The sequence below is a fragment of the Paraclostridium sp. AKS73 genome (assembly GCF_025671395.1).
GTDB classification, from domain to species: domain Bacteria; phylum Bacillota; class Clostridia; order Peptostreptococcales; family Peptostreptococcaceae; genus Paraclostridium; species Paraclostridium benzoelyticum.
In genome coordinates, this window is record NZ_JAIXHU010000002.1 from 57,200 (window position 1) to 172,542 (window position 115,343).

Genomic DNA, 115,343 nt, shown 5'->3' on the forward strand with positions numbered 1-115,343 from the left:
GAACTTTGTTTTGCATGTTTAGATATGAACTTATACCTAGACAATCATAATGAAGACGAAAGAGCATTAGCAACTTACAACAAACTATGTTCAGAACTTGCTAAAGCTAGAATTAACTATGAAAAAAAATATGGACCATTAAATAACTTTGGATACTCTCCAAGTAAAAGTCCCTTTCAATGGGTAGAAGGTCCATGGCCTTGGGAAAATAAATTTTATGAAATGTAAATAGGGGGATAATTTTATGTGGATATATCAAAAAACTTTACAACATCCAGTGAATCTTAAATCTAAGGATTTAAAAATGGCTAAATATTTAATTACTCAATTTGGAGGTCCTAATGGAGAATTAGGAGCTGCTTTAAGATATTTATCTCAACGATTTACTATGCCAACAAGTAAATCTAAGGGTCTTTTAACTGATATTGGTACTGAGGAACTAGCTCATGTTGAAATGATTGCCAGTATGGTTTATCAACTTACTCAAGATGCAACTCCAGAAGAACTAAAAAAAGCAGGCCTTGGTGAAGGCTATGCACAAAATGGGTTTGGAATATTCCCTTCAGATGCTCATGGAGTTCCTTTTCAGCATCTACAATTGCTGTTATGGGAAATCCAGTAACAGATTTACATGAAGATATGGCTGCAGAACAAAAAGCTTTAGCAACTTATTATCAACTTACTAATTTAACAGATGATGTAGATCTTAGAAATGTCCTTCGTTTCCTAGGTGAAAGAGAAATCGTTCATTATCAAAGATTCGGAGAAGCTTTAATGGATGTATATGATTATCAAGAAAGTAAAAAAACATTTTAATAAAAATAAAGCAGGTTCTATTTAATAGAACCTGCTTTATTTTTATTAAACATTAGATAAAACTCTTATTTTCGTCTCTTCATCTAATATATTAAATACATTTAAACTTTCATATTCTCCAACCATATATGTCTGTAAATACTTATATAACACATCTAAAACCGCATATTGCCCTTGGTTTCTAAAATATAACTGCAAATTAGATATATAAATCATATAACACTTATTCATTCTGATTTCTACATACTGTGAGTTACTTGATAACCTTGCATTTTCAAATAGCTCTTTTAACCTCATATATGCACATTCTGAATCTCTATTAGTTACACAGTTACTTAATCTTTCATCTAGAGCGTTCTCTATGTTTAAAACAGCATCTCTATCCATATAAAATTCTATATAGCAATTATTCTTACTGTATTTAAATTGGTAAAAATCAGTTATTAAGCACATGACTACACTCCTTCACTTAATACTATAATTATGATGACTTTATTAGTATTTTCAATTTACAATCATATTTATACACATAAAGTAAAAAAAAATAAAAAGCTTAGCTTTTTATTTTTATAAAACTCTTCTTGCATTTGTAAATTTAGAATTATAGTAACTATTGAACTGTGATATTACAACTTTTCCAGCTCCTGACGAAGCATGTATAAATTCATTATTTCCAATATATATACCAACATGATTTACTACACCGTCTCCATCTGTATCAAAGAAAACTAAATCTCCTTTTTGAAGATTACTTTTGCTTACAGATGTCCCATATTTGCTTTGCTCTTTAGAAACTCTAGGTAGGCTTTTTCCTGCTCCATTTTTAAATGAATAAAGCGTGAATCCTGAACAGTCAAAAGTATTTGGACCTTCAGCTCCCCACACATATTTCTTTCCTAATTGTTGTTTAGCAATATTTATAACTTTATCTGCACTAGATGATTGCCCTGGATTTTCTCCCCCACCTGAGTCTACAGTTCCTAAATATTGAGATGATACATATCCTATTGTTCCATTATAATTTATTTTTGACCATCCATTATTCTCTGATATTACTCCTACTTGTGTTCCTCTACTCAATGATCTTATTACTGAGTAATTAGTTCCTGGTCCTTTTCTAAGATTTAAACTACTGGCAGTAACTTGCTTATTTTCTTTTACAGTATTATCTTCTTGTCCACCACCTGAATTTATATCTCCTAAATATTGAGATGATATATATCCTATTGTTCCATTGTAGCTTATTTTTGACCATCCATTGCTTTCTGATATTACACCTACTTGTGTTCCTTTGCTTAAAGCTGTTATTACTGAGTAATTAGTTCCCGGTCCTTTTCTAAAGTTAACACTACTTCCTGTAACTTGCTTATTTTCTTTTACAGTATTATCTTCTTGTCCGCCACCTGAAGTTATATCTCCTAAGTACTGAGATGATATATATCCTACTGTCCCATTGTAGCTTATTTTTGACCATCCATTACTTTCTGATATTACACCTACTTGTGTTCCTTTGCTTAAAGTTTTTATAACTGAGTAACTTGTTCCCGGTCCTTTTCTAAAGTTTACGCTATTTCCTGTAACTTGCTTGTTCCCTTTTACAGTATTATCTTCTTCATTTCCTGTAGATCCTGATACATAATCACCATGTACAAATCCTTCTGTTCCATTATACTTAATTTTTGTCCAAGAACCTACAGTTTCTATATATTCAACTTTATCTCCTGTGTTTAACTTTCCAATAGATGAGTAATTAGTCCCTGGCCCTTGTCTAAAGTTTACAGAATTCCCTTTTATAGTTCTATAATCAACACTTTTAGTTTGTTCATTCGTATTAGCAAACGATACCCCAGTAGAAGCTGGAATTATTATCGCCGCTGAAATTAATCCAGCTATCATGCTTTTTTCTTTAAATTCATATATTTGCTTTGCTCCTCTCCCTATAAATATTCGATAATTTCAATAATATATTTTTATACTATAGTTATTATTACAAAATTGTAACATTTTGTCTATCATTGTAACGACTTCCCAATTATACCTAGTTATATGTCAATTCATTATATACGGATTTTACTTTTTCTTTATACATATAATTTTTATAGTTTTCTTGAAGTTACTTCTTTTTATGTGCTAATATATTTAATAGGTTTTATTAAGGAGGTTTTAAATATGAAACTGATATTAGCAGAAAAACCCTCTGTTGCTAAAACAATAGCCTCATTTTTAGGTGCTAAAACTAAACGTGATGGATATTTTGAAGGAAATGGCTATATAGTTACTTATGCTGTAGGTCATTTAGTATCTTTATATGATGTTAAAGATTACGATAAGTCTTATGCAGGATCTTGGAAAAGTGAAAACTTTCCTTTTATCCCTGATAAATTTAGATTCAAAGTTGACGGGTCTAAATCTAAGCAATTTAATATAGTAAAATCGTTAATTCATAGAGACGATGTTGAAGAAATTATAAATGCTACAGATAATGACCGTGAAGGTGAACTGATAGCTTTTTTGATTTTTCTAACAGCTAAAAATAAAAAGCCTGTAAAAAGAATACTAGTAAATGAATGGACTCCTGAAGATATTAAAAGAGGCCTTTCAACTTTAAAAACAGATGAACAGATGAGAAATCTACAAGCTGCAGGATATACAAGACTAGTAACTGATTGGCTAATTGGAATTAATTTTACATCAATGACTACTTTGAAATACGGAAATGGAAAACTATTAAATATCGGTAGAGTTATACTTCCAACTGTAAAGTTAGTTTATGATAGAGATATGGAAATAGCTAATTTTGTTCCTAAAACATATTATGAAATAGAAGGAAACTTTAGTTGTTCTAATGGTAAATATAAAGGTAAGTATATAAAAGGAAAAGAATCAAAATTTGATAGTATAGATGATGCTAACAAAGTAATAGATAGTATAACTTCACCTACTGGTATTGTTAAAGATAAGAAAGTTACAACCTCTAAAGAGTATGCTCCTAAATTATTTAGTTTAACATCTCTTCAAGGTTACATAACTTCAAAATACTCTAGCTTTACTTCTGATAAAGTCTTAAAAGTGTGCCAGTCTTTATATGAAGGTAAGGGAAAAGGTGGATATATAACATATCCAAGAACTGATTCTATATACTTGGAGGAAAGCTTAGCTGGTAAGGCATCTCAAACTTTAGAAAAGATTAAAGTTGGACTTCCTTATGCAGATAAGATTAAATTCACTAAAAGTAAGAGAGTTTTTGATTCTTCAAAAGTTGATAGCCATAGTGCCATTATGCCAACTTACATAATTCCTACTAAGCTGACTCCTGATGAAGAAATTGTATATAATGCTATAAAGGATAGATTTGTAGCTAACTTCATGCCTCCTGCTGAATATGAAAACACTGAAATTCATACTTTCGTGGATGACCATAAATTTTTAACAAAGGGTAAAGTTCTTAAAGTTAAAGGATACTTAGAAGTTTATAATAAGGAAGAAAAAGATGACTTATTGCCATTTGTTAATAAAGATGAGGTTGTAGATGTTGTTAAAATGGATATATTAACAAAACAAACTACACCACCTAAGTCTTACACCGAAGATACATTACTTAAAGCTATGAAAAACTGCGGTAAAAATGTATCTGATGATGATACAGCAGTTTTATCAGGTTACTCAATAGGTACTTCTGCTACTCGTGCTGAAGTTTTAAAGAAAATTTCAGAAGTAGGCTATGTAAATAAAAAAGGTAAATCTTATTATATTACTGATTTAGGTAAAAACTTAGTTGAAATATTCCCTTTAAAGGATTTACTAGATGTTGATTACACTGGTAAACTTGAAAAAAGCTTAAGTGACATTCAAAGAGGAGAATTCACTAGAAGTGAGTACCTTACAAATATAATGAACTTCATAGTAAATGGAGTTGAAGCTATAAAAAATGATAGTAATAAAAATATTAGTACTGAAGTTTATAGCTATAATCCTAAAACGAAAAGATATTCTAAAGGAACTTTCTCTAATGATGGAACAAAACAAGAAAGCTTCGGAAAATGTCCAGTCTGTCAAAATGATGTGGTTGAATGTTCTAAAGGTTATATTTGCACTAATTATAAAGAATGTAAATTTGGAATTTGGAATAGTGACAAATTCTTATTAGCTTTAAAGAAAAAACCTAACAAAACTATGGTAAAAAGCATTTTAAAAAGTGGTTCTGCTAAAGTTAAAGGTTTGACTAGTAAAAGTGGAAATAAATTTGATGCTATTTTAAAATATACTAAAAAAGATAATGGGTATTTCTCTTGGGACATGGAATTTGAGAAAGAGAAAGAAAAAGAAAAAGAGAAGTAAATTAACTCTGTTTATTGGCTTCGTATACAACATATGTATTTCCTTTACACGACGTACTTTGTACGGAAGTGTTTCGTCAATACATATGTTGTATACTTCGCTTATTCAGAAATAATTTACTTCTCTTTTTCTTTTACATGGATGAATTGTTAAGATTGTTGATTAATTTGATTAAGTTATCTTTAAAGTTTATATCATCTTCTTTTTGTCTTTTTTAGGTCCTTTCATTCTAGAACCTGCATTTCTAGCTTTTTTAGATATGTGTCTTGTAAATAATAATTGATCAATATTTTCACTTGTATAAAGTTTACCATTTTGATTTATTGGGTTACCTGATTTTGCTAAAACCATAGCAGCAAGTCCATAATCTTGAGTTACTACTATATCATCTTTCTTAACCTTGTTTACTAATGCAAAATCTACCGAATCTGCCCCTTTAGATAAAATGATTGTTTCTATGCCTTGCTTATTAAATATATGCGAAGTATCACACATTAGTATTACTTCTATCCCAAGTTTTCTTGCAACTTCTATAGTTATATCAACAACAGGACATCCATCCGCATCTATTAAAATTTTCATATCTTTCTCCTAATTATTTGACTTTACTTAATTATAAACTAAAATAAAAAAAAAGACTGCTTCCGAGACAGTCTTTTAAATGGGTGGGTATTAGGTTTAAAATACTATTTTATGGGGGGATAGTATTTTATCTAAAGGTTATAGGGGTGTCATTGGGAGAATGAACACCCTCTTTAATATTTATGTCAATTCCTATTGTTTTCTAGTTGTTTTTTGTCTAATCTTGTTGTCTATGTATACATAGTACTACACATTTTTGCCAAATTCCATATTAAAAAATATTTTTTATAAAAATTTTATTTTATGACAAATTAAAATGAAACGTTAAATTTAAATTAATAATTTTTTAATGTTGTTTAATTTTATTTACCTTTTTTACTCCATGTAATGCTATAAATATAAACCCTAACTTATATATAGTAGGAATTATTGTTCTAAAATATATATATAGTTTATGATCTATTATATCTAAAACTCTAGGCCCTATTCCCCATAATGCAGGATATCCTATCCAAATTATCGTAGTAAACAACGCTAGCATTTTATATAGTTTATATTCGTAACATCCCTGAATGCTAGCTATATTTTCTAAAGGCCCCCATATTAGCCAAAAATTTATAATAAAAAGCACACAGCTAATCAAAAGAGTAATCCCATTTATAAATCCAGTTGAATTATTTGAAGTTATAAAACTTATTGTCATTATTAAATATACAAAAACTATACTTAATACAAGTTTCTTATTTTTATGATCATAATACATTCCAATTGTTCCTAATATATTAATTAGTATCGGAGTTATAATCAACCAATCTAAGTATATAATTATCATGTAAAAACTTCTACTTGGATGTATGTTCATAAAAATAGCTTTACTTATATATAATGATGTTGAGATTAGTAGTGCATAAAAACTTAAATTATAAAATTTTTTAGGAACATAATCTATCTTTTTTCTCATAAATATTATCATAAGCATTCCTACTAACATAATGAATATACATGCCCAATTTATCAATATAATTTCGTGCTTCATTTTAATATCCTTTCATTTTTACTTATAATCCTATCTTTTCCAAATTAACAAAAAATAGACTGATTAAGTTTACTAAATATTTATAACCAGTCTGTTTTATCTATTTTATTATTATCCCCATTAGTTTAGCTAACTCTAAAGTTTGTGAAACCGAAAATGTAGCTCCTCTTAGATCATTTAGTTTAACTTCACAACCGTCTATACTAGAAGTTGTAAAATCAACCCCATTCAATGGAGTTCCACTAAATATAGAACTATTTAAATCTGAAGAATTCAATATTAGTTTATTATTTTGTACTTCTTGGAAAACTGCATTTTGAAAATCTGAATCTGTAATTAAAACTCCCTTAAATTTTGAAAATGAAAAATTAGAATATCTACCTAAACAATCTTTAAATTCAACATCTTTTAAAATCGAATCTTCAAACAACGTTCCGGTTAACTTGCAATTTACAAATTTAGTTCGATAAATCCCACTATCATCAAAATTAATATTCGATAAATTACAATTTTCAAATATCACATCAGTTATATCAATTTTTCTAAAATCACAACTTTCAAATTCTACATTTTTAAATATACAAGAATTCAAACTAAGCCTAACTTCATAAATACCTGATATTGTAGTATTTTCAATTATTTTATTTTCTAAGTATTCCTCTTCAAAAATTTCATCAATTACATTCGTTGGTATCCCCAAATTATTGCTTATTTTCGGCTCTTGTATTTTATTTTTCATATCTAAAACTCCTTTATATCTTTATATGACTTTTCCTTATCTTCTTTATGAGTTTCAGTTTCTTTTCCATATCCATAAACATTTCTATATCTATATATAAAAGTCACAGAAATTATCATAGATAAAACTTCTGCTATTGGTACTGCAAGCCATACTCCATTTACACCTAAAAATCTAGGTAAAATTAATATTCCTGATATTATAAACACAAATGTTCTTAAGAATGATACAGCTGCTGATATTTTTCCATTTGAAAAAGCTGTAAACATAGCTGATGAGAAAATATTTATTCCCGTAAATAAAAAGCTTAGTGAGAAAAGAGAAAAGCCTTTATATCCTATATCAAACACATCAGTTCCTTTAGGCGAAAATATCCCTACTATATTTGGAGCAAATAATGTTGCAATTATAAATAAGGTAACTGAACTCATTAATGTAAATCTTATACTGTACTTAATTATTTTTTTAGTTCTGATTTATTATCATTACCATAATTATAACTTATAATTGGCGCAACTCCAGAAGAAAATCCTATATATGCAGAATTTATTAAAAATTCGCCATATAAAACTATAGTTATAGCGGCTACTCCATCTGCTCCTAATAATTTCATCATTGCTAAATTAAATAACATAGTAGTTACTCCAGTTGAAAGATTTGTAACCATCTCTGAAGAACCATTAGAACACGCTTTTAATATTACTTTTAAATCAAATCTTGGTTTTACAAAATGAATAATAGATTTCTTTTTCATAAAATATATAGTTCCAAGTACTGCTGGTATTAAATTCCCCATACCAGTTGCAATAGCTGCCCCAGATATTCCCATATTCATTGGAACTATAAATATATAATCTAAAATCATATTAGTAAGACCCCCAATTACAGTCAAAGTAAGACCCACCTTTGGCTTTCCTGCTGTCATTGTTAAATATTGAAACAATAAGTTAACTATAAATGCGGGAGCAAATATAAGAAGCGCGGAAAAATAGTCTATACAATACTTATACAAATCAGGTGTAGATCCTAATAAATTCAAAATTTTATTAGAAAATATAAATCCTATTAAAGATATTAAAATTCCTAAAATAAATCCTATTAATACAATTAAAGTAAAGTTTTCTTTAGCTTCTCTACTTTTATTTTCTCCTAATTTTTTAGCTATAACTGCACTTCCACCTGTAGCTAACATTACCGCAATAGCTATTACTATATTTAAAAACGGATATACTATGTTAACTGCTGACAATGCATCTGTATTTACAAATCTAGATACAAATACTCCATCAACAATTGTATATAAAGATATAAACACCAACATAACAATAGATGGTATAGTGAACTTTATAAGTGATGAAAATTTAAAACTTTTTGCTAATGAATTTTCCATATTAACCTCCTGAAAACTTTCTCTCATAATAATATAAAGTATGTAGTTACTCCACAGTCAAGTCGTATTTTAAAATTTTATTTAAATTTTTTTGTTTACTATCAAATTTTATGGGTATTGAATTTAAAGAGGTGACATTAATATGAATAATCTAGATAAAATATTTATTAAAGAATTTCTTTCAAAGCTTGATACTAATCCATTTGAGGTTAAGCTTTGGGATGGAGAAGAATTTTTAATCGGAGAAGGAAATCCTTCTTTTAAAGTTTGTTTCAATAATCCACTAAGTAAAAAAGATTTACTTACTAGCACATCATTAACTCTAGGTGAAGCTTACATGCGTGGTGACATTACCATTGATGGAGACCTATTACTTACTCTCGATACTTTATTTGGTTGTCAAAAAGATCATTTCCACACTAACTTTGCTAAGCTTGGTAAAATATTTTCAAAAGCTGGTAATGAAAAGAAACAAAAATCTGAAGTTTGCTATCATTACAATCTAGGTAATAATTTTTACAGTCTTTGGTTAGACAAAACACTTAGCTACTCTTGCGCTTATTTCAAAAACGAAACTGATACACTTTACGAAGCTCAAATGAATAAAATACATCACATATTAAAGAAACTACAATTATCTGAAGGCGAAACTCTACTTGATATAGGATGTGGATGGGGTTATCTTCTTATAGAAGCCGCAAAAAATATAAAATAAAAGGTACTGGAATTACTTTAAGTGAAGAACAACACAAAAAATTCCAAGAAAGAATAAAAGAAGAAGGTCTTGAGGATTATTTAGAAGTTAAATTAATGGACTATAGAGATCTTGAACATTCTGGAATGTCTTTTGATAAAATAGTTAGTGTTGGAATGCTTGAACATGTAGGGCGTGAACATTATGATTTATACTTAAAAAATGTTAATAGTGTTTTAAAACCAAAAGGTCTTTTCTTATTACATTACATAAGCGGTCTTACAGAATCTCCTGGTGATGCTTGGATAAAAAAATATATATTCCCTGGTGGAGTTATTCCTTCTTTACGCGAAATTATAGACATGTTCCCTAAATACGATTTCTATACTTTAGATGTAGAAAGTTTAAGAAGACATTATACAAGAACTCTAATTGAGTGGTATAAAAACTTTGATAAAGAAAGAGATACTATAAAAGGAATGTTTGGAGAAGAGTTTTTGAGAATGTGGGATTTATACCTTACTTCTTGTGCTGCTTGCTTCAATAATGGAGTAATAGACTTACATCAAATTTTAATAAGCAAAGGTGTTAACAACAACATTAAAATGACTAGAGCTTATATGTACGAAGATTAATTAAACTTAAAAATGAGTAAATTTCTTGTTATAATTTAAACCAATTGTGGTGGGAAATGTGTACATTTTTAAATATTACATAAGAACATAAATATTTATAATTAATTACATACTATAAAAGCTGTCTCAAATATATAGCTTATGATAAATTTATAATTTCATTGCTATTAATTTTGAGACAGCTTTTTATTTACATTTTTATAGTTCCATCTACTATATTAATTGTTCTATCTGCTTTCTTAGCTATATTTATATCATGAGTTATAACTATTAATGTTTGCTTAAACTTTCTTATAGATTTTTTTAATAACTCCATTACTTCATCTGTTGTTTTACTATCTAAATTTCCCGTAGGCTCATCTGCAAGAATTATACTTGGCTTTGTTGATAATGCCCTTCCTATTGCAACCCTTTGTTGTTGTCCTCCTGATAATTGACTAGGAAGATGATTTTTTCTATCTTTAAGACCTAAAACATCTATTAGTTCACTTATGTATATTTCATCTATATCATCGTTTCCTAACATTAATGGAAGTTCTATATTTTCTTCTACATTTAATACAGGAATTAAATTGTATTGTTGAAATACAAACCCCACTTCTTTTCTTCTATATTCTGCTAGTTCTACATCTTTTAACTTACTAATATCTTTTCCATTTACTTTTATGCTTCCACTACTTATCTTCTCAAGCCCTCCTAGCAAGTGAAGAAGTGTACTTTTACCACTTCCACTAGGCCCTATTATTGCAACAAATTCTCCCTTTTCTATATTTATATTAACATTATTTAATGCGTTTACTTTACTCTCTTTATTTCCATAAGTTTTTGATAAATTTATAGTTTCTAAAATTGACATATTAAATCCTCCCAATATCCTTATTCATTTATATTTATCATTTCAACTACACTTACTTTTTCTAATTTTTTAGCAGGTAAGTAAGTTGCAAGTACTCCAATTAATGCATTTATTACTATTATCGATATATAATCTATATATCTTATACTAAATTCAATCCCAAACTTAGATACTCCAAACGAGTCATATGTTGTTTTATTTAGAATTAAAGATACAAATATAATTATTAAACTAGATATTGCTGTATATATAATCCCTTCAAATATTATCATTTTTCTAAAGTCTTTATTATTAAGTCCCACTGCTCTTAACATTCCAAATTCATTAGTTCTATCTACTATGCTTTGGCTTATATTATTTACTACATTTACAACTGCAATTACAAATAGTACTACTACTATAGCAGCATTAAAAACTCTAGATTTTTCATACATTGCATCAGAATTTCTCTTTTCTTCAATTATATTTCTAGCCATAGCACCTTTAACTTTTATAGTAGTTTTTAGTATTTCATCGTAAACTTTTTTGTCATTTGCACCTTCTTTTAAGTTTATATTTATAGCTTGATAAGCTTTACTATTTGTTGCTTTAGAAAATGTATCTTCGCTCACTATTACATCTACACAATGATCGCTTGTGTATGTATCTTCTGCCATAAATGGATAGCTAACTACTGCACCCACTTTAAATTCTTTTTCTATGTATTTCCCATCAGTATCTTCTAATCTACATGCCTCTACAGACTTTTCTCCATCTTCTCTAAATTTAACTTTAACAGTATCACCTATCTTTATATTTGCAACAGGCTTACCGTTATCAACCTTATTATAATTTACCCCTCCATCAAATTTTTCTTCAGTAACCATAGGAACATAAACTACTGCTAAGTCTTCTTTTTTCATTTTTTCAATATCTATGTTTCCTTGTACTAAATAATTATTTAATTCTTTTAAAGCTTTTCATCATATCCTCTAAGATTTTGTTTTAATATCAACTCATCATTTATTTTATCTTTTACAAGATATCCTTTAAAAAGGTTACTTCCCCTGATAGATTTATTTATAGAATCAAAATAACCATCATTAGCTATATCATCTTTATTTATAACCATTCTTCCATTCATTATTTGAGATTTTACTACTTCTTTTACCCCATCTATATTTTCAATTTGTTTTATATCTTTTTTACTTAATCCATTTCTTTGATTTTCATTTTCATAAACATCAATTTTCATATCAGAATTATTATAAAGTTCTCTATTTGATGTAAAATCATCTTCTTGAGACAAATGTAAACGATAGTTAGAGTTTATAAATAAAATTCCACAGATGCTCATAGATAAAACTATCATTATAAATCGTTTTTTATTTCTTAATATATTTTTAAAAGATATAGCTTTATATGTTTTCATATATTTACTTAAATCTTTAACACTTACTCTATTTCTTTTTATGCTATTTTCTTTTCTGTTGCCTTTTATAGAGTCTATAATAGATAACTTATTTATCTTTCTATATGTAAAAAATGATATTAAAAGTAATATTAAAACCATAAATAATATAGCTAGTGTTATTTCAAATAATGGATACACCATATGTGAACTTATAATTTTTCCATCTAAAGCTATACTTGTTTTTAATTCACTCGATTTTTTATAAGCTATTAAAGATACTCCTAATCCTCCTACAATCCCTATAGGCATACCTATAACACCTAAAGTCATTAACTCATTTAATATCAATTTAAATACCTTTGAATTTCTAGCTCCTATTGCCCTTAATACTCCATATTCTCTAAATCTTTTATACATAGATATATTAAAAATACTGTATATAACTATTCCGCATATTAAACTTATAACTAATACACTTAATATATTGTCTAAACTAATATTGTTTGCATCATTTGAAATTGATATCAAGTCTTCTTGAGTCCCTATATTGTCTTTATTTATATTAGCTTTTTTTGCAAGTTCTAAAGAATAATCCTGTATATCTATTTTCTCATTAAAAGCTACTCCAACTTCTAAATGTTCACTTCCCTTTTGAAGAGGTAAGTACATTTGCATTTTAGCTACTTGCTTTTCAGTAGGTCTATCTTTTATAATCCCTACTAACTTAAAGTCTTCATCTTTTACATTCTTGTTTATATCTTCAACATTAAGCTTTATATTTTGGTTTAATGCAGGCTGTATTCCTAAGTTTTTTAAAACCCATTCTTCAGCTACTATTTCATTTTTTCTTTTGGAAGTCTTCCTTTTCAAGCTTTGAATTTGATATTATATAATCATCATTACAATTTAACATTATTACAGATTGTTTTTCTTTATCTGTTGTAATTCCATGAAAATTAAAAGCACCTACATTTTCTACATCACTAGACTTTTCAATTTTTTCTAGCTGATTATAATCTAAGTCTTTGAATGTTGTATGATATATTCCCGTATTGTATTTCATTGTTTGTAATTCATTCATTTTTTCTGTTTTTGTTAAAGTTAATACTCCAACTATCATACCTACTGATAAAATGATACTTAGTATAATTGCAAATGACCTAGCCTTATAGGCTTTCATATATCGAACTCCTAAGTTTAAATTTTTTTTCATAATTCTTCCCCTTTCTATTAAACTACTTTATATCTACAAGTGAATTCTACATTAAATTTTTTATCAAAAAGGTAATTTAGGTTCATTGTATAAACTTCTTTATTCAATTGTAATAATTACAACTTTTCGTAATAAATTCTTAATAATTTAATCTTGTGTTTATAGATTTAATGCGTAAAACTCTATGTTATAATAACTTCTGAAGGAGTGATTTTATGGGTGAAAATATATTAATAGTTGATGATGATAGAGAAATAGTTGATGCTATTGAATTTTATCTAAAACCAGAGGGGTTTAATATTTTAAAAGCATATGATGGATTGGAAGCTATTGAAAATTTAATAGATAGTAATATAGATTTAGTTATTATGGATGTTATGATGCCAAATATGGACGGACTTAAGGCTACTCTTAAAATTAGAGAAAAGAACAATATTCCTATAATACTTTTATCTGCAAAAGATCAAGATATGGATAAAATCTTAGGATTAAACATGGGTGCTGATGATTATATAACTAAACCATTTAATCCATTAGAACTTATAGCTCGTGTTAAGTCTCAACTCAGAAGATTTATAAACTTAAATACAATGAGTGAAAATACCCATATTTCTAGTTGTAATAATTCAATATTAAGTAGTGGTGGACTTTGCCTTAATAAAGATACAAAAGTAGTTACTTTAGATGGGGAGAATATTAAGGTTACTCCTATTGAGTTTAAAATTTTAGAGTTTTTGCTTGAGAATAAAGGAATTGTTTTTTCTTCTAAGGATATTTATGAACATGTGTGGGAGGAAATAGCTTATAATTGTGAAAAAACTGTAGCTGTTCATATTAGAAGGATTAGAGAAAAAATAGAAATTAACTCAAAAGATCCTAAATATTTAAAGGTGGTGTGGGGAATTGGTTACAAAATCGAAAAAATTACTTATTAATAATCCACTTTTAAAGTTTTCATCGTTGTTTATACTTTCTATATCTTTATCAACATTATTTGAATCATACTTATATACTCATCGTATGAGGGAATTTGCATTAAGTCAAAAAAGTTTAGTTGCTTTTATGTTGGGAGCGACCTTAATTTCTTTGATATTTTATTTAACTAATAGAAAAGCTAATATTAAATTTCTATATTCATTAGTTAGGCTTATAAAAATGTGGGCTCCAGTTGAAGCATTAATAATTATTATATGGTTTTTTTATACAACTAGAAGTTACATTATACTTTATTCATTTAGTGCTTTTCCTTTTGATGCAGTTATAAACGACGTGATCATTTTATGGAGTGTTTATATTGCATTTCTTAGTATTTATTATAGCAAAGATAATATAAAATCTAGATTTATAACTATTAAAATTTTAGTCAGCTTTATTTCTAAAAATAATAAAAATACTTTAAATAAAAAAAATCTCATTTATATTTATTGCTACTATGTTATTTCAATTTACATTCAATTATATATCAATGTTTTTATTTGGTGCTCGCTCATTAGATGCATTGATTAAAGCAACTCATCTAACTTTACCTTGTTTGATATGCTATGCTTATATTTATAAAAAGATTGAAGAAAAAGTCGATTATATAGAATATATAGAGCGAAATATTAAAGATATAGAAAAAGGTGATTTAGAGCATGAACTTGATATTATAGGTAATGATGAGTTAGCCTCTATTGCACAAAGTGTAAATAATATAAGCGATGGATTAAACAATTCTCTTGAAAGTCAATTAAAAGGAGAAAGAACAAAAACAGAACTTATAACAAATGTTAGTCATGACTTAAAACTCCATTAACTTCAATTATTAGCTATATAGATATTTTAAAAAATAATGAACTAGATGAGCAAACAACTAAAACTTATATAAATATACTAGATAAAAAAGCTGCTAAACTTAAAACCCTTGTCGAAGATATATTCGAAGCGTCTAAAATAAGTAGTGGTGATATAGAACTTCATTTTGAAAAAACAGATATAAAAGAACTTTTAATACAAAGTATTGTTGAGCTTGACGATAAGATTGAAGCTTCTAATCTTGATTTTATAATTGATACCCCTGACTTCCCTGTATTTAGTAATATAGATGGAAAAAGAATGTTCAGGGTATTTGATAACTTGATTACTAATATAACAAAATACTCTTTGCAAAATACAAGAGTATATATTGATGTTTATACGAATTACGGATATGTTTTTATATCTATGAAAAATATATCTAATCATAAATTAAACATATCACCTAATGAGCTACTTGAAAGATTTGTTCGTGGAGATGTTTCAAGAAATACAAATGGAAGTGGACTTGGGCTTTCAATTGCTAGAAATTTAGTTGAAATGCAATACGGATCTCTTGACCTAGATATTGATGGTGATTTGTTTAAAGTTACTTTAAAGTTTGAATTGCTTAATGATGGTGTTCAACTTGAAGAATGTAGCAATATATAGTTGAGGGTAGCATAATGCTACCCTTACTTATTATAATTTATTCTAAAGTTTTTATTTGTTCTATAAAATCTTCATCTTGAACATTTTTTAATGTTTTCAATGTAGTTATTATAATTATTGCACTTATAACTAGTAATATTAAAATTACAGCTATTATAAACTTTAAGTTGATTAATTGAATAGTTTCAAAGGATTTTATTATTATATACCTTACTATCAAGGTAGGTATTATAGAAATAATAAAACCTAATACAATGTATATACAACTTTCTAGTACAACAATCTTTTTCACTTCATCTTTAGATATTCCTATACCTCTAAATAATGCAAATTCTCTACTTCTACTATTTATGCTCGTAACTATAGTATTACAACAGTTAAATAATGATAGTAAAACTATAACTCCAACAACTAAAGTCATAATCATAGCTTTTTGATTATCACTTTTTTCAAGTGCAGCTGATTCACTTTTGTATGGTATCAAAATGCCCTTTCCTGATTTTTCTATTATTTTATTTAATTCACTCTCAACGTGTTTCTCATTTGCAAGCTTACTAGTCCACACATCAAATCTTTCATATGATTCAACCCCTGTAAATTTATTCATTTGATTTATTGACATGACAGCTCCAAAGCTTGTGCCTCCACCTTGAGAAAATATTGGTAAATATTTTATAATACCTCCTATAATAAACTCTTTAGAAATTGTTTCTTTATAATTTCCTGTTTTAGAATCTACAATATCAAAATTTACATTAACTTTATCTCCCATTTTTATATTAATTGACTGACATGTTGTATTATCTATATATATATATGATTCTTTATTTAATTTACTTAAATTCTCTTTTCCTTCTATTAATACATCATTTAATAATTCTGTATCTTCAATGCCTAAAACCTCAAAATTATTTTTATATACTTTTGCACCACTTTTTATTTCAGCATTTTTTTCAAGCCTAGGTTTCTCCATTTTCCAGTATTCTGATTTTTTATTTATATTATTATCATCTGTTTTTATATTAAAATGTTTGTCTCTCAATGCATTTACTTTTTTAACTCCATCTATATTTTCTATCTCTTTTAATACTTTTAAATCATAACTTTTTTCATTTTGTATGGTAGATGATGGATCAATATTTTGTATCGAATACTCTCCTGGTATCCATAGTCTCATTCCACCAGAATCTAAAAAATTGCTAGTTGATTTAGTATATACTGTAAACATTAAAAAGAATATTATTACCATTGATGTTATAGCTACATTCGTACGCTTTTTGTTTCTTTGTATATTTTTAGATGCTATATTTCCATAATCTTTGTAAAATTTGTTCATAAATTTACTTATTATTGATTTTGATTTATTTTAATTTTTCATCATTTCTTCTTATACAAATCATAGGGTCTATTTTAGAACATAGTCTAAGTGGTTTATATACAGATATTATTACAGTGAATATGCTAAGTAATGCTGATATTATATATGTACTCATATAATTTGGACTTTTTATTGAATTTGCATAATCAATGTTATATATTACTCCTATTACATAATCTCTAAATAAATTTGATATAACTTCTCCTAATAACAATCCTATTGGGATACTTATAATAGAATATATAAATATTTCTATTATCATAATTTTTGATACATCTATTGGTATAAACCCTAATGCCCTTAATATACCAAAATCCTTTGTTCTATTTGATACCAATATATAAAATATGTTGTATATAAGCAATATTGTAGTAAATGCTAGAACCATATTAATTATTATATATGGTATTTTTAAGCTCATACTATCTGACATTGCTATTATTAACTTATTATTTAAGTTCATATAATCTTTATTTAAGTTTTCTTCTTTTACAAGTTTTTCCACTTGCTTAGGTATATTTTTTCTTTTTTAAAAGTTAACATAACTTGGTCGTATTTATCTTTAACTGGTATATTTTTAATAGCACACTCTTCACTTATAGCTCCTATAGACATCCCTTGTTCTTTTAAAAGAGAGTCTGATTTTAAAATACCTACTATCTTGAAATCTTTTTTACCTGTATATAAAGTACTTCCATTTGCTTTAGGTTTCATATAATTTAATTTTATTGTTTGTCCTATTGGGTTTTTCATTTTCTTTTGATCTATATACCATGAATCTACTGCAATTTCATTTTCCTTAGTTGGAAATTTTCCTTCTTTTAATTCATAACATTTATTTATTTCTTGTGCTACATTATCATCCCATAATATTTGTAATGTCTGAGCATGCCCAATTTCATGAAGCCCTAAAAGCATAGATTTACCTATTTTATCTACTCTAGAGTTATTTTCTATATCTTTTACCTGCTTGTTAGTTGGATTCCAATATGAAACATTTTTTAACCCTAGTTCTTGTTTTGCTTGATTTATCATTATATTTCTTGCATCTTCACTTATTATATTCATTACTAAAAAAAGCGCAGTTGAAATTATAATACTTACAATTATTAATAATGAATTTTCTTATTTTCATAATATAACTTTTAACTACATCTATAAGTTTCATAATCTCACCTACTCCCTAATAAATCCATCTTCTATTTTAATAATTTTATCTGCATATTTAGCAATATCCATATTATGAGTTATCATTATTATCGTCTGATTATATTTTTTCTGAGATTCTTTTAAAAGATTTAATACTTCACTTTCTGTTTTTGTATCTAAATTTCCCGTAGGTTCATCTGCAAATATAATAGCAGGCTTATTTACAAGTGCTCTTCCTATTGCAACCCTTTGTTGTTGCCCCCCTGACAATTGATTTGGCAAATGATTTTTCTTTCTTTTATATTAAGTAACTCCATCAATTCATTTACGTATCCATCATCTTGATTACTTGTATTTATAGTTGGTAATTTTATATTTTCTTCTACTGTTAAAACTGGTATCAAGTTGTATGATTGAAATATTAATCCTATTTTTTCTTTACGAAGCAATGATCTTTCTTTTTCATTTAAAGAAGAAAGATTTGTATTTTCTATAATTACATCTCCATATGTAGGGGCTTCAAGTCCTGCCATTATATGAAGAAGCGTACTTTTCCCACTCCCACTTTTACCTACTATTACAACAAACTCGCCTTTGTTTATTTCTAAGTTTATATGACTTAATGCCTTTACCTCAGTTTCATTTTCTCCATACACCTTACTCAAATTTTTTATTTTTAAAATTGACATATTTACCTCCTAAAATCCCCATAAGTATTTTCATAAAAAATATATATTTTATTTAATCTTTTAACAATATAAAAGACACAACTGGGTATTTTTTAGATATAACTGGGCAAAAAAGAACATCTAATTGTTTAGATGTTCTTTTTTCCTTACTTTTATCACTATGCATTTTTTATGTATAAATTATTTTCATTAGGTTTTAATGGGATACAAATGTTTATTAAAAATCTAGTATTTAAATCATTAACTTCTAAATTTCCATTGTATTTTTCTATAGAATTTTTCATACTACTTATACCTATACCATGTAAAAACTTATCTTTTTTATTGGTTAAAATCTTACCACTTTTTAATTTAAAAATATTATTTTTTGGGTTTTCACATTTTATAATATATAGGCTTTTAACTATAGTTCCTTTTATGTTAATTTTCTTTGAAATACCGTTATCTTCTATATTCTCACAAGCTTCTATAGCATTATCTATCATATTTGAAAATATACTACATACATCTGCTGAGTCTATAAAATTACATTCTTTAAAGTTTATATCAGCTATCAAATCTATTCCTTTGCTTTCACAAATACGTTTTTTATCATTTAATATAATATCTAAAATCATATTATTTGTATTAAATATAGAATTACACTCTTTAAGTTGGTTATTTATACTTTCTACATATTCATTTTTACCATATAGATTTTCTATACATATCATATGATTTTCATATCATGATATAATTTTTTTACTTTCATTTGAGATTCTTGCATATTCAAATAATACTGATGCTGTAATTGTATATTTTCTTTTATGCATTTATTTTCTGCCCTTAAGTTACTATCTTTTGAAACTCTTATTATTAACCACATAAAGAATATGTTTAAAATAAGTATGCTACTTGAAATTAATGCAATAACAAAATCTAAAGCAAAGTTTGTTATTGATTGTGTTGTTTTGTATATAGTTGCAAATATTAATATAGCACTAAGTAGATTTAATATTATTGAGAAAAATATATATTTATATTGTTTATTATTTAAGTTAACTTTTAACTTTATAGTTTTAATTATTGTTACAATATATATAAGCAATAATTTGGTTAATATATTTACTTCTAAGAAAATTAATTTTTGATATAATAATGTGTAATACCATCCATATTCCATATCTATTAATCTATTACATAGTAAAGATAAAAGGCATATATGATTTCATTTAGTAAACCTAAAAATAATATATAACTTATACTTATAAGAACTATTTTTTTAATCTCTATTTTGTAGTTAATTTTTATAAATATACTTATTAAAGTTGTAGATAATATTGATTTAGCAAATTTAACTACTAACATCCATAAACTTGCTTCTTCAATTGTCCAATTAGATTTCAATATTATACTCATTGCAATAACTTCACATATAGAAGTTAGTATAATAAAAATAATTAAGCTGTTTATTATATTCTTTTTATTACTTTTTAACTCTACAAATTCATTTAATAGTACACTTAAAGTTGTTAATTCTATTGCAGAAGATATAAATATAATTAATGCATAAATAAAATTATTCTCTAACATATTATTGACCCCAACATATTTGTTAATTTAGTTTTTAAATTGCTCATTCTATGTTTGCTAACAGGTATCTCTTCATTTTTTATCATAACATTATCTTTTCCTATAAAATCAACATGCTCCATATTTATTAAATAACTCTTATGACATCTAAAAAAATTATGTACTAACAACTCTTTTTCTAAATTTTTAATCCTATTCTTAATATTGTAATCTCTATCTAAGGTGTGAATTGTTATATCTTTTTTTATAATTTCTATATATGTAATATTTTTAATAGATACTTTATGCTTGCTTCCATTTTCCTCTACAATCATAAAGTTATCTCTTTTGTTTATAATATCTGATATGCAGCTTAAAATATTTTCTTTTAAATCTTCATGTTCTATTGGCTTTAATAAGTATCTGTATGCTCTTACCTTATACCCATCTTGTACATACTCAATTAGTGAAGTTATAAAAATTATTTCTGAAACACTATTTTTTTCTCTAATTTTTTTTGCAACATCCATACCTGTTATTTCATCCATTTGTATATCTAGAAAAAATATATCTATATCTTCAATTTCAGAGCTTAAAAGTTCTTCTCCTGATTTAAATTCAAATATCTCAACCTTATTCGAAATTTCATCGAATATATTAAATATCGAATTATATAAATTACTTCTTTGTGACTCATCATCTTCACAAATAACTATTCTATACAATAAAATCTCCCCTATCTTATATATCTTTTCAATTAACTCATATATATATTACCATATTTTTACATAACTTATATTCAATATAATTTAAAGCACAAAAAACAAATGAGGTAATATAAAATTACGTCATTTGTTTCTTATTATTTAAAGTTTAATTAGATAAACATGTATTTTCACTTATTTTCCCTGATACCATGTTTTTTAAGTCTTTATTTGTCTTGTGAGCATAAAATGCAGTTAATATTACCGTAAACAAATCTGCTACTGCCTGAGTAAGTAATACCCCATCAACACCAATTAATTTTGGTAATATTACAATTGCTGGTAAGAAAAATATACCTTGTCTAGCTGTACCTACAATTAAAGCTTCTTTTGGCATCCCTAATGATTGATATAACACTGCATATAATTGTGTAAATCCTAATAGTGGATATAGTAAAAGTGTATATCTTAATGTTTTAGCACCTACCTCGATAACCGCTGGGTCATTACTAAATAAATTAATAGCAGTTGGCGCAAATATCATTAAGACTATAGTTGCTAATGTTGAAAATATAGTTGTCCTCTTAATAGATATGTTTATTGCTTTTCTTAATTTTTCATAATTTCCTGCACCATAATTATAACTTGCAATTGGTTGAAATCCTTGATTGTATCCTATAACGACAAACATAACTAATGAAGATAGTTTTAAAGCTATACCAAACGATGCTATTAACTCATTTCCATATGGTTTTGATGCTATGTTTAAAAGTCCCATAGATATACTTATTAAAGCTTGAATTAAAAAAGTTGCAGTTCCAACAGAGATAATTTCTCCATATATACTCTTTGATAATTTAAAGTTTTTTATACTTAATTTTAGATAACTTTTATTTGTTATATAATATGATAATAACAAAGCTACTGATGCAAGTTGCCCTATTACTGTAGCTAAAGACGCTCCTACTACTCCCATATTAAATGTAAACATTAGTATTGGGTCTAAAATTATATTTATTATAGCACCTAATGCCACAGCTACTGCACTAAGTTTTGTATTCCCCTCAGATCTAACAATATTTGCCAATGTTGGCATGATTATTGGTAAACTAGCACCTATTGCAATAGGTTTTGCGTATGCTATTGCATATGGCATTACACTTTCTGTTGCTCCTAATAACCTTAAAATTGGCTCTAGGAATATTAATATCAAAATAGTAAATATAATTCCTACTATTACTGATGATATTATTGCAGTTGATGCTACATCATCTGCACCGTCTTTATTCTTAGCCCCTAGAAGTCTTGCTATATAAGATGAAGCTCCTACTCCTATTAATTGACCCACTGCATTGATTAGTATAAATAAAGGAAATATAACTGATACCGCAGCCATTGCTAATGTGTCATTTAACATACCTATAAAAGCTGTATCTACTATATTATATATTGCACTTATTAAGCTGGCTATAATTCCTGGTATCGCAAATTTCCATATAAGTCTACCTATATTATCATCTTCCATTATCCTCGATTTATCTATAACTGTATCCATTTTATAAATCTCCTCCTTTGATAAAGCTATATTAATATATTATCAAATCTAGAGATTTATCGTTAATATATATATACTATTACTAGTTATAACTAAAACTTATAACAGTTACATACTTCTCATATTTTCTAAAAGTATTTCTAAAAATAATTTTGCTTCATCTGAAAGTTCTTCTTTTCTTCTCTTAATCCATCCCACTGTAAAATGAACACTATCATCTTCAAGTGGTATAGCCCTTATTCCACTAACGTTCTCTATTTTGTTAAATCCAGATGCTATTACATAAGCATTAGTTTCTAAAACAAACTGTGTTATAGTTTCTTTATCATTTAGATATATTGCTCTATCCTTATGAGAAAAACCTAATAAATCTAGCTCTACACTATATGTAAGTGCATTTATAGGCTCTTCTACTAAATGTACACATATAAATTCATTTAACTCCTCTGGCTTTATAACATCATTATTATATAGAGGATTGTTCTTACCTATGTAAATATATATTTTGTCTTTACATATTGGGTTAAACTCCAAATCTCTATTTTCTAAAACGCCTTTAAATACTCTCTCCTGCATATTAGAAAGTGCTATTATCCCTATCTCAGACTTCATTGTTGACACATCTTCTATTATCTTCTCTTTATGAGTTTCTTTCAGTGAAATTTTAACTTTTTTATTGTTAACTTTTTTATAAACCTCGCTCAATACAATTCCTAAAGTATACAACTTCATACTCGAAACTTCTAACTTAAATCCATTTTCTTGAGACAAGTCAGAGTATATTTTTTCTAAATTATCAATTTGATTTATTATATAAGTTGCATAAGTCAAAAAATCTTTACCTTCTTTTGTTAGTTTTACACCTCTGTTAGTTCTATCAAATATTTTTATTTTAAACTCTTCCTCTAAATTTACTATTGCTTTACTTAAATTAGGTTGGGATATGAATAAATTACTTGCAGCTTGATTCATAGATCCCGTTCTAGCTACTTCTATAAAATATCTTAGTTGGTTTATTTGCAATATACTGCCTCCATAAATATTATTTACTATATACTATTTTAAACAAAAAAAGAGCTTTTAAAAAGCTCTTATTCCTCATCGGGAAAATTATTACTAAATCTCATTTTTGCTATTTTTAATATTTCATTTAAATTGTACCCTTTTAATTTACATCCACACTTTGGACAATATTCTAATTTTTTAGAAACTAAAGCTCTGCAACTAGCCTCAGGGCATCTTACTTTTTCAGTTACTTTACCTACATCAAGACCACATCTTGGGCAAACTGTACCTGGTCTATTTGATACTTCCTTACCACATCTTGGACACTTGATCATTATTATCCCTCCTATAAAAATAAAAAGTTAATAATATATAGTATGGTAATAAGCTTGTTTATGTTATAGATTCAAATAAAAAACTCTTTCTAAATTTTTTAGAAAGAGTTTTTTTATATTATTTAAGTGTTATTAAACCTTCTTCTTCTACTACTTTTTGTCCATCTTCACTAGTTATATATTCCATAAACTTCTTACCATTTTCACTTAATTTATCTTCTTTGTATACTAGTAAAAATGGTCTTGATAGTTTATATTTTCCATCTTTAGCGTTTTCTGCTGTAGCATCTACTCCATCTACTTGAAGTGTATGTATACTATCATCTAAATAACTAAATGAAGTATATCCTATAGCATTTTCATTCCCAGCTACTGTTGACTTTACATTTCCGTTCCCATCACTTATTTGAGCTTCTTTTGTTAGCTCAGTTGACTCATATCCAACTATTTCTTGGAATGCATCTCTAGTTCCTGATCCATCTTCTCTTGAAACGACAACTATAGGAGCATCTTTTCCTCCAACTTCTTTCCAGTTAGTTATTTTTCCAGTATATATTCCTTTTAATTGATCCATTGTAAGAGACTTAACTTCATTATTTTTATGAGTTATTATACCTATTCCATCTACTGCTATTTTGTCTTCTTTAAGTCCTGCTTGCTTTTCTTCATCTTTTAAATCTCTAGATGACATACCTATTTCTGCTACCCCATTTATTGCATCTTTTATCCCTGCTGATGATCCTAATTGATTTATTTCTATAGATACTTTAGAGTCTACTGATTTGTAAGCTTCTGCTTCTTTTTCCATAAGTGGTCCTACTGAAGTTGATCCTGATACTGATACTTTACTTCCACCACCAGAATCCTTCGATCCACATCCTACAGCTAACGTTCCTACCATTATAGTACTCATTAGTAAAACTCCAATTTTCTTTTTAAACATAGGTAACCTCCACAAAGTTATAATTTTTTATAATCACTTTATTATTTTTCCGACTTTATTGTCGTTTATTCCTTTATTTGAATTTTCTTTACATTTTTATAATAAAGCAATTATGTTAAATCCAAATTAGAGATATGTTAACTATTGGTAAACAACATTAAGAGAATGTAAAAATAAAAAAAGGAATTGGGGTCTCCCAATTCCTTTAATTTACTACTTATTATTTTTTATAGCTGCTTGAGCTGCTGCAAGTCTAGCAATAGGTACTCTATATGGTGAACAAGATACATAGTTTAATCCTGTCTTGTAGCAGAACTCTATAGAAGATGGTTCTCCTCCATGCTCTCCACATATACCTAATTTAAGGTTTGGCTTAACCCCTCTACCTAATTTAGCTGCCATTTGAACTAGTTTGCCAACTCCATTTTGGTCTAATACTTGGAATGGATCTTTTTCAAGTATTTCACTATTTATATAGTCACCTAAGAACTTATTTGCATCATCTCTTGAGTATCCAAATGTCATTTGAGTTAAGTCATTTGTTCCAAAGCTAAAGAAATCAGCTTCAGTTGCTATTTCATCTGCAGTTAAACATGCTCTTGGAACCTCTATCATAGTTCCAACTGTATAGTCTACTTTAACTCCTGACTTATCAAGTTCTTCATTTATTACAGAAACTACATTTTCTTTTATAGTTTTTAATTCCTTAACTTCTCCTACTAAAGGTATCATTATTTCTGGATTAACTTCTACTCCACTATTCTTAGCTTCTATAGCTCCTTGTATTATAGCTTTTGCTTGCATCATAGCTATTTCAGGATAAGTTATTGCTAATCTACAACCTCTATGTCCAAGCATTGGATTTAGTTCTTGTAAATCAACTATTCTCTTTCTTATTTCTTTAACTTCAAGACCCATAGTTTTGGCTAAAGCTTCTATAGCTTCATCATCATGAGGTAAGAACTCATGTAGTGGTGGATCTAGTAATCTTATATTAACATGTCTTCCATCCATAACTTTGAATATTTCAGTAAAGTCTTCTCTTTGCATAGGTAATAATTTTTCAAGAGCAACTAATCTTTGCTCTAATGTTCTTGATAAAATCATTTCTCTAACAGCTGGTATTCTATCTTCATCAAAGAACATATGCTCAGTTCTACATAATCCTATTCCTTCTGCTCCAAAGTTTATAGCAACACTTGCATCTCTTGGCGTATCTGCATTAGTTCTTACTTGTAATGTTTTATACTTATCAACCCAGTTCATAAGTATCTCAAAGTTTCCTGTAAGAGCAACATCTGTTTTTTCTATTTCTCCTAAGTAAACACATCCTGTTGATCCATCTAGAGAGATATAATCGCCTTCTTTTATAACTAATCCATCTACAGTTATTTCTTTGTAGTATTCATCTACTTTTATTTCTCCACATCCTGCAACACAACATTTCCCCATACCTCTAGCTACAACTGCAGCATGAGATGTCATACCACCTCTAGCTGTAAGTATTCCTTGTGCTACAACCATTCCTTCTATATCTTCTGGTGATGTTTCTAATCTCACAAGTATAACTTCTTCTCCTTTTTCAGCTGCCTTTACAACATCATTTGCATTAAAGTATACTTTACCGCAACTAGCTCCCGGAGAAGCTGGTAATCCTTTAGCTATAAGCTTAGCATTTTTTAAAGATTTCTCTTCAAAGTTTGGATGTAGTAATTGATCTAGTTGATTAGGTTCAATTCTCATTATAGCTTCTTTTTCATCTATTATTTTTTCTTCAACTAATTCAACTGCAATATTTATAGCTGCTTTTGCAGTTCTTTTTCCATTTCTAGTTTGAAGTATATATAGTTTTTCATTTTCTATGGTAAACTCTATATCTTGCATATCTTTATAATGATTTTCAAGTATATTAGTTATTTTTACAAATTCATCATATATTGCTGGCATCGCTTCTTTTAAAGTATCTATGTCTTTTGGAGTTCTAATTCCTGCAACAACATCTTCACCTTGTGCATTTATTAAGTATTCTCCAAATAATTTATTTTCTCCAGTAGATGGGTTTCTTGTAAATGCAACTCCTGTTCCACTAGTCTCTCCCATGTTTCCAAATACCATTGATTGTATATTAACTGCAGTTCCTAAGTTATGAGGAATATCATTTAACTTACGATAAATATTTGCTCTTGGATTATTCCATGATTTAAATACTGCTTTTATAGCTAACATTAATTGCTCTTTTGGATCTTCTGGGAATATTTGTCTTAATTCTTTTTTGTATATTTTCTTGTATTCTTCAACTAACACTTTTAAATCTTCACTTGTAAGATCTGTATCAAATTTGTATCCTTTTTCTTCTTTTATTTTATCTAAAGCATTTTCAAATTTATACTTTGGAACTCCCATTGCAACATCTGAGAACATTTGTATAAATCTTCTATAACTGTCATATGCAAATCTTTCATTGTTAGTATTTTTAGCTATTGCCTTAACTGAAGTATCATTAAGACCTAAGTTTAATATAGTATCCATCATACCTGGCATTGAGAAAACTGCACCAGAACGAACAGATAATAATAATGGATTTTCATTGCATCCTAATTTTTTATTTAAAGATTTTTCTAGCTCTACTAATTTTTCTTCTATCTGTAAAACTACATCTTCTCTTATACTTTCATCATTTACATAATAGTCATTACAAGCCTCTGTTGATATTGTAAAACCTGGAGGCACTGGTAAGCCTATCTTAGTCATCTCGGCTAAGTTAGCACCCTTACCACCTAAAAGACTCTTCATTTCCTTTGATCCCTCAGCAAAACTATAAACAAACTTACTCATTTAAAACTCCTCCTAGTATGTTTTTTATACAGATATACTGTATATTGTATTCAAGCATGATTAATTTGTTATACACTATAATTTATTATTAAAGTAATAACCAAGTTTATTAGTTATTATTTTCAAAGTACTCGGTTAAACGTTTTTTTTGTCACCTAACCCATTCCTTAAAAATCTTAATAAATAAGATTTATACTACACACCGAAATGTATTTCGATGTGCACTAAAATCCTACTTATCGTTATCTCTAAATACTTTCAACCCATTTTCTTTCATTATATCCATTATGATTCCAGCCGTTTCTTCTATAGCTTTACTAGATACATCTATAACTGGGCACCCAACTTTTTTCATTATTTTGTCAGAGTAATCTAACTCTTGAAGTATTCTATCAAATTTAGCATAATTAGCATTACTTGATAATCCTAAAGCTTTTAATCTCTCTTGTCTTATTTGATTTAACTTTTCAGGAGTATTAGTAAGACCTATTATTTTCTTTTGATTTATTTCAAATACTTCCTTAGGTATTGGTATTTCTGGAACTAAAGGAACATTAGCAACCTTTATATTCTTATTTGCTAAGTACATACTTAATGGCGTCTTAGATGTTCTTGATATTCCAAGTAATATTATATCAGCTTGTAATATGCCTCTAGGATCTTTTCCATCATCATATTTAACCGCAAATTCTATAGCTTCTACTCTTTTAAAGTAGCTTTCATCTAATTTTCTTATAATTCCAGGTTCTCTTCTTGGCTTAACTCCTATTTTACTAGCAATTTGCTTTAATATTGGAGTCATTAAGTCTACACAACTTAAATTTTCCTTGCTACAGTAATTTTCAGTAAATGTTAAAAGTTCATTTTCAACTAATGTATATATAACTATTGCATTTTCTTCTTTAGCACTTTTTAATATTTCTTCTAAAAAATTAACTTCTACAACATATGGAAATCTTCTTATTTCATAGTCATCCTTTAATTGAAATTGAGATATTGCAGCTTTAGTAACTTGCTGAGCTGTTTCCCCTACTGAGTCTGATATTACATATATGACTAAATTATCCATATACTCCTCCTTTAATTATCCGCTATCTCTAAAAATAGTTTTGTTATGTTAGTTTTAGAAATTCTACCAACAACCTTATTTATTATTGTATTATCCCTTTTTATTTCTTCTACAACAGGTATTGAATCTACTTCGTGTTCTATTATTCTCTTTGCTGCTAGTACAACAGTATCTTCACTTGTAACAGTTACAACATTAGGTGTTCTTGTCATTATCATACCTACAGGTATCTTGTTTATATCTCCCCCACCTATAGTTGCTTTTAATAAATCTTTTCTTGATACTATTCCACATAGTTCTTTTTCATCATCTATTATGAATACACTTCCAACATCTGATAAAAATATGTTTACTATAGTATCATAAACACTTGTGTCTTGTGTTACCATTATAGGCATACTCATTATGTCCGCTACAGTTTTGTTTTTTATTTTATCTCCTAGTAAGTTAACTTTATCTATTCCTGAATAAAAATACCCAACCTTAGGTCTAGCATCTAATACTCCAGTCATAGTAAGTATAGCTAAATCAGACCTTAATGTAGCTCTAGTCACATTAAGTTTGGCTGCTATGCATTCACTTGTTATAGGTTCACTTTCTTTAACGATATCGATTATCTTTAGTTGTCTATTATTAAGTTGAATAATAATCACACTCCTCTTTATTGTGATACACTGTTTATCCGTTTTTATCTTATATAGTATATTATATATATTTTATATTGTGTTGTAAATACAGAAATTAAATTTATATATTTAATTTCTTATTTATTTAATTACAGTTTTAGCCATAGGGTCCTTTTTTATCCCACTTTAGGTAAAATTTAACCTATAATCTACTTTTCTTAAAGATTTAAATAACCGAGGAAAAATTCCCTCGGTTATTTTAACAGACTATTTGTACACTATCTTTGATAGGTCACAAATATTTAACATTATGTCATATATTTGTTTTAATATGGCTAATCTGTTATTCTTTATAGCCTCGTCCTTGTCCATTATCATTACTGAGTCAAACATATTATCTATTGCTGGTCTTAACGATGCGAATGCATCAAGAGCTTTTGTATATTCTTTATTAGCTAATAAGTGCTCAACATTTGAACTTATTTCTTGGAATTGTTGATATAAATTAAATTCTGCTTCTTCTCTCATTAAGTTTATATTAACTTCATTAGTTTCAGCTTTTTCTGCTAAAGTAGCAACCCTGTTGAACGCTGTTAACATTTCAACTAACTCACCTTTATCTATCCAAGAGTTTAAAGCCTTAGCTCTAGCATACATATCAGCTATATCATCTATATTAGAACTTAATATAGCATCTATAACATCATATCTTATGCCTAAATCTCTAAATAAATTCTTTATTCTATCTTTGAAGAATTCCATTATTTGATTTAAAACTTCATCTTTATCAAACTCTATAAATGAATAATTATCAAGAGTTAATGATACAAGTTCTCTTAAGCTTATATCTAAGTTGTTATCCATTAATATATTTATTATACCTAATGCTTGTCTTCTTAAAGCATATGGATCTTGTGATCCTGTTGGTTGTATTCCTATAGCAAAGAATCCTGCTATAGAATCTAATTTATCTGCTATAGATAAAACTATTCCAGATTTAGTAGCCGGAAGTATATCTCCTGCAAATCTAGGTAAATAATGTTCAAATATAGCTTCTGCTACATTTTCATTTTCACCACTTACTTTTGCATATTCTCTTCCCATTACACCTTGAAGTTCAGTAAATTCAAATACCATACCTGTAACTAAGTCTGCCTTGCATAATTTAGCTGCACGAAGTGTATCTTCTTTTATATCTGTTTCATTTAATTTTTCTAATATATCATTAGCTAATTTTTCTATTCTTAAAGATTTATCATAAACTGTACCAAGTTTAGCTTGGAACACAACAGTTTTTAATTTTTCTATGTAGCTTTCTAAAGACTTCTTAGTATCTTCTTTATAGAAGAATAATGCATCTGCAAGTCTAGCTTCTAATACTTTTTCATTACCTTTTTTAACGTTATCAATTCTATGGCTATCTCCATTTCTAACAGCTATAAAGTTTGGAAGCAATTTTCCATCCTTTAAAACAGGGAAATATCTTTGATGTTGTTTCATTGGTGTTATTACAACTTCTTTTGGAAGTTTAGCATAATCTTCATCAAATTCTCCATAGAATGCAGTTGGATACTCTACTAAATGAGTTACTTCTTCAAGTAATTCTTCATCAAACTCTATTTCTCCACCTAAAGATTTAGCAACATCGTCACATTGTTTCTTTATTAATTCTTTTCTTTCGTCTTGATTTAATATTACAAAGTTCTCTTCTAACTTAGTTAAGTATTCAGTTAAAGTATTTACTTCAAATTCACTTTCTCCTAAGAATCTATGTCCTTTAGTAGTATTAGATGATACTATTCCTTCTAACTCTATATCAAGTACAGAATCATTTAATATACAAACCATCCATCTTATTGGTCTTATAAATCTCATGTTCTTTCCACCCCAACGCATAGCCTTAGGGAACGTCATAGATTTTATAGCTTCAGGAAGTATGCTTTTTAAAACTTCACTAGTTAATTGTCCATCTTGCTTTATTTTACCGAAAGCATATTCTTCTTTTCCAACTTGTTTAAAGTATAAGTCTTCTTCTTTTATACCTTTGCTCTTCATAAATCCTAAAAGAGGTTTAGTATAGTTGCCTTCAGCATCAACCGCTATTCTCTTAGCTGGTCCTTTTACTTCTTCTTCTAAATCTGATTGTTTTTCACATATATTATTAACTATAACAGTTAATCTTCTTGGTGTAGAATATATATTAACTTCATCAAAAGTTATTCTATTTTCATTAAAAGATTTAACTATGTTAGTTTTTAATTGGTCCATTGCTGAATTTACATATCTTGCAGGTAATTCCTCAACACCTATTTCAAATAAAAGGTAATTTTTCATTATTTGTCACCTTCCTTTAAAAGTGGATATCCCATTTCTTTTCTTAACTCTACATAAGCCTTAGCTACTGTTCTAGCCATATTTCTAACTCTACTTATAAATGAAGCTCTTTGACTTACACCTATAGCTCCTCTTGCGTCTAGAGTATTAAATGTGTGCGAACATTTTAACACATAATCATATGCTGGAGTTATTAATCCTTTTTCCATAAGTCTTAATGCTTCTTTTTCATATACATCAAATAAGTTAAATAGCATATCTGCATCACACTCTTCAAATGCATATACAGAGTTTTCATATTCAGCTCTATTGAATACTTCGCCATATGTTATTTCATCATTCCATTTTAAATCGTATACACTTTCAACTTCTTGAAGGTACATAGCTAGTCTTTCTAAACCATATGTAATTTCTCCTGTTTCAAGCTCACACTCGATTCCACCAACTTGTTGGAAGTAAGTAAACTGTGTTATTTCCATACCGTCTAACCAAACTTCCCAACCAAGGCCCCATGCCCCAACAGCAGTTGCTTCCCAGTTATCTTCAACAAATCTTATATCATGTGCTTTTGTATCTATTCCTATAGCCTCTAAACTTCCTAAGTATAACTCTTGTATATTATCTGGAGATGGTTTTAAGATAACTTGGAATTGGTGATGTTGATATAATCTATTTGGGTTCTCACCGTATCTTCCATCTGCCGGTCTTCTAGATGGTTCTACATAACATACTTTCCAAGGTTCTGGTCCTAAAGATCTTAAGAATGTATTTGGGTTCATTGTTCCTGCACCTTTTTCTACGTCATAAGGTTGCATCATTATACATCCTTGCTTAGCCCAATAATCTTGTAATGTTAGTATCATATTTTGAAAATTCATACGAATACCTCCTGTATTAAAAACAAAGCCTTTCGTCTACACGAAAGGCCATTAAATGGTTATTTTCTAACTTTTAGAATATCAAAGTATAGAGTATTTGTCAATATGCTTAAATATTAGTTTTGTCAACACTTTTTTAGTATTTAGTTATATCGTCATCCTCTTTTATTAATTCTTCAGTTATATCTTTGTCATCTTTTTTATTATGTTTAACTACATCAGTAACTTCTTTTGCAGTGTTTGTTAACATATTTTTTAGCATATTTAATGTATCTTCATTTAGTTCTCCTAAATCAACAACTGTTTTGTCTTCTTCATTTTGAACTTTTATATTAAATTTGCCTATTACAGCTGCTGAAAGTCCCACTAATGTAACTAAAGGTCCTAGTGCTAACCCAACAACTCCAACTGTTAAAGGAATATTCATTATAATCTTATTGTCTTTTTCAACTATTACTCTTATAACGTTACTTCTTTTTAGCATTTCTTTTAATTGATTCTTTATTTCTTCTGCATCTTTTCCTAAAGCAGTTTCCATTTTTTTCTTTTGCTTTATTTTTTACTTTTGCAGTTTTTTGTTTTGCTCTAAATATATTATTGCATCTAGTACATTTCCATCGCTAATCACTAATGCTTCTTTAGCTTCTGCATAACTTGCACTTGGAACTCTCTCTAATACTTGATCTATCTTTTCTAATGTTATATCAGTCATCAATATCAGCTCCTTTATTATTTTCTATTCCTTGTAATAAGTGTAATGATTTTGTGTTTGCGTTGTCAACGTAAACCTGAATGTAAACTTTTAAAATTTTTGTTAGTTCATTTACTAAGTATTTTGATACCTTAGCCTTACTACAAGTTAATATATCATTCCTAAAAATGTAATCCATTAATTTTATAGTAGTACTATCAATTTTAAAATTATACACATGGTTTTCTTTACACTTTTCACATAGTATTCCACCTTCGTCAACATTAAATACACTACTTTTAAGATTTGTAGTATTGCAGTTGACACATCTATTTACTATTGGTTTAAAGCCTATATAGTCTAAAAACTTTAGTTCAAATGCTCTAGTTATGTATTCTTTATCAACTTTATTTTGAGTATATAGGTAAAGAGTTTGCGCTAGTAACACAAAAAGCCTGTTATTAGTCTGATTTTCATATATAGATCCATCTACTAAACTCGTTATATATGTAGCGTAGGAAAATGCTTCTATATCATATGCAATATCATAAAAATTTTTAATGGTCTCACTTTGACTTACTCTATACATATTGCCTTGTTTTTTTAAAGTAAAATTAGAGTATGAGAAAACCTGAGAAGAAGATAATAACGAGCTTTTATTTCTTTTTGCGCCTTTTGCTATAGCTGATATCTTCCCAAGTTTTCGTGTAAATATTGTTAAAATCAAATCATTTTCTTTATATCTTGCTGATCTTAGCACTATCCCCTGGGTGTTCACAATTATCATGGTCGTTTTCTATCTCCCTGTTCATATTGACTTCGCCATTATTTATATTTATGCTATTTTTAAGTATAGATAGGCTTCTATACTTCCTGTTTTTTTAAAAAGTTCCCAACACAAATTGTTCATTTTTAAAAACCCCCTTCTTACGCTTATACTATATTTTTAGTAAGAAAGGGGAAAAAATGCATTAAGTTGTTAGACAATTTTTGACAATGTAATTGTTGTTATTAAAAAATAGATAACCATCCCAATTATATCAAGGGATGTAGCTATTAATGGAGCAGAAACAATTGACGGATCTACATCCATTTTTTTAAACATCATAGGTATAAATGACCCAATCATCGCTCCTATTATCATATTTATAAGCAATGATACAGATACTATTAAAACTATATTTGTGTCCTTTACAAAAACATAAGTAGCTATTCCTATAATTAAACTACATATAATTCCTGTAAATACACCTACCATACCTTCTAATAATACATTTTTAAAATCTAACTTTCTATTAGACAGTGCCATTACAGTAAGTGCTGATGCTTGAGTCCCTATATTCCCAGCCATACCTGTAACAACTGGAACAAAGTATATCAGAGGAAAATACTTTGAATCTATTACATAATCAAAACTCGATAATATCAATGTAGCTATAAAACTACCAACTAAAGTTACTATAAGCCAAGGTATTCTAGCTTTAAAAGATGACAATACCTTGTCTTTTGGATCTACATTAGTTTGTTCTATAGTATCTCTTTCTTGTTCTGATGTACCAGCGAATTTATACATATCTTCACTGGCTTCTTCTTCAATTACATCTATTACATCATCTACTGTTATAATTCCTTTTAAAATGCGATTTCTATCTATTACTGGTATAGCTATTAAGTCGTACTTAGAAACAAGCTTAACAGCCTCTTCTCGGTCTTCATCTACATATACAGAAATTATATTCTCACTCATTAAATCTTCTATTATGCTATCATCTCTGGATATTATAAGTTCTCTTAAAGATAATACTCCAACTAGTTTATCAAAATTATCAACCACATACATATAGTAGATTGTTTCTGCATCTACAGCATTCTCTCGCATGTATTCTATGGCCTCTTTTGCTGTCATATCTTTATTTATAGATATGTACCCAGTTGTCATTATACCTCCAGCAGATTCTTCTTCATATATAAGAAGTTCTTTTACGTCTTGGGCATCTTCTTGATTTAGAAGGTTTATAATTTCTTCTCTTTCACTTTCTTCTAACTCTCCTAAGATATCTGCCATGTCATCTAAAGACATCATTTCTAAAATATTAGCTTTATGCTCTATGTTTAACTTAGAAAGTATATGCCTAAAAAATTCTGAATCAGTTTCATCAAGTATGGAAGCTGCCATATCTATAGGTAATATTTCAAAAAGCTTTATTTGTTTGTCTTCATCTAAGTTTTCTAATATGTCAAAAATATCCCTGTTATGATATTCTTCCATTAATTCTCTTAATTCTAAAATTTTATTGTTGTCTATTAAATCTTCAACTTGATTTAACAGCAGCTTGGAATGTTCATCTTTCCTATCCATAAAACCCACCTTTATTATTTTTCAGTATACCCAAAGTTATTTATAAAACTTTGTAGGTTTCTCCAATTTTCTTTAACTTTAACCCAAACTTGAAGGTTAATCTGAGATCCTAGTAATAATTCAATCTCTTCTCTTGCTGATTTTCCTATTCCTTTTAACTTTCTACCATTCTTACCTATTATTATACCTTTATGTGAATCTCTTTCACAGTATATAACAGCAGATATATCTATTATATCTTTATCTGGTCTTTTTTTCATTCTTTCTATCTCTACAGCAACTCCATGAGGTATCTCATCATGTACATAATGTAGAACTTTTTCTCTTATAAGTTCAGATACTAAAACTCTTTCAGGTTGATCTGTTATCATATACTCTGGGAAATATTGAGGCCCTTCCTCTAAGTATCTTTCTATTACTTTTAGTAGTCTATCAGTGTTCTTCCCTTTTAATGCTGAAATTGGAACAATCTCATCAAACATGTTTTCAGCATCATACATTTTCATTAAGTCGAATAATTCTTCTTCACTTAACATATCAATTTTGTTTAAAACTAAAATTTTAGGAGTTTTTATTCCTCTTAAATTTTCAATTATCATTCTGTCTCCTGGTCCAATTTTCTTAGACTCATCAACTACATATAATACTACATCGACATTTTTAAACGCATCTGTAGCCGATTTTACCATAAATTCTCCTAATTTATTTTTAGGCTTATGAATACCTGGTGTATCTAAAAATACCATTTGACATTCTTTGTCTGTATAAACTGCTTGTATAGTGTTTCTTGTTGTTTGTGGTTTATCACTCATTATAGCTATTTTTTCTCCAACTACGCTATTCATAAGAGTAGATTTCCCAACATTTGGTCTTCCTACTATACTAACAAATCCTGATTTAAACATATTAATTCCTCTTTTCAATTTATCTTTTGTTGTTTTAATTTATTTGAAGTCACTACCTGAGAAATAATGTGGAACTAATTCTGCGATAGTTTGTTCCTGTATATCTCCTTGTGAGTATCCAGTTATTATTCTTATGTGTGGCCCAAACTCAATTATTACCTGTCTACATATAGCACACGGATATGTAGGCTCATTTTTTTCTGAATTAGTACTAGCAACAGCTATTGCCTCTATATCTTTATACCCTTCAGAGATAGCTTTAAATAGCGCAGTTCTTTCAGCGCAATTTGTCCCTCCAAAAGATGCACATTCTACATTGCAGCCTGTAAAAACTTTACCACTCTTAGTTAAAAGTGCTGCACCAACTTTAAAATTTGAATATGGTGAATAAGAGTGTTCTCTTGCTTTTTCTGCTATTTCTAATAATTCTCTATTATCCATTATATTAACCTCCATCAAAGACCACCTATACATTATATTTTAAGTAGTACATTACATTATACCAAAATAGAAAAAAAGAAAAAAGTATATTTATATTTCCTTTCAAAAAAAAGCGGGAATAACTTTCCCACCTTTTAATATTGAGCTATTTGTAAAACTAACATAGCTACCAAAACTCCAAGTAATGCCCCCGCTACAGTTTCCCAAAAAGTATGTATTTTACCTTCTATTCTACTTTGTGCAACTAAAACTGCCATTAAGTAAGCAAGTGTAGATGCTACCACTCTTTCTGTCATAAATGTTACAAGTGTAGCAAGTGCAAAAGCAAGCGCCGAATGACCACTTGGCATTCCTCCTTGTAGAGGAGTTCCTGTAGATGTTAATGATTTCACTACTACTACTGCTATTAAAACTAAAACTATACATATAAGAGTAACATGAATTGGCGATTTTCTTATTGTAAAAAATACAGATGCACCTACAGTTTCTAGTTTATCATAAAATAGTAAGTATCCAATTATACAAGCATTTAAACTCGCTATCAATACTCCTCCAGCAGCAACATCTTTTGCTATTTTAGCTAATGGGTGATATGTATCCGTTATCATGTCTACAGTTTTTTCTATAGCTGTATTAAACATTTCTGATATTACAACTAAGCTTATTGTAAATAATAATAGCATCATTTCAAATTTATTAAATTCACAAAACAAACTAATTGTAAGAACTAAAGCTGCAACAAAGTAGTGTATTTTCATATTTCTTTCATGCTTGAAAGTGTATAAAATTCCAGCAATAGCTGCATTAAAGGCATTTATTATCCCTTGTTTACCTTTCTTTTTACCCATAAGTTTACTCCCTTGTTATATTAAGCTTGTTTAGTACATCCTCTTCTCTTTTTCTCATATCCTTTGTATTTTCTTCAGTATCATGATCATAACCTAATAAATGGAACATACTATGACATACTAAAAAGCATACTTCTCTTTCAAAGCTATGATTATATTCTTCACTTTGTTCTAAAGCTCTTTCTAGAGATATAACAATATCTCCTAAAGATTCTTCTTCTATTTCAACATCAAATTCATCTGTTAAAAGTGGAAAAGATAAAACATCTGTAGCTCTATCTACACCTCTATATTCTCTATTTAATTCATGAATTTCTTCATTATCAACAAAAGATAAACTTACTTCATAATTGTCATCATAACCTTCGTAGTATAATGTTTCAACGATTATATCATTGATTTTTCCTAAAAGGTCTTCACTTACTTTTATTTTATCTTGTCTATTGTCTAATATAATTTCCATAATTTATCTCCTATTTCTTTTGTTTCTATCATCATTAAATTTATTTAACTCTTGTTCTTCATCAAACTTTTCATAAGCTTTAATTATTCTTTGTACTAATTCATGCCTAACGACATCTTTTTCTGTAAACTTGTTTATACCAACTCCATCTACATCTTTTAAAACGTCCATAGCTTGAATTAATCCACTTTTATATTTATTTGGTAAATCTATTTGTGTTAGATCTCCAGTAACTACAGCTTTTGATTCAAAACCTAATCTAGTTAAAAACATCTTCATTTGCTCTGGAGTTGTATTTTGAGCTTCATCTAAAATTATGAATGCATTATCTAGAGTTCTTCCTCTCATAAAAGCTAATGGAGCAACTTCTATTATTCCTCTTTCAATATACTTAGCACATTTTTCATCGCCTAACATATCAAATAATGCATCGTAAAGAGGTCTTAGATAAGGGTCTACTTTATCTTTCATATCTCCTGGTAAAAAACCTAAGCTTTCACCTGCCTCAACAGCCGGTCTAGTTAATATAATTCTACTTATTTCATCTTTTTTAAAAGCTCTAACCGCCATAGCTACCGCAAGATATGTTTTACCTGTTCCAGCCGGCCCAACTCCAAGTGTTATATCGTTATTTCTAATAAGGTTTATATAATGTTTTTGACCTATTGTTTTAGGTTTAACTTCTCTACCTTTTTTTGTTACAGCTATAGTATCTTCTAATTCTTCTATTTGATCTTTATTTCCTTCATTTAATAGCTCTATAGCATAAGTAATACTCTGTTTATCTAAAGTTTTACCTATTTTAAAATTTTTATATAATTCATTTATAAATTCTATTGCTTTTTCTACATTTTTACTTTGACCTATCAAAACTATATTTCCTTCTCTTAACAGTACATCTACATTTAAACTCTTCTCTATTATTTTTATATTTTCGTCAAAGTTTCCAAATAGTTCTCTTTCAAATTTATCATCTGTTATTTCAAAACTCTTTTGTACTATCAACGTTTATCCTCCTTAGTTATCCCTTGTTTGAACTTCTTCTTTATCTTTTGCATCTTTATCTTTATTTATATCCTTAAATTCATTTCTTATATCATTAATAGGTCTTTTATCTGGATTTGAAGGTACTTCTTCTTCACCTTCTTTAGGCTTACTTTCTTGTCTAATTAATTCTTCAGCTTCCGATTTGCTTAAAGAGTGTACCTTAGCTATATTTTCTAAAGTTGTAACAGTTACTATGTACTCTAATTTATCTTTTTTAACTTTGTATTGATGTTTAACATCTTTATATCTTGAATCCACAGGGATAGTGTACTCAAGTTCTTTAAGAGCCTTTTGTTTTAAATCTTCTTTTACTTCTTCTTTATTTTTCTCAACTTCTTTTACATTTACTTCATGGAAAATACTAGACTTTATTTTTAAAGGAAAAGTATAGTCTCCAATATTTAAAACATGTTCTTTGTTTTCGATTTCGTAATTTTTAAAGTCTATATTTCTTCTTAATGTATATTTTTTATCATAGAAGCTAAATGTATATACTGTTTTTTATTACCAGTTCTTGTTTTAACCTTGTCTATGTAATTTGTACTTTGTTTTGACTCGTAAAATGTAGTTGCCCATACTTCTGGTAGAGATTTAGTGTTCGATCCCGATACTAAGACGTCTCCTTTTCTTACTATATCACCTACATTAGCAACTTGTTTACCACTTCTTGGTATTACCTTCTCTATTATACCATTTTTCTTAGCAATTATATTACAATAATTAGTTTCTTTTTTCTCTTCTAATGATTCATCTTTCTTCGTCACTGTAACAAATATATTAGTTCCTTTTACATTTATAGATACATAGGCAATATCCCCGAACTCTCCCATTATTTGATCTCTTACTTCTTTTCTATCTATGCCCTTTTTATACACACCAGGCTTTACACCTGCTTTTTCAAGTTCCTTCCTTACAAGCACTTTGTCAATTCCCTCTGGAGCTTTTATGTATACATCTGTTACAAATAACGATGTACTCATTAATAAAATCAAGGAAAGTATAGCACAAATCCACATTCCTTTGTATCTATATATACGCCTAGCAAAAAAAGGCAACCCTGTTTTTTGCTTTATTTTAACCTCAAACTTACTGCCTCTATAAATACTTTTAAATGTTCGCATACTTTTCCTATCAACCTTAAGTTCAATTTTTGTGTTTGAAATTCGTTTTACATCATAAACATTAACTTTATTTCTTATTAGTATGTTTAAAAATTTTTCTGTATTTATACCCTCTATCGTTACTACATAGTAACCTCTAATATAACTTATCAAGCGTAATTCCCCCCTATGTAGTGTATTCTACACTATATATAATTCCTTTTATTCCTATCTCCGTCTCTGTAATATGCTTTAAATATAGCTTTTCCCCACATATTTTTATGGTATTTAACTTTGTTTTTATTTTAATTAAATTTACATCGTATTCTAATATGGACTTGTAGTTTTCTATGCTCATAAATGTATTCCCCAAAACAGTAACTGTAGGTTGATTTACCTGTAAATCAGTAGGAACTTCTATCATACTCATAACCCCCTTAATATATTCTATGTCCTTTTTTTATTTTAATTACTTGTATTAGTTTCTAAGCCTTAATATAATAGTATGTTCCTTTAATACATTTTGAGACTTTTATTTAGCAAAATTTCGCTTTGCTTGAGCGACTACGTCTGCGAACTACTTCATGTCGCCAACGACTTCGTCCGTTGCTCAAAAACTTTTTACGCTAAAAACTAAACTAGTTAATAAGTCAAATTCCATAACTTATCATAATTTTTGTTGGTGTAATTTTATTGCGCGTAAAAAAATAAAGCCAAGCCGGCTTTTATTTTTATCTATTTATTGACCATATAACGTAATTTAAAAAGAATGCATAAAATAACCAAGCTAAATATGGTAAATTTATATAAGCTGCTCTTTTGTCAATTTTAGCAAATTTAGTTATCATAATTAATACAATCACTATCATAAGTCCTATAACTATCAAAGCTGTGAATCTAAGCCCTAATCCAAAGAATAAAATAGGCCATATAAAGTTCAATCCTAATTGTAAGTAATAATAAAACATTGCATCTCTTACTTTAAGAGTGTTCAATCCTTTTTTAGAAATTAAATAAGCCGAGATACCCATAAGTACATACAAAATAGTCCACACTATAGGAAATACATACCCCGGAGGGAAAAAACCTGGTTTTATTAAATTTGAATAATATGTACTTGTATTTGTCTGACTTAAAAATTCAGATATAAAGCTACTAGAAAAACCAACTATAATAGGTATAAAAACACTTATTATAAACTTTTTTATTTCTTTTGTAGATATGATCAATGAATTCACCCTCTCTTTATCCTCTATTTAGTTTATAAATATGTTATCTAAAATAATATTATTACAATTTTTTGGACAAAGATTATAAAATTAAAAGCAAAAAACCTAGAGCATTAGCTCTAGGTTTTTCTATCTATTGTAAGTTAGATTTAACTAACTCATTTATCATTTTCCGTCAGCTCTACCTTTTGTTTTCGGTTTTATAGCTGCCATGATTTTTCCCATATCTTTCATAGAAGTAGCTCCTACTTCAGATATAGTATCTTTGACTATCTCATTTAATTCTTCTTTGCTCAGCTGTTGAGGTAGGTATTCCATTAATACTTCAATCTCAGCTTCGGCCTCTTGAACTAAATCGTCTCTTGATGCTTTTGCAAATTCAGTTTTCGCATCTCTACGTTGCTTTAACTGTTTTGTTATTACGTCTATAATTTCGTCATCACCAAGTTCTGTTCTAGTGTCAACTTCACGCTGCTTGATTTCAGCTCTTATTAATGTAACAACAGATTTTTTTACTGTATCTTTGTTTTTCATAGCAAGTTTTAAGTCTTCTTGTAACTTTGCTTTAAGGGACATATCCCTTCACCTCTTATCTACAAAAATTATTTCTTAGCGTTTTTTCTTCTTGCAGCTTCAGCTTTTTTCTTACGTCTTACGCTTGGCTTATCATAGTGTTCTCTTTTTCTTACTTCAGACATTATGCCAGACATAGCACATGAACGCTTAAATCTTCTTAAAGCGCTGTCTAATGTTTCGTTTTCTCTTACTCTTACTTCTGACATTCTTTTTCCCTCCCTCCGATAGCGCAAATTATGCTGGGACTGTAACTCGATTATATCTGCATAATATGCATTACAACCTCACACTTTGTTTATTATAAACTAATCTTATTTTTTTTTCAAGTATTTTTATGAATAATACCTCTAAAAGTTTAATTTATCTATTACTTCTCAGCATCATACCAATCTAATTTTTTTCCTGCTAACACATGATAATGAATATGCTTAACTTCTTGGCATCCATCATCTCCACAGTTATTTATTATTCTAAATCCAGTTTTGTCATATCCTTTTTCTTTAACTATTTTATTAATCACCTTATGAATATGTGCAATTATTTCCATATTTTCTTCACCTATGTCTATTATTGACTCATAGTGCTTTTTAGGTATAACTAAAACATGTAATGGTGCAACAGGATTTATATCATTAAAAGCTAAGACTTTATCATCTTCATAAACTTTATTTGATGGTATTTCTCCATTTATAATTTTACAAAATATACAGCTCATATTTACACCTCCTATCTGTTAAGAGTTATTATTTCTACATATTATACTAAAATTCCTTCTACATATTCATCTTTTACGTGTAATATTTTAGTATTTAATATCTTACCATGTATATCTTCATCACTTTCAACTACTACTCTTATATAGTTAGGTGTTAATCCTTCATATTTTTTGCCTTCTATATTCTGTTCAAATAGTACTTCAAACTCTTCTCCTATAAAGTTTGTTGCAAAATCACTAAAATTCTTTTTATTTAATGATATTAATTTATCACTTCTTAGTTGCTTCATTTGAGGATCTATTTGATTTTCCATAGTTGCTGCTGGTGTTCCTTTTCTTGGAGAGTATTTAAACACATGCATTTGAGAAAGTTTTATATCACTTAAAAACTCATATGTTTTATTAAATTCATCATTAGTTTCTCCTGGGAATCCAACTATTACATCTGTAGTTATTGCCACTTCAGGCATCTTTTCTCTTAATTTATCAACTATTTCCTTATACTCTTCTGTAGTGTATCTTCTATTCATTCTTTTTAATGTTTCATCACATCCACTTTGTAATGATAAATGGAAATGGGGACATACTTTTGGCATTTTAGAAACTGTGTCTATAAATTCATCAGTCATTAATATAGGTTCTACCGAACTTAATCTTATTCTCTTAACTCCGTCAATTTCATCTATAGCCTTTATAACACTTAATAAATTAACTTCAGCATCTTTTACATCTTTTCCATAAGATGCAACATGTATCCCAGTTAAAACTATTTCTGTGTATCCATTATGTGCTAACTTCTTAGCTTCATTTACTACACTCTCTAAATCTCTACTTCTTACTTTTCCACCTCTTGCGTAAGGTATTATGCAGTAAGAACAGAATCTGTCACATCCATCTTGAATTTTCATAAATGCTCTAGTTCTTCCATTAGCTTGATTTATTTCAATTTCTTCAAAAGCTCTTACTTTCATTATATCGTCAACTGTACTAGCTTTTTAGATGCATCTAATTTTTATTTCTTCAACTATTTGTCTTCTCTCGTTAGTTCCCATAACTAAATTTACTTCTTCTATTTCTAAAATTTCTTCTGGAGAAACTTGAGAGTAGCATCCAACAACAGCTATTATAGCATCTGGATTTTTCTTTTTCATTCTTCTTATATATTGACGTGATTTTCTATCACTCATATGTGTTACTGTACATGTATTTATAACATAAACATCTGCAAATTCTTCACTATCAACTTGAGTGTATCCATCTTTTTTAAACATCTCAAGCATAGCTTCTGTTTCATATTGATTTACTTTACATCCTAAAGTATAAAAAGCTACTTTTTTCACTCTAATCATTTCCTCCTAAGTCACTTAATTCGTATAATACTATAGATGATGCAACAAGCGATGCTGTTTCAGTTCTTAGAATTCTAGGCCCAAGAGACACTGATTGTCCACCTATTTCTTCTATAGCTTTAATTTCAGTATCTTCAAATCCGCCTTCTGGTCCTACGAAAATACCTATATTTTTTATATCTACACCTTTTATAGCTTGTTTAATCGATTTTGTTCTTTCATTTTCATATGGAGCTATATTAAAGTCATTTTCTTTCATATCAGCTAGTGCTTCCTTAAAGCTTAAAACTCCTCTTAATTTTGGAATTTTTCCACGCTTACTTTGCTTTGCAGCTTCATATATTATTCTTTCCCATCTTTCGATTTTCTTGTCTTCTTTTTTATCATCAACTTTAACAACAGTTCTCTTCGTCTGAACTAGAATTATCTCGTCTACTCCAACTTCAGTTAACTTTTGAAGTATCATTTCCATCTTAGGTCCTTTTGGAAGGCCTTGATATACTTTTATTTTCAAATCAGACTCTCTTTTTATGTCTACAACTTCTACTATATTAAGTTCAACTTGAGACTTATCTATATTAGTTATTTCACATATGTATTCATTGTTGTCATTATCACATACTTCTAGTTCTTCTCCAATTCTACATCTTAAAACTTTAGAAATATGTTTTACATCTTCACCTTCTATAATACATGTCTTATTTTCAAGGTTTATATTTTTCTTTCCTACAAAAAATCTATCCATGCAATTCACCTACTTTGCTATTTTAGATACTATAGCGTTCCACTCACCTAAAGACTCTACATGTACTATTTCAAGTCCATTTTGAGTTAAAGCTTCTTTAACTTCATCTACTTTAGCATGTATTATTCCTGAAGATATAAATACAGCATCATCTTTCATAAATTGCTTTATATCTTTTGCTAGTATTTTTATTATATCCGCTATTATATTTGCTACAACTATATCCGCTTTATCCTTTACAACTTCCATTAAGTTTCCGTGAAGTGCATTAACACTACCTTCTACTTTGTTTAACTCTATATTTTCTTTTGAAACTTTTACAGCAACTTCATCTAAATCAACAGCTAATACATCTTTAGCTCCTAATTTTGCTGCTGCTATTGAAAGTATTCCACTTCCACAACCTATATCAAAAACTTTAGATTCTGGTTTAACATACTTTTCTAATTCTCTTATACACATACTTGTAGTTTCATGTGTACCCGTTCCAAATGCCATTCCTGGATCTAATTCTATTATTAAATCAGTATCTTTAGCTTCATAATCTTCCCAAGTTGGCTTTACTACTATTTTCTCACCTATTTTAGTTGGCTTGTAGTAGTTTTTCCATTCATTTGCCCAATCTTCTTCATCTACTTGAGAAAGTTCAACTATAGCTTCTCCTACATCTATTCCGAATTCTTTAAGTCCATCTATTTTTTCTTTTATTAATTTTATATCGTCAGATACATCTCTTTCTTCTGTTATATAAGTTTTTATTATAACTCCATCATACCCGCTATTAAAAATTTCTTCTTCAACAAAATCCCAATCATATTCATGTTTCTTTTGGAATTTAAAATCTTTAGGATCTTCTATAGATACTCCACCTACATTTTGTTCATATAATATATTTGTTATAGCTTCAACTGCTTCAGTTGTTGTCTTAATAGTTATTTCTGCCCATTTCATTTATGTACACGCTCCTTTTAAAATTCCTGTTTTTCGTAAACTTTATTATATCATATTTATTATTGTCTTTTAAAATAATCTTTTATACTTTAAAACACATTTATACTTTTATAAATTTTAAAATAAATTCATAAAAATAAGAAAATAAACCTAAGTATTGTTTCTCTTAAGTTTATTTTCTTATTTTTATATCTATGTAGATGAATTGTATATAACTATGGAACTTGTTGTAGCTGCATTTGTCGCTATGTTCATGGCTTGATTAATATTTGATATAATTTTATCCATTATTATACTATTAATTTCTATATCATCAATATATTTAGATAATGCAATAACTGCACTAATCATGTTTCTGTATCTTTCTCCTAAAATAAAGTTTCCATACCCTTGATGCTCTTTTAAAGTATCTGATATATATTTAATTTTTTCTATTAAATGTTTTACATCTTTTATATCTATAAGAGCCATAACTCCTATTAGCGGATATCCAAACTCATGAATCTTACATTTATTTTTCTAATTCCTTTTTTATTTCTATACATCTATTAAGTGTTTCCTTGTTTTTGTTAAAAGAAAGAACATGCGATAAACTTTGAAGAGTTCTACGATTATGAAACCCATTTTTCATTAAATACTCATATGCTATTTCCATATTATTCAATTCCTCTTCAATGTCCCTTGCGCTTATTGCAATTATACATGTTATCATGTATTCTTCTACACCTATTGAAAATGGATGATTTTGTATCATAGATTTGTATACATATCTCATTTTTTCTATACACTCATCTATATTTATTTTATTCTTATTTTCAAATATTACATTTGATACTAGTGCTAAACAATCTCCTGAGCAAAATTTATTTAATTTCAACTTTTTATGGATATTTAAAATTTCATCGAAGCTAGACTTGAGATTTGCTTGAAATGATAGTATTATTGCCGTGTTTATTGAACTTTTACCTCTAAAGTCAGAGAATATAGAGGTGTTTTCTCTTATAATTTCCATACTCTCGTTTACTAGATTTGTATTTATTTTTTATCTTTTAGTGTATACTCAAGTGCACATCCATGTATTATTAAGCCCATCCAAGATGATGCATTCACTTTTTCAATGACTCATAGTTGTCTATCAAAAGGTCTAACCTTTTTTCCATAAATCACCTCTACACTTTTTAATTTAATCCTTAATTATTTTCTCATTATATCTACCCATTATAATTTCATCTACATAAATTCCATTTTTTATAGCTGCGTATTTTTTTATACCTTCTTTTTTAAATCCAAAATTTCCATACATATTTATAGCTTTATTATTATCTGGGTATACACCTAATTCAATTCTTGTTAACATAAGCCAATTATCTGCTAAATCTAATATCGCTTCCATTAATTTTTTTCCTATTCCCATACTTTGATACTCTGCGTGTACACTTATTCCTAAACTACCACTATGTCTTAATCTCGGCGATGAGTTCACGTTCAAAGATACAATTCCAACTACTTTTTTATTTTCACTTTCTTTCAATTCAGCTACGAGAATATGTGTATTTAAATCTAGGCTCTCAGTATGCCTCTTTGTTCTATCTAACCTTTCGCTACTTATTGCTAGCATATTTTCCATAACGCCCTTCATTCGTCTTATTTCATTTATATCTTTTGAATCTTCAACTTCAACTGGTCTTATCGTTAATTCCAATCTTTCTCACCTCCTTACTATTATAATATTAATTGTAATATACTTTATTTAATCATGTATAAATAAGAGGTAATTTTTCATTACCTCTTTATTTGTTATATTATTTTTATGCTAAAATCTAAATTTTTAGCCTTTATAATAGTATTTTCATTTAAAATTTTAAAGTCTATGCTTTTATCTCCTTGATATACATTTTCAGCTTTTATTCCGTTAAATATAAGTTTTAAACTTTTATAAGTATTTTCGTACCCATTATTTAAAACTGAACTTTTAAATTCTATATTCTCACCTGAATTTATACAAAACTCATATAAGTTATATTCTCCATCTTTGTATTTGAAATCTTCCCCATTATCTTGATAGTGAGTATACTTGAAATTACTTTCGTATGGATATATATCTAAAGTGAGTTCATCAATTTCCTTTTCTCCTATATAGTTTATACTTGGATAATTTGGTATTATAGAGCCTTCCTTGATATATATAGGACACACATCTAAAGGAGTTTCTTTTATTATATATTGCCCTCCTTTAAGTTTCTTTTTATTCCAATAATCAACCCAATTGCTTCCTTTAGGTAAATATACCATTCTAGCTTTTTTACCTTGTTCTAAAATTGGAGCTACCATAATTTTTTCACCAAACATGAATTGGTCGTTTATTTCATATGTATCAATATCATTTTGATAATGAAGTAGCAAAGGTCTTATAATAGGAAGTCCATTGTCTTCACACTCTTTAAATAAATCATAGATATATGGAATTAATTTATATCTTAATTTGATATATTTTTTATTTATCTCTTCTGTAGTCTTATCAAATGCCCAAGGCTCTTGATCTCTAGAGTATATAGTTGTGTGATTTCTAAATAATGGTGTAAATGTTCCAACTTGTACCCATCTACTTAAAAGCTCTGGAGTAGTATCATATCCAAATCCACCTACATCTGTTCCACAAAACGCCATGCCACTAATCCCTAAATTCATAAGCATAGGTACGCTCATCCTTAAATGTTCCCATGTACTTTGATTATCTCCAGTCCATGCAGTTGAGTACTTTTGTGTACCTGCATAACATGCTCTAGTAACTACAAATGGTCTTTTATTTGTACTTTGCTTGATTCCTTCATAAGTAGCTTTATCCATCATATGCCCATACACATTATGAACTTCTTTATGTTCTACAATTTCTCCATTATTGTTAAACTTTAAATCTAAAGGCAATTCAACCCCTAAATTTGCAGGTTCATTCATATCATTCCAAATTCCTGAAACCCCTATATCTGTTAAAATTTTTTGATTTTCTGCCCACCAATTTCTAACTTCTTTATTTATAAAATCTGGGAAAACAGAGTGTCCTGGCCAAACCCATCCTGTATGTACAATTCCATCTTTATTTGTTGCAAAATACCCTTTTTTAAGTCCTTCATTAAAAATGTTATAATCTTTATCAACTTTTACTCCTGGATCTATAATTGTGACTAGTTTAAATCCATCTTCATTTAGTTTTTTATCATTCTCTTAGGATTTGGGAATTTTTTATCATCCCATGTAAATACTCTAAATCCATTCATGTACTCTATATCCAAATATATGCAATCACATGGAATTTCTTTTTCTCTAAATTTTTTTGAAATTTCCATAACATTTTCTTCTGGACAATAAGCCCATCTACATTGCTGATATCCTAACGTCCACATTTGAGGAAGCGGTGTAGTTCCAGTTAAGTAAGTATATCCTTTTAATACATTTTTTACCGATGGTCCATATATAAAATAGTAATCTATATTTCCATCTATAGCTGCAAAATAGTAATATTTTGAATTTTCCTTACCTAGATCAAAATGAGTTTCAAATGTATTATCAAAGAAAATACCAAAAGCATTTTCTTTTCTAAGATTTATAAAAAATGGTATAGATTTATATAGTTTCTCATAAGTTTCTCCATGTGGGCTTGGATCATCTGTATTCCAATTTAAATAATGGCAGTTCTTTTTATTTAAATGCCCTGTTTTTTCTCCAAATCCATAAAAATACATATCATCCTCTAGCTTCTTTGGCATAAACACTTTAAAGTCCATATGCTCATTAGGTTTATGTCCTTCTTGAATTGCTATGTCTAATCTTCCTGCACAGTTTTTTATAAACGGCTCTCTTTTGCCTCTATAATCCTCACATAGTAATTCTCCTAGTTTATTATATATATCTATCTTAAATTCATCATATATGTTTACAGTCAGTTCACTTGTCTTGATTTGTATGTAGTCATTTATCTCAACCACTTCAAAGTCACAATCTTCAAATTTTAAATTTTCTATAGCATATGAAGCTTGCTTTTTTCTAAATATCGGTGCGAAAAAATTTATTATATTAGAATTTACTATACTTACCTTTGTTTCTATTTTTTCATATTGTATATTTATAATATTGTTTCTTATATTGTAATCTAATATTTTACCAAACATTTTTTCTCCTTTATATTCTACAAGCTGATGTGTTTTACATCAGCTTGCAATTTCATTTTATATACTCTTTATTTCATTAAAAGCGTCTTCTAAATCATTTTCTACTTTTAATATTTCTTCTTTATCAACTTCAACTATTTCTATAATTTGTTTAGCTCTGTGTAGTATTTTTTCAAAATTTTCATCATTTGTTCCTAAATCTTTATATAAAGATTCTAATTCATTGACTTTGTTAATAAAGTTAATTAAAGTTTCTTTATTATCTATAACAGTTATTTTATTAGTATCTAACCCCAAAGCTTCTATTTCGTAAATCCTAGTTGCTCCACCAGAGCCTTGTTCTGATTTATTTATATTAACTTTTATGTACCTAGCTAATTCATAGTTTAAGTCATCATTAGATATTGAACTTGAGTTATTTGAAACATCTTTTATTTTTCTCCAACTTTGACCATCATTACTAACTTCTATATTATACTGAGATGTATTCATACTTTTAGCTTCTCCACCTGCTTCAGCATGACTAATTCTTAATTGTTTTATAATATTTTCTTCCCCTAAGTCAACTTGTATATAGTTTCCACTTTCTCCAAGTGCACACCATTTACTATTTAATTTACCATCAAATGCAAACTTAGCATCTTCATTTTCATTAGTTTTTGCATTTGCAATTGCTTCTTTGTTTAAAGCTAAATTCTTTAATCCATCTTTAGCTTGGCTACTTACAACTATATAATCATCTTTTTTATTTACAGTATCTCCCGCTGGATTTGATACTATCTGTGTTACAGAGTAAACTCCTGGTTTATCAAACTTTATACTCACTTCATTTCCTGTTACTTCTTCATTTTTATTTAGTCCTTCTATTTTCCACTTAACAGTTTCTCCTGCTAAAGATTTATCTTTAAAATTCACAGACTCCCCAGGTAAAACTATCGGTGAGCTAACTTCAAAGTCAGCTTTTGGAGCTTCTAGATCTGGCCATTTCACAGTAATTTTAGCTTCATTTTTTTCTTCACTTTTAAACAAATTACTTATAGGTTTAACTATAAAATTAGATTTAGAATCTAATTGAAGGTCTCTCTCAATATCTTTTACATAAAAAGCATTGGTTGGTGTAGACCCTACTAGTTCTCTATGCCCATCACTATGCTCTAAATATATCTCATAATGGCTAATATTCTTTTTTGATTTATCCCAAGTTAGCCTTGCATTACCATAATAATTATCTATTACTTTAAACTCTTCCACTTTTAAATTTTTTATCTTAGACACTTTGTCTTTAGTATTTTTGTTATTTATAGCTACCTGCCCTAAATTTAAATGATATGAACTAGACGATTCTTTTCCTTCTATAATTAAAGAAATTTCTTTTATTTTTGACTTTTTGAATTGACTTAGAGATGCTTTTGCATCTATCCATTCCCCACTTTGTTTAGATTCTAAGTTAATTATTTTATGCTCACCATTATCTAGTTCAAATTCTAATTTAATATTAGACTTTCCTCCACTTTCTTTGTACTTTATACTAACCTCACTGTTATTAGTTAGCTCTAAATCAGTTGCAAATAATTTGACCTTAGTTGTTCCTCCATTTGCTAAACTTCCATTTATACCTATCGAATTGCCTCCATAATAAGCATTTTTATAATCAATATTAGCAGTTAAATTATTTTTATTGTTATCAATTATCCATCTGTACGTAGGAAGTATATCCATCATTCCTCTATGATTCCAGTCCTTTTCTGATACCTGTAATCCATCGACATTGAAAAATTCACCATTACCCATAGAGAAGTTAGTTACAAATGGTAACTGTGTTATTGGGCTTTTCTCAACTATGTTATTAGAAATACCTTTCCAGTCTTCACTACTCTGACTTCTTGGATCTCCTTTTTCATTAACCCAAAACCTACTTTCTTTTTGTAAAAATTCATCTACTGTTTTTGATGAATCATAAGTCCAAGATGGACAGTATAATCCTAAAGAGGTGTTAGCTTCTTGATTTTTAGGGAATAAGTAATTCCATTTTATAGGCGTATTATATCCATTAGCTTGAACATCAACCCCTGCATACAAATCGTATTTATCTCTTCCCATTTTTTTTGCTAAATCTCCAGACTCTTTAAGCTCATTCCCTGTTACATTATATATAAGTCTATTATCATCATTATTTGGATCTACTACTGAATATCTATCCTCAGTCCACCAAAAATTTAAAAACATACTATCAGATAACTCTTTTCCCTTTTCACCTAAAAAATTCTGATTATATTGATTTAACCTATTTTGCCAAAATACTCTACCATCATCAATCATAGAATCATACCATACGATTTCCATATTTTTTGGCTTTATCTTTTGTAAATATTCTAAAAACTCTTTCATTAAGTCTGCAAGTTCTGGATTTATATAATCTGCTCCCCTATTTCCAGTTTCTTGATTTATAAACCATCCATCAAAATTATAATATTGTGCCACTTCTACTAATTTATGTGCCATTGGAAAACTTCCATCTTTATCTTTAACTAAAAATTCATGCATCCATTCGAATTTTCCTCCATAATCTTCTGGGGGGAAAAATACAGTACCTAAAACCGGAACCCCATTTGTATGTGCTGAATCTATTATATCTGCACTCGGTGGAACTATTAGTCCTTCACCTGCTGACCCTCCCCAGGCCACTAATGTATCAATATATTGCCAGTAGCTAAAATTGTATCCTTCAAATTCAGTTTTACCTTGAGATGGAGTAGAGCTGGTTGTTTTATTGGCTATAGCTAATGATATAACCTTGACTTCATCATTTTGTGAATTTTTAACAACATCTCCTTTTGTCCTTGCTTGTAGTGGAACTGTTCCAATGTTAAACTTAGCATCTTTGTCATTATTTGGACTCCATGCTAAAAGTTCTTTTGGATACCAATATGATGAAAATGGCTGCCCTGTCTCTTCTTGAATTTTCTGATCTGATTCAAGAAGCGCATGTCCTATTATAGGTGTTGATCCAAATAAACTTAACGCTACAATAGTTGATGTAATAGTCTTTTTATATTTCATGTAGATCCCCTTCCATTTATAAAATATTTACTACCTATTTAAATATTTATAAAGTGCTCCTATTTTACCTGAGTCATTTTGAAATTTACAAACATCAATATCTACCATATCAATCACTTCTGGATTTAATAATTCTAAGTTTCTTTTAACATTTTCTATTAAATCCGACCTCACACTTACTCCTCCTCCAATTAAAATCTTCTCTGGAGCGAAACTGTAAGCAATGTTGTAAATTCCTACAGCTAAACTAAAGTAAAACTCTTCTATTTCCTTTTGAACTTCTAAATCTCCACTTTCAGCTAGCTCAAATACTTTTTTCCCATCTAAATTTAATTTTTTTAGTTTATTAACTCTATCAATCAAATTATAGGTAGATCCGAGCCTACTAAATGTTTTATAGTTTAAACTTTGAAGTTCCGACCTTCTGTGTTCTAATATATTTATTCCAAACTCTCCAGCCATACCTCTATGTCCTCTATATAGTTGGTTGTTGATAAACACACCTCCACCAATTCCAGTTCCTATCGTTATGCATACAAAGTTTTTATTATCCATCGCATTACCTTTATACTTTTCAGCCATAGCAACACAATTAACATCATTATCGTATACACATTCAAGTCCTGTATGCTTCTTTATATGCTTATTTAAATACAGATCTTGTAAATCAAATACAGATCCCATGAAATGTATATATCCATCATCATCTATTCCCCCAGGTACACTCATAGCAACTCCATCAATTTCATTTTCTAATTGATAATTTTTTATAATATCAACTAAAAGTTCCAAAGTTTTTCCTTCTCCTTGATGAGGTGTAGGAACTAAATTAGAATCTAACATTTCACCATCTTTATTCATCAAACTATATTTAATATTAGTTCCACCTATATCAAAAACAACATACTTCATCCTCAAATCCCCCTCCACAAGAAATAATGCATTTTTAAATTTTTCCATTATTAATTTTCAAAGTAGTATTATTGGCTATTGACGAAACACTCAAAGTGCGCCTTTTGCACTTCGTGTGAAGGAAATAGCCAATAATACTACGATAAGTCTATATGTAAAATTTAAAATCCATTATTCTCAATCAATTTTTTAAACCAATAAGCACTCTTCTTAGGAGTTCTTTTATATTCATCATTTATATTAACTTCCACAAATCCATATCTATTTTTATATGAGTTTAACCAAGACCAGTTGTCCATAAATGTCCATAAATGATATCCTCTAACATTACATCCTTCTTCAATAGCCTTATGAACATATTTTAAGTGCTCTTTTATAAACTCGATGCGATAGTCATCATTTATTTGTCCATTTACTTTAAACTTTTCTTCACCTTCTACCCCCATGCCATTTTCAGATATATAAAAAGGTATATTATTGTAATTGTCTCTTATGTTAATAGCTAAATCATAAATACCTTTTTCATAAATTTCCCATCCTCTATGAGGATTAATTTTTTTACCTGGCATATCATAGAAATCGAAAAAGCTCTCTGGTGTTAGTATATCTCCTTTTGCACTTTCCTTTGCCTTCACTCTTCTAGGCTGATAATAATTAACACCTAATAAATCTACAGTGTTATTTTTTATAATTTCTAAATCCTCGTTTTTATAAACAGGTATTAAATCATGACTTTTTAAAAATTCTACTAACTCATTAGGAAACTCTCCATGTACAGATGGATCTAAAAACGATCTATTTAATATTAAATCTGCAATATTAGATGCGTTTAAATCTTCTTTTGAATTGCTTCTCGGGTATGAAGGCGTTAAGTTTATTATTATCCCTATTTGCCCTTCTAGATTTAATTTTTTATACTCCATAATAGCTAAAGCACTTGATAGCATTATATGGTATCCAACTTGCACAGCTCTCTTAAAATCCACTACAGCTGGATAGTGGTATTCACCTAGGTATCCACATTCTACAGGTACTATCGGCTCATTATGAGTAAACCAATTTTTAACCCTATCTCCAAATAATTCAAAACATAGCTTTGCAAAGTTTTGATATCTATTTACAACATCACGATTTTCCCATCCTCCTAGTTCTTGTAAATACATCGGCATATCAAAATGAAATAAATTTATAAAAGGTTCTATCTCATTTTCTAAAAGAGTATTAATTACATCATTGTAAAAATCTACAGCTATTTCATTTGTACTTCCATCTGATTTTATAAGCCTAGACCAACTTATTGAAAATCTAAATGAATTGTGTCCTAACTCTTTCATTAATTTTATATCTTCTTTATATTTATAATAAAATTGGCTAGTATTGCTTGGCCCTATTTCATTATGAAATTTCTCTGGTGCTATCTCAAACCAGTAATCCCATATATTTTTTTCTTTTCCTTCGATATCAAATGCACCTTCCATCTGAGTTGCAGAAGAAGCACTCCCCCACCAAAAATCCTTCGGAAATACATAATCCATAGTAGACCTCCATATAAATTATTTTTTACTTTTATCCCACAGTAGTCTAGAATTAATTCACAAAACATCATATTAGCCCAAGAGAACCAATCTCTAGTAAACATATTTGGGTCATTTGGATTAAACCCTTCATGCATTAAGTAAGTCCCTGCATCAGTATTTTTCATTATTTCTATTAATTCTCTTTTTTTGTTTTCATCATCTGTAGTTAATCCTTGCATTGCAAGAGATATATGCCATATATATCCTTCTGGAGTATGTGGACTTCCGACTCCACTAGCATATTTTCCTATATGAAACTCTGAATTTTCAGTGCTAAGTATAAATTTTCTTGTATTTATGTACCTTTCATCATTTAAATCAGCATATCCTAAATAAGGTATTGCTAGTAAACTTGGTAAATTTGCATCATCCATTAAATTGTAATTTCCTAACCCATCAACTTCATAAGCGTATATTTCTCCACATCTTGGGTGATTATAAACTGCATATTTTTCTATTCCTTCATTTATTTCATTTCTTAACATATCTGCTTTTTTAGCTAATACATCATCATTTATTATATTCGTCGCTATTTCGTTTATATAGCCTAATACCACTACTGCAAACATATTAGATGGAACTAGATAGCTATATGTACAAGCATCATCACTTGGTCTAAATCCGCACCAAGTCATTCCAGTTTGTTTGTGAACTGGTCCTTTTCCACTTCTTGCTAGGGTATCTAGTTGTCTACAATCTAATCTTTCAAATAAATACGGTGACTTTTCTTCGTGGTTTTGCTCAACTTTCCATAATTCTATTATTGAATTTGCAGCCTTTACAAATGTTTCATTAAACTGAGAAGTTCTACCTGTATTTTTATATAATAAGTAACTCAACTGTATAGGAAAACATAAAGAATCTATTTCATACTTTCTTTCCCAAACTTCTGGTTTCATATCTGTTAAATCAGTTTGATGCCCCGCCTTATTTGCACTTTCATTAAATGCATTTGCATATGGGTCTATTAATATATATCTAAATTGTCTTTCTACTAACCCCTCTATCATATCTGCTATTTCTTTATCTTCATTAGCTAAAACTAAATATGGTCTAATTTGACAAACAGAGTCTCTAAGCCACATAGCTGGTATGTCCCCAGTCAGTACATATGTAGTATCATCTTCCATTCTCTTAACAGTAGTGTTTATAGTGTTTAAGATACACTTTTCAAACATCTCTGCTATTTTTTTATCATCTTTAAATTTTTCCTTAACTGTTATTATTAGCTTATCTATTGAACTGTACATAATTTCCTCCCATAATTTACATAAGAGGCTACCATATTGATAGCCTCTTTATATAATTTAAATATAATTTTATTATTTTTTATCTGCCATCCATTTATCATATTGAGCTTGTATGTTTTCCATAACTTTATCTATTCCCGCTGCATCTAACTTTTTGTTTAACTCATTTAAATACTTATCTGTATCTACAGATCCTGTAAATAATGGCGATTTAAATTCTTGAACTATGTTTGATATATTAGCTACTTCATTGCTTATCTCTGTGGTATCTACATAGAATCCTAATGTTGGAGAAGCAACCGCTGACTTATTAAACTCTTCATATTGTTCGATTCTATCTTTTGGATCAGTATCGTATGATTTAGTTATAAGTACATTTCCTAAAGCCCAAGATGGCATATTATATCCTTTAGCTTCTTCAGTTTTAGTTATAGTCTTATCTTCATTTGTCTTATAATGTACACCCTCTATACCTCTATCTATTAAGTTTCTTAAATACTCATCTGTATTTAATAAGTTTAAGAACTTAAGAGCCTCATCTGGATGTTGAGATGTTGCAGATATTGACATTACAGATCCAGTAACTGAGTTATTTATAGTTAAAGGATCATGCATTGGTGTATATCCAATTTCGTACCCTGCATTAGATGACCACATTTCCTTAGCTCCTGGTGCATATTGTTCTTTTCTTACGAACCAGTTTTGAACACTCATCTCATGTGGATCAGTATCTGTTGCTGCTTGAGAATGTATGTATCCTTTTTTATAGAAATCTCTTAGTGTATTTAAAGTTTTCTTTACATCTTCTTGTTCATATAGATTTACAATTTTACTTGTATCTCCTTCTAAAGATATTGCAAATGGTAAGTTATCCCCTAATAATAAGTCATACGGCATGTATGGCATGAAGTTTGCTCCTGCCGCCATTGGCATTTTTAAGTCTGGGTTCTTAGCCTTAACTTTTTCTAATACTGGACCTAAATCTTCTAGAGTTTTAACATTTGACATATCTACTCCAGCTTTCTTAGCCATTTCAACATTATATGCCCATCCCATTTGTTGTCCAACTTCTTTATTTGCAGGTATTCCATATAATTTTCCGTTTATAGATGCCCCTTCTAAGAATAATGGGTTTATAGCCTCTTTTAATTCTTTAGCATTTTTATCTAACATTTCATCTGTTATTTCTAAGTATGCTCCCTTTTGTGCATTTATTGAATAATCACTTGCAAATGCTAAATCATATGGCTCTCCTGATGAAGTTATAACTTGCATTTTTTGACCATAATCTCCCCAGTCTACCATTCTTAAATCTATAGTTACACCTATCTTTTCCTTTGTATATTTATTAACTTCTTCCATAACCTTAGCTTGGTCTGGTTGTGGAGTTCCTATCATATACCATACTAATTCTGTGTTTCCATTTGAGTCTTTTGCTGCACCCTTATCATCATTTGAACTACTACATCCCGTAAGAATTGTTGCCCCTAAAGTCGCCGCTAAAAATAAGCTCGATACCTTTTTAAATTTCATATTACTTCCTCCCCAATTTTATTAGTAAGTTATTATTCTTTTACTCCTCCAACTGTTAATCCACTTATAAAGTATTTTTGGAAGAACGGATAGCTACATGCTATTGGCAATGTAGATATAACTACCATAGCCATTCTAACTGATTCTTGTGGTAAGTTTTGCATCACTTGCCCACTTAACATTGCATTTTGTCTTATAAACTCTAAGTTTTTTTCTATTTTCATAAGCATATGTTGAAGTGGTATTAAATTTTGATGATCTATATATAACATCGCGTTAAACCAATCGTTCCAATATGCTAATGTACTAAATAACGCAATCGTTGCGATACCCGGTAACGCCAAAGGTATAACCATTTTTATAAATATTTTAAATTCACTTGCTCCATCTATTCTTGCAGATTCTATTATAGATTCTGGAACAGACCTTTGGAAAAATGTCTTCATAACTATTATGTTAAATGCATTAAATGCTAATGGTAATATTAATGCCCATATAGTATTTTTAAGACCTAACACCTGAGTCATTACTATGTATGAAGGAACCATCCCTCCACCAAATAACATTGTGAAAAACACTAAGAATGTGAATTGTTTTCTATATTTAAAATTTTGTCTAGATATTGCATAAGCATAAGTTGATACCATACTTACATTTATTATTGTTCCTACAACAGTTACTACTATAGTAACTAAGTAAGAATGCATTAACTGTTTACCTGATGTAAGTAAATATTTATAAGCATCTAAGCTCCACTCTTCTGGGAATATTGAATATCCATTTTGTAATAATGATTGTTCTGATGTTAAAGATATTATTATTACAAATACAAATGGGAATATACATGCTATAGCCATTATAGCTAGTATAATATTTGAAATTATATTAGTAATTCCTGTAAACCCTTCATTATATGCTTTCTTCTTTTTCTTCCCTAAAAGATTAGGCTTTTTCTTGTTCTTTAGATACTACACTTTCCACGATTGCCTATCTCCTTTCTTTTTAGAATAAACCATATTCTGGATCTACTTTTTTAACTAACTTATTAGTTGTCATTATTAATATAAATCCAACTGCTGCTTGATATAAACCAGCTGCTGTACTCATACCAATGTTACCCATATTCATAAGACCTTTATATATATATGTGTCTATAACGTCTGTTACTGGATATAATACAGCTGAGTTTCTCGGTATATTGTAGAATAATCCGAAATCTGAGTTAAATATTCTACCTATAGCCATTATCGTAAGTATAATCATAAGTGGTACTATTAGAGGTATTGTTATATTCTTTATTTGTTGCCATTTACTAGCTCCATCTATAGTAGCAGCTTCATAGTATGTTCTATCTATTCCTACTATTGCAGCTAAGTAAACTATACTTCCATATCCTACACCCTTCCATATATTCATAAATATTAGTATGAAAGGCCAATGTTTCGGTTCACTATACCAAGATACTGGTTCTGCTCCAAATGTAGATAAAATAGAGTTAACCATACCTTTATCTGTACTTAAGAAACTAAATACAAAGTAACTTACAATTACCCAAGATAAGAAATGTGGGAATAGCATCCCTGTTTGATATATTTTAGCTAATTTTTTATTAGCTATTTCACTTAATGTTATAGCAACAAATACAGCAAATATAAGTCCTAGCACTATAAACACCAAGTTATACAAAATAGTATTTCGTGTTATACGAAATGCATCTCCACTTGTAAATAAAAATTTAAAGTTATCAAATCCAACCCACTCACTATTTATTAAACTTTGTACAAATCCGCCTGGGTGCATTTTATAATTTTTAAACGCTAATACTGTCCCAAACATAGGCAAGTATGAGAATACTAGTAACCATATAGTTCCTGGTAATACCATCAACAGCCAAGCTCTATTTTTCCATAAATCTTTCATGAATTTCTTCATCAGCGTCACCCCTTTTCCTAATTATATTTTATCATTAGGAAAAGCCTTTCTAAAGTTTACTATCTTTAGATTCGCTACACTTTCCTTAGTTTATGTATACGTTTTCCTATTTTTATAAAAATACACTTTCTGTTGCGTAAAAAAATGCCTCTTAATTAGAGGCATTTCTTTATAAGTTTATTTTTCTCCATTCACTAGGTGTAATTCCAACTATATCTTTAAACTTTCTATAAAAATAATTCTTATTTGCATAACCTACTAGTTCTCCAATTTCTGCAGCTTTTAAACTTGTTTCTACCAGTAAATTTTTTGCTTTGTTAACCCTAAAATTATTCAGATAATCCGAAAACAATATACCTGTTTCTTTTTGAAATAATTGCCCTAAATATATAGAATTTATATTATAGGTTTCACTTATTTCCTTTAAGTTCAGATCTTTGCTATAATTTTTTTCTATATTTCTTAAGAGCTTTAATATTATAGGGCTTATACTATCATCAGTTTCTTCTAATTTTGACTGTCTATGCTTAATCATATTATTTAACTCAATCTGTATTTGATCTAAGTTAACCGAGTTTATAACTTTTTCAAGATATAAATCTAATCCTTTTATAATCTTAGAGTCATTAAAATAATTATATACATTTAAAAATACTTCAATAGACTTTGTTTTAATTTGCTTTACTGTAAGATTCTCATCCTTTTTTAATTTACTAAATATAGATTCAATGTAATTTAAAGATTCTTTATTATCTTTATTTAACATAAGCTTTTTTAAATGATCGAAATCTATATAATCTATATTTTCAAGATTATATGACTTTTCTTTGTACTCTCTAATCCAAGATATATTTGGGTAAACCAACTTATATTCATGAATATCCTTAGCACTTTGGTAACTACAATTTAAATTTTCTATTGAGTCAACGTACTTACCTCTACTTATATATATTTGTTCATTTGTTGTGCTATTAAGATCATCTTTTAAACTTCTTAAAACATCTTTATTTGCAGATTCTTTATCCATTATAATTAAAATTTGATTTTGAAGATTTACACAGTATTCATAATTTAAATTATCAATATGATTTAATATAAGATTATTTATATTACCGCCTTCTGCAAATTCTAATATTACTACACATAAGTTTTTATAATTTAAATTTACACCTTCTAATCTTAATCTATCCAATACTCCATCATTATTTTTATTACATATTAATTTCAATATAAGATCATTTTTTAATATTTTTGTATCCACTTTTTCTAACTTGACTTTTTCAATTTTTTCTTAACTTCTTCTATAGTCTGTATCAATTCATCTTCATCTATAGGTTTAGTTAAGTAGTTTTCAGCCCCCATACTAATAGCTTCTTTTGCATATTGAAATTCTTGAAATGCACTTAGTACTATAAACTTAGCATTATGATTAATTTTTTTCAAATTGCTAATTAGTTCTAGCCCAGTCATTTTGGGCATCATTATATCAGTTATTATTAAATCTACATCCTCATTTTTTATAAAATTAAATCCATCTTCTCCGTTATTTGAAGTTCCTACTACATCAAATCCATATTCTTCCCAATCTATAATATATTTAAGACCTTCTAAAATAAATGGTTCATCGTCTAATAAATATAACTTATACATTTTTAACTCCATCCTTTAAAATAGGTATTTTAATTTTAACTATAGTACCTCTATTTTCTTCGCTGTCTATATGTATTCCATATTTATCACCAAACCTAATTTTAAGCCTGCTGTTTATATTCATTAATCCTATTGAGCTTTTCTTCTGTAAATTTTGATTTAAGTTTTCCTCAATCACATTCATTCTTTCACTACTTATTCCAATTCCATTATCCTCAACTATAAGTTCTATATCTTCTTCAATCATGTTTGCCTTTATAGATATGAAATTATCATTTCTATCTTTTGCCATACCGTGATTTATACTGTTTTCTATCACTGGTTGTAATATAAATTTTGGAACTTTAAAATCTAATAGTTCTTCATCAATTTCTACTTTATAATCAATTATTCCTTTATATCTTGTACAACATAAATTCAAATACATTTCGCAGTAATTAACCATTTCTGACAATTTAACATCCGAAGCATTATTATATGTAGAGTACTTGAACATACTAGCCAAATTATATATCATGTTTGCAACTTCTTTATTTTTACTTGCTAAAGCACACATCCTAATAACCTCTAATGTATTGTATAGAAAGTGTGGTTTTATTTGAGCTTGAAGTGCATTTAATTCTGCTTCTTTTTGCTTTACTTCAGACTTATATGTTTTCTCTATATTTTCTTGCAAACTCTCACACATTCTATCAATTTCAATTGCAATCATATCTAGTTCATCTTCTTCTTTTTCAACATTAAATCGTACACTTAAATCTCCCCTTTTTATATTTTCTATTCCTTGCATCATATTACTTAATTTATCAGAGAAATTTTTTATTACAAGGTAAGTAATAAAAAGTATTAGTGCAATACATAACAATGAAATTAAAGATATTTTAAAAATCATGCTTCCAATTCCTAGATCTTCATTTTTTATTACGCTAATATATTTATACTTGGTTTGTACATCCTGTTTTACAGTTGCCAATTTGCTATTCTTATCTAAATATTTTTCTTCAACTTTTTCTATATTCCATATGCTTTTTTCCCTATAAGAATCTAGTATTATGTCATTAGAATTATCTGCTATTAAAAGCCTACCTTTTAAATTTGATCCATCAATTAAGTTATTTATATTTGTCAAATCAAAATATATATCAACATACCCTATTACATAAGTAGAATCTATATTTTTTATAGGCTTAGTTATTTTCCTAATATATTTACTTTTTAACTTATTTTTCAACTTATACCAATCACTGTGTTTAAAAACAAGCTCGCTTACATATTCTTTATTTTTATCATTTATTATAATAGCTAACGCATCACTTCTACCTGATAATATAGTTTTTACTACATAGTCTAAGTCTGCTTCTTTTACATTTGTACTTGAAAATTTATCTAATTTGTAGCTTATATAATCTTCATATGTTGAGTTTATCAGCATCTGAATTTCATCAGTAATCTTTTTTTGTGTATTTATTCCATTTATAAGAGAGGTACTTACTATATCTTGTTCTTCGAATCTTTTTTCTATATTAAATATCATCTCTGAATGTATGTTTAACTCGTTTGTAGTTCACTCTCTAAATAATACTTTAAAAATATATTAGATAGTAAACAAATAGATACAATGGTTATTGCCGAATATATAAGTAGCATCTTGCTAAATAGGTTTTTAGATGTGTATAAATTATATAGTTTTTTCAAGTTACCCCTCTCCCCATGTAAGTTTTATGCCCTTTGAAGCTTTAAAAACTTTTTATATAAAATATTCATCACCCAATACCCTGGTACAACTACAGCAAAGTATATTAATAATCCAGGACTACTTTTTACAAAGTATGCAAGTAGTGCTATTCCAATTAATATTAAAATAGTCTCTTTTGGACTTCCCATTGATAACATAAAGGAATTTTTTATATAATCCTTAGTCGATAATTCAAAGTGTACATAAGTTGGGAAAAAGTATATAAATGCAATAACAGAAAAAAACAAAGTTGCATTTACTAATATATAAATTACAGTTGCATATATAGCATCTATTTGGTATAAAATCCATAAATCAAATGCTAAAAATAAAAATATCCCTAAAAATACCGCTCCACACTTATTTGAGTTTAAAAACTCCTTTTTATAAGCTCCTTTAAATGACTCAAAAATATTAATTTCTAAATCTCCTTGAACCCATTTTCTTAAAACATAAAAAGTTGCAACAGTTGATGGCATTATCCCTAATACAACCCCTCCAAGTAAAGTTCCTACAGACCAAAAAAGATTTAGTACTGCAAACTTCCATATCCAACTGCAAAAATTAAATATAACAGATTCCATTTTCATAACATATCACCTCAATATTAATATTTAAAAAATAAAAAGGTCATCCAATCAGATAACCTTTTTACGTTAATTTACTTCCCTATGCTTACAGTTACTATTTCTGATTGTCTTAAGTGGATTTTATTTTCTGTAATTTTTTGGATTTTATTCTCTAATATATTCGCTCTATACTTATCCCCTAATAAACTACAACTACTTAAATTTAAAATAGTTTCTTCTTTGTTTAAATTGTATACTCTTAATATATTATTTCCATTTTTACATTCCCTTTTTAATGTTGACCACATTATACCATACCCCTCTACATTTAGTAAACCGTTTGCACAAGGTATTTCTCCACTTTGTATAGACATTTGTTTAGAAATTATAGGTATTTGGAATAAATGAGCTTCCTTATAAGAATCAAATACTTCTTTACCATGAGGTATTATTTCAAGCTCTACTTTATGATTTCCTAAACACTGAGCTTCTGGAGTTTCAAAAACTCCCCAATCACCTAATTCCCTAACACTTCTTAATAATGTAACTGCAATTGTATTTCTATCATTATTCAAAATTTCATATTCATTTAACCCTTTATTTGCAATTGTAAGTCCATAGTTATCGTCATGTATATTTACAAATGTGTGCTGATGTTGGCAGTTGCATGGATTTTCCCAAGATGTATGTGGAATATTATTTCTCTTTGCTACCTCAAATATTGATTCTGCATAATGAATATTACTTTCTATATCTGTATTAAATAACATCCTCATTCTATGGTCTTTACAGATATTGTTAAATTCAGATTCAACCTTTAATCCCTTAGCACTTTTTTCTAAAGTTAAGGTAGTTTTTATTTCCATCTGTAACGTTTCTTTAACTCTTTGTGTCTTTCTATGCTTAAATTCCAATACTTCTTCAATTTCTTTATCTAACAAGTAATCTGCACTTTTTGGAATATCCCACTTATGAATAACTTCCACAACAGCTTTATATGGTAAATCTTCTTTTATATTTATATTAGCTTTTATTCCCTTAGTAGTTAATGGTGTTTCACCCTCTGGCATTTTATAAATATATTCATTACCTATGTCACCTGTATTTTCATATACACATAAATCTTTGAAAACTTTATTCGTATTTTTATCTAATATATCAATACTTCCATTTTCATTTATTTTAACTCTTATATTTTCATTTTCTAATATATTTTCATTTATTAAGCTATTAATACTATTTTCAATGCTATTTGAATCATCCTCTACTAAAGCATATGTATCCCATCCAAAAGACTTAATATTATTAGTTTCAATCTCAACACTTACTAGCCTTGAATAATAAGGTTGTCTAAATTTATCATCTGGCAAATCATATCCAAATTTTATTCCTAAATCATTTATATTTGAATCTATTTTATTTCCATTTATATCAACTACTTTAAACTTAGGAAGCTTTATATTTCTCATTTCTTTTGCTATTTCATTTGGATGTCCTTCTTTAAAATACTTTCTTACTATATCAACCTCAACTTTAACTAAGCCTTTTCTATCATACCCTGATGTATTTAAAACTAAAAATGGATATACATTTTCTCCTAAATCTTTAAATTTCAGAGTATTAATTTTACTAGATATATAAGTTAAACTTTCATTTACAATATACTTAGCAACATCCTTAGCTTTATCAAATCTAGCTACCATTTCTCTATGAACTTCATCTACACTACACCCACAAATACTGTCGTGAGGATGATTCTTCATTAAAGATTTCCATCCATACTCAAATAAATGATGAGGGTATTCAAAACCATATTGGCTAGCCATAGTTGCTATTGGTTCAGCTACTTTTTCAAATAAAGTCTGGCAAAGTTGGTTCCATTGCTTTAAGTAAACTCTCGATGAAGCTGTATTAGCAAGTGTGTACCATCCATCAGTTTGCTGACTTCTTAATTCTCCCTTTATAATTTGTAAATCTTTATCTATATTACTTTTTAAATCCTTTACATAATCTTCAAAGTTAGAGTGTATAAAGTCTATATCACTATATATGTTCTTAGCCATTTTGATAGCTTCTGATAAATCAGTTTGAATAGGTTGATGATCACATCCATTTAAAAATAACAAATGATTTGTTGATGCAAATTTTCCAGCATCATCTATTCTCTTACTCCAATAATTTTTAGCTTCTTTTTCATCAGTAGGTATTTCCATTCCATTACAATACCAGTTAGCAAATAGTATTCCTAATACCTTAGATCCATCTGGACTTTCCCAATACATTTCAGAATATGGAGATTCAAATTTATCATCAGCACTTACTTCATTGTTAAACCCAGTTGGTTTTACTCCTCTTCCAAAAGCTGCAGCATCTATTCCTGCTTGCTTTAATATTTGAGGGGCTTGACCCATGTTCCCGAAAGAATCTGGGAAGTACCCTATTTTACACGCTTCAACTCCATAATTATTTGCATCTTTATGACCATATTGTAAATTTCTAACATTTGATTCGCTGCTTGTTAAAAACTCATCTTGAAGAACATACCAAGGTCCAATTTTAAGTCTTCCTTCTTTAATAACCTTTTCTAAAAGCTCTTTTCTATCGGGTCTAACTTCTAAATAATCTTCTAGTAAAACTGTTTGACCATCTAGATGATAATATTTAAATTCTGGATCTTTCTCAAATGTATCAAGTAAAGTATCCATAGTTTTTATAAGCATCATATGATGTGTTTCATATGGTAAATACCACTCTCTATCCCAATGAGTATGAGATATTATATGTGCAGTCTTTTTCATAAAAAATCCCCCAATACTTATTCTATCCACCACACCTTAATGTAGTGAATTACTTGAAGTCAGAAAGCAAAGTGATGTAGATAATTGTTGACGAAACACTTAAAGTACATGTTCTTAGTACTTTGTGTGAAGGAAACAAATATCTACATCACAAGCCTCTGCTAAATCTAGATTACTTCATTTTTATCATAAGTGTTTTAATTTCATATGGATTTACAACAACATTTATAGAGTTTTCATTTCTTAAATTCTCTATTGGTTTTTCCATTAAGTTTGTCTCCATCCATCCAGTAATTTCATAATCACTATCTATACTTACATTTTGTCTACTTCCTGAATAATCATGGAAACGTATTATTATCATATCTTCATCTTCAGCTTTTTTTATAGCATCAACCAATATATTTGTATCATTAAATTTAAATAATTGTTTTTTGACCTCACTCTTTAACATTCCTTTTATAGCTCTTAAAGGTTGATTAAGTTCATATGCATGCTTTACTGTGTTTCCATCTATAAAGTCCCCACTATGAGGTAATAGTGAATAAGTAAAGTTTTGTTCTCCTTGATCTTGTACTGGATCAGGGTGTGTAGCTGATTTTAATAATGTTAATCTCATTACATTGTCTTTTATGTCATGGCCATATTTACAATTATTTAATAAACTTACACCATAATTTCTTTCAGATAAATCAACCCATTGTTGTGCAACACTTTCAAATCTAGCTCTATCCCAACTAGTATTCCAGTGAGTTGGTCTTTTTACATTTCCAAACTGAACATCGTATGTAGCCATAGTACTTCTTATATCTACTACAAATGCTACCTTAAGTAGCTGTTTTTTCTCTCTCCAGTCAACATTTGTTTTAAAATCTATTCTATTGCTATTAGCGTATACTATCATGTCTTGGCTTATTGTCGTATTCATATACTTATATTTAAATCTTATAACAGCTTTTAGATTTCCGTCTTCTATTAATTCAACGCTTTGTAAATCTTTTACTTCTCTCATCTTCTCTTTATAGAATATATCAATATCCCATGCTTCATGTGCCATAGGCTTGTCTTCAAACATTTGAAGAACATTTCCTCTTTCACCCTTAGCCAATACTTCTCTTTTGTTTTCTTTATCATATATAGATGTTAATTGTCCATATTCATTCCACTCTATATTATATTTAGGAGTTGAAATTTTACCATCACAGTATTCAAATACTGAGTTGTTATCATCTTGTACATCATCTATTTTTAATATTATTCTTTTATATCCAAGTGCCGGAATATCTTTAATTTCTACTGTGTATTCATCTTTATTTCTTTGATATTTTAGTTTATTTCCATCTTCATCATAAAAACTTCCATCTTCATCACATTTTATATTTATAGATTCATTTCTATCCCAGTTAGAGTTATTTACTATTGTCCAAGTATGTTCATCTTTATATATATATATTTCTTCAAGTTTATTTTGTATATCTAATGCTATATCTTCTGCTTCTTCATACTCTTGTTTTGCATCTTCATAAACTTCCGTTATAGATGAACCAGGTATTATGTCATGAAATTGGTTTCTAAGTATAGTCTTCCATCCTTTAGTTATTTCATTATTCGCATATAATGACCAATCATTGTTAGTTAAGCAAGCTACAGTTGATAACCACTCTGTTTCTCTATATAAAAGCTCTAGTTTTCTATTCATCATTTTAGTGTATGCCTGACTTGTATATGTACCTCTATGATATTCTAAGTATAATTCTCCATCCCATGTATGAACATATTCCTCAGTTTTTCTACCTTTTCTTTTAAACCTCTAAAGTACTCACTAGCTTTTCCAGTCTTTACATTAGGTAATCCCGGCATTTTATCTAATCTCTTTCTATACTCTAACATTTCACGGTTTACTCCACCACCACCGTCTCCAAAACCATAAGATACTAATAAATCATTAGTTATTCCTTTATCTGTATATGCATCCCATACCCCTTTTACTGTTTTAGGTGTAAGTCTTCCATTGTATGTATAGAACCAAGATCCAGGTTGGCTCCATGGTTCTGGAGTTGTTATAAAGTGAGTTAGTATTTCTGAACCGTCTATTCCTCTCCACTTAAACGTATCATGTGGCATTCTATTATATTGATTCCAACTTATCTTAGTTGTCATAAACATATCTATACCAGATTTTTTTAATATTTGAGGTAACGCCCATGAGTATCCAAAAACATCTGGTAACCATAAATATTCAACATCTTTATTAAATTCTTCTTTTATAAATCTTGAACCTACTAAAATTTGTCTTACTAAAGATTCTCCTGATGGTATGTTACAATCTGCCTCTAACCACATTCCACCATCAACTTCCCAGTTACCATCTTTAACCTTTTGTTTTATAGCTTCATATAATTCTGGATAATCATTTTTTACATATTCATATAGCTGAGGTTGTGTTTGTAAAAATATGTACTCAGGATATCTTTCCATTAATCTTAATACTGTTGAAAACGATCTTGCACATTTCTCTCTAGTGTGTTTTAATCTCCAAAGCCAAGCAACATCTATATGAGTGTGTCCAATACAAGTTACATTAACTACTGAATGTTTATCAATCTTATCTATTTCTTTATTTAAGTAATCTGATGCTTCATGTAGTGAATTATAAAAATCTTCATTCCCTGGATATGCCCAGTCAATTAACTTAAATGCATTATTTAGTATTTTTGTTAAGTGAACTTTATCTGGAGAGTACTCGTCTAGTTCTCCTATCGTTTCTAAAATTACGCTTGCATTATAGAATAAATCATCTACTTTTTCATCTAACCACGCTAATTGAGCTCTATTTATACGATGCTCTTGTTCTCTTGGAATTCCTCCTCCTTCAAGCCCAGTCCATAGTCTAAAAATTAATTCAATACTAGTTCCATTAATATCTTTCGGCAAAAACACTTCTTTGTGATTACTATCAACACCTTGGTAAGGCTTATTATTTAGATAAAATAACGATTCAAATCCAGAGTTGTTCCCAGCTCCAGTTTCTCCAAAATCAAATATACCAACAACAGTTTTATTCTCCCAGTTTTGTGGTATATCAACTTCCTTTTTCATCCAAAGATATAAATCTCTTCCTTTCCACGTCTCACCAGTTTTTATAACTCCATCATACTCAGTTGGAATATTAGGTGCTATATCTTTGTCTCCATTTAACTTCGTGTTGAAATATTCAAGTTCTACTTTATCTCTATATCTATAATCATCTAGTTCATGTATTCTATTTCTAAGTTTATCTATTGTATAAAACATATCTTTCATGTTTTTTGTCCCCCTTCGATAATATAGTCTCATTATATTTAGAAACGTTTTCACTGTCAATTTGATATAAACATCTATATTTACTTAGTATAGCTTTTATAATATAAGTGTAGTTTTAGCTTATTTTTTATTAATTAGTTCTTTATTTTTATCAATTGTAAGAAGTGTACAAACTTAAGTTTATATTCATTATTCTTATATAAAATTAATATACAGCCCTACTTCGAAAACATTTTCTTAAATTTTTCTATTTTATATAATATAATTAACTTAAATTAATTAGTCATTATGGGGGGTAACATGAGAAAACTTGAAAATATTAAGCTATTTAGAGATTTAGAAGAAGCTTCTTTAAAATATAGAGATTTAGAGTTTAAAAATAAAGATATAGAAATTGAATATAACACTCAGTTACAAAATCTTTTGATTAGCTATAGATCTCAACTACCTCAAATAAAAAATAGGTACGACTTCATATCTAAACAAGTTAAGGATCAATCTAATTACTACTCTTCTAAAAATGTTTATAATACTATACTTAGTTTGAATAACTTAGTCAGCTCTAAATGTGATTATATAAAAAATTACGATTTAGATAGAGAGCATACATGTGTACATGCAGTAATAGGTTCAACTGTAGATGAACTTTCTTTAATTAATAACTCTATAAAGAATAAAGATTTCTTAAAAGATAAGCATACTTATTTATACATATATGAAAAATATCAATAAATAGCTTTATGAACTTTTTAGCTTTAAAAGATATGTCTATAAATAAAAACTTAATAGATGCTTTATCTCAATTAGTCCTTGCTCAAATTCAGTCAGTAGCTCTTGTATCTTTATAAAATAAAAAGGTTGTAAAACTTTTACAACCTTTTTATATAAGTATCTGAATTTGGCAACTATATGTTTTAGTATTAAAAAAATCATTAAATAACTCAATTTCAATAAATTTTTTTAATTTTAAGTTATTTTCTTTTATGTATGCTAATGTTAAATACTCACCTTTAGGCAATAAATCTATATGTTTATCTATTTTGATATTTTCATCTTTGATTATTTCATTAAATACATAAAATGGTTCTACTTCTCCATCAGAATTAAAATCATATCCAATTCCTCTTTCTATAGACATATTTAAATTTTTATTTTTTATAATTTTTTCTAATTCTGAGTACGAAATAAGCTCTTTTAAACTTCCTACTTCTTTACACGGTGCTATTACTATTTCCTGAAGCTCAGCTATGCTAGTTCCTAGTGCTCTACATCCTTTTATTACATCAATATGTATAAATTGATCTATCGAGTAATATCTATACCCCGTATTATCATCTATATATTTAGGAATTAAAATTCCGACTTTATAATAATACCTTAATGCTTTTACAGTTACTTTTTTTATTTTTGAAACCTCTCCTATAGAGTATAAATTTTTCATAAAATTTCATCCCCTAATTTTAAATTTTTCGCATTGACTCTATCTTTAGGGTATACATTACTATCATTATAAGGTATTTTTCAACAGAAATTTTACTTTTAATTTATTAGCTAGAAAGGATAGTGTGTTTATATGAAAAATGTAGTTTATAGGAATTTAGAGAAAAAAGATTATAATCTTACTCCTACTTATAAATCTTTTTTAGTAAGATATATACCCTATATAAATTAAATTTATCAAGATATAAGTTTAAATATCTACTTATTCAATTTTCCTAGCTTTTCGTTAATACTTCTTACTCTACGGCTGAATATATTCCATACCACAATATAAAAAACTATAAATGTCAAAATAAATGAAGCTATTCCAAAAAAGTTCTTAGGCATCCATCCTGTTAAATATGAAATTGGAAAATATACAATTGTAATAAGTATTAAATTTATAGACGTCTGTTTTAATAAACTCCATTCTTCTATTGAGTATACAACACTTAGTCCTGTACAATAAAACCCCGTAAACGCTGAAGCTAAAAATTGAATAAAAAACTGTTCTCTTGTTGTTTCAAAACTACTTATATCGCTAGTTAATAAAATTATAAAAAACACTAATTGGCCTATAAATACCCCTCCCGGTACTCCATAACACACACCTCTATGTATAAATGTTTTTATATACTTACTCATTTTAAAAACCTCCATTTTTTAAATAATCTTTTATTTTTGATATGTATCTTCTAGATATACTTTCCTTTTTGCCATTTATAAAATTAATAGTTAAATTACCGCTAAAACTCATATCTATATTTTTAACTTTCTTTAAATTTACAATAGAAAATTTCGAAACTCTGATAAATGATGTATTTTTAAAATTCTCTTCTATTTCATATAGCCTTTCATCTACTTCGTATCTAAAATCTTCAGTCTCAACAAATACTTTTTGATTTTCACTGTAGAAAAAATATATATCTTTCACATCTACTATATATACCTTTTTATCTGATTTGCCTAAAATGTATTTATTTTTTGTAGTTTTTAGTTTTTCTAAAATTTCTATAGTCTCATCATTCATTTCATTTGACCTTAATATAACTTGAATTTCTTCATACCTTTTGTCTATATCTATATCTATTTTCATATATTTGACCCCCTATCTGAGTTTAATTATACATCATCAATTTTTTAATTCTATAAATTATATATAAAGGTATTTTAGTTGTATAAGCGGTATTTTGAATATAAAAAAGAAACTATATTATTTAATATAGTTTCTTTTTTATATTCAAAATTTATTTAATTTTATTTTTCATGAGAGTAAAGAGTTCCACCGATTAACTCTTCTTCTTTTTCTAAGTATTCTCCAACTCTTGGGTTTATTGCTTTAAAGAACATATTTAAGAAGTTTAATAATATAAAGAACACTACATATGTTGCTATAAATATTTCTATATTACCTAATAAATTAAACATTTCTCCTAATTTTGCATATCCTATAGATGTAAAGTATACAGCTAACTTATACGCTGCTAAAGTAGCTATTGCTAATGGGAATGTAAATGATGCATATGTTGGTTTAAATCCTTCTTTAAATAGTTTTAATATATATCCATATACAACTACTAAAAGAATTAATCCTGTTACTATCAACCAAGTTAACATATATATATTAGGATTTGGATCTATTGTTAATATACCTACTACTCCAAGTGGTGCAGGGGAACAAACTATACCAACAGTAGGTAATTTTTTATCATCTAGTATCTCACTTTTAAATACTATATAAAGGACTACTGGTAAAAGTATTGTGTAAAATACAAATCCAAACATTAACATGAACTGAGCTATTTCAGGTATTATACCTCCCATACCTTTACTAGCAACACTACCTGTTATCATACCTGTATATACTATAAAACAAGTTGGCATTATATTGCTAAATTTCTTTTCTTTAATTCTTATTACTGTATAAAAAATAATTATTGCATAATGATATATAGCTGCCCCTATCCATAATGTACTACATACAGTTGGAAACTTAGGATAGAAGTATCCTGAAACTAACCAAGTTACCATCCCAAGAGTTGGATAAAATGTTCCTACAACTGGATCTTTCAATTCTTTATACATTACTTTTGGAAATCTTATTAATCTTATGAGCATAAGAGTAAGCATTCCTAATGCTATAGCTATAGCAATTGGTTTTAAATATCCGATATCTTTAATTTGCCAACTATTACTAAGTGTTATAAATGCTAAGCACGTTCCACTTATACCTATGTGCATATTCTCAAGTTTATTTATATATTTATTCATTTAACCACCCTCTTTTATGATATTTTGTATTTATAAATTATTTTTTAAAGTTTAATTTAATTTTTAATTACATACATATATATACCTCTCAAGTATTGATTTTACACAGTTTTAAGCAATTTTACTAATTCAAGTTTTTCATACTTATCATTTATTTTTTAATAGTTATCTATAAATCCATTAATTTAACTTATCTTTAGCTATTTTTAAATTTGAAAATTTTATAGTTTTTTTGCATAAAAATATCCTATATAAACAAACATTTTTATCAATGTTTTATATATAGGATACATAAAAATATAATTATTAAATTTTATAAGTCTATTTCATTAAGAATTCTTTTAAGTTCTCTTAATTCATCGGTACTTAAAGTTAATCCTTTTCCCATTTTATCATGATTTGAATCCCAATCTCTTATATCAAATTTAGGTGCTCTATCATTCCAACTTACTAAATTTAATTCTTTTTTCCATCCATTTGAAGTTTCCGAAATAACACCAAAGCTTTCTTGTATATCAAATTTTATACCTGCCATATCATCACCTCTTAATTATTTTCCTGTATATAGTTCAAATCTATAAACTTGATTAGTTATATTATCTTCTCTTCCTTCTTCTACCTTCTCTTGAAACATTTTAAGTGGTCTAACATACATATCATAAGGAGGATAAAGCATTTGATATGATACCAATTCCTCTCCCGTTTCTGAATGTTTAACTATACTATGTACATAATATAAATTCCCTTTAAAATGTCTGTATGGTCTTTGAACCTTTATTTCATTACTCATAATTTTCACCTCTTTTTACCCTTATATACCCAGTTTTTAAATTTTTATTTACACTTTTAAACAGCTAAACTAGTTTCTTTATTTAACATTGATAATAGTTGAGATATATCAGAAATTTCGTATGTAGGTTTTATATCATTAGATTTTTTCTCTAAAGGATTAAACCATACACAGTCAATACCAAAATTATTAGAACCCTTTATATCAGAAGCTAAACTATCTCCTATCATAAGAGTATCTTCTTTTTTCATAAAATCGTACTTATTAAAAATTATTTCGAAAAACTTAGAATTTGGCTTTTCAACTCCCATTTCTTCAGAAATAAATATGTCATCAAATAGATACACCATTTTAGAATCTTTAAGTCTTTGTTTTTGAGTCTTTCCTATCCCATTAGTTCCTGCAAATATCTTGTATCCTCTATTTTTTAATTCCATTAAAGTTTCCATAGCTTTAGGAATTGTTTTATGTCCTTTAGTTAAGCAATTTTGATATTCTTTTTCTACTATTTCACCTTTAACATCATATCCATACAAAGCAAAAAATTCTTCGAATCTTTTAGTTAGTGCCGCTTCTTTTTCTATAGTTCCTTGTTCTATCTGACTCCAAAATCCTCTATTTATAGACTTATACTGATTAAATGATTTTTCATCAAAAGTAATATTATACTTTTTAAAAATAACCTTTAAACAGTTTCTTTCGTTATCTTGAAAGTCTAACAAAGTATCATCTAAGTCAAATATTAAATGTTTATATTGTTTCATGTCTTCACCTCTTTTTATATAATACTCTATTTTAATTAAAAATAATATGGATTTAATTAAATTTTGAATCTAACTTAGCTTGTCCTATTTAAAGTAAAAATAGAGAAGAGCTTAAAAGTACTCTTCTCTAACATCCACAATTAGGGGTAACTTCTACCGGTATAACTCTATCTAAATCAGTTCCCTTACAACACATTTTTAAAAATCCGCAACCTACCCTTTCTCCCACAAATGTTGTGCAAAAACACCCATCTCCAAAACTAAGAGCTGGACTAAAACTAAGGTTTCCTATACTATAATCAGATAGTTCAAATTCAATAAGAGGATTCTTTACAGGGTGGCCGTGCTCATCTACTAATATTCCAAATATCATTTGCTTACAACCGCACATAACCTCAACCTTATACGGGAACATTAACTTAAGACAAACAGGTCTTGGTCCATGAGGCTTGCATTCTGGTTTCTTTTTCTTTCTCCCCCTATAGCTATCATCTAACACAAGTTCTTCATTATCAAAATTTATTTTGTCTAGTATAAACTGATGAAGTTCTTCTTCATTCGTTATATGTTTCCATCTATCATAAAATTAAATTTACTCATAAACCCTCCCACCTCATAATAATTTTAAAGAATACTATATATTATGTTTAAGTCTTGAAAGTTGTTCATACTAAAATAGAGTCTTAATTTTTAAACATATAATAAAAAATTCGCTTCGCTTGAGCGACTACGTCTGCGAACCACTTCATATCTCTCAAATTTCATGTCGTCAACGTCCACTCGGTAAACTCGCGTCCCGTTACTCAAACGACTCCGTCCGTTGCTCAAAATGTCATTTTTTACTTTCACCAAAACATTTGTATCACTATGTTACATAAGTTATCCACAAAATTTAATTAAGTATAATTTCCTTAAGCGTAAAAAAGTAGTAATCTTAACCTAAGATTACTACTTTTTCCTGTTAGCTTGCCTTTTTAAAAGTTTCAACTTCTTCTTTTAACCAGTTTTTACCTTCAACTAGTCTTGCAACTAGCATAGAACTCACTGTATTTCCAGTTGTGTTAAGTACAGTGTTAGGTATATCTGTTATTGTAGTTATTACTGTTAATAAAGGAATTGCCTCAACAGGGAATCCGAAGATGCTTACCACGAGCATCTCACCTATAAGTCAGCCACCCGCTACAGGAGCCATAAATACTCCAACAACAAGTACTGTAACTAATAAGTTTAATATGTTCGATGGATCTGCCATATTTCCACCTAGTATTCCAGTTAAAAATGCAACTTTTACTATAACGGATAATACCGAACCATCTTTATGTATATTAATCCCTAAAGGTATAACTGTTTCAGCTATATCATCTGGTACCCCTATTTTTTTACTTGCCTCTAAGTTAGATGGTATACAAGCAGAACTTGAAGATGTCGCAAGAGCTGTAGCTATTGGACTTATAGAGTTTTCATAGAACTTCTTAACTCCTTTTTTACCACCTGATAAGTATGCATACAATGTATAACATACTGCAAAGTATATGGCCGCTAATACACAATAAGTTAAAAATACTCTTATGTACCCTGCTATTATTTCTTGTCCTAATTCACCTATAATCGATGCTGTATAACACCCTAAACCTATAGGCCCCAACTTCATTATAATTCCAACTACATTTAATATTACATTTGTTCCTTCATTAAGTATGTTTTTTATAGTCTTTGCTTTTTCTCCTAAAACGGCAATTGAACTTCCTATTAATACTGCAAATACTACTAATTGTAATAAGTTACCGCTTGAGAACAACTCACTAAAATCAGAAACTGTAACTGAATTTACTATTTGAGTTAGTAAATTTCCTTTTGATGCTAATTTCTCTTGATCTGGAGCAACCATCATTTCTTTTACTGAATGAATATCGATTCCTTTTGATGGATTGAAAATTATAGTACCTATAATACCTACGACTGCCATTACTAATGTAGTTAATGTGAAAACAATAATTACATTTTTCATTATTTTCCCGAATCTTTGCATGCTATTGACGTTTGCAACCCCCGATGCAACGCTGAAGAACACAAGTGGGACTACTATCATCATGATTAAATTGATGAATAAATCTCCAAATGGTTTAAGAACTGTAGCTTTTGGTCCTAGTATAAGTCCTACTATGGCTCCAATTATTGTACAACCTAGTAACACAAATGAAGACTTATACGTTTTTAAAAAGTCTTTCATGTGTAAACCCCTTTCCTGATATGAGTATATTTGTCGCTCCCGAAGAACATTGTATACAAAACATTTTTTTAAGTCAATGGATTCAAGCCAGTATAGTTTTTTACAATATTTTACATGTATTTTATAGTTTTTTTCTATATATTGGTAAACATTATAAAAATAAGGCTATGAATATTAATATTCATAGCTTATATGTTAACCTTATATTGATTTTTCTTCACTTTCTTCTTTATATTTTTTTATTTGCTACTCCCGTAAGCATCAACGTTAACGCTCCATCTCCTGTTATATTACAAGCTGTTCCAAAACTATCCTGAAGAGCGAATATAGTTAATATAAGCGCTGTTCCTGTTTCATTAAATCCTAATACACTAGTTATTAATCCTAATGACGCCATAACTGTTCCTCCTGGAACTCCTGGAGCACCTATGGCAAATATACCAAGTAAAACTATGAATAATATCATCGATGATACATCTGGCAACTTACCATAAAGAATTTGTGAAACTACCATAACAAAAAATACTTCTGTTAAAACTGATCCACACAAATGTATATTTGAAAATAAAGGAATTGCAAAATCTGAAATATCCTTTCTTAGAACTTTAGACTTTTTTACACAATCGATTGAAACAGGTAAAGTTGCTGCTGATGACATACTTCCTACAGCTGTTAAATATGCAGGTCCGTAATGCTTTAATACCTCCATAGGATTTTTGCCTGATATAATTCCACTTATAGCATACAATAATGCAAGCCATATAAAATGTCCTACAAGAACTATAATAATTACTTTTATAAATACCGGTAATTGATTTGTTATAGATCCTTCATAAGCTAGTGTTGCAAATGTAGTAGCGATAAAAATTGGAAGTAATGGAATAACTATTTTTTTACTAAACTAAGTACTATATCTTGAAATTGATCTAGTAACTTCTCAAATAAGTCCGCTTTTGTCCAAGCTGTTGCAAGTCCTAATATTATAGATAAGAATAAAGCACTCATAACTGGCATAATTTGAGGAATATCTAGTTTAAATATAAGTTCTGGTAATTCTCTTAGTGCTCCTGCAGTTGCTTGTACAGATAGCTTTGGAATTAGCATATATCCAAATATTGCAGAAAAAGTAGCTGCTCCAATAGATGATATGTATGCAAAAGTTATTGCATATCCTAATAATTTAGAAGCATTATTCTTTAACTTAGCAATAGATGGAGCTATAAATCCTATTATTATTAAAGGTACCGAGAATAAAATTACCTGTCCTAAAATATACTTTAATGTTACAATAACATTCATAAAAGATTTAGGTGAGTAAAATCCAATTACAAGTCCTCCAATGACAGCTAATACTAATTTAAATATAAGACTATCAAATAATTTTTTCATAAAATCCCCTCCCTCTTTAAATGTTATATAAACAAAATAGTATAGTCAACTAACTATTCAATCTATAGATATTTTCAATAAAATCTATTTATTCATATAGAACTTTCTTATGCATCAAAAAAAATGAACTCCTTATTTAGAGTTCATTTTACCTTATAGTTTTATTTTCCTTTAAAAAAGTCTTCTATTTTTTGACCGAAAGTCTTCTTTTTTCATGAACTTCATCTCCACAAGACTCTGCAAATGCTTTTAGAAGTTCTTTTTGATTATCATTAATTTTTTAGGAACTTCAACTGTAACCTTAACATATTGGTCACCTCTTGCATTTCCTCTCATTTTTGATATACCTTTTTCCCTTAATCTAAATACTGTTCCTGTTTGAGTTCCAGCTGGAACATTATACATTACTTTACCATCTAAAGTAGGAACTTCTATTTCATCTCCAAGTGCAGCTTGAACAAATGTTATAGGTAATTCAAAGTATACATCATATCCATCTCTTGTAAATAATGTATGAGGCTTAACATTTACAATTATATATAAGTCTCCTCTAGGTCCACCTTTTGATCCTAAGTCACCTTGACCACTTAATTTAATTATTTGATCATTATCTATACCTGCTGGTATATCAACTTCTATAGTTTTAGTTTTTCTAGTCTTTCCATTTCCGCTACATTTAGGACATGGTGATTCTAAAACTTCTCCTTCTCCGTTACATGTAGAACAAGTTCTAGTGCTCATTATATTTCCAAACGGAGTTCTTTGAGCTGTTCTAACCTCTCCAGCTCCATTACATGTTGGACAAGTTTTTTTAGATGTTCCATCTTTTGCACCGCTTCCGTGACATTCACTACACTCTTCAGTTCTATTTATCTTTATAGATTTTTTAACTCCAAATGCAGCTTCTTCAAATGTAATAGTCACAGTTTGTTTTATATCAGCTCCACGTTCAGGGCCTCTTCTTCTAGGTCTTCCGCCTCCAAAACCACCTCCGAACATGTCACCAAATATATCTCCAAATATATCTTCAAAGCCTCCAGCTCCACCGCTAAAGCCTCCAAATCCGCCTTGTCCTCCGAAGCCTCCGTTTACACCATCATGACCAAATTGATCATAATTAGATCTTTTTGTATCATCTGATAATACTTCATATGCTTCGTTTACTTCTTTAAACTTTGCTTCTGCTTCTTTATCATCTGGGTTTCTGTCTGGATGATATTTCATTGCAAGTTTTCTGTATGCTTTTTTTAACGTTTGTGCATCAGCACCTTTATCGACACCTAATACTTCATAATAGTCTCTTTTAGCCACGCTTGCCACCACCTTCGTATTACATAACAATAGCTTGTAGACGTCTACAAGCTATTATTAATTTTATATATTTATTATATACAAGTAACGTTGATTTTCAAATACTATTTTTGATCATCTACTTCTCTGAAATCAGCATCTACTACATTGTCATCTTGTTTAGCTTCTTCTTGAGCTCCACCTTCTGCTTGTTGATCTTGAGCAGTTTGTTGGTACATTTGCTCAGCTATTTTGTGGAATTTTTTGTTTAATTCTTCTAAAGCTTTATTTAATTCTTCAGCTGTAACGTCTTCTTTAGCTTTTAATTCTTTTAATTTAGCTATTTCTGCTTCAACTTCAGATTTAGCATTAGCATCAACCTTGTCTCCAGCATCAGCTAAAGTTTTTTCCATTTGGTATATAGTAGCTTCAGTTTGATTTAATGCTTCTATTTTTTCTTTCTTTTGTTTATCTGCTTCAGCATTCATCTCAGCTTCTTTAACTTTTGCTTGTATTTCTTCTTCACTTAAGTTAGTTCCTGAAGTTATAGTTACCTTTTGCTCTTTTCCTGTTCCTAAATCTTTAGCTGTAACGTGTACTATACCATTAGCATCTATATCAAAAGTAACTTCTATTTGAGGTATTCCTCTTGGAGCTGGTGGTATATCAGTTAATTGGAATCTACCTAAAGTAGTGTTGTCGAAAGACATACTTCTTTCACCTTGTAGAACATGTATATCAACAGCAGTTTGGTTATCTGCAGCAGTTGAGAATACTTGAGATTTTTTAGTTGGTATTGTTGTATTTCTTTCTATTATTTTAGTCATTACATTACCCATAGTTTCTATTCCTAAAGATAATGGAGTAACGTCTAGAAGTAATAAATCTTTAACATCTCCAGCTAAAACTCCACCTTGTATAGCAGCACCTGCAGCAACACATTCATCTGGGTTTATCCCTTTGTGAGGTTCTTTTCCTATGAATTTCTTAACAGCTTCTTGAACAGCTGGTATTCTTGTAGATCCTCCTACTAATAATACATCATCTATATCAGAAGTTGAAAGTCCAGCATCTTGTAATGCTCTTCTAGTTGGTTCCATAGTTTTTTCTACTAAGTTTGCTGTTAACTCATCAAACTTAGCTCTTGATAAATCTATGTTAAGATGTTTTGGTCCTTCAGCTGTAGCTGTTATGAAAGGTAAGTTTATGTTTGAACTCATTGTTGAAGATAATTCTTTTTTAGCTTTCTCAGCAGCTTCTTTTAATCTTTGAAGAGCCATTTTATCATTTCTTAAATCTACACCTTCAGATTTTTTGAATTCTTCAGCTAAGTAATCTATTATAACTTGGTCAAAGTCATCTCCACCTAATCTGTTGTTACCAGCAGTAGCTAAAACTTCAAAAGTTCCATCTCCTATTTCTAGTACAGACACGTCAAATGTTCCTCCACCTAAGTCAAATACTAATATTTTCTTTTCTTGATCTAATTTATCCATACCGTAAGCAAGTGCAGCAGCAGTTGGCTCATTTATTATTCTCTTAACATCAAGTCCTGCTATTCTACCTGCATCTTTAGTTGCTTGTCTTTGAGCATCTGTAAAGTATGCTGGAACTGTTATAACAGCTTCAGTTACAGGTTGCCCTAAGTAGCTTTCAGCATCTGATTTTAATTTTTGTAATGTTATAGCTGATATTTCTTGTGGACTATAATCTTTTCCATCTATATTAACTTTATAATCAGTTCCCATGTGAGTTTTTATAGATATTATTGTTCTATCTGCATTAGTAACTGCTTGTCTTTTAGCAGGCTCTCCTACTATTCTTTCTCCATCTTTTGTAAATGCAACTACTGATGGTGTAGTTCTCATTCCTTCGCTATTTGCTATTATTTGAGGTTCTCCACCTTCTAATACTGCAACACAAGAGTTTGTTGTTCCTAAGTCAATTCCTATTATTTTTCCCATTTTAATATCCTCCTTAAAAATTTATATGTTAATTGATATTAATTCAATTTTATTTTTTTATTCTATGTTAGCAAGATACTTTAACCATTGATGGTCTTAGCACCTTTGTACTTAATTTATACCCTTTTTGTAAAACCATAACCACTTGGTTTGCTGGTGTTCCATCTACTGGTTCTTGCATAACTGCTAAGTGTAGGTTTGGATCAAATTCTTGACCTTCAGCTTCTATTTCTTCTAGTCCAAATTTTTCAAATGTAGCTTTTAATTGTTTTTGCACCATATCTATGCCTTTATACATGTTATCTTCTTTATCTGTACAAGCATCCATAGCTCTTTCCATGTTATCCATAACAGGTATTAATTCATTTAATATTTTCTCATTAGCAAATACACCCATAGTTTCTTTCTCTTGTTGAGTTCTTCTTCTATAGTTTGCGTACTCTGCTTGAAGTCTTTGAAGAGTATCTGTAAGTTCTTCTATCTTGCTATCTTTTTCATCAGCTTCATCTACTTCTTTAGCTTCAGTAGCCTCTTCTATAGCTTCTTCGATAACTTCTTCTACTTCCTCTGATGAATTATCTTTTATATCTTCTTGTAATTCTTCTTGTATATTGTTTTCCAAAACTTACACCCCTAACTATTTTTTGTTTAGTAGTAGTCCCATGTAATTTAATATAGAGTATACTTTTGAATAATCCATCCTTGTTGGACCTATCAAGCTTATTTTACCTACTACATTTTTATCTATATTGTAAGTTGCAGTTATAATACTACAATCTTGAGCTACCTCACATTCATTATCGCTTCCGATAATTATATTTAGGTTTTCTTTTTGTATTCCTTTAGATTTGAGCATACTAGATATATTTTCTTTCTCCTCTAGCATATTTAGAAATGTTTTAGCTCTAACAACATCACTAAACTCTGGAAAATTGAATATATTAGTTGCTCCGCTTAAGGATATCGCTGTATTATTTTCTTCAAAATCAAAGTTTAGCGCATCAATAAGCTTATCAATAAATAAAGAGTTTTCTGTTATTTCATATTTTATATAGTTTAGAAAATCTTCATCAATTTCAGTTATATTTTTTCCTGAAAGCTTTTTAGTAAGATTATCAGAAATTAAATTAAGTTTAGATTGATCAATCTGTATATTGGTTGATATAATAGTGTTTTTTATTTCACCTTTTTCTGTAACTACTATTAAAACCATACTTTTTTCATCTAATCCAACCAATTGAACATGCTTTATAACTTGAACATTTGATGTATTTTTAGTAACAGCTATAGTTGTATAATTTGTTAACCTAGATATCAACTTAGATGTTTCATGTATCAAATCTTTCATATAGTTCATGTTTTGGTTTATTGACTCTTCTATTAAATGTTTTTCAATATCATTTAATTCACATGTACTCATTAAAGAGTCAACATATAACTTATATCCTTTTTCTGAAGGAATTCTCCCTGAGGAGGTATGAGGTTGAATCAAATATCCTAATTCTTCTAGGTCAGCCATTTCATTTCTTATAGTGGCTGCACTAACTCCTAACTCATACTTTTTAGAAAGAGTTCTAGACCCTACAGCTTCTGCAGTTTCTATATAATCTTTAACAATAGCTTTAAGGATATTTAGTTTTCTTTCATTTAATTCCATGTAATCCAAAGCCTCCTCTTTGTTAGCACTCATTTAATTGGAGTGCTAAAAGATTATATATATTTTATATCACTTTAAATTTACTTTGTCAACACTTTTTGATTAATTTAAAAATTCTATGAACACACTATTAGAAATTTCTCTTCCTTTTTGAGTAAGAGAAATGTTTTTTCCATCGAATCTAACAAGCTCTATTTTTATAAGCTTATCCATAACTTCTTGGTATATATCATAAAAATCTGTATCAAATCTTTCTTTAAATACATCTATATTTATGCCTTCATTCATTCTAAGTCCCATAAATATAAATTCCTCTATCTTATCTTTTTTCGTTAATTCTATTTCTTCACTAACAGGCCTTATATTTTGCATAATACACTTATTGTATTCACATATATCTTCTATATTTGAATATCTAGTATCCCCTATAAATCCTGACGCTCCTGGCCCTAACCCTAAATAGTTGTCACACTTCCAATATATAATATTATGTTTACATTCTAAACCTTCTTTTGAATAATTAGATATTTCATACTGGTTATATCCATGTCTTTTTAAAGTGTCTATTGTATAGTTATACATATTTATATCTGTATCTTCATCTAGTAATTCAAATTCCTTATTTTGATACATATCATATAACTTCGTTCCCTCTTCTAATATAAGTGAATACGCAGATATGTGTGACGGATTTAACTTTATAATTTTATCCAATGTATCTTTCCATTCTTGAGTTTTTTGGTTTGGAAGCGCATACATTAAATCTATATTTATATTTTTAAATCCTATATCCAATGCATCGTAATAGTTTTTCTCAAATTCTTCATATGTATGTATTCTTCCTATAGATTTTAAATGATAATTTTGAGTAGCTTGAAGTCCTATACTCAATCTATTTATACCCATTTTTTTCATAGCTTCAAGCTTTTCTCTATTTATTGTTCCTGGATTACATTCAATAGTTATTTCTGCATCTTTTTTTATATTAAAATTCTCATTTATATTATTAACAAGTTCTTTCAGTTCATCTACAGTTAAAATGCTTGGAGTTCCTCCTCCAAAGAATACTGTATCAAAACACTTGTCCTTAAATTCACCTTTATAAAATTTCATTTCTCTTTCTATATTTATTAGATATTCTTTCTTTTGATTACTATTAATTTTATAAGAGTTAAAATCACAGTAATAACATTTTTGCGCGCAAAACGGCACATGTATATATAGTCCTAACATAATTACTCCTTAATATTTAAATATAATTATATATATTATACCTCAAAACATAACTATTCTAATCTTATTCACCTAAAATTAACATAAAATATTCCTTGATTAAGCTTATACATGTACTAAATAATAATTTCCTTAAGCACAAAAAGAGATAGTAAAATTACTATCTCTTTTTTATCTATTTAAATAATTAATTAATTATTTTTTTGCTTTTTTGACATTACTGAGTAAACTGGTAACCCTATAGCTGTAACTATTAATCCACCAGCAGCTACTAAAGTATTATTCATTAATTGGTTAACTATAACGAATAATCCACCAGCTATTGCTATTAATGGTATTATTGGGTATAAAGGCACTCTGTATGGTCTTTCTAAGTTTGGTTGATCTTTTCTTAACTTCATTACTCCTATGAAAGTTAATACATAGAACACCCATATTATGAATATTGTTAAATCTGTTAATAAGTTGAATTGTCCTGATAATGCATATAAGCAAGCAAGTATTGCCATTAAGAATATTGCATTTGATGGAACTCCACCTTTATTTAACTTACATAATGCTTTACTTCCTGGTAATGTACCTTCACAAGCTAATGCGTAAGATACTCTAGGTCCAGTTAATAAGTATCCATTTAATCCACCGAATACAGATATTAATATACCAACTGTTACTATTTTACCACCCATTGGTCCAAATATTCTTTCTGCAACTAACGATGCTGGAGCACTTACTGTTGCCATTTCACTAGCTGGTACAACCCATAAGTAAGCTAAGTTTATAACTACATAAACAGCCATAACTATTGATAAACCACCAACTATAGCTTTTGGTAAGTCTTTACCTGGGTTTTTCATTTCTCCTGCTATAGAACCAACATTTATCCATCCATCATATGCGAATAATGCTGCTATTAAAACTTGACCTAAAACAGCTCCCATAGATAAGTTTTCACCTATGAATGGAGTTGTTATAGAGTTATCTCCTGATCCATTTATAAATCCGAATACTATTATAACAGCTAATGGTATTAATTTACATATAGTTGCTACAGTTTGTATTGTTCCACCTAATTTAGATCCTACTGTATTTAATACTGCTAAAAATAATATAATTCCTAAGGCTATTGGTAATACAACTGCCATATTAGTTTCACTTTGACCTATTAAAGTAGCTGCTTGTTGAGCAAATATTACACCTAATGCTGCTGCTGTCGCTGGGAAGAATAATACCGCTTGCATCCACCCTGTTAAAAATCCTAATCTGTCTCCATATATCTCTTTGATATATATCATCATGCCACCAGTTTTTGGTATTGCTGCAGATACCTCCGCTGCTGTAAGTCCAGCTGCTATTGTTATAACCCCAGCTATAACCCATGCTAACATACCTAATCCTGGTGCTCCACCTGTTGCTGAATATATAGCTTGAGGTTTAAAGAATACCCCTCCACCTATAACCATACCAACAACTGTAGAAAGCGCTGCGGAAAAACCTAAAGTTTTTTGAAGTCCTTTGTTGCTCATCGTTTTCCTCCTTATATTTTTGCTTTATTAAAATGTCCAATATGAATATTACTACATTTTTTTATAAATAACAATACATTTCGACACTTTTATTTTTTTTTTTACAGCACTTTAAATAAATTTATTTATTTTATAATTTAGGATAACCATTCCCTCTTTATTTCATTAAATTTTAGTTAGTTTTTATACTAAATTTTCTACATTTTCGATCATTTCTACAAAAAAATGAAGGTAAAATTCCCTTCATTTTATAATAATTAGCTATCTAATTTTAATACAGACATAAATGCTTTTTGCGGAACTTCTACTGATCCAATTTGTCTCATACGTTTCTTACCTTCTTTTTGTTTTTCAAGAAGTTTTTTCTTACGTGATATATCTCCACCGTAACACTTAGCAAGAACATCTTTTCTAAGTGCACTTATAGTTTCTCTAGCCATTACCTTATTACCAACTGCAGCTTGTATAGGCACTGGGAATTGGTGTCTAGGTATTTCACCTTTTAATTTTTCACACATTGACTTCCCTCTTGAGTAAGCTTTACTTTCATGAACTATAAAGCTAAGTGCATCAACTTGTTCTTTGTTTATTAATATATCTAATTTTACAAGCTTAGAAGGAACATAATCCTTTAACTCGTAATCTAATGATCCGTATCCTCTTGTTCTAGACTTTAGGGCATCGAAGAAATCATAAACAACTTCATTAAGTGGAAGATCATAGTGAAGCATTACTCTTTTTTCATCTATGTATTCCATATTTATCATATCTCCACGTCTCTCTTGGCAAAGTTCCATAACTGTACCTACATAGTCTTTAGGAACTATTATATCACCTTTTACCATTGGCTCTTCTATCATTTGTATCTCATCACGTTCTGGTAAGTTTGCTGGATTTTGTACCATAACTAACTCCCCATCAGTTTTTGTTACTTTATATATAACAGATGGTGCTGTAGTTATTATGTCTAAATCGAATTCTCTTTCTAATCTCTCCTGGATTATCTCCATATGTAGTAGTCCTAAGAATCCACATCTAAATCCAAATCCTAATGCTGCTGAACTTTCAGCTTCAAATTCAAGAGCTGCATCATTAACTTGTAATTTCTCTAAAGCATCTCTTACGTTCTCGTACTTTTCCCCTTCACCTGGATATATACCGCAGTAAACCATTGGAGTCGCCTTTTTATATCCTGGCATTGGATCATCAGTTGGGTTATTAGCATCAGTTATTGTATCACCAACACAACAACTTCTTATGTCTTTTATACTTGCTGCAATATATCCAACATCTCCAGCGCTTAACTCGTCTAATTCTCTTTGTCCTGGAGCCATAACACCAACTTCAGTTACTTCAAATTTTTTGTTAGTGTTCATCATTTTTATAGTCATACCTTTTTTAACTGTTCCCTCATATACTCTAACGTATGCTACAACCCCTTTATATGCATCATAATATGAATCAAATATTAATGCTTTTAACGGAGCTTCTTTATCACCTTGTGGTGATGGAACATTCTTAACTATAGCTTCTAGTACATCTTCTATATTTAATCCACTTTTAGCTGATATAAGTGGAGCTTCACTTGCATCAAGCCCTATTATATCCTCTATTTCTGTTTTTATTTCATCTGGTCTTGCACTTGGTAAATCTATTTTATTTATAACTGGTAATATTTCTAAATCTTGATCTATTGCCAAATAAACATTGGCTAATGTCTGAGCTTCAACACCTTGTGCTGCATCTACTACAAGTAATGCCCCTTCACAAGCTGCTAAACTTCTTGAAACCTCATAGTTGAAGTCTACGTGTCCTGGAGTATCTATTAAGTTTAAGTAATACTCTTCTCCGTCCTTAGCCTTATAAACTAATCTAATATTTTGAAGCTTTATAGTGATTCCTCTTTCTCTTTCAAGATCCATGTTATCTAGTAACTGATCTTTCATCTCTCTTTCACTAACAAGTCCTGTATGTTGAATTAATCTATCTGCTAAGGTAGACTTTCCATGGTCTATATGTGCTATTATACTAAAATTTCTCGTTCTACTTTGTTTGCTGTCCACCTTTTATTCCTCCTTTTTATTATTATCATAACTTTTATTTTATAATATATCCGCAATTATGTAAATATTGATACAACAATTTAAATAAAGGTTCTTAAAATAATATTAGGGCTATCGTATCGATAACCCTAATTTATCTTAAATTATTAAGTTTACTTATTTTTTCTTCTACATCTTTTACAGTTTTCATAAATGAACCATTTAAGTTCTCTATGAAAAACTTCTATGTTATACTTATCTATTTTCCCTATCATAAGTGTAGCCTCTTTATCTACTAAAAATATGCATCCGCTTATTATACAAACCATAGTTAATATAAATATCCCTCTATATATAGGCCTTCTAGATAGTTTTTTAATTTTTTCTTCTTTTTTACGTTCTATTCGGCTCATAGTTCTATCCTACATACCTTTTTGTTTTAAAAATTCATCTATTACTTCTCCAATATATTTAACCGATGCCTGAGCTTCTTCCTTTGTATTCGCATTTCCTCCTACTTCTAGTAACAATGGTTTGTCTGACTTATATTGATTGAATTTTGCTTTTGGCTTTTTAACTACTGGTCTTGTTATTCCTGGGTATTTACTTTCTGCAAATGCTGTAATTTCTTTTGCTAATTGTAAATTGCTAGAATAGTTTTCACTTTTCTCACCTACAACAAATAAAAATTTAGCAACATTTTCTCCGTTTATTTTAGTTGTACATGCATCATGAAAATCTTTTTTAGCTTTTTCAGTAGTTATATCTCTACCATCTCTATGTAAGTCTATTATTACATCAATACTTTTATATTTTTCCTGCATTGTTTCTATAGTTTTTAAACTTCTACTATATGCACCTGTAAACTCTGGCATATCATGGTAAGTAGTATTATGAACTACAGATCTTCCTCTTTTAGCTAATTCTTGAGTTAAAAGTGCTCCAATTTCTAAAGTAGCATTTTCTTTATCATAAGAGTGATAATTTCCAGTTGGAGAATTTACATAAGTTTCGCCTCCATGAGTATGATATATAAGAATTTGAGGCTGATCTTTAGTTACTAAAACATTATCTACATATTTACTGCTTGTAGATGCTGCTTCTGTAGTTTTTTCATTGTTTGAAGAATCATCAACTTTAGGAACATTCTCTTCTCCTACATACATCTTTACAAATTCATCATCTTTATTTGTAGATTTATTTTCTGATTCGTTATCTATTTTCCTTGCTCCTTTTTCATTTTCAGATTTAGGTGTATCTACCTTAGTCTCTGGATAGCTTGTATTTATAAGAAATTTTAAAAACTCATCTTCACTTAGTGCATACGACGTCTTAAAAAATAACCCACATATAACACAGGTTACAATCCCAAGACTAGCAACTTTTTTTCTCATATTATATCCTCCTTAATTTACAATTCTCCCAGGATGAAGCGATCTATTTAAGCCTTCACTTATTATCACTGCTAAATTTTCAATCGTATCATCTATATCTTTTGGTGTAACTATTAAATTTTTATCATATGGTTCTAATGATTCTCTTATAAAATGATATTTTTCTTCTTCTTTTAACTCTTTTAACATGTTGTAAAAATCTTTGCTTTCTTTGGATTGTTCCATAAGATTATCAATTGCAAGATCAAGTACATCACTAGTTAATGTCGCAGCATCAACTACTGTGGGAACTCCTATAGCTATTACATCTACCCCTAAATAGTCTTTATTTAATGCTTTTCGTTTATTACCAACCCCACCTCCAGGTGAAATTCCAGCTGTTGAAATTTGTATTGTAGAGTTTACTCTTTCCATTTTTCTTGAAGCTAGAGCATCTATTGCTATAACTCTATCAGGCTTTATCATATCAACTATTGATTTTACTATCTCGCTTGTCTCTATACCTGTAATTCCCATTACCCCCGGACTAAGTCCTGCAACTTCTGTAAAATCATCATCATATTCTTTGTTGTAGTTTTTAAATATATGTCTAGTTACTAGAGTTTTAGAAACAGCTTTCGGTCCTAATGCATCTGATGTTATATTCCAGTTACCAAGCCCTATAACTAATGTCTTTTTAGTTTTATCAGTTCCAAGTATATCTATTAGTTCATCTTTTAAATATTCAGTTACCTGCTCTCTAGATTCATCATCATCATATTTCATTAACTTACTTTCTATAGTCGTGTAAACCCCTATCCCCTTGTTCATAATTTGAGATCCTTGTTCATCTAATACTTCAACTTTAGTTACAATACAATCATCTAATTCTTTTGTATCTATTTTAACTCCAGGTATATTACTTCCATCATTACCTTGTTCATATATTTCTCTAGCTTCTAGAGCTAAATCAGTTCTTAAACTTATCATAAAACTTCCTCCATTTTAAAAGTTTAAATTTAATCATACTAAACATTGTTAACAAATTTTATAATTTTATAACCAAATAAATTTAATTTAATTTTTTTTAGAATAATTAATTTGTAGGTTGTAAAATATTTTGATTTGGGTTATAATCTAAAAAGTCAAATGGAAAGATATTAAAAAAGTTAATAATAATTATCCTTGATTTTTAGATTTATTTCTGTTAAAATCTAATATGTTGACGATGAATAATATAAACTACTCACGAGGGGGTGAACCAGATGGCAAACATAAAATCAGCAAAGAAAAGAATAAAAGTTATCGAGAAGAAAACTGCTTTAAACAGAGCTAGAAAATCTCAAATAAAAACTGCAATAAGAAAGTTCGAAGAAGCTGTTACTGCAGGAAACAGAGAAGAGGCTGCTGCTAGATTCCAATACGCTCAAAAGAGAATATCTCAAGTAGCTTCTAAAGGAACTATACACAAGAACGCTGCAGCTAGAAAAGTAGCTAAGTTAGCTCAAAAGTTAAACGGAATGAACGCTTAATTCCCGTTTAAAATAGATATTGACCCTTGATTTTAATCAAGGGTCTTTTTCTGTTTAATTTAAAAACTACGCATAAAAAATTCGCTTCGCTCATGTCGCCAACGACTCCGTCCGTTGCTCAAAATGTCATTTTTTACTTTCACCAAAACATTTGTATCACTATATTACATAAGTTACCCACAAAATTTAATTAAGTATAATTTCCTTAAGCGTAAAAAATAAGGAATTATCCAAATTCTAGATTAATAGTAAACTAGTTAAGTATTATTTAAGAATTTACCCTATACTTTAATTATCTTCAAAGTTTCATATGGATAAATTTTTAAATAATACTAAAACTAACTGTCTATTAAATATATTTGAACAATTCCTTATTGACAATACTTACTTACAAGTATCTCTACTGCTAAATTATCTTTCATTAGCCCATTCTTTATTTTAAAATCACTTTCTAATATAAAATTCAACATATCGACTACAGCTTCATCTGCAAATAACCTACCTTGTTTTAAGGCCTTAGTAACTACAAATGGATGTGCTGATAATTTTTCAGCTATAACTTTAGATGAATACCCTTGATTTTGTAATTGCCTTGCCTGCATCACTAATTTAAATTGCTTTGAAACCATAGCAAATATACCAAGAACAGATTCACCTTCTAAAATCATATCAGTTACTATTTTCATTGCATGTGATGAATTTTTATTTCCAATCTCATCAATTAGTTTAAATATATCATTTTCAACTTTCTTTTGAGATAATTTATCAATAATAGCTTTTGTTACATTATTTCCTTTACCTACAAATGAAGCTATTTTATTTATTTCGTTTTCTAAATCAGATAATGTCTTTTCACTGTTTTTATCTCTATATCCTTCTTGCTCTATAAAATACATGATTTCAGAATCATTTATATACACTTCATTTTGCTTAAACCTATTCTTTACCCATTTGAATAAATCCATATCACTTAACTTATCACAATGATTAACTATTCCAACTTTATTAATTTTTTTAACTAAACTTTTTCTTTTGTCTACATCTCCATAAACTAGAAAAACTATAACCGTTGTGCTAGGAACTTTTTCAATATATTCTACAAGCTCACTTTCATCACTATCTGAAAAGTTTTTTTTCTTTCCCTTTAGTAATTCAAAATCTTTTATTATTAAAATTTTCTTCTCATCCATAAATGGAAGTGTTTCTGCATTGCTTAAAATTTGATCTAATGTCAGTTCTTTTCCATCAAGGATATCTAGGTTAAAATCTATCATACTTTCATTTAAACTTCTTTTACAAGTTTTTATTACATTTTCTATTAAATAAAACTCTCTTCCATAAAAAAGATATACATTTTTAAATTCGTTGTTGTTCATGCTCTTGATGATATCCTTGTAATTCATTTCTTTGCTCCTTTATCGTTTTTATTTCTTTATATATCATAAAACTTCCTATTAAAATGTAATATACAATAACTAAAATTTTATTAGAATTTTCAAATTCAATAAAGCTTCCATTTATATTATATAAAAATTCTAATGTCATATATACAAAATCAATTATGCTTGTGTTAATCCCAACCATTATTTTAGTTAAAATCAAACTAAGCGGCAATACTATAGCACTTAAAATGCTAATGTATATAACTATACTTAAAAGTGGTACAACTACTATATTACTAACTATACATGCAATAGATATATTTTTAAAATATAAATATACTATTGGAGATGTTAATATATTAGCTGCTAAAGTAAGAGATAATGTCTTAACTTTTATTTTTTCATTTATATAACCATAGAAGTATATTATAGACAATGTTGCAAGAAAAGACAATTGGAAACTTATATTATAAATCACATAAGGATTATTTATTATTAAGGAAATACCTACAATAGACAGGTTATTTATACTATCTGACCTTTTTTCTACAAAAATTGCCAAATAAGATATCAAGCTGCAAACTATAGCTCTTATTATGGACGGAGATTGCCCAACCATAATACTGTAGCTCCACAGTATAAGAGCTAAAAAGTAAATTTAAGCAAATTATTTATTTTACCAAAGCTAAACCCAATTATAGTTATAAATATACTTACATGAAGTCCTGATAAAGCTAAAATATGACTTACTCCAGTTTTAGAAAAAATTTCATTTGCTTCTGAATCTATCCCTTCTTTTTCACCTAAAATTATCGAATTTATAAATTTAGATTTATCTTTATATAAATACTTTATTGTTTTACTTATTTTATCTTTTATATTAAACAATTTGATATAAATAAAATTATCTCCAATAATTTTATAATCATTTATTTCTACAATTCCTTTATACCCTTTACTCTTTAGATACCTATTATAATCAAATATTTCACCCTTAAAGTTTTCATATTTTTTTAACTTCCCTTTAAATCTTATAATTTGACCTGGCTTTATCTCTACTTTGTTAGAATAGTCATTTATTAAATAATCTTCAATCTGGTATTGGACATAATTATTTTTATTTACTTTATTCTTAACTAGTCCTTCTAATTCCATGGTACAATTTTTATCATTTTTATAATCTTCATTTGAATAATAATTTGTAACAACAAAGCTTATGCTTATCATTATACAAAACGCTATAAATATCGGCCTTCTCATAAAAATCTCCTAGACGTACTTTTCTTAAATTATGTACATATAGGATTTTTTAAATCAAAAAAGGAAAAAGTAAGTACTTTTTCCTTATACGTATTCATTTATATAATTTTCTTTTTTATTAAATATAGAATTTAGTAAGTCTATTGCCTTTTTATTTTTATCTGTTAACTCAATATTTTCTACAAATAAAATTTGATTTATATCAGTATACTCAAAAGCTATTTGACTTAAATGGTTTATACTTAATTTAAAGTCAGCTTCACGATTACTTTTCTTAGCTACAATTTTATTATTTAAAATCTTAACTTCAAAAACATTATCATTTTCTTTTATTTGATTATCATCAATTTTTATATATACACTATCTAAATCTTCATGCTCTGTATAAATATCATTCAAGAAGTCTTCAACATTTATAACTCTTCCCATCATAAATGGTTTTAAACTTAGCTCATTATCCTTTAAATTTGGCAATATAAATCTTATACTATCTGTAATAGGAGACATTACTTTTATATTTTTACATTGAGTGTTATGATTGAAAATAAATTTTAACATCGACTTCAAAGAATTTATATTCTTATAACATATTTCTCTTACAAACATAGTATCTCCCATAATGAAATATATTATATATCCATCATAGCCATTACCTTTATGTATATAAATATGCCCATTTTCACATTTTATTTCTTTAAATAAATTTTCATAATAAAATCTATCTCGAACAACATATCCATTACATTTAGATAAAAAGTCATTATAAATATCAATCATATATTCTATATGACTTTCATTTATTTTTTCAAAGTCTCCATTTATTTTAAATTGTTTTAGTCCGTCTATATCGAGTTTATATTCTAATTGATCATAGCAATGTTCATATCCATACTTTTTATATAATCTATAGTCTATAGGCATAAGCAGCGAAACCACTTGTCCTTTTTTATAAAGTTCATTTAATGAAAAGTCCATCATATCCTTCATGTACCCTTTCCCTCTTGCATTTGGGAATGTAGAAACCCCTACTACGTATGATGTATCGTAAACTTTTTCATTTAACTTTATTTTATATTGATTTAATTGTAGAGAAGACTTAAGTTCGTTATCTTCTTTAACAATTACAGTATTTTCCGGCTTATACTTGTTGTTAAAGTAATAGTCAACAAATGATTCTTCATCTCCAAAACAATAATTCCAAATATCTTTTAAATCCTCTAAATCTTCACCCTTAGCATATCTTATATCCATTTTAGGCCTCCATAACCGTATACTTTTCTACAAATTTACATGGATGATATGAAAGCTTAGCTTTTCTAAGTCCTTCAATCCCTAGGTCTTCTTCTCTATTTACAAACTCTACATTTTCAAATTCATGCACTAAAAATTGTTGATTTATATATTGATATAATCCTCTGATTTCTGGATTAGCTTTTTCAATGTGAATAAGTGCCATATCTTCATTTATATATTCACCTATAGTAAATGCTTCTAATTTATTGTCTATATATACTCCAGCTACTTTAACTTCTTCTTCTAATACATCATAATTATCAAATATTTTTTTAATTCCTATAAATTCATCATCTATGCCATCATCTACATCGCCTTGTTCAGCTTTATTGCTAGCCCATTCTTTTAAAAGTTCTATACATTGATCAAAATCTTTTTCCCCTAATTTCTTATATTCAAATCTTCCTTCATATTCTTTTAAGAAATAATTTAGATGATTTCTTTTCTTTTGATTTTTTCTTCCCTTTAATGTTCTTAGAGCCTCTGCATCATATACATAGTCAAAGTAATCTCTTTCCTCTATATATTTAAACTTTCCTGGATAATCTTTTTGAAGCAATTCAACAACATCTTTTGTAACAGCCCTTAAATAAATTTGATGGTCTTCATGTTTGAAGTAATTAACCATAAACTCTAAAGCTTCATGTATTTTATCTTTTTTAGCTAATGGAAGTACAGAAAATCTATCTCCTTCATATTCTCCAACAATTAAAGCAAAATCATCATTTACATAATAACTAGTTTTATAAACATGTCTCCACATATATAAAGTAGTAAAACAATATTCACATGCTTCGTAATCAACATGATGGAAAAAAGGTTTTAATTCTTCATATGCATTTATATCAATTTCTTTAAAAATCATAAATAACTCTCCTTTTGATGCTTATATATTAATTTATATACCCAACTTTACCGTTCATTTGAATTAATTTTAAGTTTAAAGTCTAAACTAATAAATAATGTTTTATTTATTAATATTATCTTTATTTATTCAATATAAACAGGTAATGATTGGAGTATGTAATGAAAAAATCATATGTTTAACATTTATTATAATAACACTTTTGGTTGGTTGTGGCAAAAAACGCTCCTATCAGTACATATAATAGATGTAGGTCAAGGTGACAGTATATTAATTCAAACTCCAAATAAAACTAATATATTAGTTGATGGAGGCGATGAAGATAGCTCTCTCATTATAAAAAAGTTTTTAAAATCTAAAAAAGTAAAAAATATAGATTTCGTTATAGCTACTCATCCAGATACTGACCATATAGGAAGTTTAGATGCTATTATTGATAAATTTGAAATTTCTAAAGTTTATCTTCCAAATAAAGAAGTAAATAGTGATTCATACTACAATCTAATTCAATCTTGTAGCATGAAAAATATTAATCCTCAATTCCTCGAAAAGGGAAATATCATAAATTTAGACAATAACATAAAATTAACTGTCTTAAATCCTTCTTATACCCATTTAGATAATAACTCAAACTCTATCGTGTTCAAATTAGACTATGGTAAAAAATCATTTTTGTTTACAGGTGACTGTACGTTGGAAAATGAAGAAGAAATATTAAACAGTTTTAATTTGAGTAATATAAACTTTTTAAAAGTGGCTCATCACGGTAGTAAAAGCTCTTCAGGTGAAAATTTTATAAACACTATAACTCCTGATGTCGCAGTTATATCTTGTGGGTATGATAACGAATATGGACATCCACATAAAGAAACTTTACTTAATTTATCAAAAGCAAACACAAAAGTATACAGAACAGATAAACAAGGGCATCTATCCTTTTACAGTGACGGAAATACCATAACCACCTCATCCCCACCTAAATAGTAAAGTAAATAAAAAAAGTGATTGAACCTTACCAAAGTGTCAATGATTAATTCAACCGCCATTTACAGGCGAGATTTTAAAGCCTGTATGAAGGTGAATTAATTTTTGACACTTTGCACTTAGCTACAATCACTTTTTTACTTAGTTTACTTTATTAAATCATTTACTACTACAGACGCTATTGTAAGCCCTCCTACTGAAGGTACAAACGATATACTTCCTGGTGTTATTTTCTTTCCATTCATAATTTTTTCTTTTAACTCTACAGGTTGTTCTGTTGAATAAACAACCTTTAATTTTTTTATCTTTCTATCTCTTAATTCTTTTCTCATAACTTTAGCAAGTGGACACATTTGAGTTTTATATATATCCGTAACTACTATTTTTGTAGGATCTAACTTATTTCCCATACCCATAGAACTTATTATATTTAAATTCTTTTTAACACAAGTTTCTATCAAATGAATTTTAGAAGTAACCATGTCTATAGCATCTATAACATAATCATATTCTTCGCATAATATTTCTTCACTATTTTCAGCTGTATATTTTGCTCTTATTGCTTTTATATCTATATTTGGGTTTATATCTAAAATTCTATCTTTCATAACATCAACCTTATATTTTCCTACAGTTGAGTGAAGTGCTGGTATTTGTCTATTTATATTAGTTATGTCTACATCATCAAAGTCTACAATAGTCATCTTGCCTACACCAGCTCTAGCTATAGCCTCTGCAGCAAAACTTCCTACTCCTCCAACTCCAAATACAATTACATTTGAATTTTGTAATTTTTCAATTCCTTCATTTCCTATTATAAGACCTGTTCTAGTTTTAAAATGTTTGTTCATGCTTTAAATATCTCCTTGTGTAATTTTTTTCATGTGCAAGAATATAATTTAATATCGATTATACAAATAGGGGTGATGCTTTGAAAAAATTAATTAACTTTCTATTTTATATACTTATAATAAATATATTGGTTTCATTGCTTTTAATACTCGACGTAAGTTCTTCTAAAAATAATATCCATTCAGATATTATAGAATCCCTATCTAATAACGATAATTATAATTTGATTGTTCAGATTTTAAAAGATACTAATAAAGAAGATTTTATAAGATATATAGATTATATGCAACTCGATATTCATAAAAATTTAGAAAATGGTCCAAATAAATATATAGCATTCTCTATAAGATTGCCTCAAAATAAGTCTTTTATATCATTTTATATAAAAAATGAAGATCATACTTACTCATTTGATTCAATTGTAGATAATCTAGACGACATAAATGAATTTTATTTTTATAAAGATTTTTTAGTAGTTGAGCAAAAGTGTGAGGATGAAACTACATACTCAAATGATAAAAAATTTATAGAGATATTTTATCAAGAAGGACTTAAATATTCATCTAAACTAAAAAAAGATCTATATTTCGAAAAAATAGATTTAAAAAGTAGTGATAAAATTAAAGTATCTGGAAGTATGGACTTTCTAGACGACTACCCTCCCCAAATACTATATGTCTCAACAATCTCATCAATGATAATTCCTTTTCTAAAGACATTTCAAAAGAATTATATATATGGGATAATGACCTTAAACAATTTACAATGAGCCAAAAAGAAAATTTTGATGATAATTAAGTTATTAAAAGCAAAAAAAGAACTTCTATACAGAAGTTCTTTTCATTTAATTGGCGGGAGTGCGTGGGAATCGAACCCACCCAAGAAGCTCTTAACCCCTCATACTAGTTTTGAAGACTAGAGGGCACACCAGCACCCATCCACCCCCATATGGGATGTCCTCTCACTTACAAACTTATATTACCATATATTTTTTTTGATGCAACTGTTTTTAGCAAACATTTTCATATTTTTACAATTTTCTATATAATTTAACTTTAATTTTTGTAAATTTTAATTTTTTAACCTTAAAAAATAAAATCCTTTCACATATTAAAAGGATTTTATTTTTATTATATATTTTATATATTTGGAATTTGCCAGTCTATAGGCTCTTTTCCTAATTTAATTAAGATATCATTAACCTTAGAAAATGGTTTAGATCCAAAAAATCCTCTACTAGCTGATAGTGGACTTGGATGTGCAGATTCTATTATGTAATGTTTATTTGTATCTATTAACTTTTTCTTACTTCTTGCATTATTTCCCCATAAAACAAATATCACAGGATCTTCTCTCAAGTTTAAAGTCTCTATTATATGGTCTGTGAAAGTCTCCCATCCTTTTCCTTTATGAGAGTTAGCTTCATGAGCTCTAACTGTAAGTGCTGTATTTAATAGTAATACACCTTGTTTTGTCCAAGGAACTAAAAATCCATTATTAGGTATAAAACATTCAAATTCTGAGTTTAATTCTTTGTACATATTTAATAAAGACGGAGGTGTTTTTACTCCAGGCTTTACCGAAAATGCAAGCCCATGAGCTTGATTTTCTCCATGATAAGGATCTTGCCCTAAGATTAGTACTTTAGTATCTTTATATGATGTATATTTCAATGCATTAAATATGTCATGCATATCAGGATATATAATATTATTTTTATATTCCTCTTTTAAAAATTCTCTTAATTTTAAATAATATGGTTTTTCAAATTCACCTTTTAATATTTCATCCCAATCGTTTCCTATGTTAACCATTTCTTCACCTACTTTTAATTTGCTATTGTGTCTATATCATTTTTTTCATTACTGATTATTTTTATACTTACCTTATTAGGTATACATACTATATTTTTATTAGACTTATCTATAAAACCAGTTTTCACACATACTTTATCTGGGCATGATGCATCTACGACTTCAACGCCTTTATCATGAATTTTAATCTTGTTAAATCCAGAATCTGTTTTTATAGTTATATCTTCAGTTGCATCAATAGGAATTTCCTTATATACTTTATTATCTAAATATATAACTATTTTTTCACCTTCGTCTTGGTTTTTGAAAAAGCTAAAACTTATCCAAACCCCTATTATGATTAAAACTGATAAAATAAGAAAAAATCGTTTTTCTTCATTTTTAGCCTCCAAGCATTTATAATATAATTAAATATATCATAAATATAAAGGGGAAACAGCATGAAAAATAAAAAACTTATACTTTATATAGCAATTTTATCAATTTTAGCTATATTTTCATTTTTAATCTTTAGTCAAAAAATTAATACATATTCAAAAACTATGTACTACCTAGGTACTGTTAATGAAGTTACACTATATACTAAAGCTAATGAAAAAGAAGCTAATGAGATATTAAATAATTGTGAACGTATAATAAAAGACATGGATAATAAAATGAATCCATCTACATTATCTAGTGATGTTTACAAAATTAATGAAAATGCCGGTAAGTCTTACACTAAAGTATCTCCAGATACTTTTAAAGTTATAAAATCAGCTATACACTTTTCAGATTTATCAGGTGGACACTTTGATGCTTCAGTTGGTTCGTTAGTTCAACTATGGAATATAGGAAATGAAAAAGCCAGAGTTCCTAGCCAATATGAAATAAATTCAGTTTTACCTACAATAAATTACAAAAACATAACTTTAGATGAGAAAAATAATAGTGTAATGCTAAAACATGAAGGTACAAAGTTAGACTTGGGTGGAATTGCAAAAGGTTATGCTGCTGATAAAGTGGTTAAGTATCTTAAAACACAAAAAATTGAAGGATCTATAGTAAACCTAGGTGGAAACATTTTTACAATTGGGTCTAAGGATGGTAAAAATAAATTTAATATAGGAGTTCAAGACCCAACTAAGCCTAGAGGAAATGCTATAGGAAGTATATTAACAACAGATAACTCAGTAGTTACATCAGGCATTTATGAAAGATATATAGAAAAAGATGGGAAAATTTATCACCATATACTAAGCCCTAAAACTGGGTATCCTGTTGAAAATGAACTTAACAGTGTAACTATAGTCTCAAACAATTCAATGAATTGTGATGCACTATCTACTACAGCTTTTTCACTTGGAACTAAAGAGGGAATTAAATTAATAGAATCTTTACCAAACACAGAAGCAATATTTATAACAAAAGACAAGAAAATATACTTAACTCCAGGTCTTAAAGATTCATTTAACCTTAAAGACTCAACCTTCACCATCCAAAATTAAAAAAAGTAAGTAGTCAGGCAAAGCTTGATATGTAATTGTTTTCGAAGCACTTAAAGACCGAGATTTTTAGGTCTTTGTGCAAAGAAAACAACTACATATCAAGTAAGCCACCACTACTTACTTTTTTTAAAATAATACTCTTTTATTTTCAACTCTTTTTGTAATCTTATTTCTATCAAAATCTTCTAATATTATCATACAGTTTTTTCTACTTGAATTAACTAAATCTCTATAATCACCTAATGTTATTTCTTTATTTTCTTCTAAATACTTTATAAGCTTTTCTTTAGCATTGTTATATACTTTTGAAGACATTAAATAACTATCCTCAATTCTTACAACAGTATTTCCTATTAAAGATTCTAACACTTCTTCGTATTCTTTTTTATTGTTAGTTATATCTTCAATTGTATAAATATTATTTAGGCCTGCATTGTTTAATATTTTCTCTATCTCATTTTTTATTTTTGTTTGCTTTTCGTTAAATACAACATTAAATTTCTTTAGTGAAACAAAATTACCATTAACTTTTATAAGCTCATCATTTATAAATAAATCTAGTAAAATATCAAAATCTCTTGTTTTAAATTTACTTTCAACTTTAGATCTAACTTCTTCTTTTAACATACCCTCTCTTAATCTAAACTTCTTATGGTATGCTTGAAGTTCACTTTCTGCTTTTTCTTTTAACGTGTTATATTGGTTTATATGCATATACATATTGTTTATACATATAACTTTTTCTTGTCCAATAAGCTTTTCTAATGATTTCTTTATATTATCTTCACTCTCACCACTATAACTCATAATTTCTTTTATATTAGGATAGTTTCTAGAGTTGTTTTTTAAGTAAGCTTCTAATATATCTGAAAGCTCTCCTTTTTCCTTTATTTTAAGAGCTTCTATTACATTAGCGTCAAATCTCTTATGTTTTCTTGGATTAGTATCTATAACTATACCTCCACCTATCGTTTCCATAGGAGAATATCTTCTTACGACAAACTTATCACCTTTTTTTGCAACTATACTTTCTTCAAGTCTAAGTTGAACTAAACCACTTTCTCCTGGCATTATTTCTTCTACTTCTAACGGTACTGCTCTACAAAGTATTTCTCTAGTACCATGGTAAAGTCTTAATCTATCCCAGTGTTTAAGTCCCGCATCTGTATGTTTAACAATACTTAATCTAACATCTAACATCATTGCTTCTTCTAGTGAATGAGGCGACGCTAGCACATCTCCCCTGTTAATCTCTTCAACCTTTACATTAGATATGTTTATAGCCGTTCTTTGTCCCGCATAAGCTGTTTCAACACTTTCTCCATGAACTTGTATACTTCTTATCTTTGTTTTAAGTTCCTTTGGATATATTACTAGATCATCATCTATACTTATTTTACCTTCTATTAAAGTCCCTGTTACAACTGTACCAAACCCTTTTATAGAAAATACTCTATCTATATTGAGTCTAGCTGGAGTTTCTAAGTCTTTATCTTCTATTTCATCAGTCATTTTATCAATTTTGTTGATAAGCTCATCTAAACCTTTTTTAGATATAGAATCCACTTCTATAATTTCTGCATCTTCTAAAAATGTTCCTTTGACTTTTTCTCTTATATCCTCTTTTACTAACTCTCTGAAGTCTTCTTCCACAGTGTCACTTTTAGTTAAGACTATCATTCCTTTTTTTATATTTAAAAATGTTAAAATATCCATATGTTCTACAGTTTGAGGCATAACCCCTTCATCCGCTGCAACAACTAATAAAACCATATCAAGTCCAGATGCTCCTGCTAACATATTTTTTATAAATTTTTCATGCCCAGGAACATCTACAATCCCTGCTCTTTTATTACTTGGTAAGTCAAAGTAAGTAAATCCTAAATTTATAGATATACCTCTTTTCTTTTCTTCCGCTAATGTGTCTGTTTCTCTTCCTGTAAGTGCTTTTATAAGAGTTGTTTTACCGTGGTCTATATGTCCAGCTGTTCCTATTATTACATTTTTCATATTTAACCTCCTATTAAAGCTTTTTCTAATTCATTTTTCACAATTTCAAATTCATCTTCAAATATAGTTCTTGCATCTAACACATACTTATCATCATAGACTCTAGCTATAATATGAGCATCACTTAACCTAAGTGTCTTTTCTAATGTTGAAACATTTATATTTTTAGGAGTTATAGCTATAACTTTAGAATCTATAGTTTCTAAAGGCATAGATCCCCCTCCAACTTGAGATAGCCCATCTTCAATTGTTATATTTGCATATTTATCTAAGTGTTTTATTCTTTCATATAAGTTGTTAGCTTTTTCTTCTAATTCATCCATTGTATAGGTTAACATTTTTAATGTTGGAATTTCTTTTCTTGCTTTTTCTTCGTCTAAGTACATTCTTAATGTAGCTTCTAATGCACATATAGTTAGTTTATCTACTCTTAAAGCTCTTGTAAGTTGATTCTTTTTCATTTTTTCAATATATTCTTTTTTACCAACTATAATACCTGCTTGAGGCCCACCTAGCATCTTATCTCCACTAAAAGTAACTACATCTGCACCTTTTCTAATAGAATCTAATACTGTTGGCTCATAACTTAATCCATACTTAGATATATCTAAGAAAACACCACTACCTAAATCCTCAATTACAGGTAACTCATGTTTTTTGCCTATCTCACATAGTTCATCTACATCCACACTTTGTGTAAATCCAAGTATTCTATAATTACTTGTGTGAACTTTCATAAGAACTTTAGTATTTTCATTTATTGCTTCTTCATAATCTTTTAAATGAGTTTTATTAGTTGAACCAACTTCAACTAGGTCAGCTCCACTTAACGCCATTATGCTAGGTATTCTAAAAGAGCCCCCAACTTCAACTAACTCACCTCTAGATACTATAGCTTCCCCACCTTTTGCCATAGTGCTTAATACCAGTAGTACAGCTGCTGCATTATTGTTAACTACTAATACATCTTCAGCCCCAGTCAATCGTTTTATAGTATCTGTTAAATGGGTATATCTTGAACCCCTTTGTCCTTTATCTATATCATATTCCAAGTTTGAATATCTAGATGCCGCTTCCCAAAGCTCATCTTTTATACTTTCACTAAGAAGTGATCTTCCTAGATTTGTATGAAGTACTGTTCCTGTAGCATTTATCACTTTCTTTAATGATAATGAGTATTTTAAATTACATTTATTAATTGTGTTTCTCACTACTTCATCTATAGTTATATCAAACTTATCAAAATTTTCCTCTTTTAATTCTACTATTTCGCTTCTTTTTTCTTCTATAGATTCTCTTATACCTTCAAGTAAAATATTTCTTGGATATTCATTTAACGCATTTATTATCATTTCTTGGTTTAACATCTCATCTACTGAAGGTAATTGAGCAAATAATTCTCTTTTATTCATTAAAGTTCCTCTCCCCTTAAGTCATTACTTTACCGTTATATACTTTTCTTTTTTATCTACAACAGTTCCTATTATTTTAGCTTCTATAGACCCATTCTTCTTCATATCTTCTACTAATATATCTGCTAGATCACTTTCTACAGAAATAAGTAATCCTCCTGATGTTTGAGGGTCATATAATATATCTTCCATAGCTTCTTCTATGTTTTCTAATTTAACATCACTTGATATATATTGTTTATTTCTATACATACCAGCTGGTATTATTCCCATTTTAGCCATGTCAATAGCACCATTTAATATAGGAATCTCATTAGCATTTAGCTCTATACTAACTTCTGATGCTTTTGCCATTTCTAGTGCATGTCCTAAAAGTCCAAATCCTGTTATATCTGTAACTGAGTTTACCTTTATATTATCAAAGCTCATAGCTGCATATTTATTTAAATGAACCATAGTTTCAACTACGATTTTAGAAGTTTCTTCATCTACTAAACCTTCTTTCATAGCAGTATTTAATATTCCTACTCCTATAGGCTTAGTTATAACTAATTTATCCCCTACTTTTGCAGTTGCATTAGATAAAACTTTATCAGGATGTACTGTTCCTGATACTGATAGACCATATTTAGGTTCTTTATCATCAACAGTGTGCCCTCCAACTAATAAAGCTCCACTTTCTTTTACCTTATCCATTCCACCTTTTAATATTTCTGCTAGTACATTCATATCATGACATGCTGGGAAACATACTATGTTCATGGCAACTAAAGGCTTTCCTCCCATAGCATAAACATCTGATAATGAATTAGATGCTGCTATTTGTCCAAATATGTACGGATCATCTATCATTGGAGTAAAAAAATCTAAAGTTTGAATTAAAGCTGTTTCATCATTTAATTTATAAACAGCCGCATCATCTGAAGTTTCAAGTCCAACTAATAAATTTTCTTTTTTATCCGATGTATTTTTAGGTAATTGAGATAATACCGATGCCAGTACCTCTGGCCCTATTTTAGCGGCTCACCCTCCTGAAGTTGTCATATCTGTAAGTCTTTTCATCATTTCCATAATTATGTCTCCTTTCTTTAAAGCATTACATAACTAATAATATCATAATTAGCATTTATTGAATACAGATATAATCCTTCAAATCATTAAATTTATTTTCTCCTATACCTTTAACATTTTTTATTTCATCAATTGATTTAAACTCCTTATTTTCTTCTCTATAATCTAGTATTTTTTGTGCGGTAACATCTCCAACTCCAGGTAATGAATCTAAATCTTCTTTAGATGCACTATTTATGTTTATTTTTTTATCGTCACCTTCAGTGATATTATTACCATCATTGTTATTATTTTCAACATTGTCATTTGAATCATTAAGTGCTATTTCTTCACCTTGTTTAGGTATTATATAATGCCCCTCATCCTTAACTTTCATAGCTAAATTAATTCTATTTGTGTCAGCTTCATCAGTGAGTCCATCACAAAGCTTTACGCCTTCCATTAATCTTTCATTACTTTTTAGTTCTACAACTCCAGGAGAATTTACAGCTCCACTTATATAAATACTAATTTTTTTAGTCATATTTTCAGTTTTATCAACAGTTTTTACATCTTCAATATTTTCTATTTTTGAGAAATCCCCTTTATCATTATCATTTTTTCAACATCATTATTTTCTAAAGTGGATTTTTCACTTTCCGCACCACTTACAACATAAGAATCATTTTTTCTATAAATTTATTATTTTTAATTAAAAAAACTGAACTTATGGCAATAATTACTATTATAATAATAAATTTTTTCTTCTGTTTCATTTTATCACTCCTTCAAATTTGATTATTGACATAAATATGTTATACTAAAATATAAGTTTACAATCGGAGGACAAAAAATGTTTAAAAAAGTATCAGTATTATTATCATTCATAATAACTTTTGTTAATTTATTTGCATTTGGTAATATTTCATTCGCAGAAACACCACCTCCTAATATATCTGCTCAATATGCAGTTTTAATGGATTATACAAGTGGAAAAGTTTTATATGAAAAAAATTCTAATGCAAATTTATACCCCGCATCTACAACTAAAATGTGGACTGCCTACCTTACGTTAAAATATGCCAAAAACCTAGATGAGGTTGTAACTGTTGGTAATATAGGAACTGTAGGTGGAACAAGTATGTATTTAGTTCCAGGGGAGCAAGTTACAGTTAGGCAACTATTAGAAGGTTTACTTTTAGTTTCTGGAAATGATGCAGCTGTTGTTTTAGCTCAACATATTAGTGGATCTATACCAGAATTTGCAAATTTAATGAACGAAGAAGCTAAAAAGATAGGTGCTAAGAATACTCATTTCCATAATCCAAATGGATTACCTGACCCTGAACATCACACATCAGCTTATGATATGGCTTTAATGGCAAGAGAAGCAATGAACAATGAAGATTTTAGAAACATAGTAAATAAAAAAACGATAAAGGTACCAGCTACGAATTTATCACCAGAAAGAACATTAATTAACACAAATAAATTTTTAACAGGAACTACTACTATTCCTTACAAGGGTCAAAATACAGATATTAAGTATGACATAGTAGATGGTATAAAAACTGGATATACAGATGACGCTGGTAAATGTCTACTTTCTAGTGCCAAAAAAGATGGTATGAGATTAGTTGCTGCTGTATTTAAAGCAGATGGCGAACCTAACTTATATACAGATAGTAGAACTCTTTTAGATTATGGATTTGATAATTTCAAATCTGAAAAAGTGATTGAGAAAAATGATTTTATAGACTCTAAGTTTATATGGTATGCAAAGGGTAGAAAGTTAGAATACGAACCTAAGTATAGCTATTATACAGTTATCAATACAGGTGAAACTACGCCTACATTTGAAGCTAAAGCTAATTTAAGTGACATAAACCTTCCAATAAAAAAAGGGGATACTGTAGGTACATTAGATATTTATAAGGATAAAGGAAAAAATCCTGTTGCCAATGTTCCTCTAATAGCTCAAAATGATGTTACAAATGTATTTTCATCAATATTAAACAATCAAATATTAAAAAGCTTCCCATCAATTATAATTGGTGGAATTTTAATAGTTGTACTTTTCATTGTATTAGTTTTGGTCAAGAAAAAATAAGAAGAAATAAAAGAAGAAAAAATATATATGTAAAGAAAAAAAGTAATATTTATTCAAATAAAAAGAATCGAAGAAGAAGACATTAAAAAAAGAGGCTAATAGCCTCTTTTTATTATCCGAATATTTTCTTAGTTAAGCAGTTTCCTGTACAAGTAGCAGCAACCCCACCTAATGCAGTTTCTCTTAACTCCATTGGAAGACCTCTACCAACTCTATACATAGCTTCAACAGTTTCATCAAATGGTATTATATTTAATATTCCAGCTAAACAAAGTTCTGCAGATATTAAAGCATTTGCAACACCTATAGCATTTCTTCCTTGACAAGGAACTTCAACAAGACCTGCTATTGGATCACAAACTAATCCCATTACATTTTGTAAACAGTGAGATGCAGCAGAAACAGCAGCTTCTACACTTCCACCCATTAATTCAACTATACCAGCAGCACTCATTGCAGCTGCAGCACCAGTTTCAGCTTGGCATCCACCTTCAGCTCCCGCAACAGTTGCATTTCTAGTTATTATAGCTCCTATAGCTGATGCTGTAAATAATGCATCTAACATTTCATCATCACTGAATCCATATTCTTTACCTATAGTAACTATAGCTCCTGGTAATATACCACAAGAACCAGCTGTAGGTGCAGCAACTATAAGACCCATAGAAGCATTTACTTCCATTGTTCCCATTGCAGCAGCTAAAGCTTTATTCATTAGTCCACCACAAACTGTTTTTTGAGTGTTTCTGTGATTTTCTAATTTTTTAGCTTCTCCACCTATTAGACCTCCAACAGATTTTATATCTTCTGTTACAGCTCTTTCAGTAGCTTTTTTCATTATATCTAAACTAACAGCCATTTTTTCTCTTACTTCTTCTTTAGAAAGTCCGCTTAATTCAGCTTCTCTTTCTAAACATAATTGACCTATAGTCATGTTTAGGTCTTTACATTTTTCTATTAATTCTGCTCCGCTTGTAAAGTTGTATTTCATATTCTGTCACCCTTCCTTACTCATTAGAATTTGTCTAAAACTACAGCTTTCGCTATAACTTCAAATTTTCTTAATTGATCTAATACATCAACATCTAAAGCTTCATCTGTTTCTATTGTAACAAATGTATACTCAGCTCCAGCTGGCTTATTAGTAGACATATTTGCTATATTCTTGTTGTTATGAGCAAGAAGTCCAGTTACGAAAGATACAGCTCCTGGTATGTCTTTTATTTCAAGTATAACTGCTGGTCTAGAACCGTTAAAGTCAAGTGGTAATCCGTCCATTTCAGTAAGTTTAATGTTTCCACCACCTATAGATGCTCCTTTAACTTCTGCCTTAGACCCATCTTCTAAAGTCATTTCCATTTTAACTGTGTTAGGATGTTCGTTTTCTCCTAAGTTAGCTTTAATGAATTCAAAGCTTACACCTAATTCTTTAGCTAAATCAAAAGAATTTCTTATTCTAGCATCATCTGGTTGGAATCCTAATATACCACCAACTAATGCTTTATCTGTTCCATGTCCTTTGTATGTTTCTGCAAATGATCCATGTAAGTAGAACTTAACATCTTTAACAGGTTTACCTGCTATTTTTAATGCCATTTTCCCTAATCTTGCAGCACCTGCAGTGTGCGAGCTTGATGGACCTATCATATTTGGTCCTACGACATCAAATACACTATAATCTTTAGCCATTAATAATACCTCTTTTCATCAAATTGTCTTTTTTCTTTTGTTTTGTAAATGATTTCCAATAGTTGCTTAACTCATAAAATGACCATCCTATAAAGAGGTATGGCCATTTTGAAGTCTATTATTATTTTACTATAGCTATAGCTTCTATTTCAACTTTAACATCTCTTGGTAATCTAGCTACTTCTACACAAGATCTAGCTGGTTTGTTTTCACCGAAGAAAGAAGCGTATACTTCATTTATTTCAGCAAAATCATTCATATCACTTATGAATACTGTAGTCTTAACTACGTCTGCAAAAGTTGCTCCAGATGCAGCTAATATTTCTTTTAAACTTTCTAATGATCTAGCAGCTTGCTCTTTTGCTCCACCTTCAACTATTTCCATAGTTTCTGGGTTAAATGGAACTTGTCCTGATACGAATACCATGTTTCCATTTTTTATAGCTTGAGAGTATGGTCCTATTGCTTTAGGAGCCTTTTCTGTATGTATTACTTGTTTCATAATCAATCTCTCCTTCTTTTATATAGGTTTTGTTTTTATATTATACTTTTTTCAGTAATATTATACTACTAAATTGTATATATTGTATACAGGATATAGTAAAAAAGTGGAAATTATGCAAGCATAATTTCACTTTTTTATTATATACCCATTATATCATAAATTAATCTTCTATTGCAAACCCTGCAGACTCTACTGCTGATTTTATTTTATCTATATGAGCTTGGTCGAATGTTTCTAATTCTATTTCAAGGTATAAACTACCAAGAGTTTCCTTTGGTGGTCTTGTCATATTTGCATTTAGTATGTTTGCATTTAATCCACTTATTATTTGAGTTAACTCAGCTAATCCACCTGGCTTATCTTGTATTTTAGTTTTGAATGCATATCTTCTACCTTCTGAAGTTAATGCAGTTCCTATAACTCTGTATAATGTGTTAACATCTACATTACCTCCAGATATTACACATACAACGTTTTCATCTTTAGCTGGCTTGTATTTTCCACTTAATAATGCAGCTGTTGATACTGCACCTGAACCTTCTGATACTAGTTTTTGGTTTTCTAATAAGAATAACATAGCTTGTGCTATTTCAGTTTCTTCAACAACTATTACTTCATCAACTAACTCTTTTATTATTTCAAAAGTGTGATCTCCAGGAGTTTTAACTGCTATACCGTCAGCTATTGTAGTAGCTTTAAATGCAGTTGTAACATGTCCTTGTTCTATAGATTCTTTCATTGATGGTATATTAGCAGTTTGAACACCTATTATTTTAACATTTGGGTTTAAAGCTTTAGCAGCAGTTGCTATACCAGCTATTATTCCCCCTCCACCTATTGGGCATAATATAGTGTCAACATTTGAATTTAATTGTTCAAATATTTCAAGAGCTATTGTTCCTTGTCCAGCCATAACATATTTATCATTGAATGGATGTAAGAAAGTTGCTCCAGTTTCTTTTTGTATTTCAACAGCTTTTGCATATGCATCATCATATACTAAACCTTCTTGAACTACTTCTGCTCCATATCCTTTAGTTGCAGTAACTTTTGCAAGTGGTGCAGTAGCTGGCATTACTATTGTAGCTTTTATTCCACTTAATTTAGCTCCAAGCGCAACCCCTTGTGCATGGTTTCCAGCACTTGATGCTATAACACCGTTTGCCTTCTCTTCATCAGTTAAACTTGCTATTTTGTTGCAAGCCCCTCTTACTTTAAAAGAACCAGTCTTTTGTAAGTTTTCACATTTATAATATACGTTTGCCCCAGTCTTTTCACTTAGTTTAACGCTTTCTAACAAATCAGTTGTTTTAACTATATCTTTTATAGTTTCTCTAGCATCTTTAACATCTTGTAATGTAACTCTTGTCATTTTACTCACTCCCATAATGTTTAGATTTAATTTATAATTGTTTGACATCTTTATTGTATATAGTTTTCCATCAAAAATCAACAGGAAAACATTTTTTTGGGAATTTTTTAATTTGTCAAAAATTTACAAACATGTTGATTCTTCTGTTTTCCTGTTATTTTTCCTGCCAAAAATTTTTTTATTTTTTCAATTTTAATTTTATTTTAATGATTTTTCATTTTAAATTTAAAAATCGCCTTATTTTTTAGTTAGATTGCTTACTTATGTAAATAAAAAAGTCTTTTTTAAAAGGCCTTTTTTTTATTCTATATAACTTATTTATTATTTTACAACTATATTAACAAGCTTCTTAGGAACAGCTACTACTTTTACTATTGTTTTTCCTTCTACTAAAGCTTTTATTTTTTCATCATTCATTGCAGCTTCTTGCATATCTTCTCTTGATATATTAGCAGCCACACTTAATTTTCCTCTTACTTTACCGTTTATTTGAACTACAACTTCAACTTCATCTTTAACTAAAGCAGATTCATCATAAGCTGGCCAAGATATATCAAATATACTTCCTTCTTTGCCTATCATAGTCCATAATTCTTCACCTATATGAGGAGCAAATGGAGCTATTATTGTAACTATAGTTTCTATAGCTTCTTTTATAACTGCATCATTTCTAGTTTCTAACTCTTTGTATTTATACATTTCGTTTATTAATTCCATTAATGCAGATATTGCAGTATTGAAACCAAACTTCTCATTTAAGTCTTCAGTTACTTTCTTTAAAGTAGCATTTATAGTGAATCTCATAGCCTTATCTTCTTTAGTTAATTCATCCATAGTAGCATCACATTTAGCTTTATCAGCTAATTCGTCAACTAATCTATAAACTCTATTTAAGAATCTAAAGCATCCTTCAACACCTTGTTCTGACCATTCTAAATCTCTTTCTGGTGGTGCTGCAAATAATACGAATAATCTAGCAGTATCAGCTCCGTACTCGTCTATTATTTCAAGCGGAGATACAACATTTCCTTTAGACTTACTCATCTTAGTTCCATCTTTTAAAACCATACCTTGAGTTAATAAGTTTTTAAATGGTTCTTTGAAGTCTAACATTCCCATTTCATTAAATGCTTTAACAAAGAATCTTGCGTAAAGTAAATGCATTATAGCATGCTCTACTCCACCTATATATTGATCCACTGGCATCCAATTGTTAACTGCATCCTTACTAAATGGCTCGTTAGTATTTTGAGCATCTATATATCTTAAGAAATACCAAGAAGAATCAACAAAAGTATCCATTGTATCTACTTCTCTTCTAGCTGGCTTTCCACAACATGGGCAAGTAGCATTCATAAACTCTTTTGATGTAGTAAGTGGTGATTCACCTTTACCTGTAAATTCTATATCTGTTGGTAATAATACAGGTAAGTTTTCTTTCTTCTCAGGTACTAATCCACACTCATCACAGTATACTACAGGTATTGGACATCCCCAATATCTTTGTCTAGAAAGTAACCAGTCTCTTAATCTATAGTTAACTGTTTTCTTTCCTATTCCCATTTCTTCTATTTTTCTATTATTGCATCAAATGCTTTTGAAGCTTCCATTCCATCAAACTCACCAGAGTTTACCATTATATTATCTTCATTTATAACCTCAACTACGTTTAAGTTATATTTAGCTGCAAATTCAGCATCTCTTTCATCATGAGCCGGAACTGCCATAACTGCACCTGTTCCATAGTCAGCTAATACATAGTTTGCTATCCATAGCTCAACTTTTTGTCCGTTTAATGGGTTTATAACATGTTTACCTATGAACATTCCTTCTTTTTCTAAGTCGCTTGAAGTTCTTTCTATTTCAGTCATAGTGTACATTTTAGTTATAAACTTTTCTACAGCTTCTTCATACTCAGTTCCAGCAACTAATTCTTTAACTAAATCATGCTCTGGAGCTAAAACCATATAAGAAACTCCGTGTACTGTATCTGGTCTAGTTGTAAATACTGTTACTGATTTATCAATTCCATCTATATCGAAAGTTATTTCAGCTCCAGTACTTTTTCCTATCCAGTTTCTTTGCATTGTTTTAACTTTTTCTGGCCATCCATCTAAAGTATCTAAATCTTGAAGTAACTCTTCTGCAAAGTGAGTAGTTTTAAAATACCATTGTTCTAAGTCTTTTTTAACTACTACTGAATCACATCTTTCACAAGCTCCTTGAACAACTTGCTCATTAGCTAAAACCGTTTCACAAGATGGACACCAGTTAACAAAAGATTTTTTCTTGTATGCTAATCCATGCTCTAAGAACTTTAAGAATATTTCTTGAGTGAACTTATAGTACTCTGGAGTAGATGTTGCTATCTCTCTATCCCAATCATAGCTAAGTCCTAATAATTTTAATTGACCCTTCATGTCTTCTATGTTTTCCATAGTCCACTTATGAGGATGTATTCCATGCTTTATAGCCGCATTTTCAGCTGGAAGTCCGAATGAGTCCCATCCCATTGGGTGAAGAACATTGTAACCTTGCATCTTTTTAAATCTAGCTATAACATCACCTATAGAGTAGTTTCTAACATGCCCCATGTGTATTTTTCCTGATGGGTATGGTAACATTTCTA

The 115,343-nt window shown here is 28.7% G+C and carries 108 protein-coding genes, 1 tRNA gene and 11 pseudogenes (2 of these 120 running past the window's edge); 15 read left to right on the top strand and 105 right to left on the bottom strand.

The window, feature by feature from the left end; all coding sequences use genetic code 11:
- The 3 genes in view from LEQ07_RS01765 to LEQ07_RS20470 are tightly spaced (at most 16 nt apart) and all read left to right on the top strand, a layout consistent with a single transcriptional unit that may run on beyond the window.
- On the top strand, positions 1-228 hold the 3' portion of the coding sequence (locus LEQ07_RS01765) for a spore coat protein CotJB (RefSeq protein WP_021429956.1). 36 nt of this gene lie to the left of the window's left edge; the window shows 228 of its 264 coding nt (coding positions 37-264); its start codon lies off the left edge, out of view; its stop codon occupies positions 226-228.
- Between the two features lie 16 nt (positions 229-244).
- Positions 245-622 (top strand): manganese catalase family protein, encoded by a 378-nt coding sequence (locus tag LEQ07_RS01770; RefSeq protein WP_332842833.1) that lies wholly within the window; start codon positions 245-247, stop codon positions 620-622.
- Positions 607-816: a manganese catalase family protein gene (locus tag LEQ07_RS20470; RefSeq protein ID WP_332842834.1), complete on the top strand. Its 210-nt coding sequence runs from the start codon at positions 607-609 to the stop codon at positions 814-816. The genes LEQ07_RS01770 and LEQ07_RS20470 overlap by 16 nt, the downstream gene beginning before the upstream one ends.
- A 45-nt stretch (positions 817-861) precedes the next feature.
- Here the strand turns inward: LEQ07_RS20470 and LEQ07_RS01775 are convergent, their stop codons facing one another.
- Complete coding sequence (locus LEQ07_RS01775) at positions 862-1,269, bottom strand: hypothetical protein (protein ID WP_046822080.1); 408 nt, start codon at positions 1,267-1,269, stop codon at positions 862-864.
- 114 nt (positions 1,270-1,383) lie between these two features.
- Positions 1,384-2,712: a C40 family peptidase gene (locus LEQ07_RS01780; protein WP_263329307.1), complete on the bottom strand. Its 1,329-nt coding sequence runs from the start codon at positions 2,710-2,712 to the stop codon at positions 1,384-1,386.
- A 273-nt stretch (positions 2,713-2,985) separates the two neighbouring features.
- Between LEQ07_RS01780 and LEQ07_RS01785 the strand changes: the two genes are divergently transcribed.
- On the top strand, positions 2,986-5,154 hold the full coding sequence (locus LEQ07_RS01785) for a type IA DNA topoisomerase (RefSeq protein ID WP_263329308.1): 2,169 nt from the start codon (positions 2,986-2,988) through the stop codon (positions 5,152-5,154).
- A 189-nt stretch (positions 5,155-5,343) separates the two neighbouring features.
- Here LEQ07_RS01785 and LEQ07_RS01790 read toward each other — a convergent pair whose 3' ends face one another.
- The 5 genes from LEQ07_RS01790 to LEQ07_RS01805 form a co-directional block, all read right to left on the bottom strand.
- Positions 5,344-5,736, bottom strand: coding sequence for a YaiI/YqxD family protein (locus LEQ07_RS01790; protein WP_317851981.1), 393 nt, complete (start codon positions 5,734-5,736; stop codon positions 5,344-5,346).
- Between the two features lie 346 nt (positions 5,737-6,082).
- Positions 6,083-6,772, bottom strand: coding sequence for a bacteriorhodopsin (locus LEQ07_RS01795; RefSeq protein ID WP_263329309.1), 690 nt, complete (start codon positions 6,770-6,772; stop codon positions 6,083-6,085).
- Positions 6,773-6,872: 100 nt separating this feature from the next.
- Complete coding sequence (locus tag LEQ07_RS01800) at positions 6,873-7,511, bottom strand: pentapeptide repeat-containing protein (RefSeq protein WP_263329310.1); 639 nt, start codon at positions 7,509-7,511, stop codon at positions 6,873-6,875.
- A 2-nt stretch (positions 7,512-7,513) separates the two neighbouring features.
- Entirely contained in the window at positions 7,514-7,942 is a 429-nt protein-coding gene (locus LEQ07_RS19980) for a hypothetical protein (protein ID WP_317851982.1), read from the bottom strand.
- 26 nt (positions 7,943-7,968) lie between these two features.
- The gene (locus LEQ07_RS01805) at positions 7,969-8,901 is read right to left on the bottom strand and encodes an MATE family efflux transporter (RefSeq protein WP_317851983.1); all 933 of its coding nucleotides are present in this window, start codon (positions 8,899-8,901) and stop codon (positions 7,969-7,971) included.
- Positions 8,902-9,043: 142 nt separating this feature from the next.
- Here LEQ07_RS01805 and LEQ07_RS20480 point away from each other — a divergent pair.
- Positions 9,044-10,230: pseudogene (locus tag LEQ07_RS20480) on the top strand (class I SAM-dependent methyltransferase).
- Between the two features lie 190 nt (positions 10,231-10,420).
- Here LEQ07_RS20480 and LEQ07_RS01815 read toward each other — a convergent pair.
- From LEQ07_RS01815 to LEQ07_RS01830, 4 genes are read right to left on the bottom strand one after another with little or no spacing between them, the layout of a single operon-like run.
- Positions 10,421-11,086: an ABC transporter ATP-binding protein gene (locus tag LEQ07_RS01815; RefSeq protein ID WP_263329311.1), complete on the bottom strand. Its 666-nt coding sequence runs from the start codon at positions 11,084-11,086 to the stop codon at positions 10,421-10,423.
- 20 nt (positions 11,087-11,106) lie between these two features.
- Positions 11,107-11,988 carry an ABC transporter permease gene (locus tag LEQ07_RS01820; protein ID WP_263329312.1) on the bottom strand — a complete coding sequence of 294 codons (882 nt, stop codon included), beginning with the start codon at positions 11,986-11,988 and terminating at the stop codon, positions 11,107-11,109.
- A gap of 47 nt (positions 11,989-12,035) precedes the next feature.
- Entirely contained in the window at positions 12,036-13,349 is a 1,314-nt protein-coding gene (locus LEQ07_RS01825) for an ABC transporter permease (protein ID WP_263329313.1), read from the bottom strand.
- Complete coding sequence (locus LEQ07_RS01830; RefSeq protein WP_263329314.1) at positions 13,318-13,692, bottom strand: hypothetical protein; 375 nt, start codon at positions 13,690-13,692, stop codon at positions 13,318-13,320. The genes LEQ07_RS01825 and LEQ07_RS01830 overlap by 32 nt, the downstream gene beginning before the upstream one ends.
- Before the next feature lie 215 nt (positions 13,693-13,907).
- Here LEQ07_RS01830 and LEQ07_RS01835 point away from each other — a divergent pair, with 215 nt between their 5' ends.
- From LEQ07_RS01835 to LEQ07_RS01845, 4 genes and pseudogenes are all read left to right on the top strand, one after another.
- Positions 13,908-14,627: a response regulator transcription factor gene (locus tag LEQ07_RS01835; protein ID WP_263329315.1), complete on the top strand. Its 720-nt coding sequence runs from the start codon at positions 13,908-13,910 to the stop codon at positions 14,625-14,627.
- Positions 14,628-15,124: 497 nt separating this feature from the next.
- On the top strand, positions 15,125-15,487 hold the full coding sequence (locus LEQ07_RS01840; RefSeq protein ID WP_263329316.1) for a HAMP domain-containing protein: 363 nt from the start codon (positions 15,125-15,127) through the stop codon (positions 15,485-15,487).
- Positions 15,488-15,510: 23 nt separating this feature from the next.
- Positions 15,511-15,576, top strand: a pseudogene (locus tag LEQ07_RS22775) (hypothetical protein); the annotation flags it as partial.
- Positions 15,577-15,834: 258 nt separating this feature from the next.
- Positions 15,835-16,137 (top strand): ATP-binding protein, encoded by a 303-nt coding sequence (locus tag LEQ07_RS01845; protein WP_442952391.1) that lies wholly within the window; start codon positions 15,835-15,837, stop codon positions 16,135-16,137.
- 37 nt (positions 16,138-16,174) lie between these two features.
- On the opposite strand, the gene LEQ07_RS01850 is transcribed toward LEQ07_RS01845, so the two are convergent.
- From LEQ07_RS01850 to LEQ07_RS02110, 55 genes and pseudogenes are all read right to left on the bottom strand, one after another.
- Complete coding sequence (locus LEQ07_RS01850; protein WP_263329318.1) at positions 16,175-17,473, bottom strand: ABC transporter permease; 1,299 nt, start codon at positions 17,471-17,473, stop codon at positions 16,175-16,177.
- Positions 17,474-17,498: 25 nt separating this feature from the next.
- Entirely contained in the window at positions 17,499-18,020 is a 522-nt protein-coding gene (locus LEQ07_RS01855; RefSeq protein WP_263329319.1) for an FtsX-like permease family protein, read from the bottom strand.
- On the bottom strand, positions 18,005-18,583 hold the full coding sequence (locus LEQ07_RS01860) for a hypothetical protein (protein WP_263329320.1): 579 nt from the start codon (positions 18,581-18,583) through the stop codon (positions 18,005-18,007). Before LEQ07_RS01860 ends, LEQ07_RS01855 begins: the two co-directional genes overlap by 16 nt.
- 108 nt (positions 18,584-18,691) lie before the next feature.
- Positions 18,692-19,353, bottom strand: a pseudogene (locus LEQ07_RS01865) (ABC transporter ATP-binding protein).
- A 158-nt stretch (positions 19,354-19,511) separates the two neighbouring features.
- On the bottom strand, positions 19,512-20,066 hold the full coding sequence (locus tag LEQ07_RS01870; protein WP_263329321.1) for an ATP-binding protein: 555 nt from the start codon (positions 20,064-20,066) through the stop codon (positions 19,512-19,514).
- Positions 20,063-20,515: a hypothetical protein gene (locus tag LEQ07_RS01875; protein ID WP_263329322.1), complete on the bottom strand. Its 453-nt coding sequence runs from the start codon at positions 20,513-20,515 to the stop codon at positions 20,063-20,065. Before LEQ07_RS01875 ends, LEQ07_RS01870 begins: the two co-directional genes overlap by 4 nt.
- Positions 20,516-20,520: 5 nt before the next feature.
- Positions 20,521-20,925 carry a hypothetical protein gene (locus LEQ07_RS01880; protein ID WP_263329323.1) on the bottom strand — a complete coding sequence of 135 codons (405 nt, stop codon included), beginning with the start codon at positions 20,923-20,925 and terminating at the stop codon, positions 20,521-20,523.
- The gene (locus LEQ07_RS01885; RefSeq protein WP_263329324.1) at positions 20,919-21,629 is read right to left on the bottom strand and encodes a LytR/AlgR family response regulator transcription factor; all 711 of its coding nucleotides are present in this window, start codon (positions 21,627-21,629) and stop codon (positions 20,919-20,921) included. Before LEQ07_RS01885 ends, LEQ07_RS01880 begins: the two co-directional genes overlap by 7 nt.
- A 148-nt stretch (positions 21,630-21,777) precedes the next feature.
- On the bottom strand, positions 21,778-23,163 hold the full coding sequence (locus tag LEQ07_RS01890) for an MATE family efflux transporter (RefSeq protein WP_263329325.1): 1,386 nt from the start codon (positions 23,161-23,163) through the stop codon (positions 21,778-21,780).
- Positions 23,164-23,271: 108 nt separating this feature from the next.
- A complete protein-coding gene (locus tag LEQ07_RS01895) occupies positions 23,272-24,186 on the bottom strand; it encodes a LysR family transcriptional regulator (protein ID WP_263329326.1) in 915 nt (304 codons plus the stop codon).
- Between the two features lie 68 nt (positions 24,187-24,254).
- On the bottom strand, positions 24,255-24,503 hold the full coding sequence (locus tag LEQ07_RS01900) for a zinc ribbon domain-containing protein (protein WP_021429910.1): 249 nt from the start codon (positions 24,501-24,503) through the stop codon (positions 24,255-24,257).
- A 118-nt stretch (positions 24,504-24,621) separates the two neighbouring features.
- Positions 24,622-25,446, bottom strand: a complete 825-nt coding sequence (locus LEQ07_RS01905; protein WP_046822066.1) for a phosphate ABC transporter substrate-binding protein — start codon at positions 25,444-25,446, stop codon at positions 24,622-24,624.
- Positions 25,447-25,659: 213 nt separating this feature from the next.
- The gene (gene ppdK / locus LEQ07_RS01910) at positions 25,660-28,281 is read right to left on the bottom strand and encodes a pyruvate, phosphate dikinase (RefSeq protein ID WP_263329327.1); all 2,622 of its coding nucleotides are present in this window, start codon (positions 28,279-28,281) and stop codon (positions 25,660-25,662) included.
- A 232-nt stretch (positions 28,282-28,513) separates the two neighbouring features.
- The gene (locus LEQ07_RS01915) at positions 28,514-29,350 is read right to left on the bottom strand and encodes a pyruvate, water dikinase regulatory protein (RefSeq protein WP_046822064.1); all 837 of its coding nucleotides are present in this window, start codon (positions 29,348-29,350) and stop codon (positions 28,514-28,516) included.
- Positions 29,351-29,361: 11 nt separating this feature from the next.
- A complete protein-coding gene (locus LEQ07_RS01920) occupies positions 29,362-30,003 on the bottom strand; it encodes a helix-turn-helix transcriptional regulator (RefSeq protein ID WP_025161637.1) in 642 nt (213 codons plus the stop codon).
- A gap of 240 nt (positions 30,004-30,243) precedes the next feature.
- Positions 30,244-32,310, bottom strand: a complete 2,067-nt coding sequence (gene glyS, locus LEQ07_RS01925) for a glycine--tRNA ligase subunit beta (RefSeq protein ID WP_263329328.1) — start codon at positions 32,308-32,310, stop codon at positions 30,244-30,246.
- Positions 32,310-33,188, bottom strand: coding sequence for a glycine--tRNA ligase subunit alpha (gene glyQ, locus LEQ07_RS01930; RefSeq protein WP_021429889.1), 879 nt, complete (start codon positions 33,186-33,188; stop codon positions 32,310-32,312). Before glyQ ends, glyS begins: the two co-directional genes overlap by 1 nt.
- Positions 33,189-33,324: 136 nt before the next feature.
- The gene (locus LEQ07_RS01935; protein WP_263329329.1) at positions 33,325-33,726 is read right to left on the bottom strand and encodes a DUF4342 domain-containing protein; all 402 of its coding nucleotides are present in this window, start codon (positions 33,724-33,726) and stop codon (positions 33,325-33,327) included.
- A gap of 21 nt (positions 33,727-33,747) precedes the next feature.
- The gene (locus LEQ07_RS01940; RefSeq protein WP_263329330.1) at positions 33,748-33,900 is read right to left on the bottom strand and encodes a hypothetical protein; all 153 of its coding nucleotides are present in this window, start codon (positions 33,898-33,900) and stop codon (positions 33,748-33,750) included.
- On the bottom strand, positions 33,893-34,666 hold the full coding sequence (gene recO, locus LEQ07_RS01945; RefSeq protein WP_263329332.1) for a DNA repair protein RecO: 774 nt from the start codon (positions 34,664-34,666) through the stop codon (positions 33,893-33,895). Before recO ends, LEQ07_RS01940 begins: the two co-directional genes overlap by 8 nt.
- Before the next feature lie 192 nt (positions 34,667-34,858).
- Positions 34,859-36,238, bottom strand: coding sequence for a magnesium transporter (gene mgtE, locus LEQ07_RS01950; protein WP_046823287.1), 1,380 nt, complete (start codon positions 36,236-36,238; stop codon positions 34,859-34,861).
- Positions 36,239-36,252: 14 nt separating this feature from the next.
- Positions 36,253-37,143, bottom strand: a complete 891-nt coding sequence (gene era / locus LEQ07_RS01955; protein ID WP_046823286.1) for a GTPase Era — start codon at positions 37,141-37,143, stop codon at positions 36,253-36,255.
- 39 nt (positions 37,144-37,182) lie between these two features.
- Positions 37,183-37,584, bottom strand: coding sequence for a cytidine deaminase (cdd, locus tag LEQ07_RS01960; protein ID WP_046823294.1), 402 nt, complete (start codon positions 37,582-37,584; stop codon positions 37,183-37,185).
- Between the two features lie 134 nt (positions 37,585-37,718).
- Entirely contained in the window at positions 37,719-38,432 is a 714-nt protein-coding gene (locus LEQ07_RS01965; protein ID WP_021429952.1) for a diacylglycerol kinase, read from the bottom strand.
- A 4-nt stretch (positions 38,433-38,436) separates the two neighbouring features.
- Positions 38,437-38,895: an rRNA maturation RNase YbeY gene (gene ybeY, locus LEQ07_RS01970; protein WP_046823285.1), complete on the bottom strand. Its 459-nt coding sequence runs from the start codon at positions 38,893-38,895 to the stop codon at positions 38,437-38,439.
- Between the two features lie 3 nt (positions 38,896-38,898).
- A complete protein-coding gene (locus LEQ07_RS01975; RefSeq protein ID WP_263329337.1) occupies positions 38,899-39,900 on the bottom strand; it encodes a PhoH family protein in 1,002 nt (333 codons plus the stop codon).
- Between the two features lie 12 nt (positions 39,901-39,912).
- Positions 39,913-41,216, bottom strand: a pseudogene (locus tag LEQ07_RS22780) (sporulation protein YqfD).
- A gap of 13 nt (positions 41,217-41,229) precedes the next feature.
- Complete coding sequence (locus LEQ07_RS01990) at positions 41,230-41,466, bottom strand: YabP/YqfC family sporulation protein (protein WP_046823282.1); 237 nt, start codon at positions 41,464-41,466, stop codon at positions 41,230-41,232.
- A gap of 307 nt (positions 41,467-41,773) precedes the next feature.
- The gene (locus tag LEQ07_RS01995) at positions 41,774-42,271 is read right to left on the bottom strand and encodes a TspO/MBR family protein (RefSeq protein WP_046823281.1); all 498 of its coding nucleotides are present in this window, start codon (positions 42,269-42,271) and stop codon (positions 41,774-41,776) included.
- Between the two features lie 133 nt (positions 42,272-42,404).
- Positions 42,405-42,847, bottom strand: a pseudogene (locus LEQ07_RS02000) (GatB/YqeY domain-containing protein).
- A gap of 26 nt (positions 42,848-42,873) precedes the next feature.
- Entirely contained in the window at positions 42,874-43,053 is a 180-nt protein-coding gene (gene rpsU, locus LEQ07_RS02005) for a 30S ribosomal protein S21 (RefSeq protein ID WP_021125460.1), read from the bottom strand.
- A gap of 161 nt (positions 43,054-43,214) precedes the next feature.
- Positions 43,215-43,562 (bottom strand): histidine triad nucleotide-binding protein, encoded by a 348-nt coding sequence (locus LEQ07_RS02010; protein ID WP_046823279.1) that lies wholly within the window; start codon positions 43,560-43,562, stop codon positions 43,215-43,217.
- Between the two features lie 41 nt (positions 43,563-43,603).
- Positions 43,604-44,533 (bottom strand): MiaB/RimO family radical SAM methylthiotransferase, encoded by a 930-nt coding sequence (locus LEQ07_RS02015; protein ID WP_332842839.1) that lies wholly within the window; start codon positions 44,531-44,533, stop codon positions 43,604-43,606.
- A 24-nt stretch (positions 44,534-44,557) separates the two neighbouring features.
- Positions 44,558-44,902, bottom strand: a complete 345-nt coding sequence (locus LEQ07_RS22785; RefSeq protein WP_332842298.1) for a hypothetical protein — start codon at positions 44,900-44,902, stop codon at positions 44,558-44,560.
- A 1-nt stretch (position 44,903) separates the two neighbouring features.
- Positions 44,904-45,656, bottom strand: coding sequence for a 16S rRNA (uracil(1498)-N(3))-methyltransferase (locus LEQ07_RS02020; protein WP_046823277.1), 753 nt, complete (start codon positions 45,654-45,656; stop codon positions 44,904-44,906).
- A gap of 9 nt (positions 45,657-45,665) precedes the next feature.
- A complete protein-coding gene (gene prmA / locus LEQ07_RS02025; RefSeq protein ID WP_046823276.1) occupies positions 45,666-46,607 on the bottom strand; it encodes a 50S ribosomal protein L11 methyltransferase in 942 nt (313 codons plus the stop codon).
- 192 nt (positions 46,608-46,799) lie between these two features.
- A pseudogene (locus LEQ07_RS22790) lies at positions 46,800-47,619 on the bottom strand (DUF4003 family protein).
- A gap of 171 nt (positions 47,620-47,790) precedes the next feature.
- On the bottom strand, positions 47,791-48,309 hold the full coding sequence (locus tag LEQ07_RS02035) for a GNAT family N-acetyltransferase (protein ID WP_263329342.1): 519 nt from the start codon (positions 48,307-48,309) through the stop codon (positions 47,791-47,793).
- Positions 48,310-48,404: 95 nt separating this feature from the next.
- Positions 48,405-48,752 (bottom strand): DUF5110 domain-containing protein, encoded by a 348-nt coding sequence (locus LEQ07_RS22795; protein ID WP_442952392.1) that lies wholly within the window; start codon positions 48,750-48,752, stop codon positions 48,405-48,407.
- 17 nt (positions 48,753-48,769) lie between these two features.
- A pseudogene (locus LEQ07_RS22800) lies at positions 48,770-50,773 on the bottom strand (TIM-barrel domain-containing protein).
- Positions 50,774-50,830: 57 nt separating this feature from the next.
- Positions 50,831-53,833, bottom strand: a complete 3,003-nt coding sequence (locus LEQ07_RS02045) for an endo-beta-N-acetylglucosaminidase (protein ID WP_263329343.1) — start codon at positions 53,831-53,833, stop codon at positions 50,831-50,833.
- A 30-nt stretch (positions 53,834-53,863) separates the two neighbouring features.
- Positions 53,864-54,745, bottom strand: a complete 882-nt coding sequence (locus LEQ07_RS02050) for an ROK family protein (protein ID WP_263329344.1) — start codon at positions 54,743-54,745, stop codon at positions 53,864-53,866.
- 161 nt (positions 54,746-54,906) lie between these two features.
- Positions 54,907-56,223: a glycoside hydrolase family 1 protein gene (locus LEQ07_RS02055; protein ID WP_263329412.1), complete on the bottom strand. Its 1,317-nt coding sequence runs from the start codon at positions 56,221-56,223 to the stop codon at positions 54,907-54,909.
- Entirely contained in the window at positions 56,160-57,572 is a 1,413-nt protein-coding gene (locus tag LEQ07_RS02060; protein ID WP_263329345.1) for a glycoside hydrolase family 125 protein, read from the bottom strand. Before LEQ07_RS02060 ends, LEQ07_RS02055 begins: the two co-directional genes overlap by 64 nt.
- Before the next feature lie 72 nt (positions 57,573-57,644).
- Positions 57,645-59,105, bottom strand: coding sequence for an ABC transporter substrate-binding protein (locus LEQ07_RS02065; protein ID WP_046823270.1), 1,461 nt, complete (start codon positions 59,103-59,105; stop codon positions 57,645-57,647).
- Between the two features lie 32 nt (positions 59,106-59,137).
- The gene (locus tag LEQ07_RS02070; RefSeq protein ID WP_084822082.1) at positions 59,138-59,962 is read right to left on the bottom strand and encodes a carbohydrate ABC transporter permease; all 825 of its coding nucleotides are present in this window, start codon (positions 59,960-59,962) and stop codon (positions 59,138-59,140) included.
- Between the two features lie 145 nt (positions 59,963-60,107).
- Positions 60,108-61,037 carry an ABC transporter permease gene (locus tag LEQ07_RS02075; protein WP_046823269.1) on the bottom strand — a complete coding sequence of 310 codons (930 nt, stop codon included), beginning with the start codon at positions 61,035-61,037 and terminating at the stop codon, positions 60,108-60,110.
- 169 nt (positions 61,038-61,206) lie between these two features.
- Positions 61,207-62,298 (bottom strand): helix-turn-helix domain-containing protein, encoded by a 1,092-nt coding sequence (locus LEQ07_RS02080; protein ID WP_263329346.1) that lies wholly within the window; start codon positions 62,296-62,298, stop codon positions 61,207-61,209.
- A gap of 5 nt (positions 62,299-62,303) precedes the next feature.
- Positions 62,304-62,687, bottom strand: coding sequence for a response regulator (locus LEQ07_RS02085; RefSeq protein WP_263329347.1), 384 nt, complete (start codon positions 62,685-62,687; stop codon positions 62,304-62,306).
- Entirely contained in the window at positions 62,680-64,221 is a 1,542-nt protein-coding gene (locus LEQ07_RS02090; protein WP_263329348.1) for a sensor histidine kinase, read from the bottom strand. The genes LEQ07_RS02085 and LEQ07_RS02090 overlap by 8 nt, the downstream gene beginning before the upstream one ends.
- A 185-nt stretch (positions 64,222-64,406) precedes the next feature.
- Positions 64,407-65,012, bottom strand: a complete 606-nt coding sequence (locus LEQ07_RS02095; protein ID WP_021429792.1) for a YesL family protein — start codon at positions 65,010-65,012, stop codon at positions 64,407-64,409.
- 71 nt (positions 65,013-65,083) lie between these two features.
- The gene (locus LEQ07_RS02100) at positions 65,084-67,789 is read right to left on the bottom strand and encodes an alpha-mannosidase (RefSeq protein ID WP_263329349.1); all 2,706 of its coding nucleotides are present in this window, start codon (positions 67,787-67,789) and stop codon (positions 65,084-65,086) included.
- 172 nt (positions 67,790-67,961) lie between these two features.
- Positions 67,962-68,243 carry a glycosyl hydrolase-related protein gene (locus LEQ07_RS20500; protein ID WP_332842852.1) on the bottom strand — a complete coding sequence of 94 codons (282 nt, stop codon included), beginning with the start codon at positions 68,241-68,243 and terminating at the stop codon, positions 67,962-67,964.
- A 135-nt stretch (positions 68,244-68,378) separates the two neighbouring features.
- Positions 68,379-69,521: pseudogene (locus LEQ07_RS02105) on the bottom strand (glycoside hydrolase family 38 C-terminal domain-containing protein); the annotation flags it as partial.
- A gap of 11 nt (positions 69,522-69,532) precedes the next feature.
- Positions 69,533-71,092, bottom strand: coding sequence for a hypothetical protein (locus LEQ07_RS02110; protein ID WP_263329351.1), 1,560 nt, complete (start codon positions 71,090-71,092; stop codon positions 69,533-69,535).
- Positions 71,093-71,392: 300 nt separating this feature from the next.
- Between LEQ07_RS02110 and LEQ07_RS02115 the strand changes: the two genes are divergently transcribed.
- Positions 71,393-71,824, top strand: coding sequence for a hypothetical protein (locus LEQ07_RS02115; RefSeq protein ID WP_263329352.1), 432 nt, complete (start codon positions 71,393-71,395; stop codon positions 71,822-71,824).
- Between the two features lie 148 nt (positions 71,825-71,972).
- On the opposite strand, the gene LEQ07_RS02120 is transcribed toward LEQ07_RS02115, so the two are convergent.
- From LEQ07_RS02120 to gpr, 21 genes and pseudogenes are all read right to left on the bottom strand, one after another.
- Positions 71,973-72,533: a MerR family transcriptional regulator gene (locus tag LEQ07_RS02120; protein WP_263329353.1), complete on the bottom strand. Its 561-nt coding sequence runs from the start codon at positions 72,531-72,533 to the stop codon at positions 71,973-71,975.
- A gap of 257 nt (positions 72,534-72,790) precedes the next feature.
- Entirely contained in the window at positions 72,791-73,216 is a 426-nt protein-coding gene (locus tag LEQ07_RS02125) for a DUF3021 domain-containing protein (RefSeq protein WP_046822449.1), read from the bottom strand.
- Position 73,217: 1 nt separating this feature from the next.
- Positions 73,218-73,667, bottom strand: coding sequence for a LytTR family DNA-binding domain-containing protein (locus LEQ07_RS02130; RefSeq protein ID WP_025162058.1), 450 nt, complete (start codon positions 73,665-73,667; stop codon positions 73,218-73,220).
- A gap of 161 nt (positions 73,668-73,828) precedes the next feature.
- A complete protein-coding gene (locus LEQ07_RS02135) occupies positions 73,829-74,842 on the bottom strand; it encodes a TDT family transporter (RefSeq protein ID WP_263329354.1) in 1,014 nt (337 codons plus the stop codon).
- A gap of 313 nt (positions 74,843-75,155) precedes the next feature.
- Complete coding sequence (locus LEQ07_RS02140) at positions 75,156-75,377, bottom strand: YdbC family protein (RefSeq protein WP_046822115.1); 222 nt, start codon at positions 75,375-75,377, stop codon at positions 75,156-75,158.
- Positions 75,378-75,392: 15 nt separating this feature from the next.
- Complete coding sequence (locus LEQ07_RS02145) at positions 75,393-75,632, bottom strand: DUF1653 domain-containing protein (protein ID WP_046822116.1); 240 nt, start codon at positions 75,630-75,632, stop codon at positions 75,393-75,395.
- A 56-nt stretch (positions 75,633-75,688) separates the two neighbouring features.
- Positions 75,689-76,396, bottom strand: a complete 708-nt coding sequence (locus tag LEQ07_RS02150) for a YjjG family noncanonical pyrimidine nucleotidase (RefSeq protein WP_263329355.1) — start codon at positions 76,394-76,396, stop codon at positions 75,689-75,691.
- 127 nt (positions 76,397-76,523) lie between these two features.
- Complete coding sequence (locus LEQ07_RS02155) at positions 76,524-76,895, bottom strand: hypothetical protein (RefSeq protein ID WP_263329356.1); 372 nt, start codon at positions 76,893-76,895, stop codon at positions 76,524-76,526.
- 462 nt (positions 76,896-77,357) lie between these two features.
- Positions 77,358-78,626: pseudogene (locus LEQ07_RS02160) on the bottom strand (dicarboxylate/amino acid:cation symporter).
- Between the two features lie 229 nt (positions 78,627-78,855).
- The gene (locus tag LEQ07_RS22805; RefSeq protein ID WP_332842853.1) at positions 78,856-79,515 is read right to left on the bottom strand and encodes a cation:dicarboxylate symporter family transporter; all 660 of its coding nucleotides are present in this window, start codon (positions 79,513-79,515) and stop codon (positions 78,856-78,858) included.
- Positions 79,512-80,015 carry a cation:dicarboxylate symporter family transporter gene (locus tag LEQ07_RS22810; RefSeq protein ID WP_332842842.1) on the bottom strand — a complete coding sequence of 168 codons (504 nt, stop codon included), beginning with the start codon at positions 80,013-80,015 and terminating at the stop codon, positions 79,512-79,514. The genes LEQ07_RS22805 and LEQ07_RS22810 overlap by 4 nt, the downstream gene beginning before the upstream one ends.
- Positions 80,016-80,176: 161 nt before the next feature.
- Positions 80,177-81,326: pseudogene (gene dnaJ / locus LEQ07_RS02170) on the bottom strand (molecular chaperone DnaJ).
- Between the two features lie 104 nt (positions 81,327-81,430).
- Positions 81,431-83,269, bottom strand: coding sequence for a molecular chaperone DnaK (gene dnaK, locus LEQ07_RS02175; protein WP_046822311.1), 1,839 nt, complete (start codon positions 83,267-83,269; stop codon positions 81,431-81,433).
- Positions 83,270-83,336: 67 nt separating this feature from the next.
- Positions 83,337-83,891 (bottom strand): nucleotide exchange factor GrpE, encoded by a 555-nt coding sequence (gene grpE / locus LEQ07_RS02180; RefSeq protein ID WP_052951981.1) that lies wholly within the window; start codon positions 83,889-83,891, stop codon positions 83,337-83,339.
- A gap of 15 nt (positions 83,892-83,906) precedes the next feature.
- The gene (gene hrcA, locus LEQ07_RS02185) at positions 83,907-84,926 is read right to left on the bottom strand and encodes a heat-inducible transcriptional repressor HrcA (protein ID WP_046822310.1); all 1,020 of its coding nucleotides are present in this window, start codon (positions 84,924-84,926) and stop codon (positions 83,907-83,909) included.
- Positions 84,927-85,028: 102 nt separating this feature from the next.
- The gene (gene hemW / locus LEQ07_RS02190) at positions 85,029-86,159 is read right to left on the bottom strand and encodes a radical SAM family heme chaperone HemW (protein ID WP_046822309.1); all 1,131 of its coding nucleotides are present in this window, start codon (positions 86,157-86,159) and stop codon (positions 85,029-85,031) included.
- Positions 86,160-86,350: 191 nt separating this feature from the next.
- Positions 86,351-87,682, bottom strand: a complete 1,332-nt coding sequence (locus tag LEQ07_RS02195) for an APC family permease (RefSeq protein ID WP_046821745.1) — start codon at positions 87,680-87,682, stop codon at positions 86,351-86,353.
- A 257-nt stretch (positions 87,683-87,939) separates the two neighbouring features.
- On the bottom strand, positions 87,940-89,745 hold the full coding sequence (gene lepA, locus LEQ07_RS02200) for a translation elongation factor 4 (protein ID WP_046821746.1): 1,806 nt from the start codon (positions 89,743-89,745) through the stop codon (positions 87,940-87,942).
- 152 nt (positions 89,746-89,897) lie between these two features.
- On the bottom strand, positions 89,898-90,137 hold the full coding sequence (locus LEQ07_RS02205; RefSeq protein WP_263329357.1) for a hypothetical protein: 240 nt from the start codon (positions 90,135-90,137) through the stop codon (positions 89,898-89,900).
- A gap of 9 nt (positions 90,138-90,146) precedes the next feature.
- Positions 90,147-91,118, bottom strand: coding sequence for a stage II sporulation protein P (gene spoIIP / locus LEQ07_RS02210; RefSeq protein ID WP_046821748.1), 972 nt, complete (start codon positions 91,116-91,118; stop codon positions 90,147-90,149).
- Positions 91,119-91,130: 12 nt separating this feature from the next.
- On the bottom strand, positions 91,131-92,087 hold the full coding sequence (gene gpr, locus LEQ07_RS02215; RefSeq protein ID WP_046821749.1) for a GPR endopeptidase: 957 nt from the start codon (positions 92,085-92,087) through the stop codon (positions 91,131-91,133).
- Positions 92,088-92,362: 275 nt separating this feature from the next.
- Here gpr and rpsT point away from each other — a divergent pair, with 275 nt between their 5' ends.
- Positions 92,363-92,629, top strand: a complete 267-nt coding sequence (gene rpsT / locus LEQ07_RS02220) for a 30S ribosomal protein S20 (RefSeq protein WP_021432084.1) — start codon at positions 92,363-92,365, stop codon at positions 92,627-92,629.
- Positions 92,630-93,000: 371 nt separating this feature from the next.
- Here the strand turns inward: rpsT and holA are convergent, their stop codons facing one another.
- The 5 genes from holA to LEQ07_RS02245 form a co-directional block, all read right to left on the bottom strand.
- On the bottom strand, positions 93,001-94,032 hold the full coding sequence (gene holA, locus LEQ07_RS02225) for a DNA polymerase III subunit delta (RefSeq protein WP_263329360.1): 1,032 nt from the start codon (positions 94,030-94,032) through the stop codon (positions 93,001-93,003).
- The gene (locus tag LEQ07_RS02230; protein ID WP_263329362.1) at positions 93,986-94,630 is read right to left on the bottom strand and encodes a ComEC/Rec2 family competence protein; all 645 of its coding nucleotides are present in this window, start codon (positions 94,628-94,630) and stop codon (positions 93,986-93,988) included. The genes holA and LEQ07_RS02230 overlap by 47 nt, the downstream gene beginning before the upstream one ends.
- A 26-nt stretch (positions 94,631-94,656) precedes the next feature.
- Positions 94,657-95,271: a ComEC/Rec2 family competence protein gene (locus LEQ07_RS02235; protein WP_263329365.1), complete on the bottom strand. Its 615-nt coding sequence runs from the start codon at positions 95,269-95,271 to the stop codon at positions 94,657-94,659.
- Between the two features lie 84 nt (positions 95,272-95,355).
- Positions 95,356-96,522, bottom strand: coding sequence for a GNAT family N-acetyltransferase (locus tag LEQ07_RS02240; RefSeq protein WP_263329367.1), 1,167 nt, complete (start codon positions 96,520-96,522; stop codon positions 95,356-95,358).
- 1 nt (position 96,523) lies between these two features.
- Positions 96,524-97,429 carry a DUF2156 domain-containing protein gene (locus LEQ07_RS02245; protein ID WP_263329369.1) on the bottom strand — a complete coding sequence of 302 codons (906 nt, stop codon included), beginning with the start codon at positions 97,427-97,429 and terminating at the stop codon, positions 96,524-96,526.
- Positions 97,430-97,639: 210 nt separating this feature from the next.
- Between LEQ07_RS02245 and LEQ07_RS02250 the strand changes: the two genes are divergently transcribed.
- Positions 97,640-98,413 carry a ComEC/Rec2 family competence protein gene (locus LEQ07_RS02250; RefSeq protein WP_263329372.1) on the top strand — a complete coding sequence of 258 codons (774 nt, stop codon included), beginning with the start codon at positions 97,640-97,642 and terminating at the stop codon, positions 98,411-98,413.
- A 146-nt stretch (positions 98,414-98,559) separates the two neighbouring features.
- Here the strand turns inward: LEQ07_RS02250 and LEQ07_RS02255 are convergent, their stop codons facing one another.
- Positions 98,560-99,264: a tRNA threonylcarbamoyladenosine dehydratase gene (locus tag LEQ07_RS02255; RefSeq protein WP_046821754.1), complete on the bottom strand. Its 705-nt coding sequence runs from the start codon at positions 99,262-99,264 to the stop codon at positions 98,560-98,562.
- An 80-nt stretch (positions 99,265-99,344) separates the two neighbouring features.
- On the opposite strand from LEQ07_RS02255, the gene LEQ07_RS02260 reads away from it, so the two are divergent.
- Positions 99,345-100,034 carry a hypothetical protein gene (locus LEQ07_RS02260; RefSeq protein WP_263329374.1) on the top strand — a complete coding sequence of 230 codons (690 nt, stop codon included), beginning with the start codon at positions 99,345-99,347 and terminating at the stop codon, positions 100,032-100,034.
- Between the two features lie 80 nt (positions 100,035-100,114).
- On the opposite strand, the gene LEQ07_RS02265 is transcribed toward LEQ07_RS02260, so the two are convergent.
- The 3 genes from LEQ07_RS02265 to LEQ07_RS02275 all read right to left on the bottom strand — a co-directional run bounded on the left by LEQ07_RS02265 (position 100,115) and on the right by LEQ07_RS02275 (position 101,471).
- Positions 100,115-100,211 (bottom strand) — tRNA-Sec (locus LEQ07_RS02265).
- Between the two features lie 193 nt (positions 100,212-100,404).
- The gene (locus LEQ07_RS02270; protein WP_263329376.1) at positions 100,405-101,079 is read right to left on the bottom strand and encodes a uracil-DNA glycosylase; all 675 of its coding nucleotides are present in this window, start codon (positions 101,077-101,079) and stop codon (positions 100,405-100,407) included.
- A gap of 14 nt (positions 101,080-101,093) precedes the next feature.
- Entirely contained in the window at positions 101,094-101,471 is a 378-nt protein-coding gene (locus LEQ07_RS02275) for a NusG domain II-containing protein (RefSeq protein WP_263329378.1), read from the bottom strand.
- Positions 101,472-101,519: 48 nt separating this feature from the next.
- On the opposite strand from LEQ07_RS02275, the gene LEQ07_RS02280 reads away from it, so the two are divergent.
- Entirely contained in the window at positions 101,520-102,566 is a 1,047-nt protein-coding gene (locus LEQ07_RS02280) for an FAD:protein FMN transferase (protein WP_263329379.1), read from the top strand.
- Positions 102,567-102,692: 126 nt separating this feature from the next.
- Here the strand turns inward: LEQ07_RS02280 and selB are convergent, their stop codons facing one another.
- From selB to LEQ07_RS02300, 4 genes are read right to left on the bottom strand one after another with little or no spacing between them, the layout of a single operon-like run.
- On the bottom strand, positions 102,693-104,576 hold the full coding sequence (selB, locus tag LEQ07_RS02285; protein WP_263329381.1) for a selenocysteine-specific translation elongation factor: 1,884 nt from the start codon (positions 104,574-104,576) through the stop codon (positions 102,693-102,695).
- 2 nt (positions 104,577-104,578) lie between these two features.
- On the bottom strand, positions 104,579-105,988 hold the full coding sequence (selA, locus tag LEQ07_RS02290; RefSeq protein ID WP_046821760.1) for an L-seryl-tRNA(Sec) selenium transferase: 1,410 nt from the start codon (positions 105,986-105,988) through the stop codon (positions 104,579-104,581).
- Between the two features lie 24 nt (positions 105,989-106,012).
- On the bottom strand, positions 106,013-107,059 hold the full coding sequence (gene selD, locus LEQ07_RS02295; RefSeq protein WP_084821894.1) for a selenide, water dikinase SelD: 1,047 nt from the start codon (positions 107,057-107,059) through the stop codon (positions 106,013-106,015).
- Positions 107,060-107,114: 55 nt separating this feature from the next.
- On the bottom strand, positions 107,115-107,582 hold the full coding sequence (locus LEQ07_RS02300) for a helix-hairpin-helix domain-containing protein (protein WP_263329382.1): 468 nt from the start codon (positions 107,580-107,582) through the stop codon (positions 107,115-107,117).
- Positions 107,583-107,891: 309 nt separating this feature from the next.
- Between LEQ07_RS02300 and LEQ07_RS02305 the strand changes: the two genes are divergently transcribed.
- Positions 107,892-109,148 carry a D-alanyl-D-alanine carboxypeptidase family protein gene (locus LEQ07_RS02305; protein ID WP_263329383.1) on the top strand — a complete coding sequence of 419 codons (1,257 nt, stop codon included), beginning with the start codon at positions 107,892-107,894 and terminating at the stop codon, positions 109,146-109,148.
- A gap of 112 nt (positions 109,149-109,260) precedes the next feature.
- Here LEQ07_RS02305 and sdaAA read toward each other — a convergent pair whose 3' ends face one another.
- From sdaAA to leuS, 5 genes and pseudogenes are all read right to left on the bottom strand, one after another.
- The gene (sdaAA, locus tag LEQ07_RS02310; RefSeq protein WP_046821764.1) at positions 109,261-110,139 is read right to left on the bottom strand and encodes an L-serine ammonia-lyase, iron-sulfur-dependent, subunit alpha; all 879 of its coding nucleotides are present in this window, start codon (positions 110,137-110,139) and stop codon (positions 109,261-109,263) included.
- Between the two features lie 23 nt (positions 110,140-110,162).
- Positions 110,163-110,837: an L-serine ammonia-lyase, iron-sulfur-dependent subunit beta gene (gene sdaAB, locus LEQ07_RS02315; RefSeq protein ID WP_021429814.1), complete on the bottom strand. Its 675-nt coding sequence runs from the start codon at positions 110,835-110,837 to the stop codon at positions 110,163-110,165.
- A 121-nt stretch (positions 110,838-110,958) separates the two neighbouring features.
- Entirely contained in the window at positions 110,959-111,342 is a 384-nt protein-coding gene (locus tag LEQ07_RS02320) for a RidA family protein (RefSeq protein WP_025162072.1), read from the bottom strand.
- Positions 111,343-111,502: 160 nt separating this feature from the next.
- A complete protein-coding gene (gene ilvA / locus LEQ07_RS02325) occupies positions 111,503-112,714 on the bottom strand; it encodes a threonine ammonia-lyase (RefSeq protein ID WP_046821766.1) in 1,212 nt (403 codons plus the stop codon).
- A gap of 321 nt (positions 112,715-113,035) precedes the next feature.
- Positions 113,036-115,343: pseudogene (leuS, locus tag LEQ07_RS22345) on the bottom strand (leucine--tRNA ligase); it runs 112 nt beyond the window's last position.

Bases quoted from the DNA above. Each gene is read 5' to 3' on its own strand.
- LEQ07_RS01820 (WP_263329312.1), bottom strand. From the start codon at position 11,988: ATGAAAAAAGAAGACTTAGCAGTAGTTTATGTTCCTATGGTTACTGAA.
- LEQ07_RS01795 (WP_263329309.1), bottom strand. From the start codon at position 6,772: ATGAAGCACGAAATTATATTGATAAATTGGGCATGTATATTCATTATG.
- LEQ07_RS02240 (WP_263329367.1), bottom strand. From the start codon at position 96,522: ATGGATATAAGATATGCTAAGGGTGAAGATTTAGAGGATTTAAAAGAT.
- holA (WP_263329360.1), bottom strand. From the start codon at position 94,032: ATGAATTACAAGGATATCATCAAGAGCATGAACAACAACGAATTTAAA.
- LEQ07_RS19980 (WP_317851982.1), bottom strand. From the start codon at position 7,942: ATGAGTTCAGTTACCTTATTTATAATTGCAACATTATTTGCTCCAAAT.
- LEQ07_RS02245 (WP_263329369.1), bottom strand. From the start codon at position 97,429: ATGATTTTTAAAGAAATTGATATAAATGCATATGAAGAATTAAAACCT.
- LEQ07_RS02230 (WP_263329362.1), bottom strand. From the start codon at position 94,630: ATGGTTGGGCAATCTCCGTCCATAATAAGAGCTATAGTTTGCAGCTTG.
- LEQ07_RS01935 (WP_263329329.1), bottom strand. From the start codon at position 33,726: ATGGAAACTGCTTTAGGAAAAGATGCAGAAGAAATAAAGAATCAATTA.
- ppdK (WP_263329327.1), bottom strand. From the start codon at position 28,281: ATGAGTAAGTTTGTTTATAGTTTTGCTGAGGGATCAAAGGAAATGAAG.
- LEQ07_RS02270 (WP_263329376.1), bottom strand. From the start codon at position 101,079: ATGGTTAACATAGGAAACGATTGGGATGAAATATTAAAAGGTGAATTT.
- glyQ (WP_021429889.1), bottom strand. From the start codon at position 33,188: ATGAATTTTCAAAATATGATACTAACATTACAAGATTATTGGGCTAAG.
- hemW (WP_046822309.1), bottom strand. From the start codon at position 86,159: ATGTTAGGACTATATATACATGTGCCGTTTTGCGCGCAAAAATGTTAT.
- LEQ07_RS02095 (WP_021429792.1), bottom strand. From the start codon at position 65,012: ATGAAAATGGAATCTGTTATATTTAATTTTTGCAGTTGGATATGGAAG.
- spoIIP (WP_046821748.1), bottom strand. From the start codon at position 91,118: ATGAGAAAAAAAGTTGCTAGTCTTGGGATTGTAACCTGTGTTATATGT.
- LEQ07_RS02050 (WP_263329344.1), bottom strand. From the start codon at position 54,745: ATGAAGTATGTTGTTTTTGATATAGGTGGAACTAATATTAAATATAGT.
- ybeY (WP_046823285.1), bottom strand. From the start codon at position 38,895: ATGGAAATTATATTAGACAATAGACAAGATAAAATAAAAGTAAGTGAA.
- LEQ07_RS02195 (WP_046821745.1), bottom strand. From the start codon at position 87,682: ATGAGCAACAAAGGACTTCAAAAAACTTTAGGTTTTTCCGCAGCGCTT.
- LEQ07_RS01965 (WP_021429952.1), bottom strand. From the start codon at position 38,432: ATGGGTAAAAAGAAAGGTAAACAAGGGATAATAAATGCCTTTAATGCA.
- LEQ07_RS02300 (WP_263329382.1), bottom strand. From the start codon at position 107,582: ATGACTAAAAAAATTAGTATTTATATAAGTGGAGCTGTAAATTCTCCT.
- era (WP_046823286.1), bottom strand. From the start codon at position 37,143: ATGTTTAAATCAGGATTTGTTAGTATAGTAGGAAGACCAAATGTTGGG.
- LEQ07_RS22810 (WP_332842842.1), bottom strand. From the start codon at position 80,015: ATGAAAAAATTATTTGATAGTCTTATATTTAAATTAGTATTAGCTGTC.
- cdd (WP_046823294.1), bottom strand. From the start codon at position 37,584: ATGGATAATAGAGAATTATTAGAAATAGCAGAAAAAGCAAGAGAACAC.
- LEQ07_RS01835 (WP_263329315.1), top strand. From the start codon at position 13,908: ATGGGTGAAAATATATTAATAGTTGATGATGATAGAGAAATAGTTGAT.
- LEQ07_RS01880 (WP_263329323.1), bottom strand. From the start codon at position 20,925: ATGTTAGAGAATAATTTTATTTATGCATTAATTATATTTATATCTTCT.
- LEQ07_RS01905 (WP_046822066.1), bottom strand. From the start codon at position 25,446: ATGTTTAAAAAGAAAATTGGAGTTTTACTAATGAGTACTATAATGGTA.
- hrcA (WP_046822310.1), bottom strand. From the start codon at position 84,926: ATGGAATTAAATGAAAGAAAACTAAATATCCTTAAAGCTATTGTTAAA.
- LEQ07_RS02150 (WP_263329355.1), bottom strand. From the start codon at position 76,396: ATGAAACAATATAAACATTTAATATTTGACTTAGATGATACTTTGTTA.
- LEQ07_RS20500 (WP_332842852.1), bottom strand. From the start codon at position 68,243: ATGTTAAAGAGTGAGGTCAAAAAACAATTATTTAAATTTAATGATACA.
- gpr (WP_046821749.1), bottom strand. From the start codon at position 92,087: ATGATAAGTTTAAGAACTGATTTAGCTCTAGAAGCTAGAGAAATATAT.
- LEQ07_RS01940 (WP_263329330.1), bottom strand. From the start codon at position 33,900: ATGACTGATATAACATTAGAAAAGATAGATCAAGTATTAGAGAGAGTT.
- selB (WP_263329381.1), bottom strand. From the start codon at position 104,576: ATGAAAAATGTAATAATAGGAACAGCTGGACATATAGACCACGGTAAA.
- sdaAA (WP_046821764.1), bottom strand. From the start codon at position 110,139: ATGAAATACAACTTTACAAGCGGAGCAGAATTAATAGAAAAATGTAAA.
- LEQ07_RS02075 (WP_046823269.1), bottom strand. From the start codon at position 61,037: ATGAAGAAATTCATGAAAGATTTATGGAAAAATAGAGCTTGGCTGTTG.
- LEQ07_RS02090 (WP_263329348.1), bottom strand. From the start codon at position 64,221: ATGATATTTAATATAGAAAAAAGATTCGAAGAACAAGATATAGTAAGT.
- rpsT (WP_021432084.1), top strand. From the start codon at position 92,363: ATGGCAAACATAAAATCAGCAAAGAAAAGAATAAAAGTTATCGAGAAG.
- LEQ07_RS01900 (WP_021429910.1), bottom strand. From the start codon at position 24,503: ATGATCAAGTGTCCAAGATGTGGTAAGGAAGTATCAAATAGACCAGGT.
- LEQ07_RS02130 (WP_025162058.1), bottom strand. From the start codon at position 73,667: ATGAAAATAGATATAGATATAGACAAAAGGTATGAAGAAATTCAAGTT.
- LEQ07_RS01870 (WP_263329321.1), bottom strand. From the start codon at position 20,066: ATGATATGTATAGAAAATCTATATGGTAAAAATGAATATGTAGAAAGT.
- LEQ07_RS01850 (WP_263329318.1), bottom strand. From the start codon at position 17,473: ATGAACAAATTTTACAAAGATTATGGAAATATAGCATCTAAAAATATA.
- LEQ07_RS01790 (WP_317851981.1), bottom strand. From the start codon at position 5,736: ATGAAAATTTTAATAGATGCGGATGGATGTCCTGTTGTTGATATAACT.
- dnaK (WP_046822311.1), bottom strand. From the start codon at position 83,269: ATGGGAAAAATAATAGGAATTGACTTAGGAACAACAAACTCTTGTGTT.
- LEQ07_RS02070 (WP_084822082.1), bottom strand. From the start codon at position 59,962: ATGGCTATAGCATGTATATTCCCATTTGTATTTGTAATAATAATATCT.
- LEQ07_RS02065 (WP_046823270.1), bottom strand. From the start codon at position 59,105: ATGAAATTTAAAAAGGTATCGAGCTTATTTTTAGCGGCGACTTTAGGG.
- LEQ07_RS02045 (WP_263329343.1), bottom strand. From the start codon at position 53,833: ATGAAATATAAAAAGACTATTACATCAACTATTGTAGCGTTAAGTTTA.
- selA (WP_046821760.1), bottom strand. From the start codon at position 105,988: ATGAATAAAAGAGAATTATTTGCTCAATTACCTTCAGTAGATGAGATG.
- LEQ07_RS02020 (WP_046823277.1), bottom strand. From the start codon at position 45,656: ATGGATAGATTTTTTGTAGGAAAGAAAAATATAAACCTTGAAAATAAG.
- prmA (WP_046823276.1), bottom strand. From the start codon at position 46,607: ATGAAATGGGCAGAAATAACTATTAAGACAACAACTGAAGCAGTTGAA.
- LEQ07_RS02205 (WP_263329357.1), bottom strand. From the start codon at position 90,137: ATGAGCCGAATAGAACGTAAAAAAGAAGAAAAAATTAAAAAACTATCT.
- LEQ07_RS01830 (WP_263329314.1), bottom strand. From the start codon at position 13,692: ATGAAAAAAAATTTAAACTTAGGAGTTCGATATATGAAAGCCTATAAG.
- rpsU (WP_021125460.1), bottom strand. From the start codon at position 43,053: ATGTCAGAAGTAAGAGTAAGAGAAAACGAAACATTAGACAGCGCTTTA.
- LEQ07_RS01890 (WP_263329325.1), bottom strand. From the start codon at position 23,163: ATGGATACAGTTATAGATAAATCGAGGATAATGGAAGATGATAATATA.
- LEQ07_RS02085 (WP_263329347.1), bottom strand. From the start codon at position 62,687: ATGTATAAGTTATATTTATTAGACGATGAACCATTTATTTTAGAAGGT.
- LEQ07_RS02280 (WP_263329379.1), top strand. From the start codon at position 101,520: ATGAAAAATAAAAAACTTATACTTTATATAGCAATTTTATCAATTTTA.
- LEQ07_RS01775 (WP_046822080.1), bottom strand. From the start codon at position 1,269: ATGTGCTTAATAACTGATTTTTACCAATTTAAATACAGTAAGAATAAT.
- LEQ07_RS02235 (WP_263329365.1), bottom strand. From the start codon at position 95,271: ATGAGAAGGCCGATATTTATAGCGTTTTGTATAATGATAAGCATAAGC.
- LEQ07_RS01805 (WP_317851983.1), bottom strand. From the start codon at position 8,901: ATGGAAAATTCATTAGCAAAAAGTTTTAAATTTTCATCACTTATAAAG.
- LEQ07_RS20470 (WP_332842834.1), top strand. From the start codon at position 607: ATGGGAAATCCAGTAACAGATTTACATGAAGATATGGCTGCAGAACAA.
- LEQ07_RS02060 (WP_263329345.1), bottom strand. From the start codon at position 57,572: ATGTACAGTTCAATAGATAAGCTAATAATAACAGTTAAGGAAAAATTT.
- LEQ07_RS01815 (WP_263329311.1), bottom strand. From the start codon at position 11,086: ATGTCAATTTTAGAAACTATAAATTTATCAAAAACTTATGGAAATAAA.
- LEQ07_RS01770 (WP_332842833.1), top strand. From the start codon at position 245: ATGTGGATATATCAAAAAACTTTACAACATCCAGTGAATCTTAAATCT.
- LEQ07_RS02055 (WP_263329412.1), bottom strand. From the start codon at position 56,223: ATGGAAGGTGCATTTGATATCGAAGGAAAAGAAAAAAATATATGGGAT.
- ilvA (WP_046821766.1), bottom strand. From the start codon at position 112,714: ATGACAAGAGTTACATTACAAGATGTTAAAGATGCTAGAGAAACTATA.
- mgtE (WP_046823287.1), bottom strand. From the start codon at position 36,238: ATGGATAGGAAAGATGAACATTCCAAGCTGCTGTTAAATCAAGTTGAA.
- LEQ07_RS02010 (WP_046823279.1), bottom strand. From the start codon at position 43,562: ATGAGCTGTATATTTTGTAAAATTATAAATGGAGAAATACCATCAAAT.
- LEQ07_RS02115 (WP_263329352.1), top strand. From the start codon at position 71,393: ATGAGAAAACTTGAAAATATTAAGCTATTTAGAGATTTAGAAGAAGCT.
- LEQ07_RS02015 (WP_332842839.1), bottom strand. From the start codon at position 44,533: ATGAAAGTAAGAGCTTTTGAAGAAATTGAAATAAATCAAGCTAATGGA.
- LEQ07_RS02255 (WP_046821754.1), bottom strand. From the start codon at position 99,264: ATGAACAAACATTTTAAAACTAGAACAGGTCTTATAATAGGAAATGAA.
- LEQ07_RS02145 (WP_046822116.1), bottom strand. From the start codon at position 75,632: ATGAGTAATGAAATAAAGGTTCAAAGACCATACAGACATTTTAAAGGG.
- LEQ07_RS01800 (WP_263329310.1), bottom strand. From the start codon at position 7,511: ATGAAAAATAAAATACAAGAGCCGAAAATAAGCAATAATTTGGGGATA.
- LEQ07_RS02120 (WP_263329353.1), bottom strand. From the start codon at position 72,533: ATGAAAAATTTATACTCTATAGGAGAGGTTTCAAAAATAAAAAAAGTA.
- sdaAB (WP_021429814.1), bottom strand. From the start codon at position 110,837: ATGGCTAAAGATTATAGTGTATTTGATGTCGTAGGACCAAATATGATA.
- LEQ07_RS02125 (WP_046822449.1), bottom strand. From the start codon at position 73,216: ATGAGTAAGTATATAAAAACATTTATACATAGAGGTGTGTGTTATGGA.
- recO (WP_263329332.1), bottom strand. From the start codon at position 34,666: ATGATAATTGTGAACACCCAGGGGATAGTGCTAAGATCAGCAAGATAT.
- LEQ07_RS02305 (WP_263329383.1), top strand. From the start codon at position 107,892: ATGTTTAAAAAAGTATCAGTATTATTATCATTCATAATAACTTTTGTT.
- LEQ07_RS01860 (WP_263329320.1), bottom strand. From the start codon at position 18,583: ATGAATATAATAAGTGAAGATGCAAGAAATATAATGATAAATCAAGCA.
- LEQ07_RS01915 (WP_046822064.1), bottom strand. From the start codon at position 29,350: ATGGATAATTTAGTCATATATGTAATATCAGACTCAGTAGGGGAAACA.
- LEQ07_RS02100 (WP_263329349.1), bottom strand. From the start codon at position 67,789: ATGAAAAAGACTGCACATATAATATCTCATACTCATTGGGATAGAGAG.
- LEQ07_RS02140 (WP_046822115.1), bottom strand. From the start codon at position 75,377: ATGGCAGGTATAAAATTTGATATACAAGAAAGCTTTGGTGTTATTTCG.
- LEQ07_RS01990 (WP_046823282.1), bottom strand. From the start codon at position 41,466: ATGATAGAAGTTCCTACTGATTTACAGGTAAATCAACCTACAGTTACT.
- glyS (WP_263329328.1), bottom strand. From the start codon at position 32,310: ATGAAAAATTACCTTTTATTTGAAATAGGTGTTGAGGAATTACCTGCA.
- LEQ07_RS01780 (WP_263329307.1), bottom strand. From the start codon at position 2,712: ATGATAGCTGGATTAATTTCAGCGGCGATAATAATTCCAGCTTCTACT.
- LEQ07_RS01875 (WP_263329322.1), bottom strand. From the start codon at position 20,515: ATGGAATATGGATGGTATTACACATTATTATATCAAAAATTAATTTTC.
- LEQ07_RS02135 (WP_263329354.1), bottom strand. From the start codon at position 74,842: ATGAATAAATATATAAATAAACTTGAGAATATGCACATAGGTATAAGT.
- LEQ07_RS02110 (WP_263329351.1), bottom strand. From the start codon at position 71,092: ATGAAAGATATGTTTTATACAATAGATAAACTTAGAAATAGAATACAT.
- LEQ07_RS01785 (WP_263329308.1), top strand. From the start codon at position 2,986: ATGAAACTGATATTAGCAGAAAAACCCTCTGTTGCTAAAACAATAGCC.
- LEQ07_RS01840 (WP_263329316.1), top strand. From the start codon at position 15,125: ATGTTATTTCAATTTACATTCAATTATATATCAATGTTTTTATTTGGT.